Below are 110,812 nucleotides of genomic sequence, written 5' to 3' on the forward strand. Positions count from 1 at the left end.
CGGCCCCCGTGCAGGGCCCCGCCGCGAGCGTGCGAGCGGTGGGGGGCACGGGGGTCCTTCTCGGAACGGCCCCCGTGCAGGGCCCCGCCGCGAGCGTGCGAGCGGTGGGGGGCACGGGGGTCCTTCTAGGCGCAGTCGCGGCAGAAGTGCTGGTTGCCCTTGGTGGAGGTCAGGCGGCTGCGGTGCTGCACGAGGAAGCAGCGCGAGCAGGTGAACTCGTCCTCCTGCTTCGGCAGGACGCGGACGGTGAGCTCCTCGCCGGACAGGTCGGCGCCGGGGAGCTCGAGGTTCTCGTTGAAGTCGGTCTCGTCGACGTCGACCGAGGAGGACTGCGCCTCAGCGCGCCGCGCCTTGAGCTCCTCCAGCGAGTCCTCGCCGAGCTCGTCGGTCTCGTTGCGGCGCGGGGCGTCGTAGTCGGTGGCCATGGGGTGTGCCCCTCCTCCGGGTTTCTCGGGCATCGTGCCCGTTCGTCTGACGCGGCGCCGGATGCGGCGCTGTCGTCGGTCCGGTCGCCGGTGGGCGACCAGTGGTTCGTGTGGCGGGCCCGCTGCTGGGGCTCTCTCCACCGCCGCTCCTCCTCGCAGAGGACCGGCAGGCCCCCCAACGCCGACGGGGCCCGGTTTGTGCCCGACTCCGGAGAGGTGACACCTGGGGCCCGCGAACGGTCGGGCGGGCGGCGGAGCCGCAGAGGTTACCCTGCCGCCGTGGCGACTTCCCCGGGTGCCGATCCAGCCGTCGTGGGCCCTTACCTGGCCTCGGCGCTGGGGCACGAGAAATGGCGTTCGGTCACCGTCGAGCTGATCGCGGCGGGGATGTCCAACCTCACCTACGTGGTCACCCCGGCCGACGGCGACGCGGACGACGCGGTGATCCTCCGGCGCCCGCCGACGGGGGCCGTGCTGGCCACCGCGCACGACATGGCCCGCGAGCACCGGGTGATCTCCGCGCTGGGCCCGACACCCGTGCCGGTGCCGCGCACGCTGCACCTCTGCACCGACCCCGCGGTGCTCGGTGCGCCGTTCTACGTGATGGAGCGGGTCGTCGGGATCCACGTCGTCAGCGAGTTCCCGGCCGGGTACGCCGATGCCCCCGAGCAGCGCCGCGCCATCGGTGAGGCCCTGGTGGACACCCTGGCCGACCTGCACTCCGTCGACCCCGCCGCGGTGGGCCTGGCCGACTTCGGCCGGCCCGAGGGGTTCGCGGCCCGCCAGGTGCGCCGGTGGACCACCCAGTGGGAGGCCACCCGCGACCGCGACCGCCCCGACCTGGACGCGCTGGCCGCCCGGCTGGCGGCCACGGTGCCCGCGAACGCGCGGGCGGGGATCACCCACGGCGACTACCGCCTGGACAACTGCCTGCTCGACCCGTCCGAGCCCGGCCGCATCCGCGCCGTCCTGGACTGGGAGATGTCGACGCTGGGCGATCCGCTCACCGACATCGGGATGATGTTCGTCTACTGGCCCGAGGCCGGGGAGCACCGTCCCTCGACGCTCAGCCCGGTGACGACGCTGCCCGGCTTCCCGACCCGGCTCGAGGTCGCCGAGCGCTACGCGGCGCGCACCGGCACGGACCTGTCGGACCTCAACTGGTACGTGGGGTTCGCCTTCTTCAAGTTCGCCGCCATCATCGCCGGGATCCTGGCCCGCTCGGCCGCCGGGGCGATGGCCGGCAAGGACACCAGCGGGTACGCCGAGCGGATCGGCCCCTGCGTCGAGCTGGGACGCGCCGCTCTGGAGGACGGTGCGATCTAGGAGCGCGCCGCGCCCCTAAGCTCCTGGCGTCAACCGTCCCGCGGGACCTCGTCGAGGAGATCGCAGTGACCGAGCGCACCGCCGCCCGTCCCTCGGTGCGCCCCCGGAGCGGTCGCCGGCCGCTTCCGCCGCTGATCTTCCTGCTGGTGCTGGCCGTCGCTGCGGGCGCCGTGTGGTGGACCGTCGTCCGCCAGGACCGCGCCCGTCAGGCGGAGGAGGCCGCCGCCTGCGCGAGCGCGGAGGAGGCGCCGCCCGCGCTGGACCCCGGAACCGTGTCGGTGCGCGTCTACAACGCCACCGACGAGCCGGGCCTGGCCCAGACCGTGTCGGAGGACCTGGCCGCCCGTGGGTTCACGGTCGGCGAGGTCGCCAACGACCGGAGCGAGCGGGAGGTCGAGGGCGTGGGCGAGGTCCGGTTCGGCTCCCGCGGTCGTGACCAGGCCCGGTTCATGGAGGCGTACCTGCCCGGTGTGAACGAGCACCAGGACACCCGCGCCACGGCCGAGGTCGACCTGGTGCTCGGTCCGGACTTCACCGCGCTGGCCACCCCCGAGGAGGTCACGGCCGCGATCGAGGAAGGCGCCGACGCCCCGATCGGCTGCTGACCGGTCGCGCCCGGGTCACGGGTGCAGCTCGGACACCAGGTCCTGGAACGCCCCGGCCACCGACGGCGCGACGGCGACCACCATCGGCTCCCCCACCGGCGCCTCCCGGAGCCCGGTCACCACGGCACCCGCCTCGGCGGCGACGAGCGCTCCGGCGGCGAAGTCCCAGGGGTTGAGGTCCAGCTCGAAGTAGGCGTCGACCCGATTAGCGGCGACCGCGCAGAGGTCCAGGGCCGCGCTGCCGAACCGCCGGATGTCGCGCACCCGCGGCAGCAGCTCGGCGACGACCAGACCCTGGGCCCGACGCTGCTCGACCCGGTAGCCGAACCCGGTCGCGACGAGGGTCTGCTCCAGCGACGGCGGCCGCCCGGGGCGGAGCTGCCGCGGCGGGCGGCCCGGGGCGGACAGCCACGCCCCCTCCCCCGCCGCGGCGGTGAAGAGCTCGCCGGTGGCGACGTTGAGGACCGCACCCGCCCGGACGACGCCGTGCACCTCCGCGGCGACCGAGACGCCGTAGGCCGGGACGTCGTACAGGAAGTTCACGGTGCCGTCGATGGGGTCGACGATCCACCGGACGCCGCTGGTGCCCTCGCGCGCAGCGCCCTCCTCCCCCAGGACGCCGTCGTCCGGGCGGGCGGTCAGCAGCCGCCCGACGAGCAGCTCCTCGCTGGCGGCGTCGACCGCCGTGACGACGTCGACCGGGCTGGACTTGGTGCCGACGTGCTCACCCGCGCCGTCCCGCCCGCGGGCGACGAGCGCGGCCGCCTCGCGGGCCGCCGACACGGCCAGCGCGAGCAGCTCGGACGGCGCCGGTTCCGAAGTCATGACGGCGATCGTGCCTCAGCGACCGGCCCCCTCGCAGGGGCCCGCTAAGCGCCTGCGAGCGGCGGGGGGCGAGGGGGTCCTTCTACTACTGTGTCCGCGTGCAGGGCTTCGGAGTGGACATCGGCGGCAGCGGCATCAAGGGGTGCCTGGTCGACCTGGACGAGGGACGGCTGATCGGCGAGCGCGTGCGGATCGAGACGCCGCAGCCCTCGCTGCCGGAGTCGGTCTACGGGGTGGTCGCCACCATCGTCGAGTCCTTCGGCTGGGACGGTCAGGTGGGCGTCACGTTCCCCGGCGTCATGAAGGCCGGCGTGGCGCACACGGCCGCCAACGTCGACAAGAGCTGGATCGGCACCGACGTGGACGCCGGTCTGGAGGCGCGCATCGCCGGCTCGGTGCAGACGCTGAACGACGCCGACGCCGCCGGCCTGGCCGAGATGCGCTACGGCGCCGGCCGGGGCCGTGGCGGCGTGGTGCTGATGCTCACGTTCGGGACGGGCATCGGCAGCGCCCTGTTCGTCGACGGGCGCCTGGTGCCCAACACCGAGTTCGGGCACATCCAGGTCGACGGCGAGGACGGCGAGCGGCGGGCCTCGGCCGCCGCTCGCGAGCGCGAGGAGCTCGGCTACCCGGAGTGGGCGCTGCGGGTCGACCGCTACCTCGACGTGCTCGAGGCCGGCCTGTGGCCCGACCTGATCATCGTGGGCGGCGGGGTGAGCAGGAAGGCGCACAAGTGGGTGCCCCTGCTGAGCACGCGCACGCCGGTCGTGCCGGCCGAGCTGCAGAACGACGCCGGGATCGTGGGCGCCGCCCTGGCCGCCGTGGAACGACTGGCCCCCTGAGCAAGCCCCCCTCACCCGGGCGGGGCAGACCGGCCCGCCCCGTCGGAGCGAGGGTCCTGGATCCGGGGCGATGGTTTCGGCAGGAAACGCCGTTACAATGGTGAAGCCCCAGCCCGTCGCCCTTCCAGCCGGGAGGGATCCCCTGCACCCTTCGCGGCCAAACGCCGCACGGGTCTGCCGGGTCCTCCCCCGCCCGGGGCGCTGGCCGGAGCCGCTGCCCGCGGACCACACGGTCCCCCGGGGAACGAACCCAGTACGGGAAGGAACCTGAGTGCCCGCCGACCAGCCAGCACCGGAAGCAGCCGCCGCGAGCACCAGCCCGCGCGCCAGGACGGCCGCCACCGGTACCCGTGCCAAGAAGGCGGCCGCCGAGCCGGCTTCCGCTCGGAAGAAGGCCCCGGCCAAGACCGCCGCCGCCAAGAGCCGCACCAAGCCGGCGATCACCCCGTCCGCGAGCGCTGGCGAGGGCACCGTCCTCACCGCCGTCGCGTCCGACGGTGCCACCGTCGCCGTCGTGGCCGCCGGCACCGAGGGCCTCAAGCTGGACGAGACGGTCGTCGCGGGTACCGACGGCCCCGAGGCCGAGGCGCCCGCCGCCGAGGAGGCCGCCTCCGGCGACTTCGAGTGGGACGAGGAGGAGGAGTCCGAGGCGCTGCGCCAGGCGCGCAAGGACGCCGAGCTCACCGCCTCGGCCGACTCCGTCCGCGCCTACCTCAAGCAGATCGGCAAGGTCGCGCTCCTCAACGCCGAGGAGGAGGTCGACCTCGCCAAGCGGATCGAGGCCGGTCTCTACGGCTCCGAGCGCCTGCGCCAGGTCGAGGAGGAGAACCAGAAGCTGTCGCCGCAGATGCGCCGCGACCTCAACTGGATCGTCCGCGACGGCGAGCGCGCCAAGAACCACCTGCTCGAGGCCAACCTGCGTCTCGTCGTCTCCCTGGCCAAGCGCTACACCGGCCGCGGCATGGCGTTCCTGGACCTGATCCAGGAGGGCAACCTCGGTCTGATCCGCGCGGTCGAGAAGTTCGACTACACCAAGGGCTACAAGTTCTCGACCTACGCGACGTGGTGGATCCGCCAGGCCATCACCCGCGCCATGGCCGACCAGGCCCGCACCATCCGCATCCCGGTGCACATGGTCGAGGTCATCAACAAGCTCGGCCGCATACAGCGCGAGCTGCTCCAGGACCTGGGCCGCGAGCCCACCCCGGAGGAGCTGGCCAAGGAGATGGACATCACCCCGGACAAGGTGCTGGAGATCCAGCAGTACGCCCGGGAGCCCATCAGCCTCGACCAGACCATCGGCGACGAGGGCGACAGCCAGCTCGGTGACTTCATCGAGGACTCGGAGGCCGTCGTGGCGGTCGACGCGGTCAGCTTCACCCTCATGCAGGACCAGCTGACCAGCGTGCTGCAGACCCTCTCCGAGCGGGAGGCCGGCGTCGTCCGGCTGCGGTTCGGCCTCACCGACGGCCAGCCGCGCACCCTCGACGAGATCGGCCAGGTCTACGGCGTGACGCGCGAGCGGATCCGCCAGATCGAGTCGAAGACGATGTCGAAGCTGCGGCACCCCAGCCGCTCGCAGGTCCTGCGGGACTATCTCGACTGACGTCCTCCGGACGTCACCGCGGCCAGGTGCCGTCCCCCACGTGCGCTGAGCCGCTGCTTCGCCCCTGCGCGGACCCCTCCGGGGCCCGCTCGGGACGAACGCGGCGCTCACGTCCGGGGGACGCGCCTGGCCGTGGTGCTTTCACGAACGTCCCCCTTACGGGGCAGCACATGGTGTCGGTTGGGTGACGAGCGGTGTAGGCCGACACCTGTCGGGTAGACGGCGTAGCGTGGGAGAGGCAAGGACAGCAGAGGACCGACGGTCGTTCCGGTCTCCCACCCGGGGCTCCGACGACGACCAGTACGTGCACCACCCGTAAGACTCCAGGACGTCCCCTGCTGGACCCGACCGCGGTGCACCGTCGGTCACGGACTCATCTCTTTCGGCGAGTCCGCGGCCTTCACATCCGGAACGGGAACACGAGGGGTCATCCTGGCGCTGTGCAGGAGGCCGATCCGCAGCCGCGGGTCCGTGCGGTTAGAGAGCGAGTGATGACCAGATGACCCAGACGCTGACGACGACCCCCGCCGCCGACGACCTGGTCGTGCCCTTCCACTGCGACCGTTGTGGCGCCCTGGCCAAGGTCCGTGTCGTGCTCGCCAGCGGTAGCGACCTCGTGTTCTGCGGGCACCACGCCCGGGAGTACGAGAGCAAGCTCCGCGACATCGCCGTCGACATCATCGACACAGAGGGCGAGCAGCGCGTGACCGCGTGAGAGAGGCGATATCGTCGCGACCGCGATGACCGCCTCACCTGACGACGCCGCCGCGTCCGACTCCCCGCCTCGTGCGGGCGTCGGGCCGGCGGCTCCGTCGTCTCCGGGGACCCCCGGCACGCGGCGACCGGAGGAAGCCCCCATGTCACAGCAGTACCCGGCGTCGGACGAGACCGTCCGCATGCCAGCCGACGGCGGCGGCCAGCGCTCGGCGCCGTCGGTGCCCGCGCAGGGCTTCGGTGAGGAGCCCGACGACACCCGCCCGGTCAGCCGGGACTGGCAGAGCGGTGCGCCCGAGAAGGCAGCGCCCGAGCCCGCAGCCCCCGAGCCCGCAGCCCCCGCGCCGGCATCGCCCGAGCGGGCGGTGTCCGGGGTCGCGCCGACCGAGCCGGTGGAGACCGCTCCCGCGGCCGACCCCGCGCCGTCCGCCGCCGCGCAGTTCCAGAACGGCGAGACCCAGCGGATCGACCTGGTCGACGACGACGCCACCGGCCGGACCGCCGTCGTCCCACCCCTCGGCGAGGGCACCTCCTCCCCCGCCGACGTCCCTCCGCCCGCCCAGGAGGCGCCCACGGGTCCCCGCGGCCCCTGGTGGCGCCGGAGGGCCGTGCTGGTGCCCGCGGGCGCGGTGGCCGTCCTGGCAGCGGTCTACGGCGTCGACCTGGCGATCTCCTCCGGTGACATCCCTCGCTCCACGGTGGTGGCCGGGATCGAGATCGGCGGCCTCTCCCCCGCCTCGGCCGCGGCCACGCTGGAGCAGCGGCTGGCCGAACGCGTCTCCGCCGAGCACCAGGTGCGCGCGGACGACGTCGAGGTCCCCTTCGCGCCGGTGACCGCAGGCATCGCGCTGGACGTCGACGCGACCGTGGACGCCGCGGACGACCAGCCCCTCAACCCCTGGACCCGGCTGACCAGCTTCTTCACCGAGCGGCCGGTGGACGCCGTGCTCACCGGTGAGGACACCGCCCTGGCCGCCCAGATGGACACCCTGGGCGAGCAGGTGGACCGCGCGCCTGCGAACGCGACGATCGCGATCGAGGGCACCACGGCGTCGGTCGTGCCGCCCCTGGACGGGCGCACCCTGGACCGTGACGGCGCCGCCGACGCGATCCTCGACGCCCTCGCCGCCGGCCAGGACCCCGCCACCCCGATCGAGCTCCCCGTCGACGTCGAGCAGGTGTCCGTCGACGAGGCCGAGGCGCAGCGGGTGCTCGACGAGACGGTCACCCCCGCGCTGTCGGCCCCGGTGGGCATCGTCAGCCAGGACGGCGCCGTCTCCGCGGAGGTCCCGGTGACCGCGATCGCCGCCTCCCTCGTCTTCACCCCCGGCGAGGACGGGACGCTGTCGGTCGACGTCGACCCGGCGAAGCTGCAGGGTGCGCTCGGCGACGAGCTCGGCCGCTTCGGCACGCCGGCGAAGGACGCGGGCTTCGAGGTCTCCGGCGGGGCGGTGTCGGTCATCCCCTCGGTCGAGGGCACCGGCATCGACCCGGCGAACCTCTCCGAGCAGCTGCTGGGCGTGCTCACCGCGGACGCGCCGCGCACGGTCACCGCCGAGCTGGGACCGATCCCGGCCGACCTGACGACCGAGGAGGCCCAGGCGCTGGGCATCAAGGAGCAGGTCAGCACCTTCACGACCCGCATCAGCAACCCGGTCAGCGGCACCAACATCCGGGTGGCCGCGGCCGAGGTGGACGGCGCGCTGATCCTGCCGGGCGAGACCTTCAGCCTGAACGACTACACCGGCCCGCGCGGGACCGCGCAGGGCTACGTCGAGGCCACGGTCATCAGCGGCGGTCAGCTGTCCAAGGCCGTGGGCGGCGGCGTGAGCCAGTTCGCCACCACGATGTTCAACGCGGTCTTCTTCGCCGGCCTCGAGGACGTCTACCACAAGCCGCACAGCTTCTACATCGATCGCTACCCCGCCGGCCGCGAGGCGACGGTCTACGAGGGCCTGATCGACCTGCAGTGGCGCAACGACACCGACACCGGCATCTACGTCGACACCGCCTGGACGCCGGGCTCGCTCACCGTCACCTTCTACGGCACCAAGCGCTACGAGATCCAGGCCATCGAGGGCCCGCGGACCAACTTCCGGGAGCCGGCGGTGCTCGAGAAGCCCGCGGGTGACAACTGCATCCCGCAGTCGGGCGTGCGCGGTTTCGACGTGACCGTCACCCGGGTCTTCCGCGACCTGGGCAGCGGCTCGGAGATCAGGCGCGAGGAGTTCCGCACCCGGTACGCCGCCGAGGCGGTGCTGCGGTGCGTCGCGCCCCCGGCCCCGACGGCGCCCGCGCCCGAGGGCACCCCGCCGGCGGCTCCGTCGTCCACCGGCGGTCGCCGTCCCGGCCGTTCCGGAGGCGCCTGACCGGGTCCCGCGCGCCCGGCGCCCGCCGGCGTCGGGAAGCGGCGCGACGGCCCCGGCCGTCGCGACGTGCACACTGTCGTCGTGAGCGCCGTCCTGCCCAGCGGCCCGGCCGCACCGGCCGGGACGGACCCCGCACGGGCCGGCGACGACCTCGCGGCTTCCGGCGCCACGCGCGCCGAGCTCCCGGCGCCGTCCCGGATGCGGCGCTGGCCGGCGGTCCTGCGCGTCCCGCTGCAGGTGCTCGGCCGGGCCGTCGCCAAGGCGTGGCAGGACCGCATCCTCGGGCTGTCGGCCGAGGCCGCGTTCTGGCAGATCCTGTCGATCCCGCCGCTGCTCATCGGGCTGCTCGGATCGCTGGGCTACCTGGGCGACGTCATCGGCGGGGAGGCCGTCCGCCAGATCGAGGACCGCCTGCTGGCCGCCTCGGCGGAGGCGCTGACCCCGGGCGTGGTCGACTCCCTGGTCGCGCCGACCCTCGCCGACATCCTCGGCTCCGGCCGCCTCGACGTGGTCAGCCTCGGCTTCCTGCTGTCCCTGTGGGCGGGGTCCTCGGCCACCGCCACGTTCATGAACACGATCGTCATCGCCTACGACCAGCGGGACGTGCGCGGGCCCATCCGGACCCGGCTGAAGGCGCTCTGGCTGTTCGTCGTCGGCATGGTCATGGCGGTGCTGACGCTGCCGCTCCTGGTGCTCGGCCGCGAGGTGCTCGTCTCGCTGGCACCGCCGGACTGGCGCGCGACCACCGGGATGCTCATCGACGCCGTCTACTGGCCGGTGGTCCTGATCGGGCTGCTGCTGGCGCTGACCAGCTTCTTCCACGTGGTGCTGCCGCACCGGCTGCCGTGGCGCCGGCACCTGCCCGGCGCGCTGCTCGCCCTCGGCTTCTTCCTGGTGGCGGCCACGCTGCTGCGCGCCTACATCGGCGACATCCTGACCACGGCGCTGCCCTACGGCGCGCTCGCGGCTCCGATCGGCGCCCTGCTGTTCTGCTTCTTCTTCGGCATGGCCGTGCTGCTCGGCGCCGAGCTCAACACGACCATCCAGGCGCGGTGGCCGGCCCCGCTGAGCCGGCACGACCGCCGGCGGCGGGCGCGGCGCGCCGCCAAGCTCGAGGAGGAGGCGCGCCGGCTCGGCCTGCGGTGACGCCGCCTACTTCTTGAGCTGGTTGTAGATCTCCTTGCAGGCCGGGCACACCGGGCTGCCGGGCTTCGGGCTCTTGGTCACCGGGAAGACCTCGCCGCACAGCGCCTCGACCATCGTGCCCATCACGGCGCTCTCGGCGATCTTGTTCTTCCGCACGTAGTGGAAGACCTCGTCGGCGTTGCCGGTGTCGGCGTCGCGGACGTCCGGGCGCTCGAGGATGTCGCTGCTGCTCATGCCGACCATGATGGCAGCAACGAGCCGGCCACCGGGGCGAGACCTCGGGTCAGACGTCGATGATCCGCGTCGAGCGCGCGGGGTTCTCCAGCATCCGGTCCGGCGGCGGCGTGTAGCTGCGCACGTCCGTCTTCTTCTTCGGCGGCCGGTCGTTGGCCATCATCACGGCGACCCACGGCAGGACCGTCCCCAGGATCACGAAGATGATCATCAGCCAGACGACCTTGTAGAAGACGGCGGCCAGGATCAGGGCGATGGTGCGGGTGAGCATCGTGAGCGCGTAGCGCCGCTTCCGGGCCGCGTGCTGGTCGGCCATGCTCGGCGCGGCACCGGTGATGAGCACCGGCTCCGACCTGCGTGACCGCGGGGACTGCTGGCTCGAGGCCACGGGCACCTTCCCTCTGCCGGCCGGGTCGCTCGGAGGCGCTCCCGGACCGTTCCCATGGTGCCACCGGATCGGCGACGGGCGGCGGGCCGGCCGGATCAGCCGGCCGGGTCCTGGCGGGCCGCCTTCGCGGCCTGCTTCTGCTCCTGCTTGAAGGCCCGGACCTCGACCAGCGACTGCGGGCCGGTGATGTCGGCGACCGAGCGTCGCGAGCCGTCGGTGCCGTAGTCGCCGGCGGCCTCGCGCCAGCCCGGCGGCGTGACCCCGTACTGCTTGCCGAGCAGCGCCAGGAAGATCTTCGACTTCTGCGTCCCGAAGCCGGGCAGCGCGTTGAGCCGCTTCAGCAGCGCTGCACCGGTCGGCCCGTCGGCCCACAGGCCGGTCACCTCGCCGCCGTACTGCTCGACGAGCGCGCGGCAGACCTCCTGGGCGCGGCCGGCCATGGACCCGGGGTAGCGGTGCAGCGCCGGCGGCCCCTGGAAGACGCGCACCAGCTCCTCGGGGTCCATCGCCGCGATCCGCTCGGCCGACAGCGTGTCCACGCCGAGCCGGTCGGCCAGCAGCCGCGGGGCACCGAAGGCGCGCTCCATGGGGAACTGCTGGTCCAGCAGCATCCCGATCAGCAGCGCGAGCGGGTCACGGCTGAGCAGCTCGTCGGCTGCCGGGTCCTGGGCGATGGTCAGGTTCGGCATGCCGCAGATCCTGCCGCACCGGGTGGATGCTGGAGGATGCGCAGGTGCGAGCCGTCGTGAGCCGAGTCAGTACAGCCGCTGTAACCGTCGACGACGAGGTCGTCGGCGACATCGGCGCCGGGTTGCTGTCACTGGTCGGAGTGGGCCGGCACGACGACGTCGCCGCAGCGCACGCCCTGGCGCGGAAGATCCACGAGCTGCGGATCTTCCCCGGTGAGGAGGGTCAGGTGTCGGCCGCCGACCTGGGCCTGCCGGTGCTGGTGGTCAGCCAGTTCACCCTCTACGCCGACACCCGCAAGGGCCGGCGCCCGTCGTGGCAGGACGCCGCCCCCGGCGAGCTGGCCGAGCCGCTGGTCGACGAGGTCGTGGCCGAGCTGCGCCGGCGCGGAGCCGTCGTCGCGACCGGACGGTTCGGGGCCAGCATGCGCGTCGCGTCGGTCAACGAGGGCCCGATGACCCTGCTCCTGGAGGTCTGACCTCGGCGGACGCGTCGGTCCGAATCACATGTCTGGGACTCGTCACGGCCGGGTACCGGACGGTGACCGAAGACACTCCCTGCCGGTTTCCTGTGAAGGGCGGGTTCCTGGAACACCAGGCACCCCGGCGGCCGTTGTGCAGGGCGTACCACACCGGACAGAGAAGGGCGGGACCGGCCGGCGACCCCGATGCCGATCCCCCGCCGAACGCCTGGATGACCTTCCGTCGCCCACCGATGCCCGGCGGATGCATCCGAATCCAAGGCAAGGACGAAGACCCATCGTGACGCTGCTGCAGTCTTCCCCCACCGACACGCTCGACGTGCGCTCCCCGCGCCGCGAGCCCGACGCGAGCGGTCTGGTCTCCACCGACCTCGTGCGCGTCTACCTGAACACCATCGGCAAGACCGCGCTGCTCACCGCCGAGCAGGAGGTGGAGCTGGCCAAGCGAATCGAGGCCGGTCTGTACGCCGAGCGGCTGCTGGGCGAGAAGAAGGACCTCACCGCCGCCCGCAAGCGCGACTACAAGATCCTGGCCACCGACGGCAAGGCCGCCAAGGCCCACCTGCTGGAGGCCAACCTGCGGCTCGTCGTCTCGGTCGCCAAGCGCTACACCGGGCACGGCATGACGTTCCTGGACCTCATCCAGGAGGGGAACGTCGGCCTGATCCGTGCGGTCGAGAAGTTCGACTACACCAAGGGCTTCAAGTTCTCGACCTACGCGACCTGGTGGATCCGCCAGGCCATCACCCGCGCCATGGCGGACTCCGGCCGGACGATCCGGCTGCCCGTCCACCTGGCCGAGCAGGTCAACAAGGTCGTGCGCACCCGCCGGCGCATGCACCAGGAGCTCGAGCGGGAGCCCACCGCCGAGGAGCTCGGTCTCGAGCTGGACATGCCCGAGGCCCGGATCACCGAGCTCCTCGAGTACAGCCGCGACCTGGTGAGCCTGGACCAGACCGTCGGCACCGACGAGGAGTCCCGGCTGGGTGACTTCATCGAGGACGCCGACGCCGCGGTCGCCGAGGACGCGGTCGCCTTCCAGATGATGAAGGGCGACGTCCGGCACGTGCTGGACACGCTCGAGGAGCGGGAGCGCGACGTCGTCATCCTGCGCTTCGGGCTGGACGGCGCTCAGCCCCGCACCCTGGAGCAGATCGGCAAGCAGTTCGGTCTGTCCCGCGAGCGGGTCCGCCAGATCGAGCGCGAGACGATGGCCAAGCTGCGCGACCCGCAGCGCGCCGACGCCCTCCGCGACTACCTGGCCTGACAGCCCCACCACGACGGGCCGCCTCCTCCGGGAGGCGGCCCGTCGTGCGTCCGCTAGACGGGGCTCCGCATCCGGCGGGGACCGGGGTCCACGCGCGCGGTGGGCGGGCCGACGCGCGCGGTCCCGCCGGCGACCACCAGCGAACGCCCGCCGTGCCAGGGGTTCGGCGGCCCGACGATCACCGGCTCCAGGGTCAGCCGCAGGACCTCGGGCAGGTCGTCGGCCAGCCGAGCGACCCGCAGCAGCAGCTCCTCGAGCGCGCCGGTGTCGACCGGCTCGGAGCCGCGCCAGCCGTCGAGCAGGGGCCAGGCCCGCGGCGCCCGGACCAGCTCGGCGGCGTCCAGGTCGGTCAGCGGCAGCGTCCGGAACGCGCGGTCGCCGAGCAGTTCGGTGGCCACTCCCCCGACGCCGAAGCTCACCAGCGCACCGAACGACGGGTCGTCGACGATCTCCACGACCGTCGCCACGCCGGGGGCGGCCATCTCCTGCACGATCACCGGGTCGCCGGACGGGATGGCCGCGAAGGCTGCCCGCACCGCGTCGGCGTCCGCCAGGTCCAGGCGCACCCCACCCAGGTCGGAGCGGTGCCGCAGCCAGGGGGCGGTCGACTTCAGGACCACCGGGTAGCCGACCTGCTCGGCGGCGGCCACCGCCGCCTCGGCGTCGGTCACGGTCCGGGTGCCGAGCAGCGGGACTCCGTAGGCCCCCAGCAGCGCCAGCAGCTCCTCGTCGGTCAGCTCGCGCCCCGCCGGCGTCTCCGCCAGCACCCCCCGGACGATGCGCTGCGCCGCCGCCTCGTCGACGTCGGGCAGCTCGGGGACGTCACCGACCGGCCGGCGCCGCCACTCGGCGTACTCCACGGCCTTGGCCAGCGAGATGACCGCCCGCTCCGGCGTGGAGTAGGACGGCACCGACCCGCGCCCGGGCAGGCCGTCGTCATCGAGGACCGCCAGCTCCTCGGGCACGCCCTCGGTGGAGAGGAAGCTGGCCACGATGGGCTTGGCCGACCGCCGGGCCACCTCGCGCAGGGCGGGGCCGAACTCCGCGGAGCCGGCCATCAGCGGCGGGAGGAAGACCGCGACGACCGCGTCGACGCCGTCGTCGTCGACCGCCGCCTGGAGCGCGGCGCTGAAGTCCTCGGGCGTGCCGCCCGCACCGATGTCCTCGGGCTCCGCGCGGGCGAGCTCCAGCCCCTCCTCGAGGACGGCGTCGGCCACCAGCCACCCGATCGCGGTGGAGTTGCCGACCACCGCCACCCGGCGGCCGGCCGGCAGCGGCTGGTGGGCCAGCAGCGTGCCGACGTCGAACAGCTGCGCCACCGTCTCCACCCGGATGACGCCGGCCGAGGCGAACAGCGCCGCCACGGACTGCTCGGGCACCGCGACCGAGGTGGCGGCGAGCCCGCGGGTGACCTGGACGTGCCGCCCGCTCTTCACCGCCACCACCGGCTTGGTGCGCCCGACCGTGCGGGCGAGCCGGGCGAACTTGCGGGGGTTGCCGAAGCTCTCCAGGTGCAGCAGCACCACCTCGGTGCCGGGATCGGTGGCCCAGTACTGCAGCAGGTCGTTGCCGCTCACGTCGGCGCGGTTGCCGGCGGACACGAAGGAGGAGAGCCCGAGGTTGCGGCTGCGGGCCCGCTCGAGCAGCGCGACGCCGAGCGACCCGGACTGGGCGAAGAACCCCACCCGCCCGCGACCGGGCACCATCGGCGCGAGGCTGGCGTTCAGCCGCACGTCGGGCGCGGTGTTCACGATGCCGAGGCAGTTGGGGCCGACCACGCGCATGCCCGAGGCCCGGGCGGCGGCGACGAGCTCGCGTTCGCGGGCGCGCCCTTCGGGGCCGGCTTCGCCGAAGCCACCGGAGACGGCCACCAGCCCGCGCACCCGCTTGCGGCGGCAGGCCTCGACCACGCGGGCCACCTCGTCGGCGGGCACCGCGAGGATCGCGAGGTCGACGTCGTCGGGGATCGACTCGATGTCGGCGTAGGCGGGCACGCCCCGGACGTGACGGGCACCCGGGTTCACCGGGTAGACCGGTCCGGCGAAGCCGTAGTCGAGCAGGTGCCGGAGCAGGGCGTTGCCGAGCTTGCCCTCGTCGTTGCTGGCGCCGACGACGGCGACCGAGGACGGGGTGAGCAGGCGGGCGATCGAGCGCGACTCGCTGCGCTGCTCCCGCTCGTAGGCGACGGCGAGGGCGTCCTCGGTCTGCTCGATCGGGAAGGTCAGGTGGACGACGCCGTCCTCGTAGGAGCGCTCCGGCTTGTACCCGGCGTCGCGGAAGACCCGGACCATCTTGCTGTTCTGGGCCAGCACCTCGGCGACGAAGCGACGGATGCCCCGCTCCCGGCCGGCGGCGGCCAGGTGCTCCAGCAGCACCGAGCCCAGACCGCGCCCCTGGTGCGCGTCCTCCACCAGGAAGGCCACCTCGGCGTCGTCGGTGCCGGGGTACCGGTCGTAGCGGCCCACCGCGATGACCTGCTCCCCGAGGAGCACCACGAACGCCACCCGCTTGTCGTGGTCGACGTGGGTGAAGCGGTGCAGGTCCCTGTCCGAGAGCCGCTTCATGGGGCCGAAGAAGCGGTAGTAGCGGGTCTGGTCGCTGCTGCGCTCCATCAGCCCGGTCAGGCCCTCGGCGTCGTCCGGGCAGATCGGGCGCAGGTGCACCGTCCCGCCGTCGGCGGCCACGATGTCGGCCTCCCAGCCCGGCGGCGGCGGCGGGACCTCCTCAGGCGTCGTCTGCTCAGTCACGGGGGTCGTCCGGGTCGAGGCCGAAGTAGGGGAAGGCGGCGCGGCGGGTGCGCATGATCGCCCGGTCCACGCGGGACTCGGTGAAGGTGTCCCACCGGGAGAAGCCGGTGTACCCGCCCTCGGTCATGTGCGTGGGCGGGCGCGCGCGCAGGCCCCGGCGGACGACGTCGTCCCGCCACGACTCGGGGATCTCGGTCGCGGGGTCCAGCGGGGTGCCGCTGACCTCGGCGAGCAGGTGGGTCCAGGCGCGGGGCACGCAGCGCACCAGTCCGTAGCCACCGCCGCCCAGGGCGATCCAGCGGCCGTCGCAGAGCTGGTGGGCGAGCTCGTGCATGGCCTTGTAGCTGGCTCGCTGGCCGTCGACGGTGAGCGCCAGGTCGGCGAGCGGGTCCTCGTGGTGGGCGTCGCAGCCGCACTGGGTGACGATGATCTGCGGCTCGAAGGCCTTCAGGACGCTGGGCACGACGGCGGTGAAGGCGCGCAGCCAGGCGGAGTCGTCGGTGCCGTTGGGCAGCGCCAGGTTGACCGCGCTGCCGAGCGCCTTGTCCGGGTCGCCGGTCTCCTCCGGGTAGCCGGTGCCCGGGAAGAGGGTGAGCGGCGTCTGGTGGATGCTCACGGTCAGCACCCGGGGGTCGTCGTAGAACGCGGCCTGGACGCCGTCGCCGTGGTGGACGTCGAGGTCGACGTAGGCGATCCGCTCGTATCCCTGGGCCAGCAGCCAGGCGATGGCGACGGCGGCGTCGTTGAAGACGCAGAACCCCGACGCGCTCCCGCGCATGGCGTGGTGCAAGCCGCCGGAGATGTTGACCGCGTGCTGCGCGGCGCCGCTGTGCACCTGCTGGGCGGCGAGCACGCTGCCGCCGGTGATCAGGGCGGCGGCGTCGTACATGCCCTCGAAGACGGGGTTGTCCGAGGTGCCCAGCCCGTGACCCACTCCCGGGTCGGTGGGCGCCCGGCGGACCGCCTCCAGGTAGGCGGGGTCGTGCACGAGGGTCAGCAGCTCGGTGCCGGCCGGCGTCGGGGCCATGACCCGCAGCCGGTCGGTGGCGAGGACGCCGAGGCTGTCGGCCAGCCGCATCGTCAGGTCCAGGCGCACCGGGTGCAGCGGGTGGTCCCCGCCCATGGTGTAGCCCAGCAGCGCGTCGTCCCAGACGACGGCGATCGAGTCGCTCACGGGCCCCCTCCCCTGCCGGCGCCCCGGCGCGCCCGCTCGGCCGGGACGCTACCGGGTGGCCGGAACCCGCGCGGGGCACCGAGGCCGCCGTGCGCAGGGGGGTCCGGGGCCGTCGGCCCCGTAGACTGTCCGCCGACACGGAGGAGTGCGAGTGAACGACCTCATCGACACCACGGAGATGTACCTCCGGACCATCTTCGAGCTGGAGGAGGAGGGGATCACCCCGCTGCGCGCGCGGATCGCCGAGCGCCTCCACCAGAGCGGCCCCACGGTCAGCCAGACGGTGGCCCGCATGGAGCGCGACGGCCTGCTCACCGTCGAGGGCGACCGGCACCTCCAGCTCTCCGAGGAGGGCCGTCAGGTCGCCACCGCCGTCATGCGCAAGCACCGGCTGGCCGAGTGCCTGCTCGTCGACGTCATCGGCCTGGACTACGCCGACGTCCACGAGGAGGCCTGCCGCTGGGAGCACGTGATGAGCGAGGCGGTGGAGCGCCGGCTGCTCTCGCTGCTGGGCAACCCCACGGTCTCCCCCTTCGGCAACCCGATCCCCGGCCTCGAGGCGCTGCGCGGCGAGGAGCCGATGGGCGGCGAGACCTCGGCGGTCCTCGACTCGCTGACGCTGCTGTCGTCGACGGCGAGCGCGGAGGGCCGGCCGATCGTGGTCCGGCGGATCAGCGAGCAGCTGCAGGAGAACGCCGAGCTGCTGCGCGCCCTCGCCGACCACGGGGTGCGCCCGGGCGTCAGGATGACCGCCCAGCTGGTCGAGGGCTCGGTCAGCCTGGACGGCTACGTGCTGCCGGTCGGCGTGGCCCAGCACATGTTCGTGAGCGCGGTCGACGAGGAGCTGACCCCGATCAAGGCCGCTCCCCTGCTCTGACGAGCCCTCGGCGGTGGACGTGAGCGGGCGGGAACCGGACGGCGACGCCGTTCCGGGGCCCCGCGCCGCCGACGTCCTCACCGCGGAGCTCCTGCCCCGCAGGGGAAGCCGGCTGCGGCACCTGGCCAGGGTCGGCGGCGCCTTCCTGAGCCAGGTCCTGTGGCAGCTGGTGCCGGGCCCCTCGGTGCACGACGTGGTGGTCACGCGCCGGGACGACGGCCACGAGGTGCTCCGTGTGCCGGCCGGTGAGCCGCTGACCGCCGGGGACCTCCTCGCGTCGGTGCGCGACGAGCTGGACCGGCTGACCGTCGCGGAGTTCCGGGCGGCCTGGCGCGACCGCTGACGCCTTCCTCGCGGGCGGGTGCGGCGGGGCCTCACTACGGTGGGCGGGTCCCCGCTCCCCCGTGAGAGAAGGCCCTGGTGACCTCGTCCGCGCCCGCTCCCGCCGACCCGTCCCGAGAGCCGGCGCCGAGCCCGTTCCACCGGCTGGCCGACTTCGTCGCGATCCCGCGGATCGGTGCGCTGGCGCTCTCCCCGGACGGACGGCTGGCCGTCTCGCTGGTCACCCTCGACCGCGAGGGCAAGAAGTGGCAGTCCGCGCTGTGGGAGCTCGACGCGGAGGGCCGGCGCCCCGCGCGCCGGCTGACCCGCAGCGCCCCGGGCGAGTCCTCGCCCGCCTGGGCCCCGGACGGCTCGCTGCTGTTCACCTCCGCGCGGCCCGACCCCGGCACGGCGCCCGCGGACGAGCCGAAGCCCTCGCTGTGGCGGCTGCCCGCCGACGGCGGCGAGGCCCGGCCGGTGCTCTCCCGGCCGGGCGGGATCGGCTCGTTCGCGGTGGCGGCCGGCAGCGGCGACGTCGTCGTCGTGTCCTCGACCCTGCCGGGCGGATCGGAGCCGGCGGCCGACGAGGAGCGGCGCAAGGCTCGAGCCGACGCGGGGGTGACGGCGATCCTGCACGAGGCCTACCCGGTGCGGCACTGGGACCACGACCTGGGACCGGCGGCGCCGCACGTGTTCTGGGCCGGCCGGCTGCCCGCCGACGAGGACCCGGCCGGCCCGGTCGCGGTCGAGCTGCGCGACCTCACCCCGGACGCGCTGCCCCCGAACGGCTCCGGGGAGGAGGTCGCGCTCTCCCCCGACGGCAGCCTGCTGGCCCGCGCCGAGGAGGTACCCGACGGGCCCGCGGGGCGGCGCTCCCGCCTGGTCCTCACCGACACCGCGACCGGCGGCACCCGCGTGCTGGTCGACGACCCGCTCGCCGACGTCTACGGAGCGGCCTTCTCCCCCGACGGCAGCCGGCTGGTCTGCGTGCGGGAGTCCCTGTCCACGTACGCCGACCCGCCGGACTACACGCTGCTGCTCGTCGACGTCGCCGACGGCACCGCCCGCGAGTTGACCCCGGACGTGGACCGCTGGCCCAGCGCCCCGCAGTTCAGCGCCGACGGGACCGCGGTCTACTACCAGGCCGACGAGCAGGGCCGCCACGCGGTGTTCCGGGTGCCGGTGGACGGCGGCGAGCCGGTGCGGCTCACCGGGGACGGCGCGTACAGCTCCCTGCAGGTGGCCCGCGACGGCAGCGCCCTGTTCGCGCTCCGCTCGGCCTACGACTCCCCCTCGGTCCCGGTGCGCCTCGACCCGACAGCGGAGATGCAGGACCCCGTGCCGCTGCCCAGCCCGGCCACCGTGGCCGACCTGCCCGGGACGCTGCAGGAGTTCACGACCACCGCCGCGGACGGGGCGCAGGTGCAGTCCTGGCTGGTGCTGCCCGAGGGGGCATCGGCCGGGAACCCCGCGCCGCTGGTGCTGTGGGTGCACGGCGGTCCGCTGATGAGCTGGAACTCCTGGTCGTGGCGCTGGTGCCCGTGGGTGCTCGCGGCGCGCGGCTACGCGGTGCTGCTCCCGAACCCGGCCCTGTCCCAGGGCTTCGGGCTGGACTTCGTGCGCCGGGGCTGGGGCGAGTGGGGCGAGGCGCCGTACACCGATCTCATGGCGGCGGTGGACGCCGCCGAGCAGCGCCCGGAGATCGACGGGACGCGGACCGCGGCGATGGGCGGCTCCTTCGGCGGCTACATGGCCAACTGGATCGCCACCCAGACCGACCGGTTCAAGGCGATCGTGACCCACGCCAGCCTGTGGAACCTCGAGGGGTTCCTCGGCACCACCGACGCCGCCTACTACTGGGAGAAGGAGTGGGGCGACCCGCTGACCGATCCCAAGCGGTACGAGCAGAACTCCCCGCACCGGTTCGCCGACGCGATCCGCACGCCGATGCTGGTGATCCACGGCGACAAGGACTACCGCGTGCCCATCGGCGAGGGGCTCGCCCTCTGGTACGCCCTGCAGAAGCGCGGCGTCCCGTCCAAGTTCCTGTACTTCCCCGACGAGAACCACTGGGTGCTCACGCCGGGGAACAGCCAGGTCTGGTACGAGGCGGTGCTGGCGTTCCTCGCCGAGCACGTGCTGGGCGAGGAGTGGCAGCGGCCCGCGCTGCTCTGAGGCCGGCACCGGTCACTCCCCCTGGACCGCCCGCTCGACCAGCTCGCGGAGGTCGCCGGGCGTGAGGCAGGCGTCCAGCCCCTCGCGCAGCAACCCGGCCAGCGCGTGGTCGGGGTCGCTGTCCAGCGCGCGCTCCAGCGCCACGTTGGCCATGGCGCCGTCGCCGCGCAGCCACACGCTGACCGCCAGCAGCGTGGCCGGTGCCGCGTCCAGCGGTGCCGGGCCCCGGCGGGTGCACTCGGTCCACAGCGCCTCGGCGGCCGCGGCGTCGTCATCGAGGGCCAGCGACAGCGCGCGGTCGCGCACGCGGACGTCCCGCAGCGCCCACAGCACGGCCGCGAACTCGTCGTCGGTCAGCGGGGCGGCCGGCACCCCGGGGCGGGAACGGGCGACCGCGCCCACCACCACCGTCCAGCACTCCTCCGTCAGCGCCGCCCAGCCGGCCTCCCGGGCACGGGCCGCACGCTCCGACGCCACCCGCAGGCAGGCCGCCCGCATCAACTGGTGCGTGCCCGGTGGCGGGTCGAGCCGCGCCCCGAGCGCCGCGCGGTCGGGGGCGAGGACCTGCCCTGCCGTGACCGCGGCCGCCGCCAACGGGCTCACCCCGCCCGGCACCGGTGTTCCGGCGCCGGGCCCGCAGCAGGCATACGGGCAGTCGTAGGACCACCACCGCCCGCCGCGGACGAGCAGCACGTCCCGGACCGCGACGTCGGCGGCGGCCAGCTCCAGCATCAGCGCGTGCACGACCGCCCGGTGCGGCAGCGCGGCACCGACCAGCAGCTCGTCGTCCTCCCACGGGTCCACGCCGTCGGGCTCCTCGGAGACGACGACCACGAGCGCGGCGTCGAGCCGGTCCGTGCGCAGGCTCCGGGTCAGCACGACGGCCGCTCCCGCCGCGTCGTGCGGACCCGGCAGGTCGGCGCGCACCGTCAGCCCGACCCGACCCCCGGACGGGCCGCCGAGGCCGATGAGGACCACCGACTCCCGCGGTCGGAAGCCGAGCAGGTGCGGCAGGGCCGCCGCGATCTCACCGGGATCGGAGAGCCGGACCTCGGGGCGGTCGGCGGTCGGGGGTGCGGTCGACGGGTCCATGCCGACGACCCTGTCCACGGCAGGACTCCGAGGCAGCCGGATCGGGACTTCTGTGGAAGAACGTCCCGCCTGTGGACCGGCGGCTCAGCCCAGCGCGTCGGCCTGCCTCTCGTAGGCCTGCTCGAGCAGCTCGGTGAACGCCTCCGGGTCGAGGTCGGCGCCGGGCTGCGTGGGGTCGGCGACGATCGAGAGCAGCAGGAGCAGCCGGTCGCCGTCCTGCACCGCGCCGACCAGCGTGGGGATCGAGGCCTGCGGGCCGTCGGGGCCGGGGACCACCGTCGTGGAGCGCAGCAGGGCCGCCCCGTCGCCCAGGTCGTCGACCGGGAGGTTCTCGAAGGTGAGGGCCGCCTCCCCGACGCCGGGCAGGGTGATCTGCGCCTCCGGGCAGCGCTCCGCGGCCTCGCCGATCCGCGCGACGGCGTCCTCGAGCGGGCCGCCGCGGAGCAGCATCTCGACCGTCGACGTCCCGCCGGCGGTCGCGGTCTGCGCGGCGACGTCCTCGACGTCGTCCAGGTCGGGCTGGGTCCCCTCGACCGCGGCCCGGCAGCTCTCGGGCTGGATGTCCGCGCCCGCGGCGGCCGCGGCGAGGCCGGCGCCCTGGCGCAGCTGCTCGGGCGAGATCGCGGCGACGGTGGCGTCCGGACCGAACGCCTCGGCCGGCAGCAGGCCGGAGGCGAGGTCGGACGTCGTCTCCTGCTCCGTCTGCTCGGCCGAGGACGACGCGGCGGTGGAGGACGCGGACGGTCCCTCGGCGTCCCCGTCCCCGCCGCAGCCGGCGAGCAGAACGGTGGTGAGGACCCCGGCGGCGAGCGCGCCGGGGAGACGGTGCCGTCCGGGGGGACGGTGCGCAGTCGACATGCCCCGACGCTAACCGCCGGGAGCCAGCGGCGGCGGCGGTTCAGGCCTCGTGCTGCACCGCGCTCCGGGAGGCCAGGATCGGCCGCACGTGCTCGGCGATGACCGCCAGGTGCACGGGGTCCTGCGCGTAGCGGCGGAAGGCCTCGGCGTCCGGAAACTCGGCGATCAACACTGCGTCGGCGTTGCCCTCGGTCAGGCCGGCGTCCTCGGCGACGACCAGCGAGGTCATGCCGCCGACGTCCTCCCGCAGGGCGCGCAGGGCGGCGACCGTGGCAGCGCGGCGCTCCGCGTCGGCGTCCGGGGACCAGGTGAAGACCACGACGTGACGGATCATGTGCGCCACCCTGCCAGCCCCGACCGGGTGGCACCGCCCGGCTGGCGTCCGGCCGCCGGGCACCGCTCGTTAGAGTCCGCTCCCATGGGACGGTCGTTGCGCATCGCACTGCTGTCCTACCGGAGCAAGCCGCACGGTGGCGGTCAGGGCGTCTACGTCCGCGCGCTCTCCCGCGAGCTGGCCGAGCTCGGGCACCGCGTGGAGGTCCTCAGCGGCCAGCCCTACCCCGAGCTCGACGAGGGCGTGCCGCTGAGCCGGCTGCCCAGCCTCGACCTGTACCGGGAGCCCGACCCCTTCCGCACGCCCCGCCCCTCGGAGTTCCGCGACTGGATCGACGTCGCGGAGTGGGCCACGATGTGCACCGCCGGCTTCCCCGAGCCGCTCACCTTCAGCCTGCGGGCGGCCCGCCACCTGCTCCCCCGCCGCGACGAGTTCGACGTCGTGCACGACAACCAGTCGCTCGGCTACGGCCTGCTGCGCCTGACGAGGGCCGGCATCCCCACGGTCGCGACCGTGCACCACCCGATCGCCATCGACCGCGAGCTGGAGCTGGCCGCCGCCCCCACGCTGCGCAAGAAGCTCACGCTCCGCCGCTGGTACGCCTTCACCGGGATGCAGGCGCGCGTCGTGCAGCAGCTGGACGGCGTCACCACCGTGTCGGAGAACTCGCGCCGCGACATCACCGCGCACATGGGGCTGCCGGCAGACGCCATGCAGGTGATCCCGGTCGGCATCGACCCCGATCGGCTCACCCCGCCGCCGGCCGGTCAGCCCCGCGAGACCGACTCGATCCTGGCGATCACCAGCGCCGACGTGCCCCTCAAGGGACTGGTGCACCTGCTCGAGGCGCTGGCCAAGCTGCGCACCGAGCGGCCGGTCCGGCTCACCGTCGTCGGCAGTGCCCGGCCCGGCGGACCCGCCGAGACCGCGCTGGACCGGCTGGGCCTGCGCGACGCCGTCCGCTTCACCGGGCCGGTGCCCGAGGACGAGCTCGTCTCGCTCATCCAGCGCGCCACCGTCATGGCCATCCCGTCGCTGTACGAGGGCTTCTCCCTCCCGGCGATCGAGGCCATGGCGTGCGCGACGCCGCTGGTCACCACCGACGCCGGCGCCCTGCCCGAGGTGGTCGGCACCAAGGCCGGCCTGCGGGTGAAGGCCGGCGACGTCGGCGAGCTGACCGCCGCCCTGCAGCTGGTGCTCGACTCGCCGTCGCTGGCCGAGCAGCTGGGCCGGGCCGGACGACGGCGGGTCCTGGACCTGTTCACCTGGCGGGCCACGGCCGAGCGCACGGCCGAGTGGTACGCGCAGATCCTCGAGCGGAAGGGGCGGCCGTGCTGACCGTCGACTACGACCTGCTGGACCTCCGGCCGGGGATGACCGTCCTCGACCTGGGCTGCGGCGAGGGCCGGCACGCCTTCGAGGCCTACCGGCGCGGTGGCCGCGTGGTCGCCGTCGACTGGGGCCGGCACGAGGTCGAGACGACGAAGCGCTGGCTGGGCGCCATCGCCGAGGCCGGGGAGGCCCCGGAGGGCGCCCGCTACGAGGTGGTGCGCGGCGACCTGCTGCACCTGCCCTTCCCCGACGCCAGCGTCGACCGGGTCATGGCCTCGGAGGTGCTCGAGCACATCCCCGACGACGCCACGGCGATGCGGGAGATCTTCCGCGTGCTCAAGCCCGGCGGCCGCGCCGTCGTCACCGTGCCGCGCTACGGCCCGGAGCGGGTGTGCTGGGCCCTGTCGGACGCCTACCACGCCAACGAGGGCGGGCACATCCGCATCTACCGCGGGGACGTGCTGCGGGCCCGGCTGGCCACCGCCGGCCTCACCCCGGGGAGGAGCCACCACGCGCACGCGCTGCACGCCCCGTTCTGGTGGCTGAAGTGCGCCGTCGGCGTCGAGAAGGACTCCGCGCTGGTGCGCGCCTACCACCGGCTCCTGGTGTGGGACCTCACCACGCGTCCGCTGGTGACCCGGCTGGTGGAGAAGGTGCTCGACCCGCTGATCGGCAAGAGCTTCGTGGTCTACGCCGACAAGCCCGCCACCTCGGCGACCGACGCCCGCACGGGGGCCTTCGGCGTCGCCGAGGAGCCGGAGCGGTCCGCTGCGACCCGCTGACCTGCCGGACCTGCCGGGGGTGCTGACCGCTGCCCAGGTGCGGCAGACCGTCGGCTGGATCGCCGGCCAGCAGGACGCCGACGGTGCGCTCCCTTGGTCCGCCGGCGGCCAGCTCGACCCCTGGGACTCCGTCGAGGCCGCCATGGCGCTCGACGTCGGCGGGGAGCACGACCGGGCGGCGGCGGCGTACCGGTGGCTCGCCGGCCGGCAGCGGGCCGACGGCAGCTGGGCCGCCGAGTACCGCGACGGCGCGGAGACCGCCCCGGCCGCGGAGAGCAACCACGCCGGTTACCTCGCGGTCGGGCTCTGGCACTCCTGGCTGGTCACCGCCGACGAGCGGCTCGTCGCCGAGCTGTGGCCGGTCGTGCGCCGGGGGCTGGACCTCGTCACGCGCATGCAGCTCCCCGGCGGGGCGATCAGCTGGGCGCTGCGCCCGGACGGGACACCCGACGACCTGGCCCTGGTGACCGGAAACGCCAGCCTCTTCCAGGCGCTGCGCTGCGGGCTGGCCCTCGCCGAGCTGGCCGGGGACGCCCAGCCGGACTGGGAGCTGGCCGTCGCCGACCTCGGCGACGCGCTGCGCGAGCGGCCGGACGCCTTCGGGGACCGGTCGCGGTTCTCGATGGACTGGTACTACCCCGTCCTCGGGGGCGCGGTGTCCGGCGCGGCCGCCGACGACCGGCTCGCCGCCTCCTGGGAGACCTTCGTCGTGCCCGGGCTGGGCATCCGGTGCGTCTCCGACCGGCCGTGGGTCACCGGCGCGGAGACCTGCGAGCTCGCCCTGGCGCTGACCGCGGCCGGGCGGCCGGACGACGCCCTCGAGCAGGTCGCGGCGATGCAGCACCTGCGCGACGACGACGGTTCCTACTGGACCGGCTTCGTCTTCGCCGACGACGCGCGCTGGCCGATCGAGCGGACCACCTGGACGGCGGGCGCCGTCGTCCTGGCCGCCGACGCGATCTGCCGCGCCACGCCCGGGTCGGGGCTGTTCGCCTCGCCCGGCGACCTCCCCGAGGCCGGCCTGGCCGCGCCCACGACCCTGGAGCCCCGGACCGCCGAGATCCCCTGACCCGCTGTCAGCGGGCGCAGTCGATGCAGGTGCGCGCGGTGGGCCGGGCGGCGAGCCGTTCGGGCGCGATCGGCCGGCCGCAGGTCTCGCAGCGGCCGTAGGTGCCGGCCTCCACCGCGGTGACGGCGGCGTCGACGTCGGCCAGCCGCCGCCGCGCCTGGTCCAGCAGCGCGGCGACCTGCTGCCGCTCGAAGGCGATCGTGGCGCCCTCGGGGTCGTGCTCGTCGTCGGCGTTGGAGGACTTCGACGCCGCCACCACCTCGTCGAACATCCGGGTCAGCGCCTCGATCTGGGCCTGTGCCGCCTCGCGCTCGGCACCCAGCGCGTCAGCGCTCACGTCGCAGCAGCCGCAGCGAGCCGGTGCCGGGGAGCTCGGTGAAGTCCCCGCTCTCCAGCACCCGGGTGTAGACGCCGAAGGGCGCCTGACCGCCGTCGGCGGGGTCGGGGAAGACGTCGTGGATGGCCAGCGTGCCGCCGACGGCGAGCTTGGCGACCCAGGCGTCCTGGTCTCGGCGGGCGGACTCCTCGGTGTGGCTGCCGTCGAGGAAGAGCAGCGCCAGCGGGGTGGCCCAGAGCGGGGCGAGCGTCTCCGAGCGGGTGACGACGGCGATGACGACGTCCTCGGCGCCGGCCTCGGCGATGGTGCGGCGGAAGTGCGGCAGGGTGTCGATCCGCCCGACGGCGGGGTCGACCAGCGAGGGGTCGTGGTACTCCCAGCCGGGCTGGTGCTCCTCGGAGCCGCGGTGGTGGTCGACGGTGAGCACGACCCGGCCGGTCTCGCGGGCCGCGGCGGCGAGGTACAGCGCCGACCTGCCCATCCAGCTGCCGACCTCGAGCAGCGGGCCGGGGACGGCGACGGAGCGGGCGGCCTCGTAGAGCGCGCGGCCCTCGTCGTCGGGCATGAAGCCGGGGGCGGCCTGGGCGGAGGCGAGGAGCTCGGACACGGCGACAGCCTGACTCATCGGGCGAACCGCGTGCGCAGGGCGGTCACCCGGCGCTCGGTCGCGGCTCCGGCCTCGGTGTCGGCGGCCTTGGCGAAGAAGGCCCCGGCCGCGGTCGTGACCGGCACCGCGAGCACCAGCGCGATCGCCCCGACCAGGGTGCGGATGACCTCCTCGGCGAGCCCGGAGGAGGTCAGGACCACCCAGCCGGGCTGGTCGTAGAGCTCGAAGAGCAGCAGCAGCGGCAGCGCGGCCCCGGCGTAGGCGAAGACGATCGTGTAGACCGTCGAGGCGATGTGGTCCCGCCCGACGGCCATGCCCCGCGTGTAGAGCTCGCGCCAGGTCATGGACGGGTCCACCTCGTGCAGCTGCCAGATCGCCGAGGCCTGGGTGATCGTCACGTCGTTGAGCACGCCGAGCCCGGCGACGACGATCCCGGCCAGCACCAGCCCGGAGAAGTCGATGGTCGGGTCGAAGTTGTTCAGCGTCGTCGTCTCCTCACTGGTGAGGCCGGTCAGCCGCGCCGTCGCCACGGCGATCGACCCGAGGATCGCCACCAGCGAGAGACCGAACAGGGTGCCCACCAGCGCGGTCGTCGTACGGGCCGAGAAGCCGTGCGCGAGGTAGAGGACGACGAACATGATCGCCGCCGAGCCGACGAGGCTGACCAGCGCCGGCGACCCCTCGGCCAGCAGCCCCGGCAGCACGAACTGCAGCAGCACGAAGAAGGCGAAGGCGAGGCCGACCAGCGAGGCCAGCCCCCGCCAGCGGGCCACCAGGCCGACCACCAGGGCGAACGCGACCGCGAGGGTGATGATCGGGAGGTCGCGCTCGTAGTCGTAGAACTGGTAGGAGGGCCCACCCTCGGCGGCGGGGTCCCGGGTCAGGACGAGGGTGTCGCCCTCCTCCACGCCGCTGGCCACGACGTCGGACTGCAGGTCCACCTGCGCGTAGTCGCCGGCGCCGTCGCCGTCCAGGACCTCCACGACCGCGCGGGCGCAGTCGGCCGGCTGGCCCTGCGGGTCGCCGCAGTCGTAGGCCTCGACGGAGATGACCCGGCCGTCGGGGTAGGTCGTGCCCGGGGGCAGGTAGGTGGCCGCGACCTGCTCGGCGCGGGTGGGCTCGCCGTCGGGCCACAGGGCCACCAGCCCGATCACCGTGGCCAGCCCGACGGGCACCAGGAGCAGCAGCATCAGCCACACCGCGCGCCGGCGGCGCCCCAGGGCCTCCGCGGTCGGCGGCGGGGCGTCCGGATCGGGACCGTGGCTGTGGGCGTGAGACGACACCCGGTCAGGCTAGGAGCACGACGACCCGGGAGCCGCCGCGACACCGGTCAGGAGTGGTCGGCCGGCCCCGGACGCGGCCCGCCGTCGCCGGTGGCCTCGGCGGTGACCTTGCCGTCGGCCTGGAGCACGGTGAACCGGTGCCACAGCCCGGTGAGCTGCAGCGGGCGGGTGACGGTCGACGGCGGCTCCACCAGCACCATCTCGATCGCGCGCGGCACGACCATCTTCTGCAGCTGCACGAGCACGGCCAGCCCCGCGGAGTTCATGAAGCCGACCCCGGCCAGGTGCAGCTCGACCTGCTGCAGGTCGTGCTCGGCGAGGAGCAGGTCGGTCAGCGTCCGGACCAGCGGGCGGCGGGCGGCGTCGGTCAGCTCACCGTCGACGGCGAGCCGGACCGTGCTGCCGTCCACCTCGTGGGTGACGCGGGGCTCGGTGGCCGGCGTCTCGCCGGCGTTCGGGGTCTGCGGCTGCGCGCCGGTCGTCTCCTCCACGACGGGGCACTGCCCCGCCACGCACCCGTTCACGCACGGGTTCGGCAACCGGATGGTCCGGAAGATTTCCGCCCGGGAGATGTTTACCTGAGCGCGCCATCGAGGTAATCTCCAGTCGCCACTAGAGGTTCTACCTCAGGCAGCGAACACCAGTTCCTTCACCATGGAGGTTCCCGCCATGATGCTGACCGCGTACGACCCGTTCGCCGCCACGTCCGCCGCCTTCCGCGCGCTGGACCAGCTCACCGGCCGCGGCGGCGCCACGACCGCCCGCCCGCTCTCGGGCATGCCGATGGACGCCTACCGGGTGGGCGACAACTTCGTCGCCCACTTCGACCTCCCCGGCGTCGACCCCGGCTCGATCGACCTGTCGGTCGAGGGCAACACGCTCACCGTCACCGCCGAGCGCTCGGTGCCCCAGCTGGAGAACGCGGAGTGGTCGGTGGCCGAGCGTCCGTTCGGCAGCTACACCCGCCAGCTGGTGCTGGGCCGCAGCCTCGACACCGACCGGCTCGAGGCCAGCTACCACGACGGGGTGCTGACGCTCAGCATCCCGGTCGCCGAGAAGGCGCGGGCCCGCAGGATCACGGTGACCCGCGCGGACGCGCCGGCCGCCGTGGAGGCGCGCACGATCGAGGGCGAGCAGGCGGCGGTCGAGAGCTGACCGACGCACGACCTCGGCAGGGGCCGGGCCCGCACGGGCCCGGCCCCTTCTTCTTCCCCGGCCGGCACCGACGAGAGGGCGCAGCGATGGAGCACCGCAGCGAGGCGACGGCCGGCGACCCGCTGGGCCGGCTCGACGACCCCGATTACCCGGCTCTCACGATGAGCCAGGCCGCCGAGCTGCTGGGCGTGCAGGCCGCGTTCCTGCGCAGCCTCGACGGCTCCGGCGTGCTGCACCCCCACCGCTCGCAGGGCGGGCACCGCCGGTACTCGCGCCAGCAGCTGGTCCTCGCCGCGCGGGTGCGCGTGCTGCTGGACGACGGCCACTCGCTGGCCTCGGCCGAGGTGATCGTGGGCCTGCAGGACGAGCTCGCCTCCGCCCGCGCCGATCTCGACCGGCTGCAGGGTGGCGCTCAGGAACCCTAGGGGGGTATGGTTCCTCCTGACGCCGCGACACCGCGGCGCCGTCAGGAGGAACTACGTGGACACGCCCGAGACCGGCTGCGCCGGCCACGACCACGCGCACGGCTACATCCACCGCAAGGACGACTACCTCAAGCGGCTCCGCCGCATCGAGGGCCAGGCGCGCGGCCTGCAGCGGATGGTCGAGGACGAGAAGTACTGCATCGACATCCTCACCCAGGTCGCGGCCATGACCAAGGCCCTGCAGGCGGTCTCTCTCGGGCTGCTCGAGGAGCACCTCAGCCACTGCGTCGTCGACGCCGCCCGGGCCGGGGGCCGCGAGGCCGAGGAGAAGGTCCGCGAGGCCACCGAGGCCATCGCCCGGCTCGTCCGTTCCTGACCACTCCCCCGCCCGAGAGGAACCACCGTGAGCAGCACCGCCAGCTACACCGTGACCGGCATGACCTGCGGCCACTGCGTCACCGCCGTCACCGAGGAGGTCTCCTCGGTCCCCGGGGTCACCGCCGTGGACGTCGACCTGGCCAGCGGCGCCCTGACCGTCACCAGCGAGCAGCCGGTCGACGAGTCCGCCGTCCGCGCCGCCGTCGAGGAAGCCGGATACGAGGTGAGCGGCCGCTGACGCGGCCGGTGCCATGAACACCCCCACCCGAATCGCCGCCTTCGCGCTGGGCCTGGTCGCGGTCTTCGGTGCGTCCGCAGGCGTGGGCGCGGCGATCGGACCGTTCGATCCGGTGACCGGGTCCTCCCCGGCACACGCGGACGGCGGGCATCCCGATCCCGGGCACGCCGACGCCGGGCACACCGAGGCGGCCGACGCCGGTCCGGCCGGGCTCCAGGTGAGCGAGGGCGGCTACACGCTAGCCCTGGCCTCCGGCACCGCGCCGGCCGGTCCGGCGACCCCGATCGCCTTCGAGGTCCTGGGGCCGGACGGTCGCGCGGTCACCGGCTACCAGCGCGACCACGACGTCGACCTGCACCTGGTCGCCGTCCGCCGCGACCTCACCGGTTACCAGCACGTGCACCCCGAGCTCGGGGCCGACGGCGTCTGGCGGGCCCCGCTGGCGCTGGACCCCGGCACCTGGCGGCTCTTCGCCGACTTCACCCCGTCCGCCGACGGCACGAACCGGACGCTCGGCGCGGACCTCGCCGTCGCCGGCTCCTACGAGCCGCGCCCCCTGCCCGCACCCTCGGCGGTCGCGGAGGTCGACGGCTACACCGTCGTCCTCGACGGGGAGCTCACCCCCGGCGCGGAGTCCGAGCTGACGCTGGCGGTCAGCCGCGACGGCGTCCCGGTGACCGACCTGCAGCCCTACCTCGGCGCCTACGGGCACCTCGTCGCGCTCCGCGAGGGCGACCTGGGCTACCTGCACGTGCACCCCGTGGAGCCCGCCGACGGCCGGCAGCCCGCGCCCGGTCCGCACATCCGCTTCGCCACCACCACCCCGTCCGCGGGCACCTACCGGCTGTTCCTCGACTTCCGCCACGGCGACGTCGTCCGCACCGCCGCGTTCACGGTGACCGTCCAGGGCTCCGAGGAGCACGGCTCATGAGCACCACCGACGTCGAGCTCGTCATCGGCGGGATGACCTGCGCCTCGTGCGCGGCCCGCGTCGAGAAGAAGCTGAACAAGCTCGACGGCGTCACCGCGACGGTCAACTACGCCACCGAGAAGGCGCGGGTCCAAGTCGCGGGTGACGTCACCACCGACGAGCTGATCGCCACCGTGGAGAAGACCGGCTACACCGCCACCCTCCCCCGGCCCCGTCCAGAGGCTCGTCCCGAGCGTGCGAGGGATGAGGAGGACGGGGTCCTTTCACCCACCGCGGCGCTGCGCACCCGGTTGCTGGTGTCGACAGCGCTCACCGTCCCCGTCATCGCGATGGCGATGGTCCCGGCGCTGCAGTTCCAGTACTGGCAGTGGCTGTCGCTGACCCTCGCCGCTCCGGTCGTCGTCTGGGGCGGGCTGCCCTTCCACCGCGCGGCCTGGACCAACCTGCGGCACGGCGCCGCGACCATGGACACCCTGGTCTCCCTCGGCACGCTCGCCGCCCTCGGCTGGTCGCTCTACGCGCTCTTCTGGGGCACCGCCGGCGTGCCCGGCATGACGCACCCCTTCGAGTTCACCGTGGCCCGCTCCGACGGCAGCGGGAACATCTACCTCGAGGCCGCCGCCGGGGTGACCACCTTCCTGCTCGCCGGCCGCTACGCCGAGGCCCGCTCCAAGCGCCGGGCCGGCGCCGCCCTGCGGGCGCTGCTGGAGCTGGGCGCCAAGGAGGTCTCGGTGCTGCGCGGCGGAACCGAGATCCGCGTGCCCGTGGACCAGCTGGGCTCCGGCGACCTGTTCGTCGTCCGGCCCGGCGAGAAGATCGCCGCCGACGGCGAGGTGACCGAGGGGGCCTCGGCCGTCGACGCCTCGATGCTCACCGGCGAGTCGGTGCCGGTGGAGGTCGCCGCCGGCGATCCGGTCACCGGCGGCACGGTGAACGCCGGCGGGCGCCTGGTCGTGCGCGCCACCCGCGTCGGCAGCGAGACGCAGCTGGCGCAGATGGCCCGGCTGGTCGAGGACGCCCAGAACGGCAAGGCCGACGTGCAGCGGCTGGCCGACCGGGTGTCGGCGGTCTTCGTGCCCGTCGTGCTCGCGCTCGCCGCGGCGACGCTCGGCTTCTGGATCGGCGCCGGCGCGGGCCTGCCGACGGCGTTCACCGCCGCCGTCGCCGTGCTGATCATCGCCTGCCCGTGCGCCCTCGGTCTGGCGACGCCCACCGCGCTGATGGTCGGCACCGGCCGGGGCGCGCAGCTGGGCATCCTGATCAAGGGCCCGGAGGTCCTGGAGAGCACCCGCCGCGTCGACACCGTCGTCCTGGACAAGACCGGCACCGTCACCACCGGGCAGATGACCCTGCTCGACGTCGTCCCTGCCGACGGCGAGGACGCCGACCGGCTGCTGCGGCTGGCCGGCGCGCTCGAGGCGGCCTCGGAGCACCCGATCGCCCGGGCGGTGGCGAGCGCCGCCGGCGAGCGCGGGCCGCTGCCGGGTGTCGAGGGCTTCGCCAACGAGGCGGGGCTCGGGGTCCGCGGCGTCGTCGAGGGTGCCGCGGTCGTCGTCGGCCGCCCCCGGCTGCTGGCCGACTGGTCCCTGTCCCTGCCCGAGCCGCTCGCCCGCGCCGCGGACGAGGCGGAAGCAGCCGGCCGCACCGCGATCGCCGTCGGGTGGGACGGCGCCGCGCGCGGCGTGCTCGTCGTCGCCGATGCGGTCAAGGAGACCTCCGCGGCCGCCGTGCGGCAGCTGCGCGACCTGGGCCTCACCCCGGTCCTGCTCACCGGCGACAACGACCGTGCCGCCCGTGCCGTCGCCGCGCAGGTCGGCATCGACGAGGTGATCGCCGAGGTGCTGCCGCAGGACAAGGTCGACGTCGTCCGGCGGCTGCAGGACGAGGGCCGGGTCGTGGCGATGGTCGGCGACGGCGTCAACGACGCCCCGGCGCTGGCCCAGGCCGACCTCGGTCTGGCGATGGGCACCGGCACCGACGTGGCCATCCAGGCCGGCGACCTGACGCTGGTGCGCGGTGACCTGCGGGCGGCCGCGGACGCGATCCGGCTCTCCCGCCGCACCCTCGCCGTCATCAAGGGCAACCTGTTCTGGGCCTTCGCCTACAACGTCGCGGCGATCCCGCTGGCCGTGGCGGGGCTGCTCAACCCGATGATCGCGGGTGCAGCGATGGCGTTCAGCTCGGTCTTCGTGGTGACCAACAGCCTGCGACTGCGCGGCTTCGCACCGCTGGCCGAGAACCGCGACGGCGCCGTCGGGCGCTGACCCACCCCGCACGATCGGGCTCTGCCCACCATGGTGGGCAGAGCCCGACTGCGCGACGACAGATCCTCGACCTCCGGAGGCACCCACGGTGACGCGCTCCCCCGACGACCCCCAGCGCGACCTCACCCGCGCTCTGGCCGGCACCGGGCTCCTCGCCGGCCTGGCACTGCTGACCCTGCCGGGGGCGGTCACCGCGGCGGTCGCGCCCCGGTACCCGCGCGAGCGGCTCTGGATCGCCCGGGTGCTCGGCGCGCGGCTGATCGCCCAGCACGCCCTGGTACTCGTCGCGCCCGAGGCGGCGGTTGTCCGCATCGCCGCCGCGGTCGACGGGCTGCACGCGGCCAGCATGCTGCCGGTGCTGGCACTCCCCCGCTACCGCCGAGCGGCCCTGGTCACCGGTGCGCTGGCCGGCGCCTACGCGCTGCTCGGGCCGGCGATGGCCCCGTCGGAGCGCAGGTAGCAGCCCGGGTCCAGACGCATCAGGCGGGCGGCGCGCCACCGACGAGCGCCAGCGCCTCCTCGTACCGCCCCCCGAAGTCCACCCGGGTCACCTCGGCGAACGACCACTCGTCCGAAGTGCCGTCCCACTCGGCCTCGGGGGTGATGAACAGCAGGTGCACCGACCGGCTGGTGAAGCGCACCGGGCGCCCGACGAAGCACTCGGTCGGGTCGTCCTCCTCGAGGTGCAGCGTCACCAACGGGGCCACATCAGCGGCGGTGCGGATCAGCTCGCCCGCGCTCTCCAGGTCCACATCCGCACCCACCGGCGGCCACTCGCCCCGCGCGGCCAGAGCTCTCCCGACGAAGGTGTCCAGCCCCCCGCGCACCTCGACGTCCGAGACGTCGGCGAGGCGCAGGGCGACGTAGCCGTTCAGGTGGACGCCGGGGTCGAGCAGGGCCAAGAGCACCCACGCCCGCCCGGTGCCCATGACGAAGCCGTCCAACTCGTCGCTGCCCGGGATGCTGCGGGACACCCGGACCAGTGCCAGCCGTGTGGCCGCTTCGTCCAGCTCAGCACGGACATCGCGGCCATCACCGGCCTGCACCTCGGACATCGGCCCAGTATGGGGAGTCGCTACCGCCGCTCCTCGCGACTCGGTGGAGGCTTCCGCGGAGAGCGCGGGCAGCGCGACGTCCTCAGTCCGGTGGGCCAGGGCTCTGCAGGAACTCCGTGAACGCGCGCAGGGCCTGCTCGCAGACGGCGCGCATCCGCTCCAGCGTCATGGAGCGCGAGCCCAGCAGGACCTGCAGGGCGAGACCGTCGATCATGCCGATGAGGGCGTTGGCGACGAGCACGGGATCCTCGTCGCGGAAGAGACCGGCCACCTGGCCGTCCCGGATGATCCCCGCCATCAGCCGTCGCCACTCGCCGTACACCTGCTCGTTGAGCTCCTGCAGCTCAGGATCGTGCAGCGCCTCGACCCAGAGCTCGGCCCACACGTGCCAGGCCCGCACGGTCTCCGGGTCACCGGGCAGGTAGGACTCGACGAAGGCGCGCAGGCGCAGGCGGGGGTCCTCGTGCTCCTGGAGCAGGTCGCGCCGCCGGTCCAGCGAGCGGGCGAAGTTCCACTCGAACGCGGCCCGCATGAGCTCGGTCTTGGTCGCGAAGTAGTAGTGCACGGTCCCGGTGCTGGTGCCCGCCCGGCCGGCGACGTCGGCGACCCGCAACGACTTGAACCCGATCTCCGACACCACGTCGCAGGCGGCGGCGAGGATCTGCTCCTTCCGGGCCGCCTCCACGCTCGGTCTGGGCATGTCACCTCCGTTCGTCTGCGCTCCCGTTGTCTGATTGGTCAGTCAACTTACGCAGAGATCGGCTGTGCACAACCCCCTGAACGACGTCGATTCGCCTTCCGAGCTGGTGCTTGACAAGCGGGAGTGATCCACGACACGCTCCCCGCCGACTCAATAACTGACGCGTCCGTCAAAGACCGGAGGGCACCGTGCCTACTGCCAAGAAAGCGCTCCTGACGTCCCTGACCACCGTGACCGCCGTCCTAGTGGCCGGCTGCTCCGGCTCGGGCGGATCCGGCGGCGACGCCACCGCCGACGGCGGCTCGTTCGGCGAGTGCGAGGTCTACGGCGAGGCCGGATCGATCGAGCTGGAGCCGGTGAACGACGGCGTCCTGACCGTGCAGACCAACCTCCCGTCCCCCGGCTGGTGGAAGGGCGACACCCCCGACTCGATCACCGGCGGCTACGAGTACTGCCTCGCCGCGAACGTGGCCCACCGCGCCGGCCTGGACTCGGTGCGGGTCGAGAACGTCTCCTTCGACTCGCTCGTCGCCGGGCAGACGCAGGACTTCGACATGGCGATGGCGCAGATCTCGGTGACGCCCGAACGCGAGGAGGTCGTGACCTTCTCGGCGCCGTACTTCGACTCCAACATCGGGGTCCTGGCGCCGGCGGACGCGGGCCTCACCGCCGACGACCTGGCCAGCAAGAACATCGGCGTCCAGCTCGGGACGACGGCGGTCGAGTTCGCGCAGGACGAGCTCGCGCCCGGCGGCGAGGTCCAGGTCTTCCCGGACACCACCGCGCTGGTGACGGCGGTCAGCGCGGGCGTCATCGACGCAGCCGTCATGGACACCGCGATCCTGCTCGCCTTCGCCAAGAACTCCGGCGGCAAGCTCGAGGTCGTCGGCCAGTACGAGTCCGGTGAGTCCTACGCGGCGATCTACCCCAAGGACTCCGCGAACGGCGACACCATCAGCGCGGCCATCGAGGCCATGCGCGAGGACGACTCCCTGGACAAGCTCTCCGCGACCTGGCTCGGCCCCGAGCTCGGCGGCGACCCGGCAGCAGTTCCGGTGTGGTCCCTGAAGTGAACGACACGTTGACCGGCAGCGCGCGGTCCGCCGAGGGGGCCCGGGCCACGCCCACCCCTCCCCGACCGGTGCTGCCGGTGGCGGTCCTCGCGCTGCTGGTCGCCGTGGTCTGCGCCGGAGCCGCGGCGCTGGCGCTGTGGTCGCTGCACCAGATGCTGGGAAATCCCGCGGCCTGGGTGGTCGCGCTGCTGGCCGCTCTCGCGGTGACGGCGCTGCTGCCGGTGGTCCCGGCCGTGCGCGCCTTCGGGCACGCCCGGAGCCGGGCGCGGCTCCTGGCGGAGAACCGGATGGCCGCGGCCCGCCACGAGGCGGCGACCGGCCGGGAGCACGCCCACACCGCCATGGGGTACGCCCTGGCCGTCCTCATCTGCGCGGGGTTGATCTGGTTCGCGACGGCGAACGACGGCGCGATCACCGAGACGTTCCTGCGGTGGGAGTTCCTGAAGTCCAGCTTCGCCGACGTGCTCGCGGCGTTCGTGGTCAACGTCGAGGTCGCCATCGGTGCCCAGCTGCTGGTGCTGGTCGTCGGCCTGCTCGTCGCGGTCATGCGGCTGCTGCCCGGGCGCGCAGGACGCCCGCTGCGCTGGCTGGCCATCGCCTACGTCGACACGTTCCGCGCCATCCCCAGCATCATCGTGCTCTACCTGGTGGGCTTCGGGCTGAAGCTCGCCGAGGTGCCGGTGTTCCGGGACCTCTCCCCCATCTGGCTGGCGATCCTCGCGCTGACGCTGACGTACTCCGCCTACGTGGCGGAGGTCTACCGGGCGGGCATCGAGTCCATCCACCCGAGCCAGTGGGCGGCCGCCCGCTCGCTGGGGCTGTCCTACGGCATGACCCTGCGGACGGTGATCGTGCCGCAGGCGGTGCGCCGCATCGTGCCGCCGCTGCTGAACGACTTCATCGGGCTGCAGAAGGACACCGCGCTGATCGGGGTCATGGGGGTCACCGACGCCTTCACCCAGTCCCGCCTCACCGCGTCGAACGTCTTCAACCTCACGCCGGTCATCGTCGTCGCCGTCCTCTTCGTGATCATCACGATCCCGCAGGCGCGCTTCGTCGACCGGCTCCTCACCAAGGAGCAGAGCCGGACCGGGCGGTCGTCATGACATTCCTCGAGATCCACGACGTGCACAAGCACTACGGCGACCACCACGTCCTGCAGGGCGTCACCCTCGAGGTGGCGCGGCACGAGGTGGTCTGCCTGATCGGCGCCTCCGGTTCGGGCAAGTCCACGCTGCTGCGCTGCATCAACGCCCTCGAGCCGATCCAGCAGGGCGAGATCAGCGTGGACGGCGACGTCGTGAGCGGTCAGGGCGTGGACGTCAACCGGCTGCGCCGCAACGTCGGCATGGTCTTCCAGTCCTACAACCTGTTCCCGCACATGAGCGTGCTCCGCAACGTCACCCTGGCCCCGGTCAAGGTCGGGGGCGTGCCGAAGGCCGAGGCCGAGGAGCGGGCGCTCGCCCTGCTGGACCGGGTCGGCATGCGGGACAAGGCGCACGCCTACCCCGATGCCCTCTCCGGCGGCCAGCAGCAACGCGTCGCCATCGTCCGGGCCCTGGTCTCCAACCCGCAGGTGCTGCTGCTCGACGAGATCACCGCGGCGCTGGACCCCGAGCTGGTGGGCGACGTCCTCGCCATCGTGCGGGAGCTCGCGCAGGACGGCCTGACGATGCTGCTCGCCACGCACGAGATGGGCTTCGCCCGGGAGGTCGCCTCCCAGGTGTGCTTCCTGCACGAGGGCCGGATCCTCGAGCGGGGTGCCCCGGCGCAGATCTTCGAGGACCCGCACGAGGAGCGGACGCGGCAGTTCCTGAGCCGGGTCATCGCCTCGGGGAGGCTGTGAGATGACGAGTCCGTCCCCGGGCATCGCGCTGGTGCGGCGTCCCACCGAGGACCTCGCCGACGGCATCGTCACCCACCTCGAGCGCGTGCCCGTCGACCCGGAGCTGGCCGCCGAGCAGCACGCCGGCTACCGGGCCGCCCTGGCCGGTGCCGGGTGGGAGGTCCGCGAGGTGGCTCCGGCGCCCGGCTGCCCGGACGCCACCTTCGTCGAGGACTCGGTCGTCGTGGTGGAGGGCACGGCCGTCCTGACCCGCAGCGGTGCGGAGCGCCGGCGCGCGGAGGTGGCAGGCACCGAGGCCACCGTCCGCGAGCTCGGACTGGAGGTCGTCGCCATCACCGGCGAGGGCACCCTGGACGGCGGCGACGTGCTCCAGGTCGGCACCACCGTGTACGTCGGCCGTGGCGGGCGCACCAACGCCGAGGGCATCCGCCAGCTCCGGGCCCACCTGGCACCGCTGGGCCGCACCGTCGTCCCCGTGGGGCTCGAGGCGGTGCTGCACCTCAAGTCGGCCGTCACCGCCCTGCCCGACGGCACGTTCCTGGCCCTGCCCGAGCTGCTGGAACCGGGGGTCTTCCCCGTCACCCGGCCGGTGACCGAGGAGGCCGGCTGCCATGTCGTCCCCCTCGGCGGCGAGCGGGTGCTGATCAGCGCCTCCGCGCCGCGGACCGCCGACCGGCTCGCCGACCTCGGCTTCACGCCCGTGGTCGTCGACATCGGCGAGTTCGAGAAGCTCGAGGGCTGCGTCACCTGCCTCAGCGTCCTGGTCCGACCGCCGGCCGGCTGACCGCTCCCCTCCCCCGACCTCCGGCCGGCGTCCACTCGACGCGCGGCCATCCCGACCTGACCCGAGGAGCCCCCATGACCCGCCCGATCCGCGACGGCATCGCCCTGAGCGAGGAGCAGCGCGAGTTCGTCGCCCTCGCCAAGGACTTCGCCGCGCGGGAGATCCGCCCGCGCGCCCGAGCCGTCGACGAGGCCGACACGGAGTCGCCGCTGGACCTCTGGGACAAGGCCGCCGAGCTCGGGCTGAGCTCGTACATGCTCCCCGCCGAGCACGGTGGCGGCGGCGTCACCGACCTGGTCACGCAATGCCTCGTCCAGCAGGAGCTCTGCTACGGCGACATCGGCATCGGCAACTTCCTGACCTCCAGCGCCTTCTTCGCCGAGCCCGTGCTCGCGCTCGGCAGCGAGGAGCAGAAGAAGCGCTGGATCACCCCGCTCACCGGCCCCCGGCCGCCGGTCACCGCCGTCGCGGTCACCGAGCCGGGTGTCGGGTCCGACGCCGCGAGCCTGCAGACGTCGGCGGTCCGCGACGGCGACGCGTACGTGCTCAACGGGCAGAAGACGTGGATCTCCAACGCCCCCTACGCCGAGTCGTTCATCATCTTCGCCACGGTCGACCCGGCGCTGCGCTCGCGCGGCGTGACCGCCTTCGTCGTCGACCGGTCCATGCCCGGGGTCACGGTCGGACGGCCGATGCGGAAGCTCGGCCAGCGCGGGATCGTCAACGCGGAGGTGTTCCTCAGCGACGTCCGGGTGCCGCTGGAGAACCGCCTGGGCGCCGAGGGCGCCGGCTTCTACGGCCTCATGCGGACCTTCGACGCCTCGCGCATCCTCATCGGCGCGGGCGCGACCGGGCTCTCCCGGGCCGCCCTGGACGCGACGGTCGCCTACGCCCGGGAGCGCACCCAGTTCGGCAAGCCGATCATCGAGCACCAGGCGGTCGCCTTCCGGCTCGCCGACATGGCGGCCCGCACCGACGTCTCGCACCTGGTCACCCTCCGCGCCGCCCGGCTGTTCGACGCCGGCATCGCCTGCGGAGCGGAGTCCGCGATCGCCAAGCTGACCGCGAGCGAGAACACCACCTGGGTCACGAACGCCGCGCTGCAGACGCACGGCGGATGGGGCTACAGCCGCGAGTACCTCCCGGAGAAGTGGCTGCGCGACGCCAAGCTCGAGGAGCTCGAGGAGGGCACCTCCGACATCCAGCGGCTGATCATCTCCCGGTCCCTGACGGCGACGTCGTGACCTCTGGCCTGTCGGTCTTCAGCGATCCGCGGTCGGTCGCCGTCGTCGGCGCCTCGGCCGACCCAGCGAAGTGGGGGTACTGGCTCGCACGGGGAGCGCTGCAGGGCGCGCACCGCCGGGAGGTCTCCCTGGTCAACGCGCGCGGGGCGGTCGTCGAGGGCACCGCGTCGGTGCCCTCCCTGAGCGACCTGCCGAGCGCTCCGGAGCTGGTGGTCCTGTGCACCCCCGCGGCCACGGCGCCCGCCGTCATCGAGGAGGCGCTGGACCTGGGCGCGCGGGGCTTCCTCGCGATCACCTCCGGGATCGACCTCGTCCACGGGAAGGGCCTGGAACACCGCCTCGCCGCCCGGGTGCGCGCTGCCGGCGCCCGCATGGTCGGGCCCAACTGCCTCGGCGTCTACGACGCGGCCGCCGAGCTGGAGCTGGCCTGGGGCACCTTCACCCCGGGCGACCTGGCGATCGTGTCGCAGTCGGGTCAGCTGGGCCTGGAGCTCGCCGCGCTGGCCGCGCACGCGGGCCTGGGCGCCTCCCGGTTCGTGTCGATCGGCAACCAGGCCGACGTCACCGCCGTCGAGGTGCTCGACGACCTGGTGCACCACGAGAGCACGAAGGCGGTCGTGCTCTACCTCGAGTCCTTCGGCGACGGGCGGGGCGTCCTCGACGCCATGGCCCGGCTGCGGGACGCCGGGAAGCCGGTCGTCGTGCTGACCGTCGGCGCCAGCGAGGCCAGCCGCACCGCCGCGCGGTCCCACACCGGAGCGCTGACCGCGGCGACCGAGGTGGTGGCCGCGGGCTGCCGGGCCGCCGGCGCCGTCCTCGTCGACACCCCGGCACAGGCCGTCGACCTCGCGCACCTGCTGCTGGGGAGCCCGCTGCCGGCCGGACGCAGGATCGCCGTCGTCAGCGACAGCGGCGGTCAGGGCGCGCTGGCCGCGGACACCCTGGCGCGGGAGGGCCTGGTCGTCCCGCGGCTCGGGCCGGTGACCGCCGCGGCGCTCGCGCGGTCGCTGCCGGCCACGGCCGCCGTCGGCAACCCGGTGGACCTGGCCGGCGCCGGGGAGCAGGACCTCGGCAGCTACTCCTCCGTGGTGGAGACGCTCCTCGACAGCGGAGAGGTCGACGCCGTGCTCCTCACCGGTTACTTCGGCTGCTACGGCGACGACGCCCCCGAGCTGGCCGAACGCGAGCTGGAGGTGGTGGGGACGCTGGCGGACGCGGTCCGCGTGCACGCGCGGCCGGTCATCGTGCACTCGATGAGCTCCGACTCCGCGGCCGTGCGGACGCTGCGCGCCAGCGCCGTGCCCGCGCTGCACACGGTCGACGCGGCGGCCCGCTCCCTGGCGCTCGCCACCGCGCTGTCCGAGCGCCGCGGCGAGCAGGTGCCCGTCGCGGCACCCGCGCCCGACCCGTCCGCCGTCCGGGCGGCGTCCTACCTGGAGGCGCGCACCCAGGTGGCGACGGCCGGCATCGCGTACCCGCCGGCCGAGCCGGTGCGGACGGTGGACGACGTCCGCGCGGCCGCCCGCCGGCTTACCGCGCCGTTCGTGCTCAAGGCCGGCTGGATCGAGCACCGCAGCGACGTCGCCGGTGTGGCCACCGGCCTCGCCGACGCCGACGCCGCGGTCGCCGCGTTCCGGGAGATGTCGGGGCGCCTCGGCGAGGGCGAGTTCGTGCTCGAGCGGATGGACGACCGCCCGTCGGTCGTCGAGCTGATCGTCGGCGCGCGCCGCGACCCGGCCTTCGGCCCCGTGGTGCTCGTGGGCATGGGCGGCGTCCGCGCCGAGGTGTACCGGGACGTCCAGGTGGCCCTCGCCCCGGTGACCGCCGCCCAGGCGCGGGACATGCTCGCGCAGCTGCGCGGCTCCGCGCTGCTCGGCGGGTGGCGCGGCGCGCCCGCCGTGGACGTCGACGCCGCCGCCGAGGCGGCGGCCGCGGTCTCCCGGCTGATCGCCGAGCAGCCCGACGTCACCGAGGTCGAGGTGAACCCGCTGCGGGTGGGACCCACCGGCGCGGTCGCGGTCGACGCCCTGCTGGTGACCGGCCGACCCACCGACGGCACCCGAGGAGAGAGCTCATGAGCACGGTCACCGGCGGGGAGGCCGTCGTGGCGGCGCTGGTCGCCCACGGCGTCGACACGGTCTTCGGCATCCCCGGCACGCACAACCTCGAGATCTACCGGCACCTGGCCACCAGCGGCATCCGGCACGTCAGCCCGCGGCACGAGCAGGGCGCCGGGTACGCGGCCGACGGCTACGCCCGGACCAGCGGCCGGCCGGGCGTCGCCGTGGTCACCAGCGGTCCGGCGCTGCTCAACGCGGCGGCCGCGGTGGGCCAGGCGTGGTCGGACTCGGTCCCCGTGCTGGTGGTCTCCCCGGGCCTCCCGCTGCGCCACCCCGGGCTGGGCAACGGCTACCTGCACGAGGCCCGGGACCAGGGCGCGGCGATGGCCGCGATCGCCGCGGCGAGCATCCGGGTGACCAGCGTGGCCGAGATCCCGGTCGCCGTCGCGCAGGCCTTCGCGCTGATGACCGCGGGCCGTCCCCGCCCGGTGCACCTGGAGGTCCCGCTCGACGTCCTCCTGGAGAGCGGTGAGGCCGCGCCGGTCCGGCTCCCCGAACGCCGCCCGGCCGCCGCCGACGCCGCGTCGGTCGCGGCCGCGGCAGCGCGCCTGGGCGCCGCCGCCCGACCGGTCCTCCTCGTCGGTGGCGGCGCCCGCGGAGCCGCCGCGCAGGTCGCGCGCACGGCCGAGCGGCTCGGCGCCCCGACCGCGACCACGGCCAACGGCAAGGGCGTGCTGCCCGAGGACCACCCGCTGGCCCTCGGCGCGGGGCTGCACCTGCCGGCCGTCCGCGCGCTCGTCGAGGAGGCCGACGTCGTCCTCGCCGTCGGCACCGAGCTCGCGCCGTCGGACCTGTGGGCGGGTCCGCTGCCGCTCGAGGGCCGGCTGGTCCGCGTCGACGTGGACCCCCTCGGGGCGCTGGCCAACGCGACGCCGGCCGTCGCCCTGGTGGGCGATGCGGCGGCGACCCTCGTCGCCCTGCTGGAGGCGCTCCCGGGACCGGACCCGGGCGCGCCGGCGGCCGAGCGGGCGGCGTCCTGCCGGACCCGCAAGCAGGCCGAGTCCCGCGCGGAGGGGGCCGAGTGGCTGGCCGTCGTCGACGAGCTCGCCGAGGCGCTCCCGCGCGACGCGATCGTCGCCGCGGACAGCGCGATGGTCTGCTACTACGGGGCGCTGGCCAACCTGCCGACGTCGCGACCGGGCTCGTTCCTCTACCCGACCGGGTTCGGGACCCTGGGCTACGGCCTGCCGGCAGCCGTCGGCGCGAAGGTCGCCGACCCCGGTGCGCCGGTCGTGGCGCTGCTCGGCGACGGCGGCATCATGTTCACCCTCGCGGAGCTGGCCACGGCCGCCGAGCTCGGGCTCCCGCTGCCGGTCGTGGTCGTGGACAACGCCGGCTACGGCGAGATCCGCAACGAGATGATCGACCGCGACGACCCGGTGCACGCGGTCACTTTCCGCTCCCCCGACTTCGTCGCGATCGGGCGGGCCGTGGGGTGCGCCGGCGTGACCCTGGAGGGCCCGGCCGGGCTCGCCGACGCCGTCCGCGAGGCACTGGCCGCCGACCGCCCGACCGTCGTCCACCTCCGCATCCCCTCCGCGCCGACCACTGAAGGAGCCGCCCGATGAGCGCCCCGCTGCTCGAGATCACCTGGACCGACCCGACGACGGGCCGGAAGGGGTACGTCGTGCTCGACGCCCTGGTCCGGGGCCTGGCCAGCGGCGGTCTGCGGATCCGGGAGGGCTGCTCCCTGGACGAGGTGCGCGGGCTGGCCCGCGGCATGACCCGCAAGGAGGCGATCGTCTACGACCCGGCCGACCGCTACCTGCCCCTGGGTGGTGGCAAGGGCGGCATCGACATCGACCCCGCCGACCCCGGGGCGGTCGACGTGCTGCGCCGGTTCCTCGCGGCCGTGCTCCCGGTGGTCCGCAGCCAGTGGAACACCGGGGAGGACTTCGGCCTGCGGCAGGAGACGCTGGACGAGGTGGCCGCCGATCTCGGGCTCCCCAGCACCGTCGAGGCCGTCTTCGCCACCCTCGACGACGCCCCGGCGGCACGCGAGCGCCTGGCGCAGGCCTTCGCCGTCGACGTCGACGGCATCTCCCTCGGCGACCTCGTCGGCGGGTACGGGGTGGCCCGGGCCGGGCTCGAGCAGCTCGAGCGCACGGGCGTGGCCGCCGACGGGGCCACCGCGGTGGTCCAGGGGTTCGGTTCCATCGGCGGTGCCGCCGCGCGCTACCTGGCCCGCGCCGGCGTGCGGGTGGTGGCCGTGGCCGACCGGGCCGGGCTGGTGCGCAACGACGACGGGCTCGACGTCGAGGCGCTGCTCGCGGCCCGGGACCCCTCCGGCGTGGTGGACCGCTCGGCGCTGCGGGCAGCGGACACCCCCGGCTCGAACGAGGACTGGCTCGACGTGCCCTGCGACCTGCTCGTGCCGGCGGCCATGTCGTACGTGATCACCGCCGCGGACGTGCCCCGCATCAAGGCGCGGGCCGTCGTCGAGGGCGCGAACATGCCGACGCTGCCCGAGGCCGAGGCGATGCTCACCGCGGCCGGCATCCCGGTCCTGCCCGACTTCATGGCCAACGTGATGACCAACGCCTGGTGGTGGTGGGTGGTCTTCGGTGACGTCGAGCCGACGGCGGAGTCCTCCTTCGCCAAGATCGACGCGGTGATGCACCGGCTGGTCACCACCGTCTCCGACGACGCCGAGGCCCGCGGGTGCACCCTGCGCGAGGCCGCCCTGGAGCTGGCCTCCCGCAACGCCGAGGCCGCCCAGGCCCGGGGCGGCACGGCGTGACCCCGGTCCGCGTGCTGACGATCCAGCACGAGGACGACGCGGGGCCGGGCTTCATCGGGGAGCGGATCCAGGCGCTGGGGGCGCACCTCGACGTCCTCCACCCCTACCTCGGCGACCCCGTCCCGCTCACCACCGACGGGTACGACGGCCTCGTCGTGCTCGGCGGGACGCCCGGCCCCTTCGACGACGTGGCGGCACCCTGGCTGCCGGACGTGCGGCGACTCCTCGCGACGGCGCTGGCCGAGGAGCTGCCGCTGCTCGGCATCTGCCTGGGCGGGGAGCTGCTCGCCGCCGTCGCCGGGGGGAAGATCGACCGCGTCGACGGCCCGCCCGAGATCGGGCTGCACTCCCTCACCCCGACCGACGCGGCGCGCACCGATCCGCTGTTCTCGGGCTTGCCGGAGGCGGCGCCGGCCGTCGAGTGGCACTGGGAGGAGATCGTCGAGCTCCCGCCCGGAGCGGTCAGCCTGTGCCGCAGCGAGCGGTTCCCCCACCAGGCCTTCCGGGTCGGGCCTACCGCCTGGGGCACCCAGTTCCACCCCGAGGTGCTCACCGACGGCGCGGCGGCCTGGGCCCGCAGCGGGGCGGGCGACCTGGCCGCGGCCGGGCTGACCGTCGAGGGCGTCACGGCCGCGGTCGCGGCCGGTGAGCCGGAGCTGCGCCGGGTGTGGGGCGACGTCGCGGCGCGGTGGGTGCAGGTGGTGACGGCGGCCCGCTCGTCCCGGTCAGAACGCGGGTAGCAGCAGCAGGGCCGTCGGGATCAGGAGCAGCAGGACGGCGCCGGTGAGCGCCGACCAGCGGGCGGCGGGCGGCAGCGGGTCGGCCGGCTCCAGCAGCCGCACCACCCGGGCCCGCACCCCGGTGGCCGAGACGGCGAGCGCGCCCGCGGGCACCTCCCCTCCCGCGGAGCCGGCGGCGGCCGCGACGATCGCCTCCGCGAGCGTGCGCCGCGGCGCCGTCCCGGACAGCGAGCACAGCGCCACGTCGTCGGCGCGCATCTCGACCAGCTCCCGCACCGCGCCGTGGGCCCGCTCGGCGGCGGGCAGGACCGGCAGCGCCGCCTTCCAGGCGACGAACGGCAGCAGCAGCAGGTGGTGGTGCTCGGCGAGGTGCGCCCGCTCGTGCGCCACGACCGCGGCGAGCTGGTCCTCGTCCAGCTCGGCGACCATGCCGGAGGAGAGCACCAGCAGCGGCCGGGCGCCGGGGATGCAGAACGCCACCGGCGCGGGGTGCTCCAGCAGCCGGGCGTCGGCCTGCGGCCCGGGCTGCACGACCAGTTCCAGCAGCTCGCGGTGCCGGCGCCGGGTGCGGGCGATCCGGGCCCACGAGAGCACGAGCACGCCGACGAGCTGGAAGGCCAGCACGGCGGCGAGGGTGAGGGTGACCCAGTGGTCGCCGCGGACCGGGTCGGCGGCGGGCTCGCCGCGGACCCACGACCACCACGCCTCGGGCAGCGAGTGACCCCACGGCGCGAGGCCGTGCACGAGCAGCGCGCCGATCATCGACAGGCCACCGGCCAGGCCGACCGCCTGCCAGCAGACCAGCGCGACCAGCGGGTCGCGCACCGGCCAGCGCGCACGGGCCAGCAGCGCCGGCACCGGCCACGCGAGGAGCGCGGCCAGGACGGCGAGGGCGAGCGCGGTGGCCGGCAGCACGGCTCAGCGGCCGAGCAGCTCGCGGAGCAGCCGGGCCTCCTCGTCGTTCACGCTGCCGACGAAGCGGGCCAGCACCGCCTGCCGGTCGGCCGCCTGCCCGAGCACCTCGTGCATGAGCTCGGCGGCGTGGTCCTCCCGGCTCGCGCGGGCCGAGAAGCCCCGTGGACGGGCGTCGTCGTGCTGCACGAAGCCCTTCTGCTCCAGCCGGGTCAGCACGGTGTGCACCGTGGTCAGCGCGACGCCCCGGTCGGCCAGCTCGTCCCGCAACCGGGTGGCGGCCACCGGACCGTCCGCGGCCCACAGCCGCTCCATGACGGCCCGTTCCAGCTCCCCCAGCGACGCCACGGGTCCTCCTGTTCCAGGGATCACACGACACTCTTCTACGTCCTGTAGAACTTTCTGTTCTACGCGGCGTAGAAAGAACGTGTCGATCGTACGACGGTCGCCTCGTCGAGGAGAAGGAGCCGGCCCGTGGACGTGCTGGACATCGCTCGCTGGCAGTTCGGGATCACCACCGTCTACCACTTCATGATGGTGCCGCTGACGATCGGCCTCGGGATCGCGGTTGCGGTCATGCACACGATGTGGGTGCGCACCGACAAGCCCGAGTGGCTCCGGATGACCCGCTTCTGGGGCCGCGTCTACCTGATCAACTTCGTCCTCGGCGTGGCCACCGGCCTGGTCCAGGAGTTCCAGTTCGGCCTCGCGTGGAGCGAGTACTCCCGCTTCGTCGGCGACGTCTTCGGCTCGCTGCTCGCGCTCGAGGCGCTGCTGGCCTTCTTCCTCGAGTCGACGTTCCTGGGCCTGTGGATCTTCGGCTGGGGCCGGATCCCGAAGAAGGTCCACCTGGCCGCGCTGTGGGCCGCGGTCGTCGGCTCGATCGTGAGCGCCTATTTCATCATCGCGGCGAACTCCTGGATGCAGCACCCGGTCGGGGTCGTCACCGACGACACGACCGGCCGCCCGGTGCACGTCGACTTCCTCGCCGTGCTGACCAACAACACCGCGCTCGCCGCCTTCAGCCACGCCATCGCCGGCGCGCTCATGGTCGCGGGTGCGCTGCTGGTCGGCGTCGGCCTGTGGCACCTGCGGCGGCGGAAGTTGGCCGGGCAGTCCACCACCGATCCCGACCACGCCGTCTGGCGGAGGTCGGTGCGCCTCGGCGGCTGGGTGTCGCTGGGCGCCTTCGTGCTCGTCGCGATCACCGGCGACTGGCAGGGCAAGCTCATGTACCAGCAGCAGCCGCTGAAGATGAGCTCGGCCGAGGCGCTCTGCGAGACCGAGGCGCCGGCGTCCTTCTCGATCCTCGCCTGGAACAAGTTCGGCTCCAACGAGTGCGACGACGTCCACTCGATCACCGTTCCGTACCTGCTCAGCTACCTGGCCCACGGCGACTTCTCGACCGCCGTCCCCGGGGTGAACGAGCTGCAGGAGGAGTACGCGGCGGTCTACGGCGAGACCTACCCCGACGACCCGTCGTTCGGCGACAAGGCCGGCGAGGAGATCGACTACACCCCGCTGCTCGCCGTCACCTACTGGAACTTCCGGCTGATGATCGGCATGGGTGCGGTGTCGGCCGGGGTCGCCGCGTACGCCCTGTGGTCCACCCGGCGCGGCCGGGTGCCGACGTCGCGGATCGGCGTCTACGGCTCGCTGCTCGCCGTCGGCGCGCCGTTCGTCGCCAACGCGTCGGGCTGGATCTTCACCGAGATGGGCCGCCAGCCCTTCGTCGTCTACCCGAACCCCGACGTGCCGGTCGAGGACCAGGTGTACTTCTTCACCGCCCAGGCGGTCTCCCCCGGCATCTCCGCCGCCGAGGTCTGGACCTCGCTGATCACCCTCACGCTGGTCTACGGCGCGCTCGCCGTCGTCGAGCTGTGGCTGCTCACCACCTTCATCCGCCGCGGGGTCACCAGCGGCGACGGCCACCCCACCCCGGGCTTCACCCCCGAGCCCCCGGACGACGACGACGACGCGGGAGCGCCCCGGCGCGACGACGACGTCCTCCAGTTCGCCTACTGACCGCAACGGGAGTTCTGACCATGGACCTGCAGACGCTCTGGTTCGCCGCCGTCGCGGTGCTCTGGATCGGGTTCCTGCTGCTCGAGGGCTTCGACTTCGGCGTGGCGGCGCTGCTGCCGGTGCTCGGCCGCCGCATCCCCGACCGGCACCTCATGCTGCGCAGCATCGGGCCGGTGTGGGACGGCAACGAGGTCTGGCTGATCACCGCCGTCGGCGCGGTCTTCGCCGCCTTCCCCGGCTGGTACGCCACCTGGCTGCCGGCGCTGTACCTCCCGTTCGTGCTGGTGCTGCTCGGCCTGATCATCCGGGCGGTGGCCTTCGAGTGGCGGCACTCCCGCCACACCCCGGCCTGGGACGCGAGCTGGACCTGGGTCATCACCACCGGCTCGCTCATCGCCTCCGCGGGCATCGGCGCGGCGCTGGGCGCCACCACGCTCGGCCTGCCGATCGGCGCCGACGGGATCCGCGTCGGGGGCGCGTTCTCCGGCCTGGGCTGGCCGGCCCTGCTGGGTGCGGTCGCGGTCGTGGCCTTCTCGCTGGTCCACGGCGCGATGTTCCTGGCGCTCAAGACCGACGGCCCGGTGCGCGCCGCCGCCGGTGCCTTCGCCCGCCGGTGGGCACCGCTCGCGGCGCTGCCCCTGCTCGCGTGGGCGGGCCTGGTGCACCTGCGCTCCGGCACCGCCGTCACGGCCGCGCTGTGGGTGGCGGCGACGCTCGCCGTCCTGGTCGCCTGGGCGCGGATCCTCACCGGCCGCGAGGGGCAGGCGTTCGCCGCCTGGGGGGCCATGCTGGTCGCGGCCGCCGCCACGGTCTTCGGAGCCGCGTACCCGGTGGTGGTCCCCTCGACGATCGACGCCGCGTTCGACGTGACCATCGCGGACGCCTCGGTCAGCGACTACACGCTCACGATCATGACCTGGGCCGCCGGGGTGGGCCTGCCGGTGGTCCTGGGCTACCAGGCCTGGACGTACTGGGTGTTCCGCAAGCGGCTGACCGCGGAGCCGGTGCACGCATGACGGGGGCCACAATGGCCATTTCGGCCCCTGGGGACCGGGGTCCGCTGGCAGCGCTCGCCGGCGTGCCCGGGCTGACCGGCGCGCTGGTCCGGGCCGCGGTCGCGGCGCTCGCGCAGACCGCCGGCCTGGTGCTGCTGTCCGCGGGGCTGGCGCACGGAGTCGCCCGCGCGACCGGCCTGGCCGAGGGGCCGACGACGACGCCGTTCGTCCTCGCCGCGGCGGGAGCGGCGCTGCGCGCCACGGCCGGCGCCGTCGGCCAGGCTGTCGCCGCCCGGGACGCCCGCCGGGCCGAGGACCGGCTGCGCCGCGACCTGCTCGACCGGCTGGCCTCCTCCCCCGCCGCCGTGACCGCCGCCGGTGGGCCCGGGCCGGCCGCGGTGCTCGCCACCACCCGGCTGCACGACCTGGGCCCGGCGCTGGCGACCTACCTCCCGGCGCTGGCCCAGACGGTCGTGGTCCCCCCTGCCCTGCTGCTGGTGCTCGCCGCGACCGACCTGCTCTCGGCGGTGCTGGTCGCGGTCACGCTGCCCCTGGTGCCGGTCTTCATGGTGCTGGTCGGCCGGCACACGCAGGCAGCGACGGCGGAGTCCGCCCGGGCCCTGGACCGGATCGCCGCGCACGTCGCCGAGCTGGTGCGCGGGCTGCCCGTGCTCGTCGGCCTGGGACGCGCCGCCGAGCAGACCGCCGCGCTGGCCGCCCTGGGCGAGGCGCACCGCGTGCACACGCTGGCCACCCTGCGGGTCGCCTTCCTCTCCTCCCTGGTGCTCGAGCTGATCGCCACGCTGTCGGTGGCGCTGGTCGCCGTCACCGTCGGCATCCGGCTGGCCGAGGGGCACCTGGGTCTCGCCCTCGGCCTGACCGCGCTGCTGCTGGCGCCCGAGGCGTTCGCCCCGCTGCGCGCGCTGGGCGCGGCCCACCACGCCTCGGAGGACGCCGCGCTCGCCGCCGCCGAGGCGCGCGCGGTCCTGGCCTCCCGCGCGGCGCCGGCCGCAGCTCCAGCCGCCGACGACGACCCGCGCGGTGCCGACGTCGCCGTCTCCGGGCTGACCGTCTCGCACCCGGGCCGGGCGGTAGCCGCCCTACCCGCCACCGACCTCGTCGTGCGCCCGGGCGAGGTGCTCGTGCTGCGCGGGCCCAGCGGCTCGGGGAAGTCGACGCTGCTGGCCGCGCTGGCCGGGCTGACCGATCCGGGAGCGCGGGTGCGCGGCACCGTCACCGGCGTGGGTGCGGTCGCCGTCGTACCGCAGTTCCCCCGCACCACCGGCGCCACGGTCGCCGACGAGCTGCGCCGGCACGCCGCCTCCGAGCCCGGCCTCGACGAGATCACCGGCGAGGCGTTCGTCATCGAGGCGCTGGGCCGGGTCGGTGCCGAGGACCTCGCCGGCCGTGCGCCGGGCTCCCTCTCCCCCGGTGAGCTGCAGCGGGTGGCCCTGGCCCGTGCCCTGGTGCGGGTGCGCCGCGGCGCGCGGCTGCTGCTGCTCGACGAGCCCACCGCGCACCTGGACGACGACGCCCGCGACCGCATGGCCGCCGTCCTCGCCGGGCTGCGCGGAACGGTGACCACCGTGCTGGTCACGCACGACCCGGTGCTCGCCGCGCTGGCCGACCGCACCGTCGACCTGCCCGCCGTCGCCGCTCCCGCGCCGCCCCTCCCCGCTCCGGTCGCGCCGGCGGTCCGCGCCGCTGAGACGGTCGGCCCGGCCGCTCCGGCACCGGTCGCGGGCGCGATGCGACGGGCGGTCACCCTCGGCGCGCTCTCCTCGCTCGCCGGCGTCGCGCTGACCGCCGTCTCCGGTTGGCTGATCGTGCGGGCCGCCGAGATGCCGCCGGTGCTCACGCTGCTGGTCGCCACCGCCGGGGTCCGGTTCTTCGGGCTCGGCCGGGCGGTCCTGCGCTGGCTCGAGCGGCTGGCCTCGCACGACGCCGCGCTCCGCCTGGCCGCCGACCTGCGGGTGCGGATCTGGAGCGCCCTCGCCGCGCAGGGCCTGGCCGCCGACCGCACCCCCGGATCGGCGCTGGCGCGGGTCGTGGGCGACGTCGGCGTGGTGCAGGACCTGACCGTGCGGGTGCGCCCGCCGATCGCGGTCGCCGTCGTCGTCCCCGTGCTGACCGTGCTCGGGCTGGTCGCGGTGGACCCGGCCGGCGGCGCGGTGGCGGCCGCCGTGCTCGCGGTCACCGTGGCCCTCCTGGTGCTCGCCCACCGCCGCGTGGACGCCGGCGCCGCGCGGGCCGACAGCGCCCTGCGGATCACCGCGCTGCAGGACACGGCCACGGTGCTCGAGGGGCTGCCCGACCTGCGTGCGCACGGCCTCGCGGGCGGGGCCGCCGCCGACCTCGCCGCGCTGGCCGACCGCCAGGCGACCGCGGCCCGCACCGGCACCCGCGCCGCCTCGCTGGGCACCGGCCTGGTCGTGCTCGGCACCGGCCTCGCCGCCGTGGCCGGCACGGCGGTGGCCTCCGCCGGCGGGATGACCGGTCCGGCGCTGGCAGTGCTGGCCCTGGCCCCGCTCGCCCTGGCCGAGCCGCTGACCGGGCTGGTCACCGGGTTGCAGCGACGCGGCGCCCTCGCCGACGCGCAGGCACGGCTGGACGCCGTCCTCGACGCGCCGGTGCCCACCGACCCCGGCGACCCGCTGGCCGCCCCCGTCGCCGTCTCGTCCCTGCGCACCGACGGGCTGGTCGCCGGCTGGCCGGGCGGACCCGACGTGCTGCGCGGGGTGGACGCCGCGCTGGCGGCCGGCGACGGCTGGCTGGTGCTCCGCGGCCCGTCGGGCACCGGCAAGTCCACCTTCCTCGCGGTGCTGATGGCGGCGCTGCGGCCGCGGGCCGGGAGCTACGCCGTCGACGGCCGGCCCACCGACCGGCTGCGCGGCGACGACCTGCGCGCCCGCATGGCGTGGCTGCCGCAGGAGGCGCACGTGTTCGCCTCGACCATCCGCGCCAACCTCGCACTGGCCGCACCCCGCGGCGTGCTCACCGGGTCCGAGGGCGAGGCGCGGATGCGGGCCACCCTGACCGCGACCGGGCTGGGCGGCCTCCTGGCCACGCTGCCCGACGGGCTCGACACCCCGGTGGGTGCCGGCGGCGCCGCGCTCTCCGGCGGTGAGCGGCGCCGGCTGGCCGCGGCACGGGCCCTGCTCGCCGACCGCGACGTCGTCCTGCTCGACGAGCCGACCGCGCACCTGGACGCCCCGACGGCGGCGGCGCTGGTGCGCGACCTGCGGTCGGCGCTCGCCGGCCGGCTGGTCGTCTGCGTCACCCACGACGACGACGTCGAGCGCGCGGGGGACACCGTCGTCCGGCTGGGCCGGGCGGCCGCCGCGGTGGCCTAGGCGACGGGGACGTCGACCGGGATCTCCGGACCCAGCTGCGCGCCCAGCTGCAGGTCGAGCTCGTCGCCGGACCAGAAGCTGCCCGGGTCGTACCAGTTGCCCGGCCGGTCGGCGGGCAGCAGCCCCATCGCGGTGTAGGTGGCCGCGACCAGCTCGGCGCAGTAGACCGCCTCGGTGCTGGTGCCGCGGCGCAGCCGGCCGTTCACCCAGCCCCGGGCCAGCTTCGGGGTGGTCGGGAAGGGGCGGCCGTCCATGCGGGCGATCGTGCGCAGGACGGCGTCCTCCATGCCCGGGGTCACCCCGCCGTCCTCGGAGGGACCGACCAGCTGCCGCAGCCAGGCCCGCTGCCCGTACTTGTGCCGCCAGGTGACGACGGCGTCGCGCAGGTCGTGCAGCTGCACACCGCGCTGGTGCGTGCCGGTCCAGACGTCGGGCAGCGACCGCCCGAGCTCGGCGTGCCACAGCAGCGGTGGCAGGTCCTCCAGGACGACGGCCATCCCGACGTGGTTCACCGGCGCGTTGGTCAGCGTCTGGATGGCGCGGTCGGCCACCGAGGCACCGCGGAAGATCCACACGTCGCCGGTGCGGGTGAGCTCGACCGCGTCGTCCAACGAGAGCTGGGGCACGAGCGGCTACGTTACGGACCGTGCGCCTCGGGAAGCTGCTCGGACTTGCCGGTCTCGCGGGTGTCGCCGCCGGTGGGGCCGTCCTCGCCCGCAACGAGCGGCAGCGACGGGCCTACACGCCCGACGACGTCCGCTCCCGCCTGCACGAGCGGCACGCGGCGCTGACCGCCGTCCCGGAGCCGGTTCCCCCCGCCGAGCTCGTCGCCGGCCGCAGTCACCGCCTGGCCCGCCTGCTCCGGCGGAGCTGACACCGGTCAGCCGGGCGCCGCGCGCCGTCTGGGTTGCGCGCAACCGGCATGGGGCCGGGTGCCGGGGGTAGGGAGTGCCCACCATCCCCCTCCCGAGGAGTTCCCCCATGGCTCGCAACACCCTGTCCCGCTCGTTGCACGACCTCGGCCTGTCCGCCTGGTTCGGCGGCACGCTGGCCAACGCCGTCGCGCTGAACGCCGCCGCGGGCGAGGCCGGCTCCGACTCGGCCACCGGCCGGGTCGCCAACGCCGGCTGGGACCGCTGGACGCCGGTCAACGCCGCCGCCATCGGCGCGCACCTCATCGGCGCCGTCGGCCAGCTGCGCGCCAACAAGCAGCGGGTCGCCGCGCAGCAGGGCGCCGGCAGCATGTCGGCCCTCAAGACGCTGGTCACCGCCGCCGCCCTCGGCGCCACCGCCTACAGCCGGGTCCTGGGCCAGCGCGTGTCGGCCGCCGGCGGCGTGCCGTCGAAGTCGGGCACGAAGCCGAGCAAGCGGACCAAGCTCGCGCAGGCCGACGTCGCGGCCGCCCAGCAGCAGCTGGACACCCTGCAGTGGGTCATCCCCGCGCTCACCGGAACGCTGGTCGCGATCAGCTCCTACGCCGGCGAGCAGCAGCGCCCCAGCGAGGTGGCCGCCGGGATCAACGCCCGCTGATCCCTGCGTCCCCGGCCGGCGCAGGACGCCGGCCGGGGACGGTCAGGACGCGGGCGGCGCCTCCGGCAGCACGACGATCCCGTCGCGGTCGGCGCAGAGCCACTCGCCGTCGCGGAAGACCACCCCGGCGAAGACCACGGGGATGCCGGCCTGGCCAGAGTGCAGGCCGCGCTTGCTCTTGCGCGGCATCGCCGCCAGCGCCCGCACGCCGACCGGCTGCTGGGCGAGCTCGTCGGCGTCCCGGATGCAGCCGTTGACCACGATCCCGGCCCAGCCGTTGGTGGCCGCGGAGACGGCGAGGTTCCCGCCGACCAGGCCGCAGCGCAGCGAACCGCCGCCGTCGACCACGAGGACCCGCCCCTCACCCGGGCTCTCGACCGCCTCCTTGACCAGGGTGTTGTCCTCGAAGACCTTGACCGTGGCGATCCGGCCGGAGAAGGCCGGCGCCCCGCCGAAGATCTGGAAGACCGGATCGCAGACCTGCGCCTCCGGGTGGTCGTCGGAGACGTCGGTGGTGGCGATGGTCATCGGTCGCTCGCTCCTCTGGATGGCGCTGCTGGTCCCTCTCGCAGCTCCGTTATAGCCTATGACGGAGCGAGGGAGGCCGATGTCCGACGCGGAGTACGCGACCAAGAGCGACCTCGCCTACACGCGGGTGCGGGGGCTGATCCTCTCCGGTGAGCTCACGCCGGGCCAGGTGCTGCCGCAGGCGTCCCTGGCCCGCACCATCGGGATGAGCACCACTCCCCTGCGCGAGGCGCTGCGCCGGCTCAAGCAGGACGGCCTGGTCGAGCTCGACGCCCACCGGGACGCGCGGGTGCGCGCGCTGGACGCCGACGAGGCCCGCGACCTGCTGGAGCTGCGGCAGACCCTCGACCCGCTGGCCGCCTCCCTGGCCGCCGGTCGCCGCACCGACGACGACCTCACCGAGATCGCCGGGGCGCTCGACGGGCTCCGGCCGCTGAGCAGCTCGCCGTCGGTGCAGGAGCTGGAGAGCCACCACCGCTTCCACGCCGCCATCCACCGGGCCTCGCACAACGCCCTGCTGGTGCAGACCCTCGACGGGCTCTGGGTGAAGACCGACCGCTACCGGCGGCACGGGCTGGAGACCGACCGCGGCCCGGAGGAGCTCGAGGCCCGGGCCACCGAGCACCGGCTGCTCTACGAGGCCGTGCGGGACGGTGACGGCGAGGCCGCCGCCGAGCTGATGCGCCGGCACGTCGAGACCAGCCTGGCCGCGCGGTCGCTGGACCGGCTGGCCGAGCCCTCCCCGTGACGACCCCCGCGCGCCGGATGCTCGGCGTGCTCCTGCTGCACTCCGCGCTCACCCAGGTGGTCACGTTCGTGCTGCGGCCGACGTCGGCGTACCGGGCGCTGGAGCTCGACGTGCCGACCGCCTGGCTCGGCGCCCTCACCGCCTCCTTCGCCGTCGTCCCGCTGCTGCTGGCCGTGCCCTCGGGCCAGGCCACCGACCGGTTCGGCGAGCGCCGCGTGATGCTGGTCGGCGCGGTGCTCCTCGCGCTCTCCGGCGTCGTCTTCGCCAGCGGCCGGGGCGGTGCCGCCGGGCTCGTGCTCGGCAGCGTGGTGCTGGGCACCGGTCACCTGCTGTCGGTCGTCGGGCAGCAGGCCGCCGTCGCCAACACCGCCGGCCCCGGCCGGTTCGACACCGCGTTCGGGCACTACACGTTCGCGGCGTCGCTCGGGCAGGCCCTCGGCCCGGCGCTCATCACGCTCATCGGCGGACGCGGCGCGCTGCCCGACACCACCCCGATCTTCTGGACGGCGGCCGGCCTGGGCGCCGTCCTGCTGGGCTGCACGGTCCTCCTGCGGTTCCCGGAGCGGGCCGGTGCCGGCGGCGCCGCGGAGACCGGCGGCATGGGCACGCTGCTGCGCCTGCCGGGGCTGGTGCGCGCGCTGCTGATCAGCTGCGTGGTGCTGTCCGCCGTCGACATCACGCTGGTCTACCTGCCGGCGCTCGGTGCCGACCGCGGGCTCGCCGCGGGCTTCGTCGGCCTTCTCCTCACCCTGCGTGCCGTGGCGTCGATGACCTCGCGCCTGTTCCTCGGCCGGCTCGTCGCCCTCGTGGGGCGGCGCCGGCTGATGATCGCCAGCGTCGCCCTGTCCGCGGCCTCGATGGCGGTCGTCGCCGTGCCGATGCCGGCGGTCGCCATGGCGGCGGTGGTGCTCCTCCTCGGCCTCGGGCTCGGCGTCGGCCAGCCGCTCACGATGTCCTGGCTGGCCGAGGTCGCCCCACCCGGTCTCCGCGGCCGGGCCATGTCGCTGCGGCTCACCGGCAACCGGCTGGGCCAGGTGCTCATCCCGAGCACCGTCGGCCTCGTCGCCGCCGGGGTGGGGGCCGCCGGGGTGCTGTGGGCGACCGCCGCCGCGCTCGCCGTGGTCGGGGTCGCCGCCCGCCGCCTGGCCGTGGACGGCGGGCCGACCACCTAGCCGGCGGCGACCCGCTCGACGACGGCGTCGGTGAACGCGTCGGTCGAGGCGCTGCCGCCGAGGTCGCGGGTGCTCACACCGCCGCGCACGGCAGCCCGGACGCCGTCCTCGAGCCGCACCGCGGCCTCGGTCAGGCGCGGGTCGTCGTGCCGGGTGCCGAGCCAGTCGAGCAGCATCCCCGAGGACAGGACCATGGCGATCGGGTTCGCCAGCCCCTTCCCGGCGATGTCGGGCGCCGAGCCGTGGGCGGCCTGGGCCATGCACCGGTCGTCCGAGGCGTTGATCGACGGCGCGATGCCCAGCGAGCCGGCCAGCTCGCCGGTCATGTCGCTGAGGATGTCGCCGAACATGTTCTCCGCGACCAGGACGTCGAAGTCCGCCGCCCGGCGCAGCAGGTGCACGGTCATGGCGTCGATGTGGAAGTCGTCCACCGCCACCTCGGGATAGTCCCGGGCGATCTCCAGGCAGACCCGCTTGAACAGCCCGGAGCTCAGCTGCAGCACGTTGGCCTTGTGCACGACGGTGAGCTTCTTCCGCCGCCGCATCGCCAGCTCGAACGCCGTCCGCGCGATCCGCTCGACCGCGGGCCGGGTGAAGATCCCCAGGCAGACGGCGACGTCCGGCGTCGGCATGTACTCGCCGGTGCCGGCGAAGGTGTTGCGGTCGGCGTAGAAGCCCTCGGTGTTCTCCCGCACCATCACCAGGTCCGTCCGCGGCGCGATCGCGCGCCCGCCCTCGAAGGCCCGGGCCGGTCGGATGTTCGCGTAGAGGTCGAAGTGTTTGCGCAGCGCACCGCTCGGGTTGAGCTGCGAGCGGTAGGGCTCCGGGTAGGCGGCGCTGTCGTGCGGGCCGAGCAACCAGCCGTCGAGACCGGCGAGCGCTTCGAGGGTGGTGGCCGGGAGCGCGCTGCCGTGCTCCTCGATGGCCGAGGCGCCCAGCGGCAGTTCCTCCCACTCGACCGGTGCGGCACCCGCGGCGGCGAGAGCGGCGTCGACGACGCGCACCGAGGCGGGCACGATCTCCGGCCCGATGCCGTCACCGAGCAGGACTCCGAGGCGGTAGGTCGTCATGGCGCTCACTCCGATGCGGGTGCGGTGGGGGCGGGCTCGTCGAGGACCCACCAGGTGCGGACGTCGACGAACTCGCGGATGCCCGCGGCGGCCAGCTCGCGGCCGTAGCCGCTGGCCCGCGTGCCGCCGAAGGGCAGGCGTGCGTCCGAGGCGACCAGGGCGTTGACGAAGGCCGCGCCCGAACGGATCCGGCGGGCGACGGCGATCCCGCGCTCGGGGTCCGTCGTCCAGACGCTGGTGCCCAGGCCGAACCGGGTGTCGTTCGCGATGCGGACCGCGTCGTCCTCGCCGTCGGCCACGATCACCGCGGCCACCGGTCCGAAGATCTCCTCGTCGTAGGCGGCCTGGCCCGGAGCGACGTCGGCCAGGACGGTCGGCGCGTAGAACGTGCCCGGACCGTCGAGCGGCCGGCCGCCGGTGAGCAGCCGGGCACCGGCTTCCATCGACGCCTCGACCTGGGCGTGCACCCCGTCGCGGAGGTCGGCGCGGGCCATCGGCCCGACCTGCGTCGCGGGTTCCTCCGGGTCGCCGACCACCAGCGCCTCGACCTCGGCCACGAGCAGCCGGGTGAACTCCTCGGCGATGCTCGCGTCGACGACCAGCCGCTTCGGCGAGATGCAGCTCTGCCCGGCGTTCATCAGCCGGCCGCGCGCCGCCAGGGCGGCCACGCGGGGCAGGTCGGCGTCGGCCAGGACGACGAACGCGTCGGAGCCGCCGAGCTCCAGCACCGACTTCTTGATCGCGTCGCCGGCGGCCGCGCCGATCGCGCGGCCCGCCCGCTCGCTGCCGGTGAGGGTCACCGCGCCGATGCGCGGGTCGGCGATCAGCCGCCGGGTGACGGCCGGGACGTCGGGCTCGGCGACGACCAGCGCACCGAACAGGCCCTCGGGCGCGCCGGCTGCGGTCACGATGCGCTCCACCGCGAGGGCGCAGCCGGTCGTGTTCGGCGAGTGCTTGAGCAGCGCGCCGTTGCCGGCCATGAGCGCCGGTGCGGCGAAGCGCAGCACCTGCCAGAGCGGGAAGTTCCACGGCATGACCGCCAGCACGACGCCGACCGGCTCGTAGGAGATCCAGCTGCGGTCGGCGGAGGTCTCGACCGGCTCGTCGGCGAGGAAGGCCGCAGCGTTGTCGGCGTAGTAGTCGCAGGTGGTCGCGCACTTCTCGACCTCGGCCCGCGCCTCGGTCAGCGGCTTGCCCATCTCGCGCGTGACGAGCAGGGCGAGCTCCTCGACCTCGGCCCGCAGGATCGCCGCCACGCGGCGCAGCACGGCCGCGCGCTCCGCGAGCGGCAGCGCGGCCCACTCCTGCTGCGCCGCGGCCGCGCGGTCCAGCGCCCCGTCGACCTCGGCGTCGGACAAGGCGGGGTGCTCGGCCAGGCGCTCCCCCGTCGCCGGGTTCAGCGTGATGACGGCGCTCATGCCTTGCCCGCGCTGTCGCTCGGGCGCGCGGGTCCGGCGCCACGGTCCTTGTCCGAGAGGTGCTCGAACGTCTCGCCGGTCGCGGTGACCGTGCGGGTGACGTCACGCCCCCCGTAGACCCAGTAGATGGTCATCTGGCCCTCGCCGCGGTTGCGGAAGCAGTGCGGGACCCCGGCCGGCACCCAGGTGGCCTGGCCGGCCACCAGATCGAACTCGTCGTCGCCGATGACGGCGGTGGCCTCGCCCTCGAACACGAGGACGGTCTCCTCGACGTTGTGCGAGTGCAGCGGGATACCGGTGCCCGGCGAGAAGACGGTCATCCCGGTGGTGACCCGGTTCTCCGCGCAGTTCCACTTCCCGACGAACGGGACGGTGACGACGCCGTTGCCGCGGTCGAAGCGCTCTATCTCCTCGGGTCGCAGGACCATGGACGGCGGGACGGGCGCGGCGCTCATCGACCGGCCTCCGCGGCGTGCGAGACCAGCAGCGCGCCGGGGGTGTTGACCTGCCCTTCGAGCACGTCGGCCGCGATGGTCCGCCACTGCGCGAAGTGCGGCGCCTGCTTGTGCGCCTCGAACGCCGCGGCGTCGGTGTAGAGCTCGTAGAGCAGGAACCGGTGCTCGTCGCCGTCCACCGCGCAGACGTCGAACCGCAGGCACCCCGGCTCGTCGCGCACCGAGGCCTCCGCATTGGCCGTGATCCCCTCGAGGAACTCCGCCCGCTTCCCCTGCCGGACCTGCATCTGCACCACCAGGCTGAACATGTGCGCCTCCCTCTCGAACCGCTTGTATACAAGTTGTATACAGTACCGGCGGCCGAGGGGAAGAGGGCGCGAGATGACCGCACGGATCGATCCGCAGGACCTGCGCACGTTCGGCACCCGCGTGCTCGCGGCCCTCGGCGTGCCCGAGACGGACGGCGCCCTGGTGGCCGACAGCCTGGTGCAGGCCGACCTGTGGGGGCACCAGTCGCACGGCTTCCTCCGACTGCCCTGGTACGCCGCCCGGCTGCGCTCCGGCGCCATGCGCGCGGTCACCGACCCCGCGGTCCTCTCCGACACCGGGCCCCTGCTGCTGCTCGACGGGCGCGACGGGATCGGCCAGGTGCTCGCCGACCGGGCCCGCGCCCTGGCCACCGAACGGGCCCGCGCGCACGGCGTCGGCGTCGTCGGCGTGCGCAACTCCAACCACTTCGGCACGGCCATGTACTTCACCCGCCGGGCCGCCCGCGACGGCTTCGTCTCGCTCCTCACCACCAACGCCAGCCCCGCGATGGCGCCGTGGGGCGGGCGGGAGAAGGTGCTCGGCACCAACCCGTGGTCGATCGCCGCGCCGGCCCCGGACGGGGGCGTCGTCGCCGTCGACATCGCCAACACCGCGGTGGCGCGGGGCAAGATCTACCTGGCGAAGAACCGCGGCGAGGCGATCCCGGAGAACTGGGCGCTCACCGCCGACGGCGCGCCGACGACCGATCCGGCGGAAGGGGTGCTCGGCGTGATCCTGCCGATGGCCGGCCACAAGGGGTACGCCATCACGTTCCTCGTGGACGTGCTCTCCGGCGCGCTCACCGGCAGCGCCGTCGGCACCGGCGTGCACGGGCCCTACGAGGCGGAGGCCCGCAGCGGCTGCGGGCACCTGTTCCTCGCCCTCGACCCGGCCGCGTTCGGCGACCCCACCGGGTACGAGGAGCGGGTCCGGCAGCTGGTCGACGAGGTGAAGGGCGTACCGCTCGCCCAGGGCTTCGACGAGGTGTTCGTCCCCGGCGAGGTCGAGGACCGCGCCGAGGCGGCCGCGCTGGCGGCCGGCGGGATCGAGCTGGCCGAGGGCTCCCTGGCGGAGCTGCGGGAGCTCGCGGACTCGACCGGCGTCCCCTTCGAGGCGCTCGGGTGACCGGCCCCGCGAGCGGCGAGGCCAGCAAGGCCGACCTCGTGCACCGGCAGCTCAAGGAGGAGATCGAGCTCGGCGAGCTGGCCCCCGGGACCCCGCTGTCCGAGCTCTGGCTGGTCGAGCGCACCGGTGCCTCGCGCACGCCGGTCCGCGAGGCGCTGCGCCGGCTGGCCGCCGAGGGGCTGGTCGACCTGGTGCCGCGCCAGGGCGCGCGGGTGTCGCGGGTGTCGCTGCAGAGCGTCCGCGACCTGTTCGACTTCCGCTCGCTGCTGGAGCCGGCCGCCATCCGGCAGGCCACCGAGGCCGCGACGGGGGACCCCGAGCTGCGGCGGGTGTTCGCCACCATGCGCAGCGAGTTCGCCCGCACCGTCCGCCGGGTCCCGTCGCAGGCCCGGTCGCGGGCGTTCTACGAGCTGGCCGACCGGTTCGACTGGGCGATCATCGGCGCCACCCGCAACGAGCACCTGCGACGCACCATCTCCGAGCTGCGGCCGCACACCGCGCGGCTGCGCAACCTCTCCCACGTCGACCCGCAGCGGGTCGAGGTGTCGGTCGCCGAGCACCTGCGGATGTGCGACGCACTGCTGGCCGGCGACGCCGACGAGGCCGCGGCCGCGATGGCCGAGCACCTGGCCCAGAGCCTGGCCACGATCTTCCGCAACCTCGCCCGGGGGCCGGCCGAGGGCCTGGACCTGCTGGGCTGAGCCCTACTGGGCCTTGACCGCCAGCACCGGGCAGTTCGCGTCGAGCAGGATGCGCTGCGCCTGGCTGCCGGTGATGAGCTTGCCGGTCGGCGTGCGCCGGCGCAGTCCGATGACGATGAGGCTCGCCTTGACCCGGTCGGCTGCGTCCACGACCTCCTCGGCGGCCTCGTGGCCGCGCACCTGCTGCTCGATCTCGTAGACGACGCCGGTGCCGTCGAGCCGCTCGCGCAGCTGCGCCAGCCGGTCCTCCGACACGTACCGGCTGTCGACGAAGGCGTCGCCGCGCGAGCTGTTGACGACGTGCAGCGGCTCCTCGCGGCGCTGCGCCTCGGTCACGGCAGCGGTGAGGGCGGCCTCGCCCTCGGGGGTCGGCACGTAGCCCACGACGATCGTCATGCGGGCAGCCTCGCCGATGGCTCCTCGACCGTCAGCATTGCGCGCCTAACGGTCGTATCGGTCCTTGCGGTCACCGGGACGCGGTCCGGAGGGTGAACCGTCGCTCCGGGCGCCCGGCCGTGCCGTACCGCTGCCGCACGTCGGCCTGCTCCTGCGCGACCAGCTGCTCCAGGTAGCGCCGCGCGCTCACCCGGGCCAGGCCGGTCCGCTCGCTGCACTCCGAGGCGGAGAGCCCGTCGCCGGCCGCCGCCGCGAGCGCCTCGCGGACCAGCTCGAGGGTCTGCGGGGTGATGCCCTTGGGGGTCGCCACCGGTGCCGGTGCGCTGCCGCGGACGCCCGCGAACACCCGGTCGACGTCGCGCTGCCCGGCGACGTCCAGCTCGGCCAGCTCGCCGCGCAGGGCGGCGTACTGCCGCAGCCGGTCCTCGAAGGTCCGCCGGTCGAACGGCTTGACCAGGTAGTGCAGGACCCCGCCGTGCAGGGCGCTGCGGATGCTGTCGACGTCGCGGGCGGCGCTGATCACCACGACGTCGGCCGTCGAGCCCTCCGCCCGCAACCGGCGCAGCACCTCCAGCCCGGTCATGTCGGGGAGGTAGATGTCGAGGAGGACCAGGTCGGGCCGCAGCCGCCCCACCGCGGAGAGCGCCTCCGAGCCGCTGGCGGCGGTGCCGACCACCTCGAAGCCGTCGAGCGCGGCCACGAAGGCCGAGTGCACCTTCGCCACCATGAAGTCGTCGTCGACGATCAGGACGCCGATCACGAGCTCACCAGCGCCGGATCGGCGGGCATGCGCGCCACGAACGTGGAGGCGCCCTGCGAGGAGACGGTCACGTCCCCGCCGCGGCGCGTGCAGAGCAGGTGCACCAGCGACAGGCCGATCCCGTGCTCGCCCGCGGACCCCTGGCCGGCGACGGCGCCCTTGGTGGAGACCCCGCGCCGGAACACCTCGCGCTCCATCCCCGCCGGCACACCGGGCCCCGAGTCGCGCACGACCACCTCCACCTCTCCGTCGACCAGTCCCAGCGACACCTCGACCCACCGCTGCGGGGCGGCCGACGCCGCGTCCAGCGCGTTGTCCACCAGGTTCCCGACGACCGTGGCGACGTCGGTGCTCAGCTCGCCCGGGAGCACCGGGAGCGACGAGTCGGGGGCCACGCGCAGGTCCACGCCCAGCTCGTCGGCCTGGCTGCCCTTGGCGATGAGCAGGGCGGCGATCGAGGGGTCGCGCACCGCGGAGGTGACGTGGGCGGTGAACTCCGAGCGGCTGGAGCTCACCCGGTGCACGAACCGCACCGCCTCGTCGGCCTCCCCGATCTCGATGAGGCCCGCGATGGTGTGCAGCCGGTTGCTGAACTCGTGCGCCTGCGCCCGGAGGGTGTCGGTGACGTGCCGGGTGAGGTCCAGCTCGCGGCGCAGCTCCAGCAGCTCGGTGCGGTCGCGCAGCGTCGTCACCGACCCGATCGGCCGGCCGCGGCTGGCGATCGGCAGCCGGTTGACGACCAGCACCCGCCCGGCGCTGGCGACGGCGCGGTCGCGCTCCACGTCGCCGGAGAGGAAGGCGTCGAGCAGCTCCTCCCCCACGCCCAGCTCGGCGAGCGTGCGGCCCAGCGCGTCACCGGGGATGCGCAGCAGCCGGATCGCCTCGTCGTTGATGAGCGTGACGCGCCCGCGCAGGTCCAGTCCGACGACGCCCTCGCGGATGCCGTGCAGCATCGCGTCCCTGTGCTCCACCAGCCCGGTGATCTCCGCCGGCTCCAGGCCGAGCGTCTGCCGCTTCACCCGCCTCGCCACCAGCAGCGACCCGCCGACGCCGAGCACGCTGGCCAGCCCGAGGTAGGTGAGCAGGTTCGGCGCGGCCTCCTCGAGCCCCTCGATCACGCCGGGGTAGCTGCGCTGCACCGCGACGAAGCCGATCACGTCGTCGTCGCGCGGGACCAGGATGGGCGCCATCGCGACGGCTGCCCGGCCACCGCCCACCTCGGTGTCCCCGAGCCACGACCGGCCCTCCAGCACGGTGCTGCCCCCGAGGTCGTACCGGCTGTCGATCTCCCCCGGGACCGCGCTGGCCACGATGGTGCGGTCGGCGAGCGCCACCACCACCGAGTCCGACCCCGAGACGCTGCGCGCGCTCTCCGCGGCCACCCGGACGTAGATCGGCTGGTCCTCCAGCAGCGCCTCCCGCGTGGAACCGGCGTTGGCCAGCGTCTCCGCGATCGCCTGCGCCCGCCGTCCCTCGACGTCCTCGGCGCGCTCGGTCGACTGCGCCACGGAGATCGCGGCGACGCCGACCAGCACCACGCAGATGATGACCACCTGCAGGGCCAGCAGCTGGCCGGCCAGCGAGAGCCGCCGCGACACGGTGCCTCCTGAGGGGGTCGACGGGGAGCGAGGGCGCCCAGCAGAGCACGGTCCGAGGGGCCCCGGAGCGTGGACACAAGGAACACAAAGCTCAATGCGCACTCAAGGGTGACACGGGTCACCGGCGCGACGATCTTCCCTGTCACGAGGTGGTCATCCACCCCAGACCCAGGAGGACAAGATGCGCACTGCTTCCGTGCGGAAGCTCACCGTCGGCGCCCTCGCCGCGGGGCTCGTGCTCACCGGCTGCGGCACCACGGCCGACGGCGGCTCGGCGTCCGGCGGCGGCGCCGACGGCCCGATCAGCGGCCTGCGGCTGCTGGTCCCGAACTCCCCCGGCAGCGGCTACGACACCACCGGTCGCGCCGTCGCCCAGGTGATGGAGGACGAGGAGCTGGCGTCGGGCATCGAGGTCTTCAACCTGGAGGGCGCCGGCGGCACCGTCGGTCTCCAGCGGCTCGTGAACGAGGACGGCAACGCCAAGATGCTCATGCAGATGGGCCTCGGCGTCGTCGGCGCGCAGTTCAGCAACCAGTCCGAGGCGACCCTCGACCAGACCACTCCGATCGCCAAGCTGATCGAGGAGGCCGAGGCGATCGTCGTCCCCGGCGACTCCCCGTTCCAGTCGATCGACGACCTGGTGGCGGCGTGGAAGGCCGACCCGGGCGGCACCCCGGTCGGCGGCGCCTCCAACCCCGGTGGCCCCGACCACCTGACCCCGATGCTGCTCGCGCAGGAGACCGGCGTCGACCCGACCGAGGTCAACTACGTGTCCTACGACGGCGGCGGCGAGCTGCTCGCCGGGATCCTCGGCGGCGACGTCGCGTTCGCGGCGACCGGCGTCGGCGAGGTCACCGAGGCCGCCGAGGCCGGGGACGTCCGCATCCTGGCGGTCACCAGCGAGGAGGCCGTGGAGGGCGTCGACGCCCCCACGCTCACCGACGAGGGCATCGACCTGGTCTTCGCCAACTGGCGCGGCATCGTGGCGGCCCCGGGGATCTCCGACGACGAGAAGCAGGCCTTCGTCGACGCGGTCACCGAGATGCACGACAGCGAGGCGTGGCAGCAGGTGCTCGAGGACCAGGGCTGGACCGACGCCTTCGTCGTCGGTGACGACTTCTCCTCGTTCCTCTCCGAGGAGAGCGACCGCGTCGAGCAGGTCATGAGCGAGCTGGGCCTGGCATGAGCTCTGCCGCTCCCGGCGGCACGACGACGGAACAGGGCCGCTCCGAGTACGGGGTGGCCCTGTTCCTCGCAGCCCTCGGTGTCCTCGTCATCGTGCAGGCGCTCCTCATCCCGGAGAGCCGGATCGCCCGTGGGCCGGTCGGCCCGGCCACGGTGCCCCTCGTCGTGGGCGGCCTGCTGGTCGTCGTCGCCGGTTTCCTCGCCCTCGACGTGTTCCGCGGTGGTCGCGGCGAGCCGGAGGCCGGCGAGGACGTCGAGCTCACCGGCAGCAGCGACTGGCGCACGGTCCTCCTGCTGGCCGTCGCCTTCATCGCCAACGCGCTGCTGATCGAGTCGATGGGCTGGTGGTTCTCCGGCGCCGTGCTCTTCTGGGGAGCGGCGTTCGCCCTCGGGAGCCGGCACTACGTGCGCGACGCGCTCATCGCCTTCGCGCTCTCGTTCGGCTCGTTCTACCTGTTCGCCCTCGGGCTCGGCGTCGTGCTGCCCCCCGGCATCCTGGACGGGATCCTCTGATGGACGCCTTCACCGAGCTGATCGGCGGGTTCGGCACCGCGCTGACCCCCACGAACCTGCTGTACGCCTTCATCGGCGTGCTCCTGGGCACCGCGATCGGCGTGCTCCCCGGCATCGGGCCGGCCATGACGGTCGCGCTGCTGCTGCCGCTCACCCGCGGCCTGGACGTCACCGGCGCGCTGATCATGTTCGCCGGCATCTACTACGGCGGCATGTACGGCGGGTCGACGACGTCGATCCTGCTCAACACCCCCGGTGAGAGCGCCTCGGTGGTCACCGCCATCGAGGGCAACAGGATGGCGAAGTCGGGCCGTGCCGCCCAGGCGCTGGCGACCGCGGCCATCGGCTCGTTCGTCGCCGGCACCATCGCCACGCTGCTGCTCGCCCTCGTGGCGCCCACGGTCGCCGACCTGGCGGTCGAGGTCTCCCCCGCCGACACCTTCGCGATCATGGTGCTGGCCTTCATCGCCGTGACCTCGGTGCTCGGCAGCTCCCGCATCCGCGGTCTCGCCGCGCTCGGCATCGGGCTGACCATCGGTCTCATCGGCATCGACCCGACCTCCGGGCAGCAGCGCTTCACCTTCGGCATCGGCGAGCTCGCCGAGGGCATCGACGTCGTCGTCGTCGCGGTGGGCCTGTTCGCGGTCGGCGAGTCGCTGTGGACCGCGGCGCACCTGCGCCGCAAGCCGATCGACGTCATCCCGGTGGGCAGCCCGCGGATGAGCCGCAAGGACTTCCGCCGCTCCTGGAAGCCGTGGCTGCGCGGAACCGCCATCGGCTTCCCGTTCGGCGCCGTCCCCGCCGGCGGCGCGGAGATCCCGACGTTCCTCTCCTACGTCACCGAGAAGCGGCTCTCCGAGCACCCCGAGGAGTTCGGCAAGGGCGCCATCGAGGGCGTGGCCGGCCCGGAGGCGACCAACAACGCCTCCGCCGCCGGTGGTCTGGTGCCGCTGCTGACCCTCGGCATCCCGACGACGGCCACCGCCGCGGTCATGCTGGCCGCGATCCAGAGCTACGGCATCGAGCCGGGCCCGCAGCTGTTCGACAACGAGCCCGAGCTGGTCTGGGGGCTGATCGCCAGCCTCTTCATCGGCAACGCGGTGCTGCTGCTGCTCAACCTGCCGCTGGCCCCGGTGTGGGCGAAGCTCCTGCGGATCCCCCGCTCGTACCTGTACGCCGGGATCCTCTTCTTCTCCAGCCTCGGCGCGTACGCGGCCAACGCCAACACCTTCGACCTGTTCCTGCTGCTGGCCATCGGTGCGCTCGGCTTCATGATGCGCCGCTACGGCCTGCCGATCCTGCCGGCGATCATCGGCGTCATCCTCGGCCCGTTCGCGGAGCAGGAGATGCGCCAGGCGCTGCAGATCAGCAACGGCGACCTCGGCGGGCTGATCGACCCGATGTCCGTGGTCGTCTACGCGATCGTCGCGCTGATCCTGCTGTGGCCGCTGGTCCGGCGGTTCGTCCCGCGGAAGGTGGTCCCCAGCGTGCTGGAAGAGGCCACGCACGAGATCGAGGAGGCCCACTCCCACCACGGCCTCACCGACTCCGTGTCGGTCTCCGGGACGACCGAGGCCCGGCGGCGGTTCGACCGTGCGAACGACACCGAGGCCGGCGACGGCTGACCGCACCGCACCGACCGGGGCCCCGCGTCCCCGTCCGCGCCGCTCCACCGGCGCCGGACGGGAGCGCGGGGCCCTCGTCCGTCGGGGGCCGTGGAGGGGCCGGTCACGTTTGCCCGCTCCCCGCACCGACAATCCCCCCTGGGTGCCAGGCGAGCAGACCCCCGAGGCCGAGCAGGCCCCCACGATCGGCTTCCGCGACGGCAGCTCCGACGTCCGCGAGCAGAGCCTCGGCGAGCGGGTCATGGGCTCGCTGCTGGACCGCGCCCACCTCATCCCACCCCGGCTGGTGGGCCCGCTGGTGGCGCAGGAGCTGGCGGCCATCGGGTGCCGGAGGGTCGCCATCCACCTGCAGGACGTCGAGCAGCAGTCGCTGCGCCCGCTGCGCGGCGAGGGGCTCGAGGCCGAGGTCCTGCCGACCGACGAGAGCGCGGCCGGGCGGGCGTTCGCCACCGACAGGCTGGTCGAGGTCGAGGACGGCGACGGCGTCCGGCTGCACCTGCCGATGCTCGACGGCTCCGACCGGGTCGGCGTCCTCTCCTTCACCCTGGACCGGCTGAACGAGCACGACCGGCGGCTGGCGCAACGGCTGGCGGGGCTGGTCGCCGACCTGGTCGTCACCAAGTCCGCCTACACCGACACCTTCACCCGCGTGCGCACGACGAAGCCGATGAGCCTCGCCGCGCACCTGCAGTGGAACACCCTGCCGCCGCTGTCGATGACCACGCCGGAGGTGGAGCTCGCCGGGATCCTCGAACCGGCCTACGAGGTCGGTGGCGACTGCTTCGACTTCGCCTACGACGAGCACGTCCTGCACCTGGCCGTCTTCGACGCGATGGGTCACGGCCTCGAGGCGGCCACCATGTCGACGGTCGTCGTCGCCGCCTACCGGCACGGCCGGCACGCCGACGCCGACCTCGGCCGGTTGTGCCGCGACATGGACGAGGTGATGGCGACCGCTTTCCCCGGTCGCTTCGCCACCGCGCACCTGGGCCGGCTGGACACCACCACCGGTGTCCTCAGCTACATCAACGCCGGGCACCCCGCCGCGCTCCTGGTCCGCGACGCACGCGTGATCGAGGAGCTGCCCGGCCCGACCACCCGCCCGCTGGGGCTGGGCGAGGGCGAACCGGACGTCCGGACCGTCCAGCTGGAGCCCGGCGACCGGGTGCTCTTCTTCACCGACGGCGTCGTCGAGGAACGCTTCGACGACGGCGAGCAGTTCGGCGAGGAGCGGCTGCGCGAGCTGATCGAGCAGACGACCGCCGAGCAGCTGAAGGTCGCCGAGACCGTCCGGCGCCTCTCCCACGCGCTGATGGCCGCCCGCCGCGGCCGCACCACCGACGACGCCTCGCTGCTCGTGGTCGAGTGGAAGCAGCCCCCGCACGACGACGAGCTCTCGCCGTCCATCCCGGAGGCCACTCCCACCGGCTGAGCGTGCCGGGCTCAGATGCTGCGCCAGCGCCCCTCGGTGGCGTTGCCCGCGGGCCTGGACTCGAAGACGTTGCCCTCCGTGGGCCCGACCTGGTCGTCGGCCAGCGCCAGCCGCTGCAGGAGCGGTCCGACCAGCAGGTCGTAGACGCCGGGCAGCAGCCGGAACCCGGCGGTGATCACCGGGTTGAAGATCCCGGCCTGGACGACCCGCACCGGGGTGTCCAGGGTGGAGAGGACCCGGCGGGCCACGCGCTGCGGCGAGTAGACCGGCGGCGGCGGGCGGCCGGTGCTGCCGGCCCAGGACGCGCCCTGCATGTAGATCGGGGTGTCCACTCCCCCGGGCTGGACGATCGACACCGAGATGCCGGGGACGTCGCGCACCTCCAGCTGCAGCGTCCGCGCCAGGCCCAGCTGCCCCCACTTGGCCGCGACGTAGCTGCCCATGAGCGGCGTCGCGACGTTGCCCAGCAGCGAGTTCACGATGGCCAGGTGGCCCGCGCCCTGGCGGCGGAAGACCGGCAGCACGTGCCGGGCCACGTTCGCGGTCCCGTGCACGGCGGTGTCCACGACCCGCTCGTACACGTCCTTGGGCACGTCCTCGACCTTGCCGTAGGCCATCACCTGCGCGGCGTGGACAACGGTGTCGAGCCGGCCGAACCGCTCCACGGTGGACCGGACCACGGCGGCGATGCCGTCGTCGTCCAGCACGTCGGCGGGGCACACCACGACGTCGGCCGCGCCGGCGGCGCGCACCTCGGTGGCCGCCTCCTCCAGCGACTCCCGCCCGCGCGCGACGAGCACCACCCGGGCGCCCCGCTCACCGAGCTGGACGGCGGTCGCGCGGCCGATGCCGCTGGACGCGCCGGTGACCAGCGCGGTGATGGGTCCGGATCCCTCGGGTAACGGCACGGGCTCTCCTCGCCAGTGGGGGCGGACGGCGTCGTCGACTCCGTCCGGTGTCCGGGGTGCGCTACCCGGTGCTCCGCGGGATCACGCGTCCAGCCGCTCCCGCAGCCAGCCCGGACCGGCGCAGCGCACCCCGTCCGGCAACCGCGTCCGGAGCCCGCGGTCGGCGGTCACCACGAGCACCTGCTCCCCCGCGGCGGTCAGCTCGACGACGGCGGCGACCAGCGCGTCGTCCCCGCTGCCGGGCGCGCGCACCAGCCTGACGCCGTCGGGCGCCGGCACGTCCCGGGCGGCGCCCTCCACGACCGCGACCGGAGCGCCGAGCTCGAGCACCCCGCCGTCGGGGCCGGGCACCTCGGCGGGGAGCGCGGCCAGCCGCCCGAGCAGCCGGGTGGCCGCACCGGCCCGGTCCCGCCACCACCCGTCCGGGCGCGCTCCCACGACGTTGGCCAGGTCCACCACCAGCACGGTCACGCGTTCACCCTTCCCGGCACGTCCGGGCCCGCGTCGTTTCCCCGCCGGACCCCTCGGGCATGCAACCCGATCACCGCCCGGGGGGACACAGGCGGCTTCCGTCCGGACGAAGGGAACCACCATGGCCGGGAACGACCACACCAGGCACGACCACGACGCGACCGTCGGTGCTCACTCCGCCGGCGCCACCGAGGGCGCCTCGGTCAGCCGCGGCGCCGCACGGGACGCGGTCAGCGCCCAGCACGCGCGCTTCGGTGGCATCAAGTGGGGTGCCGCCTTCTTCGGCTGGCTGTCGGCCAACGGTCTGGCGGTCATCCTCATCGCGCTGCTGTCGGCGGCCGGTGTCGCGCTGGGCCTGTCGCAGGGCGTCAGCTCCGCCGACGAGGCGGCGGACGAGGTGACCACCGGCATCGGCATCGGCGGCGGCATCGCCGTCCTCGTCGTCCTCTTCCTCGCCTACCTGGCCGGCGGGTACGTCGCCGGCCGGATGTCCCGCTTCGACGGAGCCCGCCAGGGCATCGCGGTGTGGGTGATCGGCCTGCTCGTCGTGCTGGCCCTCGCCGCCGCCGGTGCCATCCTCGGCGCGCAGTACAACGTGCTGCAGCAGCTCAACCTCCCGCGCATCCCGGTCGACGAGGGCACCGCCACCACCGCGGGCATCATCACCCTGGTCGCGATCCTGCTGATCACGCTGCTGGGCGCGATCCTGGGCGGCAAGCTCGGCGAGCGCTACCACCGCAAGGTCGACCGCGCGGGCTTCGAGATCGCCTGAACCGCGGCCCCGTTCAGGGGCCCGCCCGAGCGTGCGAGGGGTGGGGGGAACGGGGTCCTCTACCTACGCTGCGGGGCATGTGCCGGAACATCCGCCCCCTGGCCAACTTCGAGCCGCCCGCCGCGGACGACGAGATCGCGGCCGCCGCGCTGCAGTACGTCCGCAAGATCAGCGGGACGGTCAAGCCGTCCCAGGCCAACACCGAGGCGTTCGACCGTGCTGTCGCCGAGGTGAGCGCCGCGTCGGCCCGGTTGCTCGAGTCGCTGGTGACCTCCGCTCCGCCGAAGGACCGCGAGGTGGAGGCCGCCAAGGCCCGGGCCCGGGCCGCCGCGCGCTACGGCACCTGACCGTCCGATTGCGCGCAACCGGAATGATCCGGCGGTCCGGCGGGTAGTGGACCCGCCATGTCCGCACCGCAGAGCACCCGTACCGCCGAGTACCGCGTCACCGGCAACCGCGCCGCCGACCAGGACGCCCGGCTGTCGGAGGGGAACGGCTCCACGGTCTGCGCCGACTGCACCGACGGGCTGGGGAAGCCCCGCGAGATCGAGCCCGGGTCCTTCCGCGAGCGCGTGCACAAGAACCGGGGCCTCGCGCTCACCTGGCGGATCGGCGTCTTCACCGTCGGGTTGCTCCTGGTCATGCTGGGCATCGCGCTGACCGTGCTGCCCGGGCCGCTCACCATCCCGCCGGTGCTCGCGGGCCTGTGGGTCTGGTCGACCGAGTTCGACTGGGCCCGCCGCTTCTTCGCCGTCTTCCGGCGCAAGGCCGTGGCCGCCTGGCGGCACGCCAAGCAGCACCCGGTGAGCTCGCTGGCGGTCACCGTCGGTGGTCTGGCCGCGGCCGGTGCGGTCTTCTGGGCGGTCGGCCACTTCCAGCTGGTCGACAAGGCCACCGCCGCCCTCGGGCTCTGATCCGCCGGAGCCCGGGGCAGGGAGGGTCGCCTAACCTGACCCGGTGAGCACGGTCGCGCTGGAGCAGTCCCCCGCGCCGTCGGCACCCCGCCCGGTCCCCTGGTCGCCGGCGGAGCTGCTCCCGCCCCTGCTGCTGGTCGCGTTCGGCGTCGTCCTGCTCCTGCCCGGGCACGGGCTGTGGTTCGACGAGCTGTTCACCGCCGAGGTCGCCCGCCGGCCGCTGGGCGACGTCCTGGCCGCGATCGGCTCCGGCCAGGGCACCACCAGCTACCTGGCGAACGTCCCGCCGGCCTACAACGCCCCGTACTACCTCGTCGTCAACGCCTGGATGGCGCTGCCCGGGCTGGGCGGCGACACGTCGTTGCGGGTGCTCTCGCTCCTGGCCGCCGCCGGCGGGGTCGCGCTGGTCACCCGCGCCACCGGCCGCCTCGCCGGCCGCGCGACGGGCGTGCTGGCCGGGGTGCTGCTCGCCTGCAGCCCGCTGCTGATCGAGCAGGCGGTCGAGGCACGCAGCTACGGGCTGGCGGTCCTCGCGACCGGCGGCGCCGCGCTGGGGCTGGTCCGCTGGCTGCAGGAGCCGCACCGGGGGGTGCTGCTCCTCGGTGCGGCCGGCGCCGGGATGGGCCTGGCGCACTGGTACGCGGTCACCGTGCTCGCCGCCTTCGTCACCGCGGCGGTGCTGCTCCGCGGTCGCCGGGCCCTGCCGGTGGTCCTCGCCGGGTTCCTGGGTGCGCTCCCCGCGGTCGGCTTCGTCGGCCTGGCCGTGCTCAACGGCACCGGGTCCAGCAACGCCGAGCACCTCAACGACACCGACGGCCGCCTGGTCGGCCTGGCGCTGGAGGCGTGGGCGGGCGGGCGCACGCCGATGCTCTGGGTGCTCCTCGGCCTCGCGGTGGTCGGCGCCGTCCGGGGGGCCGGGGTGCGCGTCGTCGGCTCCTGCTGGGTCGTCGTCCCGCTGCTGCTGCTGGTGACCGCCGAGCTGGTGCGGCCGGTGTTCCTGCCGCGGTACCTGGTGGCCGGCCTGCTCGGGCTCGCGGTGCTGGCGGCGGCCGGCGCGATGGCGCTCCCCCGCGCGGCCCGCGTGCCGGCCGCGGCCGTGCTCGTGGGCTGCTCCCTGCTCGCCTGCGTGCCGCTGACCGACCGGGGACCGCGCGAGCGCGCCGACGACGCCGTGCGGCTGCTCGCCGAGGAGCACCGCAGCGGTGAGCCGGTCGTGGCCGCCGACCAGCGGTCGGCCCTCGGCCTCGACCACTACGTGAGGGTCCTGGCCCCGCAGCTGCGCCCCGACGTCGTCCTGCCCCCGGAGGACGCCCCCGCCGACGCCGACCGGGTCTGGCTGGTCCGCCGGGTCATCGACGGCGAGCCGGTGCCCACCGACGACGACGGCATCCTGCTCGACGCCGGCCTGCGGATCGCCCAGGAGCACGAGTTCGTCGGCAGCAAGACGCGGCTGGTCGTCCAGCTCTGGACGCGCTGACCCGCAGGTCAGCGACGCGAGCGGAACGCCCAGTACAGCGACCGCACCGACTGGCGCACCCGTGCGCCCGCGGTCCAGGCCGACCGCCCGACCGGACGGCGGTCCCGCTCGACCGGCACGCTGGTCACCGGGCGGCCCGACCGGCCGACGGCGAGGACGACGCTCGGCGCGCCACCCTCGGCCACCGCCGTCACCACCGCATCGCGCACCGCCGGCCCCATCGCGAGGAAGGCACCCGCGTCCGGCGGCAGCCCGGTGAGCCGTGCGGCCACCCGGCGGTGCGCGGTACCGGTCAGCCGGCGCAGCGCCGACTCGTAGCTGCCCCGGCGGCCGGCGAACACCGCGTCCACGTCTCCGGCGGCGAGCCGGTCGAGCAGCACCGGCACCGCCTCCGGCGGGTCCTGCAGGTCGGCGTCCAGGCAGACCCAGACGTCGGCGTCGGGCTCGTCGGCCAGCCCGCGGGCGAGCGCCGCGTGCTGGCCGCCGTTGACGGTCAGCCCGGTGACCGAGAGGTGCGGCCGCTCGTCGGCCAGGGCCAGCGCCACGGTCGCGCTGTCGTCCGGCGAGGCGTCGATGACCAGCCGCAGCCGCCAGTCCCGCCCGGACAGGGCCGCCGCCAGCCGGTCGGCGAGCTCGGCCAGCGTCGCCTCGTTGCCGTACACCGGCACGACGACGGCGATCCGCGGCCCGGAGGTCATCCGGCCGCCCACGTCCGCGCCAGCCCTTCCGCGAGGTCGACCGTCGGCGTCCAGCCGAGGAGCTCGCGCGCCCGGGTCGGGTCGCACACCCAGTCGGCGGTGTCCCAGCTGCGGCCGGGGTGGGCGCCGGGCACGGTCGCGATCGGCCGGCCGGTGACCCGCTCGGCGGTGGCCACGAGCTCCTCGGTGCTGGTCTGCACGCCGGTGCCGATGTTCAGCACGACCCCCGACGGCAGGTCCGCGTCCGTGGCGGCGCGCACGCAGGCGTCGACGACGTCGCCCACCCACACCCAGTCCCGGCGGCTGATCCGCGCCGGGAGCGGCACGGGAGCGCCGGTGCGGGCCGCCGCGAGCACGGTGGGCACCAGGCGGGTGTCGTGGTCGCCGGGGCCGTAGACCTGGAAGGCGCGCAGCACCGCGGCCCGCACACCGCGCTCCGCGGCGGCGGCCTGAAGCAGCAGGGAGCCCGCGGCCTTGGTCGCGCCGAAGAAGCCCCGGGGCTCGAGCGCCGCGTCCTCGGCCAGCGGGTGCGGCGCGGCCGCGTACTCGGTGGAGGACCCCAGGCGGACCACGGCGCGGCAGGAGTCGGGCAGCGCGTCGACCAGCCACGGCGTGGTGTTGACCGCGGTGGTGGCCGCGCGCTCGGCCGGGGTGGCCTTGGCCCGGCCCGCGACCAGACCGAAGACGACGTGGGGGGCCGCGGCCCGCACCGCCGCGGCACCGGCGACCGGGTCGGCCAGGTCCACCTCCCGCCGGGTCAGCGCGGTGACCTGCCAGCCGTCCGCCTCCAGCCGCGCCACCAGGTGCCGCCCGACGAAGCCGCCGGCACCGGTCACGAGCGCTCTCACGCGGGCTGGGCCACCGGGACCCGGCCGGACGCGGCCTCCACGGCGGCGACGAACTCCTCGCGCGCCGCGGCGACGCCGGACCCGTCGGCGGCGCGGAACCGGTCGAGGCAGGCCAGCAGCCGGGGCACCTCGACGAACGGGTCGCGGCCGGCCATGTCGGCGATGAACGACCGCCGCAGGAACGTGAAGTCGGTGCGCATGCGGACCAGCTCGGCGGCCAGCAGGTCACCGGGCACCGGGAAGCCGCCGCCGGGGAGGGTCAGCCCGCCGACGCCGAAGGGCATCCGCACCTCCGCCCGCACCCGCTCCACCGTGCCGTCGACGAGCGGGCGGAACAGCTCGGTCGAGCGGCGGTCGATCCGCAGGTCGTTGAGGCCCACGTAGATGCGGGACAGCGGGCGCGCGGCGAGATCGGCCGCCCGGTCCACGGCGTCCTGCGTCTCGATCAGGATCCCCAGCCCGCAGCGCCCGGCCACGGCGTCCAGCGTCCGGTCGACCTCCTCGACCGAGCGGACCATCGGCAGCAGGATCTCGTCGGCGCCGCGTCGGACGGCGTCGTCGACCTCGTCGGCGGTCCACGGCCCGGCGCCGTTGATCCGGCACACCACGCGGCCGGGGGTGGCGGCGCGCACCGCGGAGAGGTCCTCGGGGGTGTCCGAGTTGATCTGCGTCCCCTCGCCCGCCTGCCGGCGCAGCTTTCCGCGGCGCTCCCAGTCGACGACGATGCCGGCCGCCCCGGCGGCGACGACGTCGGCGCCCCACCTCGGGTCGACGGTGAAGAGGAACAGGTCCATGCGGGGCAGCTTAGGCTTTCCTAACCCGACTGCTCCGGTGGGGTTCGGCGCGCCGTCAGACCGCGGGTTCGGGCACCGGCCCGGCCGCCGGGAAGGCCAGCGCGGAGCCGGTCACCTCGATGGCGACCTGCTCCCCCACCGCGGGCAGGTCGACCCCGCCGAGCCGCGCGGCGACGGTCCCCCCGCCGGGCAGGTCGAGCCGCACCCGGGAGTCGTGGCCGTAGAAGTCGACGGCGCTGACGCGGGCGGTCAGGGCGGTCGGCGAGGGCGCGCTCAGCCGCAGCTGCTCGGGCCGCAGCAGGATCCGCGCCGGGCCGTCCGGCTGCTCGCCCGCCACGGCGAGGCGGCCGAGCACGCAGGAGGCCACCCCGTCCCGGACGTCGGCGTCGAGCACGACGGCGTCGCCGACGAACGCGGCCACGTCGAGGTCGGTCGGTCGCCGGTAGAGCGTGCGCGGGTCGGTGAGCTGCACCAGGCGGCCGCCGCGCAGCACCGCCACCTGGTCGGCCATCGACAGCGCCTCGGCCTGGTCGTGGGTGACCAGCACGGCGGTGGCGCCGGTCGCGGCCAGCGCCGTCGACACCGCCTGCCGGGTCTCCTCGCGCAGGCCGGCGTCGAGGGATGAGAACGGCTCGTCGAGCAGCACGATCGAGGGCTCGGGCGCGAGCGCCCGGGCCAGCGCGACGCGCTGCTGCTGGCCGCCGGAGAGCTGGTTCGGGGAGCGGTCGGCCAGGTCGCCGTCCAGCCCGACCAGGGCCAGGAGCTCGCGCACCCGCGCGCGGTCGGCGCGCTGGCGCCGCGGCAGCCCGAAGGTGACGTTGCCGGTGACGCTCAGGTGCGGGAACAGCCCGCCCTCCTGCGGCACGAACCCGATCCCCCGCTTCGGCGCCGGCACACCGCGACCGGCGCCGACCACGATCCGGTCGCCGAGGGCGACCACGCCGCGATCGGGATCGTCGAAGCCCGCGACCAGCCGCAGCAGCGTCGTCTTCCCGCAGCCCGAGGGCCCGAGCAGCGCCGTCAGGCTGCCGGCGGGCACGTGCAGGTCGACGCCGTCCAGCACCTGGGTGGCGCCGAATGCCTTGGTCAGGCCGGTCACGGTCAGGGAGCTCATGGGGTCAGACCTCGTCGGGTGTCGCGGGAGAGCAGCACGGTGGCAGGCGCCGACAGCAGCACCATCACCAGGGCGTAGGGAGCCGCCGCCCCGTACTCCAGGGCGCTGCTCGCCGACCAGAACGCGGTGGCCAGGGTGGCCGTTCCCGTGGGTGCGAGCAGCAGGGTGGCGGTCAGCTCGGTGACCACGGCCAGGAAGACGAGCGCGGCCCCGGCGCCCAGGCCGGGGGCCAGCAGCGGCAGCGTGACGCGGCGCAGCCGGTCCGCGCCGGAGGAGCCGAGCGAGGCGGCGACGTCGTCGTAGAGCGGCGGGGACTGCTCGACGGCGGCCCGCACGGTGACGATCGCCCGGGGCAGGAAGAGGATCGCGTAGGCGGCCAGCAGCACCGGCACGGTCTGGTAGAGCCAGGGCGTGGCCCGGATGCTCAGGGTCACCAGCGCCAGGGCGACGACGATGCCCGGTACCGAGCTGCCCACGTACGCGGCCCGTTCCAGCAGGGTGGCGATCCGGCCGCGGGCCCGTACCGCGAGCCAGCCGACCGGCAGCGCCATGGCGGTCGTCAGCGCCGCCGCCGCGGCGGCCAGCGCGAGCGTGCTGCCGGTGGTGACGGCGAGGTCCGCGCCGTCGAGGCCGGCCGAGGCGCCGCTGCCCAGCCAGTACGCGAGGCTGCCGAGCGGCACCAGCAGGGCCAGCCCGACGAGCGCGGCGAGCACGAGCAGCGCCGGGGCCGTCCAGCCGCGCAGCGCGACCGGGCGGACCGGCCGGGCGGCCCCGCGGCCGCTGCCGGCGTAGCCCCGCGATCCGCGCAGCCGGAGCTCCGCCAGCAGCAGGAGCAGGCAGAGCAGCACGAGCACGCCGGCGAGCATGGTGGCGCCGGGCCCGTTGAAGGTGGAGCGGTACTGGTCGTAGATGGCCGTGGTGAACGTCGGGTAGCGCAGCATCTGCAGCGCGCCGAACTCGGCGAGCAGGTGCAGCGCGACCAGGAGGCTGCCGCCGAGCACCGCGACCCGCAGCTGCGGCAGCTGCACCCGCCGGAACACCGCCCAGCCCGACAGCCCCAGCCCCCGGGCGGTCTCCTCCAGCGCCGGGTCCAGCCCGCGGAAGGCGGCCACCGCGGGCAGGTAGACGAACGGGAAGTAGGACAGCGACACGACCAGCAGCGCGCCGGCGTAGGTGTCCAGACCGGGCAGCAGCGAGATCCAGGCGTAGCTGTTCACGAACGCCGGCACGGCCAGCGGCGCCACCAGCAGCACGTGCCAGAGCCTCCGGCCGGGCACCGAGGAGCGCTCCACCAGCCAGGCGGCCCCCACGCCGAGGACGGCGCAGACCGCGACCGTGCCCAGCACCAGGCGGGTGGTGTTCCACAGCAGCTCGCCGACGCGGGGCCGCAGCACGAGCTCGCGGATGCCGGTCCACCCGACGTCGAGGGTGTACCCGGCGATGTAGCCCAGCGGCAGCAGCGCCAGCGCGGCGACGCACGCCGCCAGCGCCAGGGTGACCGGAGCCCGTCCCGGCCGCCGCCGTCCCGCGGGCGCGCCGGAGCCCCGGGACTCCGGCGCGGCCGGCGTCCCGGGGCTCGGGGGGCGGAGGACGGGAGCGGTCAGAGCAGGCCCGCTTCCTGCATCAGCTCGGTGACCTTCGGGGCGTCCAGGCCACCGGGGTCGACGACGGGGGCACCGAGCTCCTCCAGCGGCGGGAGGTCGCTCGCGGAGGCGGTGCCCGTGCCGACGGCGTACTCGAGGGCCTTGCTGCCGGCCAGCTGCTCCTGCGCCTTGGCCGCGGTCAGGTAGGCCACGAGCCGCTGGGCCTGCTCCTTCTTGTCGGAGGAGGCGAGCACCCCCGCGCCGGAGACGCTGACGAAGGCACCCGGGTCCTGGTTGCCGAAGTAGTGCAGCCGGGCGTCGTCGCCGATCAGCCCGTTCTCGGCCTGGTCGCGGAACCAGTAGTAGTGGTAGGTGATCCCGACGGGGACCTCGCCCTCGTCGACGGCCTTCATGATCGCGGTGTTGCTCGCGTAGATCTCGGCGTTGCGCTGCAGCCCGGCGAGCCACTCGCGGGTGGCGTCCTCGCCCTCGAGGGCCAGGACCGCGCTGACGATCGCCTGGAAGTCGGCGCCGCCGGCGGCGATGGCCACCCGCCCCTCCCACGCCGGGTCGGCGAGGTCGAGCATCGAGGCGGGGAGCTCCTCCTCCGGGATCTCGGAGGGGTTGTAGATGAGCGCCGTGGAGCGGGCGGCGAAACCGACCCAGTTGCCCGACGACGGGCGGTAGGCCTCCCCCACCTGGTCCAGCGTCGACTGCTCCAGCGGGGCCAGCAGGCCCTCGCGGTCCAGGACGCCGATGGCGGGGCTGTTCTCGGTGAGGAAGACGTCGGCCGGCGAGGCCTCGCCCTCCTCGATGATCTGGTTCGCCAGCTCGGAGTCGTTCGCGTCGCGGAACTCCAGCTCGATGCCGGTCTCCTCGGTGAAGTCCTCGAGCATGGTGCGCACCAGGCTCTCGTGCTGGGCGCTGTACACGGTGAGCGTGTCGGCGTCCGAGCCGGCGGAGCCGCACCCGGCGAGAGCCGTGGCGAGGACGAGGGTGGAGACGACGCCGGCGGCCGCGCGCCCGGACCTGGTCACGTGGGCAATCCTCCTGGGAGTAGGCAAGGCACACCTAAGCATGCCTCGCCCGAGCCACCCGCGGCGGTGGCCCCTCCCCTCCGGGGGCCCTCAGTCCGTGTCGGGCTGCAGCTCGGCCGGCTCCGGCGTCGGGAACGGCGGGTCCCCGGCCTCCTCGGCGGCGGGTTCCGGTGCGCCCGTCTCCTCCGGCCGGTCGGGTTCCTCACCGCCCACCCCGAAGCCCTCGGCCGGCGGTGGGGCACCCGCGCCGGGGTCGGCGGCCGGGATGCCCTCGTCGGGGCGGCCGAGGTGTGGTTCGAAGGGGCTCGACATCGACATGCGCCGCCTCTACCCCGTCGGCCGCCGTCGATGCGGCCCGGCCGACGCCGTCCGAGCGACCTGGGCTAGAACTCCTGCATGACCGCCGCCGAGCCGCTCCTGCGCCGCGCCTCCTTCGCCGACCTCACCCCGTTCGAGGTCTACCGGCTCTGCCGGCTGCGGGTCGACGTCTTCGTGGTGGAGCAGGAGTGCCCCTACCCCGAGCTGGACGGCCGGGACCTGGAGCCGGCCACCGAGCACCTGTGGTTCGCCGACGACGACGGCGAGGTCCTGGCCACGATCCGCGTGCTGGACGACGGCGGCAGCCGCGCGATCGGCCGGGTGGCGACGGCGGTCGGCGCCCGGGGCCGGGGGCTGGCGGCCCGCCTGATCGAAGCCGCGCTGGCGAGCTACGGCGACGGCCCGCTCACGATGGGCGCGCAGGCCCACCTGGAGAGCTGGTACGCGCGCTTCGGCTTCCGGGTCAGCGGGCCCGGTTACCTCGAGGACGGCATCCCGCACGTGCCGATGCGGCGCGAGCCGGCGTGACCGCCGACGACGCCCGGACGCTGCGCACCGCGGCCGACCGCCTGGCGGAGCTGGCCGCGCGGACGACGCCCGGCGACTGGCGGGTGGGCGGCCTGCTCGCCAGCCGCCCCGAGGTGATCGCGCACGGGGTGGACGGCGGCACCGAGCACGTGGCGGAGGCCCGGGCCGCGACGGCGGCCTGGATCACCGCGCTCTCCCCCGCCGTGGCGGCACCGCTGGCGGCCTGGCTGCGCGAGGCCGCGGGGTCCGGGGCGCCCGACCGGTCGGCCGTGGCGCTGGCCCGGGTGCTGCTGGGCCGGCTGCCCGGAGGCTGAGACGACGAGTGCCCCGCCGGCAGGACCGGCGGGGCACTCGGCAGAGCTGGGTGGATCAGACGGGCTCGGCGCAGTAGACGGTGCCGTCGGCGTCGTCACCGGCGGGGCCGTACCAGAGCGCGGACATGGCGCTCTCGAACTCGGTGCAGACCTCGTTCTCCATGAACTCGTCGTAGGTCATCTCGTCCTTCTCGATGCCCACGACCTTGTTCTCGGCCTCGTCCGACCCGCAGTCGACGCTCTCGACCTCGGTGCCGCCGAAGCCGCCCTTCACGCAGTCGCCGACCTCGGGCTCGCCCATGCCGAACATGCCGAGGGCGCCCGCGCCGATCGCGCCGGCGACGACGACGCCACCGACGATGGGCAGGGCCTTCTTCAGACCGCTCTTCTTGGCCGGCTCGCCCGTGGGGGAAGCGCCGCCAGGCGGGGTCCAGGCACCGGGCTGCTGGCCGGGCTGCCCGAACTGCTGGTACGGCTGACCGGGCTGACCGGGCTGTCCGGGCTGACCGGGCTGGAAGGGCTGGCCGGGCTGACCCGGCTGCTGGCCGGACGGGTTCATGTCCGGGCCGGATCCGGGGTGGCTCATGGGAACTCCTGAAGTAGCGGGACTGGATGATGAGACGTGGTTCGTTCCCCGCGATCCTGTCCCATGACGAGTGCCGGCGGGCCGTCTTCCACAAGAGAAGCGCCTCGTGGAGGTAACGAACGGTTCCGCAGGCACCAGCAGCCCCAGCCGCATCCGTCGTGGTCAGGCGTGCGTGCCGACGCGGTGGGGTAGGCGCCGGCCATGGGTGACGACATGGCCACGGGCGGGTTCGCCGAGCGACTGGGTGCGCGACCGGAGGCGGCGGAGGACGGCTCCGCCCGGCTGGGGTTCGAGGCGACCGAGGAGCACCTGAACCCGGCGGGCACCCTGCACGGCGGCGTCCTCGCCACGCTGGTGGACACCGCCATGGGCTTGGCCGTGCGCACCACCACCGACGACGGCGAGGTGCCGGCGACCAGTCAGCTGACCGTCACCTACCTGCGGCCGGGCAAGGCCGGGCGGGTGGAGGTCACGGCGCGGCTGCGGACCCGCGGCGAGCACCTCACGGTCTGCGAGGCCGATGTGGAGCAGGACGGCGAGGCGCTCGTGCACGCCGTCGCCACCTTCGCCCTGCTGCAGCGCTGAGCCGCTACCGGCCCAGCTGGCTGACGAGCACCATGAACAGGACGAGCAGTCCCATCACCAGGACGATCCCTGCGGGGATGAGCACCCGCGCGCGGCGCTTGTTCCGCTCGTCGGTACCGCCGTCGTCCGGGGTGGAGGAGGTGTGGTCGGGGTCTGCCATGTCGCAATCCTGACTGCTGGAGCGGACCGGGGCGCGGGCGCGCGCTCCGGGGAGGACCATCGGGCCATGACCACCGCTACGTGGAACGGCACCGTGATCGCCGAGTCCGACGACATCGTGACCGTCGAGGGCAATGCCTACTTCCCGCGCGACTCCGTGCGCGCGGACGTCCTGCGGCCGTCGGAGACGACCTCCGTCTGCCCGTGGAAGGGGACGGCGTCCTACTTCAGCCTCGAGGTCGACGGTGCGGTCAACGCCGACGCGGCGTGGACCTACCCGGAGCCGAAGGACGCGGCGAAGGAGATCACCGGCCGCCTGGCGTTCTGGAAGGGCGTCGAGGTCCGCTGAGCGTCAGCGCCCGGGCCGGGCGCCGGCGAGCTCGCGGGCGGTCCGTGCGGCCTCGGCGTCGAGCTGGCGGCCCACCGCCTCGGTGTAGGCGTCCCACGCCTGCTGCGGGGTGAGCCCGAGCGCGGTGGCGATCTGGTCCCAGCCGGCGCCGCCGCGCAGGGCGGCGCGCATGCCCACCAGCTGGCTGTCGTGCGCCTTGCGCGCGACCACCTCGCCGAGGGCGAGCAGCTCCAGCGACTCGTGCACGTCGAGCTGGGTCTGGTCCTGCAGCAGCGACGTCCAGGAATCCGCGTCGTCGTCGTGGACCGTGTTGAGGGCGGTGTCGCCGTTGTCGCGGCGGCTGAGGAAGTCCAGCCGGGTGGCGGCCGTCATCAGCGAGAACTCCGCCTCGAGGGCCTCGGGTGTGATGCTCATGCCCCGGGGCTTCCCCGTCCCGCTCGGCGTGGCAAACCCCGCGGGACGGCGATCCTGCGCACCGGAGGGCCCGCACCCCTGATGGGATGCGGGCCCTCCATGCGTGGCGGGGGTGTCAGCTGGTGACGCCCACGGCCTCCTTGGCGACAGCGGCGAGCGCGACCTGGGCGGCGCTGATGACGCTGGACCGGTTCTTGTGGGTCTCCTCGTAGCGGATGATCACCCGGATGTCGTGCGGCTCCTTGAGCCCCTTGACGGCCTTGGCGGCGTCCGTGGTGTTCAGCGAGTCGAAGCCCTTGATCGGCAGCTCGTCGGCGGTCACGTCACCGAGCTCCTCGCGGGCGTTGCGCGCCAGCTCGGCGGCGTCCTTGTTGCCCTCGCGGCGGGCGATCCGCTCGGCGCGGCGCAGCGAGGCGGCCCGGCCGACGGTCAGCGTCTCGCGAGCGGCGTCGGCCAGCGCGGTGGCGCGGCCCACGACACCCTTGACGTTCTCGCTGGTCTCCTCACCGGCGTGCTGCACGGTGTCCACGGCGTTGTTCACCGTGTTGGCGACGAAGCGGACCGGAGCGTTGACGGCCTTGGCGACACCGCCGGCGACCTTCTGCAGCGGGGTCGCGACGAGCGCGGCCGGGCCACCGAGGGCCTCCTCGGCCATGACGACGGTCAGCCACTCGACGGTCGCCTTGTGGGCGTCGATCAGCTTCTCGGCGAGGCGCTCGACGCGCGGCTGCTCGGCGGCCTGGGCGAGGACCTTCACGTAGGTGGCGCGGTCGAGCAGCTGGTGCTCGAGCTGCAGGTCCGTGAGCAGGGCCTCCTCGATGGGGGTGGCCTGCTCGAAGGTGGCCTTCAGGACGGCGGAGAGGCGGCCGATCGCCGGGGTGACGACGTCCGGCACGCCACCGAGCGAGCGCAGCTGCTCGGTGATCTCGAGCGAGCGGGCCGCGGCGTTGTCGGCGTTCTTGGTGAGCTCCCGACGAACGGCGTCGGTACGGGCCTGGGAGATCCGCGTCCGTGCGACCTGCTCCTCGGTCTGCGTGAGCAGGACGAGGGCGCGCAGCTGGTTGATGATCTTGTTGTTGTCGGTCATGACGAAGAACAGCTCCAGAGATTTGGGGATGACCTGACGGCTCTGTGAGTGCCCCGAAATCCGGAGTGCTAACTCCTGCAAGCAGATTGCTAGCAGTGAGGCTCGTCACTCGGGTGGGTGGACGCAGAAGGGCTCCGCCCCCGGTGGGAGCGGAGCCCTTCGGCCTCCGGTCGTTCAGCCGGCGTCGGCCGGCACCCGGGCCGGCACCATCGGGCGGCGCGGGCGCACGTCGAAGCGCAGCACCGGCTGGGTCATGTCGTCGGTCGTCTCGAAGGTGGGGCGGGGGGCCAGCCGGACGCGGCGAGGGGGCAGCGGCGACGGGGGCATGAGCTTGCCGCAGCCGATGCAGTAGCGGCCGCGCTGGTGCCCGGTTCCGCAGTGCGCACAGTTCATGTCGACCTCCTCGGCGCCCCGGGGCCGGGGCGGAGAGGGAACCCTGACAGCTCGGCGCGGCGGCGGGCAGACGCTTCTGGCTGGTGTGGCGAGCCGTTACCCGACCGTCATGGAACCGGGCGGTTCCGCTGCCCCGCGCTCGGGCGATGTGCGGCCGTGGCGCAGTCGAGCGTGCTGGACGCGCCGTGGGCGCACATCGCCGGGGCCCGCACCGGCTCAGCGCCCGGTCCACCGCGGCGGGCGCTTCTCCAGCCGGGCCGCGACGCCCTCCGCGCGGTCCTCGCTCAGGTAGGGGTTCGGGCCGACGTCGAGCCGCAGCCCCTGCCAGAGCGGCAGCTCCAGCGCCTTGACCGCGGTCTCCTTCATGCGCCGCACGGAGATCGGGGCGTTGGCCGCGATGCGGTCGGCGAGCTCCAGGGCGGCGGGCAGCACGGCGTCGGGGTCGACGAGGCGGTTGACCAGCCCCCACCGCTGCGCCTCCTCCGCGCTCAGCCGGTCGCCGGTGAACAGCAGCTCCAGCGCGATGCCCATCGGGATGCGCTTGGGCAGGACGACGGAGCCGAAGTTGGCGCCCATGCCGATCGCGGCCTCCGGCAGCGCGAAGTGCACCGCGGGCGAGGCCACCCGGAGGTCGCAGGCCAGCGCGAGCTCGAACCCGCCGGCCACCGCCGGGCCGTTGAGGGCGGCGATCACCGGCACGGGCACCTCGGTCACCACCTCGAACACCGCGCGGGCGGGCCGGCCCATGGGCGGGCGGAACCGCTCGCCCCGCTCGTCGGCGGCCCGGATCTCCTTCAGGTCGAAGCCGGCGCAGAACGCGGGGCCGGTGCCGGTCAGCACCACCGCGCGCACGCCGTCCTCGGGGATGCGCAGCAGCTCCTCCACCAGGTCGGCCTGCAGCTCGGTGGAGAGCGCGTTGCGGCGGTCGGGCCGGTCCAGGGTCAGCACCCGCACGTGCTCCCGGTCCTCGACGACCAGTCCCGACCCGTGCCGTCGCGCGTCCGCCATGCCCGGCACCCTTCCGCGCCCGCAGCCGGAGAGGCAAACCGGCGCCGGCGCGGCCTATCGGCAGGACGCGGCGGGACCGGGACCGAGGAGCTGCCGCGAACGTGTGATCTGCGTTGTCGATCTTGCTCTCCCGTCACATCCGCCCCACCCGTCGGGGACGATGGGAGGACCGCTCCGTCCGACCCGGTAGACAGGTGACATGGAGAGCACTGCCGACACCGCGCGCGGCGACGCCGTCGCGCCGGTGCCGACGGTCTCCGTCGAGCTGACCTCCACGCCGGTGCTGAGCTACGCGCTGGCGCACAACCGCATCCCCGTCGTCTCGCGCCTGGCGCTGACCGGCGACGTGACGCTGCGCGGCGTCACCGTGCGCCTCTCGGTCCGCGACGCCGAGGGCCCGATCGCGCAGACGGTCGAGCTCCTGGCCGACGTCGACGCCGGGCGCACCACCGTGCTCACCGACCTCGGCCTGGTCATGGACCCGGCCGCGATGCTGCACGTCGAGGAGCAGCGCCCCGGCGTCGTCGACGTCGAGGCGTGGCTGGACGAGACGCTCATCGGCGAGGCGACCACGCCGGTGCAGGTGCTCGCCGCCAACCAGTGGCTGGCCACTCCCCTGCCCCTGGCGCTGGAGATGCTCGCCGCGCACGTCATGCCCAACCACCCCGCCGTCACGGGGCTGGTGGCCGAGGCCTCCGAGCTGCTCGAGGAGCGGACCGGCAGCGGGGCGATGGTCGGCTACGCGGCGACCGCCGAGCGCGTGGACGAGGTCGTGCAGGCCCTCGCCGCCGCCCTGCAGCGCCGCGGCGTCCGCCACTCCGAGCCACCGGCGAGCTGGTCGGACCTCGGCCAGCAGGTCCGCTCCCCCGGCGACGTCCTCACCTGGCGCGTGGGCACCCCGCTGGACGTCGTCGTCGTCCTGGCCGCCGCACTCGAGCAGGCCGGCATCCGGCCGCTGCTGTGGCTGGCCGAGGGGCACGCGTTCCTCGGGTACTGGCGGGAGGAGCGCAGCTCGGAGAGCGCCGCGACCACCGACGCCTCGGCCCTCGTGAACCTGGTCGACCTCGGCCTGGTCGGCCTGGTCGAGACCACGCTGCTCACCGGCTCGACCGAGCCGGTCGAGGACCTGCACACCCCCGCCTACCAGCGCTGGCTCACCGGCGAGCTCGACCGCGTCATCGGTGTCGCCGACGTGCACCGGGCCCGGCGCGACGGCATCGTGCCGCTGCCGGCCCGCGCCCGGACGCCCGAGGGCATCCTGCAGGTGGTCGAGTACCGGCCGGCCGAGCACAGCGTCGCCGCGTTCCCGGTCGGGACGACGACGCACGCCGGCACGCGGCCCGAGGCGCCCGCGCGGGTGCAGCAGTGGAAGAACGCGCTGCTCGACCTGAGTCTGCGCAACCGGCTGATCAACTACAGCGAGCGCTCCGGCCTGCCCCTCACGCTGCCCGCCACCGCGCTGCCGATCCTCGACAACCTGGTGCAGGACGGCACGCCGCTCACCCTGCTGCCCGGCGACCAGCTGGCCGCCGTCCAGAAGGAGCGCGGGCTCACCGGCGCCGCGGAGCTGCCCGCCGAGCAGCTGACCGACCTGCTGGTCGAGCGGCGCGAGGTGCACGCCGACGTCACCTCCGGCGGTTACCTCCCGCGCCTGCGCAACCTCGCCTACCGGGCGAAGACGGTGCAGGAGGAGACCGGCGCGAACAACCTGTACCTCGCGCTGGGCTCGCTGGTGTGGGAGCTCGACGGCCGGCCGCTGCGCTCGCCGCTGGTGCTGGTGCCCGTCGTGCTCACCCCGGTCGGGCGCACCGGCTCCTACCGGCTGGCGCTGGACGAGTCCGGCTCCAGCACCCCGAACTACTGCCTGCTGGAGAAGCTGCGCCAGGTGCACGGGTTGTCCGTGCCGACGCTCGCGGAGTCCGCCGAGACCACCCTCGACGTCGAGGGCGCCCTGGAGGCGATGCGCGTCGGGCTGGTCGGCCACGGCCTGCCCTACCGGGTGGAGGCGACGGCGGACCTGGCGATCCTGCAGTTCGCCAAGTTCCGGCTCTGGAAGGACCTCGACGAGCACTGGGCCGACTTCGCCCAGAACCCGCTGGTGCACCACCTCGTGCACGAGCCGACCGAGCCCTTCGCCGACCCGGCCCGCGACTCCGGCGCCTACGTCGACCTCGACTCCCTGGGCGCGGACCTGCCCGTGCCGGCCGACGCCTCGCAGCTGCGGGCGATCGCCGAGGCGGGCGCCGGGCGCACCTTCGTGCTGGAGGGCCCGCCCGGCACCGGCAAGTCCCAGACCATCACCAACCTGCTGACCCGCGCGGTCGCCGACGGCAAGCGGGTGCTGTTCGTCGCCGAGAAGCGGGCCGCGCTCGACGTCGTCGCCCGGCGCCTGGACGCGGTCGGGATGGGCATGTTCGCCCTCGACCTGCACGACAAGGGCAGCCGCGCCTCGATGGTGCGCGCCCAGATCCGGCTGGCGATGGAGCACGCCATCGCCGTCGACGACCAGGGCCTGGCCGCGGAGTCCGAGACGCTCCGCTCGGCCCGCCGGCAGCTGGCCCGCTACGCCGACCGGCTGCACGAGGAGAACGCCGTCGGCCTCTCCCTGTACTCGGCGCGCACCGCGGAGCTCGCCGCCGGCACCGACGTCGACCCGCTGCCGATGCCGCTGCCGTTCGTGGCCAACGCCCCGACCGAGGTGCTGACGGCGGTGCGCCGCGCGCTGGCGCTGCTGCCCGACATCGCCGACCTGACCCGCCCCTCGCCCCGGCACCCGTGGGCGTTCGTCGACTCCCCCGAGATCGACCTGCCCGCGGCCCGCGAGGCCACGACCGCCGTCGACGCCGCCCTGCGCGAGGTCGCCGCCATCGCCGAGCTGGGCGGCGTCATGCGGCACGCCCGCACGCCCGAGGACCTCGACGCGCTGGCGCACCTGCTGTCCGGCCCGCAGGTCGGCATCGACGTCCTGGACGAGACGTTCAGCGCCCGCTGGACCACCGCGACCGGCGCCGTGCTCGGCGAGGTCGCCGCGTTCACCGCCTTCCGCCACCCGGGCCTCGACGTCGCCACCCCCGAGGCGCTCGCGCTGCCGCTGGCCGACATCTACGTGCGCGCCCAGACCGCTGCGGCGTCGAGCTGGTGGGGTCGCCGCACGCGGCTCACCGCCGTGCGGGACGAGATCGCGTCCTGCCTGCGGCCCGGTGCCAAGGTCCGCCCCAAGGACGTCCCGGCCGTCGTGGAGAACCTCTGGCGGGTGCAGACGGCGGTGCAGGCCATCGTGACCCGCGTCGACGCGGTGCCCGGGCTGTCCGCGCCCGCGGGCTGGAACCCCTTCACCGACCCCGGCCTGCTGGAGCGCGAGGTCGCCTGGTTGCGCGGCGCCGGCACCGCCGTCGACGGCCGGTCGGCCTTCCACGTCGCCCTGCGCAAGCTGATCGTCGCCGGCATGCCGTCGGGCCCGGCGACCGCGGCGGCCGTGGCCCGGCTGCGCGACGCCGTCGTCCACCTCCTGCAGCTGTGCGGCAGCTCCTCGGACCAGCTCGCGGCGTGGGCCGGCGACGACGGCTTCGCGCTGCGCTGGTCGATGACCCGGCCCGAGCGCGGCGCCGAGGGCACGGTGCTCATGTCGCTGCGCCGCTGGGTCTCCTTCCTCGACACCCTCGAGCCGCTGCGCTACGCGGGCCTGTTCGACGCCCGCCGGCTGCTGGTCACCGGGCAGATCGCCGCCGACGACGCCGTGCGCGCGCTGGACCGCGGTCTGGCCATCGCCTCGGTGACCGAGCGGCTGGAGGCCTCGGGGCTGGACACCTTCGACGCGCAGGCGCACGGCCGGGCGATCGACCGGTTCACCGCGGCCTCCCACGCCGTGCGCGAGCACCTGACCGCGGCCCTGCCCGCCGCGGTGCTCTCCTCCCGGCCGTTCGACGCGACGATGGGCACCGGCCAGGTCGGCGCCCTGCAGCGCGAGCTGGCCAAGCAGCGGCGCGGCCTCGGCGTGCGGCAGCTGCTCGCCCGGTACGGCGAGCTGATCACCGCCGTCATGCCGTGCGTGCTGGTGTCGCCGGACTCCGTCGCCCGCTTCTTCCCCGCCGCAGCCGGCCAGTTCGACCTGGTCGTGTTCGACGAGGCCAGCCAGATCCGGGTGGCCGACGCCGTGGGCGCGCTGGGCCGGGCCCGGGCCGCCGTCGTCGTCGGTGACTCCAAGCAGATGCCGCCGACGTCGTTCCTCGAGCCGACGACGACCACCACCGACGACTCGGTCGAGGTGGAGACGGCGGTCGAGGACGAGGAGTCGATCCTCAGCGAGTGCGTGCAGGCGGGGGTGCCGCGGCACTGGCTGTCGTGGCACTACCGCAGCCAGGACGAGTCGCTGATCGCGTTCTCCAACGCCCAGTACTACGAGAACCGGCTGTCGTCGTTCCCGGCGCCCACGCACGGCCGGGCGTCGTCGGAGCCCGACGGCCGCGGCGTCTCGCTGGTGCGGGTGCCCGGCACGTTCCACCGGTCGGGTGCCGGCCGGCTGCTGCGCACCAACCCGATCGAGGCCAAGGCGATCGTGGCCGAGATCCGCCGCCGCTTCGACGCCCACCCGAAGTGGGACGGCATGAGCGTCGTGCCCTCGATCGGGGTCGTCACCTTCAACGCCCAGCAGCGCTCCTACATCGAGGCGCTGCTGCGCGACGCCGACGACGACCGGCTGGCCGCCGCCCTGGACCGCTCCGACGGCGAGGGCCTGTTCGTCAAGAACCTGGAGAACGTGCAGGGCGACGAGCGCGACGTCATCTTCTTCTCCACCGGCTTCTCCCCCGACGCCTCGGGCAACCTGCCGCTGAACTTCGGCCCGCTCAACCGGGTGGGGGGCGAGCGCCGGCTGAACGTGGCGATCACCCGTGCCCGCCGCCAGGTCGTCGTCTTCTCCTCCTTCGACCCCGACCAGCTGCGGGCCGAGGAGACCTCGTCGGTCGGCATCAAGCACCTGCGCGCCTACCTCGACATGGCCGAGCAGGGCACCGACGTGCTGCCCCGGTCGGCGCGCTCGGCCGCCGTCGTCGACCGCCACCGGGAGCAGATCGCCGCGGCGCTGCGCGAGCGCGGCCTGGTCGTGCGCACCGACGTCGGGCTCTCGGAGTTCCGGGTCGACCTGTCGGTCTCCCGGCCCGCCGACCCGGAGACGCCGCTGATGGCGGTGCTGCTGGACGGTCCCGCGTGGGCCCGCCGGGGCACCGTCGGCGACCGGGACGCGGTGCCGGTGGAGGTGCTCGGCGGCATGCTGCGCTGGCCCGTGGTCGAGCGCGTGTGGCTGCCGACGTGGCTGGCCGACGCCTCCTCCGTGGTCGACCGGCTGGCCGAGGCGGTGGACGCCGCCCCGGTGGCGCCGCGCCCGCTCGCGGAGCCGGTGCAGCTGCCGACGGCGGCGGTCGAGTCGTTCAAGGGCGTGGCGGCGCTGCGCTCGGCGGTGACGGCGTCGGTGGCGGTGCCGGCCGCCCCGTCCCGCCCGGTGGCGAAGCCCGCCGCACCTCGCAAGCCCGCCAAGCCCGCGGCGCTGGAGGGCGAGGCGCCGTTCGTGCCCTGGATCCCCAAGACCGCCGGCGAGAAGTCCCTGCTCGACGAGCTGCCCGCGTCGAAGCCGGCCCGCGCCGTGCGCCGGGTGCTGCAGGCCGGGATCAAGGCCGAGGGGCCGATCCACGTCGACCGGCTGGCCAAGCTGACCGTGGGCGCCTTCGGGCTCAACCGGGCCACCGAGTCGCGCAAGCAGACGCTGCTCTCCCTGCTGCCGCCGTCGGCGGTGGACGGCGACTTCCTGTGGCCCGAGGGCACCGACCGCGCCACCTGGACCGGGTTCCGCCGGCAGGTCTCCAGCACCGACCGGCCGATCGACCACGTGGCGCCCGAGGAGATCGCGAACGCCATGGTCGCGCTGTCCCGGGCCGCGGCCGGGATGCGCCGCGACGAGCTGCTGACCGCCACCGCCGCGGTGTTCGGCCACAAGCGCCGGGCCGCGTCGGTGACGCCGGCGCTGGAGAAGGCGCTGGCGTTCGCGCTGGACAGCGGGCGGCTCACCGAGCAGGGCTCGGGCCTGCTCACCGGCGGGGCCTGAGGACTCTGCTGCCGCACCGCTGCCGGGGCTAGCTTCGGCCTCCTCCCACCACCACGGGGGCGGAGAGGAGCGGTCCCATGACGATCTCCCAGGCGGCCGGCGGTCCCGCGCTCGGGCTGGTCCTCCCACCGGCGGCACCCCCGGACCGCCTCTGGCCCGCGGTCGAGGCCGCCGAGGAGGGCGGCATCGGCTCCATCTGGGTGACCGACCGGACGCTGTCCGACGTCCCGTGGCTGGAGACGCTGACCTACCTCGGCGCGCTCGCGGCCCGGACGACGCGGGTCACCATCGGCACGTCGGTCCTCTGCCTGGCACGGCGGAACCCGGTGCTGGTCGCGCACGCGCTGGCCTCGGTCCAGTACCTCTCGGGCGGACGGCTGGTCACCGGCGTGGGTCTGGGCGGGCTGCGGCCGGGTGAGTACGAGCTGAGCGGCGTCCCGCTGAGCTCCCGGGCGCCGGTGACCGACGAGTACATCGGGCTGCTCCGGCGGCTGTGGTCGGAGGAGACGGTCGACCACGCGGGCGAGCACTTCACCTGCTCGGGCGTGCAGCTCTCGCCGCGGCCGGAGACGCCGATCCCGATCTGGGTCGGCGGGTACTCCCCCGGCGCGCTCGCGCGGGCCGGGCGGCTGGGCGACGGCTGGCTGTCGGTCTACGTCGGACCGGACCGGATCGGGGCGCCGCTCGCCGAGGTCCGCCGGCACGCGACGGAGGCCGGCCGGGACCCGGACGCCCTGACCATGACCGCCTACGTGTTCGCCGCGATCGGCCGCCGCGAGGGCGAGGCCGAGGCCGTGCTCGGACCGGCGCTGGAGAACATCTACGGCGTCGGGCTGGAGCAGATGAGCGACGCCTGCATGTACGGGACGCCGGACCGCTGGGTCGACACCATCGGCCGGTTCGGCGAGGCGGGCGCGGACAACGTGAACGTCCTGCTGTTCACGACCGACCTGGCCCGCGACGTCGGCATCGTCGTCGGCGACGTCCTGCCCCAGCTCGCCGGGCACCGGACGATGGCCGACGCCTGACACGCCCGCCCGGAGGGCGCTCCGACCGCCGGCGGGCGCCGTGCGAGGCTTGGGGGACGGACTCCGGTCCGCCCGGCCGCGAGGGCCCGGGGACGACGACGTGCAATCGGGGGGCGACACACGTGCGCATCAGCTGCCGGGCCACGCTGCCCGCGACGGACATCGAGATCGCGACCGCGGTCCAGCAGCTCCTGGACCGCCGCGGCTCCATGGCGCACGCGCCGGTGACCCTGACGATCCCGGACAACGTGGCCATCGGCATCGCCGGCTTCTTCGTGAGCCCCACCGACTCCGGGCAGCTCATGGAGCGCTTCTTCCGGGGCGGCGACGTCGACAGCAACGAGATGCTCGAGGCGATCCGGTTCGAGCAGGGCTACGCCTCCCCCGAGGGGCACGCGGCGCTGCACTGCCTGTCGGGCTGGGTCGCCGCCCAGGTGCACAAGCAGGGCGGCTGACCCTCAGGTCCGGGCGACCCCGAGCAGGGTGACGTCGTCGGTGCTCGGCGGGTTGAGCGCGGCCAGCACGGCGTCGAGCAGCTGCTGCGGCTCGGCCGGCCCGGCGCCGACGGCGTCGCGCAGCGCGTCGAGCCCGGCGGCCAGGCCCGCGGCGGACCGCTCGACCAGGCCGTCGCTGAACAGCAGCAGCCGGTCGTCGCCGGCCAGCCGCAGCCGGGTCTCGCGGTAGGACGGCGCGTCGAGCACGCCGAGCGCGGGCCCGCGGCCCTCCATCACGTACTCCGCGCCGTCGGCCGCGGCGTGCAGCACGGGCAGGTGCCCGGCGCTCGCGACGACGACGTCGCCGCTGTCGGGGTCCAGCTCGGCGACGACGACGGTCGCCATCTCGCCGGGCAGGAGCGCCCCGATCACCTCGTTGAGGCCGTCGAGCGCGGCGGCCGGGCCCTCCGCGCGGAGCAGGTGGGCCCGCAGCGCGTGCCGCAGCTGGGCGGTGACCGCGGCGGCGGCCAGGCCGTGCCCGGCGACGTCGCCGAGCACGATGGACAGCCGGCCGCTGGGCAGCGGCACCAGGTCGTACCAGTCACCGCCGACGACGTCGTCCTGGCTCGGCCGGTACCGGGCGGCGAGCGCGACGCCGGGCACCTTGGGCAGCTCCTCGAGCAGCAGCGTGCGCTGCAGCGCGCCGGCCAGCCGGTTGTCCTCCTCGGCGCGGTTCAGCGTGGCCTCGGCGAGGTGACCGGCCAGCGTGCGGGCGGCGGCGATCTCGTGCTGCCGCCAGGGGCGCGAGGTCTCGCGCACCGTCTCGCTCCACGCGGCGAACGAGCGCCGGGGGCTGAGCCGCGGTCCGTCGTCGGTCTGCGCCGTCTTCGACTGGTACGGGTTGCCGCCCCAGGTGACCTCGCGCAGCGTCTCCGGCCGGAACCAGGCGAGGAAGTCCTCCCCACCGACCGGGACGGCGAGCACGCCGCTGGCCGTCGACGCCAGGTCGGCGGCCGCGGGGACGACGGTGGAGACGGCGTCGGTGGCGGTCACACCGCCGTCGAGCAGCGCGCGGACCAGCGGCACGACCCGCTCGGCCGGCGGCGTGGTGCCGAGCAGCATCAGCTGACCGCCCAGGCGGACGGCGGCACCGGTGGCGGGCAGCAGGTCGAGGGCGCTGGGGTCGTTCCCGGTGAGCGCCGTGCCGAGGGCGCGCGGGGTGCGGCCGACGGCGGCGGTCAGCTCGGCGGTGCGGCGGGCGACCTCCACCACGCCGTCGGTCACGCCCGCGGCGACCAAGGTGCGCAGCAGCAACGAGGCGGTGCGGCCGAGGAACTCGGCGGCCACGCGGTCGGGGTAGGACGGGCGGTGCGGGCCGGCGTAGTGGTGGCAGGAGATGAGGCCCCACAGCTTCCCGCGGTCGATGAGCGACACCGACATCGAGGAGACGACGCCCATGTTGGCCAGGTACTCCAGGTGCACCGGCGAGACGCTGCGCAGCATGGCGCCCGAGAGGTCCAGCGGCCGGCCGGTGAGCGGGTTGACCGGCGGGTCGAGCGGCACCCGCTGGTAGCCGGCGTCGGGGATGATCCGCATCCAGTTGCTCGTGTAGAGGGCGCGGGCCTGGGCCGGGATGTCGCTGGCCGGGAACCAGAGGCCGAGGAAGGGCTCGAGGTCCGCGCGCCGGTCCTCGGCGATGACCTCGCCGTTCCACGCCTCGTCGAAGCGGTAGACCATCACCCGGTCGAAGCCGGTCAGCGTGCGCACGTCGCGGGCGAGCACCTCGCTGAGGTCGTCGAGCGTCGAGCTGGCCGCGAGCCGCTGCAGCACGGTCGGGAGGCGGGTGTGCCACGCGGCGCCGGCCTCCTCGGCACCGGCGACCGGCTCCCACTCGGTGATCAGCAGCCCGTCGGCGCGGTGCAGGACGAGGTCGACGTCGGCCCCGCCCACCTGGACGCGCAGCGGGTTGACCTCGGAGAGGTCCCCGGCGAGGGCGTCGCGCAGCCGGGCGGCGTCGTCGTCGGTGAGGTACTGGTCGAGCGTCCCGCCCACGCGGCCCAGCACCGCCTCGGCGTTGCCGGAGGCGACGACGACGGCGAGGTCGGGCTCGGTGGCCGCCAGCAGGACCCCGTGCGGCTGGATGGCGCCGGGAACGGCGATGGGCTCGTCGGCGCAGCGGAGCAGCGCGTCCGCGTCGACGGAGGAGGCGGTCACGCCGTGACGTTACGTGCCGGAGTCCTCGCGGGCGACAGACGTGCCGATCTCCGACGCGGCGGCGACGACGGGCACGGCGGTGCCGAGGTCGAGCAGGTCGATGGGCAGCCGCACCGGGCGGTTGCCGCGCGGCACGAGGACGTGCAGCTCGACGCCGGCTTCCCGGGCGCTGCGCGCGAGCACCATCAGCGTGCGCGCGCCGGAGGAGTCGAGGAACTGGGTCGGGCTCAGATCGATGACGAAGCCGTCCGGGGAGGTGCTCATGAGCTCCTCGGCAGCGGCTGCGAGCTGTGGGGCTGTGGCCAGGTCCAGCTCACCCCGTACCGTGAGGGCCGCACGTCCGGCGACCGTCGTACGTCCGATCTCGAACAGCACCGTTCCGCCTCCCTCCCTCGTCCTGCCTGGTGAGGAAAGGGTAGGCCACGCGGATCCGAGGAGGTGAGCCGCCGTGAACATCGAGTTCAGCGTCCGGTTGCCGACAGACGCCCAGAGCGTGCCCCTCATGCGAGGCCTGCTCCGGCAAGCGCTCGAGCACCTCGGGGTGGCCGAGGCCGGGATCGAGGAGATCGTGCTCGCGCTGACCGAGGCGTGCGCGAACGTCGTCGACCACGCCGGCGAGCACGAGGAGTACCAGGTCGACGTGTCGATCACCGACGACCTGTGCCGGATCAGCGTGCTCGACGAGGGCCAGGGCTTCGAGTTCGACCAGGCCTCCCACACCTCGGCCCGCTCTCCGCTGGAGGACCACGGCCGCGGCCTGGTCCTCATGCAGGCCCTGGTCGACAACCTGCAGTTCGTCCAGGCCGAGGACGGCCGGCACCGGGTCACCCTGGAGAAGCGGCTCTCCCCCCAGCCGCACCTGCGGCTGCTCTCGGACTGACCCGCGTCCCTCGCCCCCGCCGTCGTCGACGACGATGAGCGCGTGATCGACGACGCCTTCTCCGCCGAGGTGCGTGCGGCGGTGGACCGGCTGGCCGGTGTCGCCGAGCGGACGCCGCTGCAGCGCAACGCCCGGCTGTCGGCGCTGACCGGCGCCGACGTGTGGGTCAAGCGCGAGGACCTCCAGGTGGGCCGCTCCTACAAGATCCGCGGCGCCTACAACACGATCAGCCGATTGGGTGACGCCGAGCGCTCGGCCGGGGTGGTGTGCGCGAGCGCCGGCAACCACGGCCAGGGCGTGGCCTACGCGTGCCGGGCGCTCCAGGTGCACGGCCACGTGTTCGTGCCCGGGACGACGCCGCGGCAGAAGCGCGAGCGGATCGCCGCGCTCGGCGGCGACATGGTGCAGCTGGTCGTCGTCGGCGACTCCTACGACGAGGCGGCGGCGGCAGCGGCCGCTCACGCCGCGGGCACCGGGGCGACGCTGGTGCCGGCGTTCGATGCCCTCTCCACGGTCACCGGCCAGGCGACGGTGGCGGTCGAGATCCTGGCGCAGCTCGGGTGCGAGCCCGACGTCGTCGTCCTCCCCGTCGGTGGTGGCGGGCTGCTGGCCGGCTGCGCGACCTGGCTGCGGCAGCACTCCCCCCGCACCCGGCTTATCGGCGTGGAGCCCGCGGGCGCGGCGAACATGGCCGCGGCGCTGGCCGCCGGCGAGCCGGTCGACCTGCCGGAGATGGACACCTTCGTCGACGGCGCCGCGGTGCGCCGGGCCGGTGCGGTGACCTATCCCCTGGTGCGCGACTCCGGCGCCTCGCTCGTGGCGGTTCCCGAGGGGCAGATCTGCACCGAGATGCTGGAGCTGTACCAGGCCGACGGGGTCATCGCCGAGCCCGCGGGGGCGCTGTCGACCGCGGCGCTGAGCGGTGGGCTGGTCAGCGTGGCGCCGGGTCAGACGGTCGTGTGCCTGCTGTCCGGCGGCAACAACGACGTGAGCCGGTACGCCGAGGTCGTCGAGCGCTCGCTGGTGCACCGCGGGCTCAAGCACTACTTCCTGGTGGAGTTCCCGCAGGAGCCAGGCGCGCTGCGGCGCTTCCTCGACGAGGTGCTGGGTCCGGACGACGACATCGTGCTGTTCGAGTACGTCAAGCGGGACAACCGCGAGACCGGCGCGGCGCTGACCGGCATCGAGCTCGGGTCGGCCGACGGGCTGCCGGAGCTGCTGGCGCGGATCGAGGCCAGCCCGCTGAAGATCCAGCACGTCGCGCCCGGGTCGACGGCCTACCGCTTCCTGGTCTGAGCTCTCAGGCGTTCATGAAGCCGCTCTCGTAGGCGGCGATGACGGCCTGGGTGCGGTCCCGGGCGCCGAGCTTGAGCAGCACGCTGCTGACGTGGGTCTTCACCGTCTCGCGGCTGAGGAACAGCTCGGTGGCGATCTCGGCGTTCGACAGCCCGCCCGCCACCAGTCGCAGCACGTCGGCCTCGCGCCCGGTGAGCGTCGGGAGGGCGGCCGGACCCCGCGCACGGGACGGCGCGTGCGCGGCGATGAGCCGGCGGGTGAGGTCGGGCAGCACCAGCGACGTCCCCCGCGCGACGACCCGGATCGCGTCCACCAGCTCGTCGGGATCGGAACGCTTCAGCGCGAACCCGCTCGCGCCGGCCTGCAGCGAGCGGAACAGGTAGTCGTCGTCCTCGAACGTGGTCAGCACGAGCACCCGCGGGCGCTGCGGATCGCGGGCCACCAGCTCCCGGGTCGCGGCGATGCCGTCCATGTCGGGCATGCGGACGTCCATGAGGACGACGTCGGGGTCGGTCTGCGCGGCGACGTCGAGCGCCTCACGACCGGTGCCGGCGTCGCCCACGACGGTCAGGTCGGGCTCGCTCTCCAGGATCACCCGGAGCCCGGAGCGGACCAGGACGTCGTCGTCGACCAGGAGCAGCCGCAGGCTCACGCGGCCCCCGCCAGCGGCAGCGTCACGCACAGCTCGAAGCCGCCCGACGGCGTCGGCTCGGCCGACAGGGTCCCGCCCGCGGCGGTCGCCCGCTCGCGCAGACCGGCGAGCCCGCGCCCCCCGCCGGGGCCGGGCCGGCTGTCCAGCTGCGAGGCGCGCTCGTTGCACACCCGGACGACGAGGGTCGCACCGCTGCGCGCGACCTGGGCGACGGTCAGCGGGGTGCCTGCGTGCCGCAGCACGTTCGTCGTCCCCTCCTGGACCACCCGGTAGGCGAGCTCCTGCACGCCCGCCGGCACGTCGTCGACGTCGCCGTCCACCACCAGGGCGACCGGCAGGCCGCCGTCGCGGAGCCCGGACAGCAGCTCCTCGAGGTCGGCGAGCGAGGGCGCCGCGAAGGGGGCGGGATCGCGGCCGCCGTCCTCGGCGCGCAGCACGCTGAGCACGCGGTCGAGCTCGGCGAGCGCGGTGCGGGTGTTGGTCTCGATGTGCCCGAGCGCCTGGTGGGCGAAGTCCGGCTGCAGCGGCCGGTCGCCGGCGGGCGTGAGCGTGCGCCGCGCGGCGCTGGCTTGCAGCAGGCTGGCGGTCAGCGCGTGGCCGATGGTGTCGTGCAGGTCCCGGGCCAGCCGGTTCCGGTCGGCCAGCCGGCGCGTGCTCTGCTGCAGCGCGGCGATGCGCTGCTCGGGCGCGGTGCCGAGCAGCCGCGGCGCCACCGAGCCGGACAGCCGCACCAGCCCGTCGAGCACCGCGAGCGTGACGCCGACGACGGCCACCATGAGCGCGAGCAGCGGGAGCGCGGTGAGCGCGTTCCAGTCGGCACCCCAGCCCAGGTAGGCGAACACGAACCCGCCGAAGAGCAGCGTGGCCAGCGTCGCGATGCCCAACAGCACCCGCGCCCCGAGCCAGCCCAGCGCCCGCCACGTGTCGGCCGCCCAGACCAGCCGCCGCAGCTTCCGGACGGCACCATGCTGGTCGCGCACCCGTTCCCCGGCCGGGATGTCGACGCCGAGCAGCTCGCGGGCCATGCGGCGCTCGAGGCCGGCGAAGCCGCGGGTCGTCGCGAGCACCAGCAGGACGAGCAGCACCCCGACGCCGTAGATCAGGGCGACCACGGAGCCGACCAACCCGGCGAACAGCGCGAGGTACAGCGCACCGAACGGCAGGCTCGCCAGGGCGTAGAGCGCCCGGCCGGGCCAGCCGGGGCGGGCGGCGACGAGCAGCGCCCGCAGGCGGGCGGCGATCTCGGCCGCTGAGCCCGGGATGCGGGAGGTCGTCGGGGGCACGGGTCGATCCTGGCCGACCGGCGGGCCGGAGGGATCCCCCTGCCGGGCGCTGTCGATCTCCCCCGCGCGGGGGACCGAGGTCGGCGCTGCGGGGTGATCCGCCGGGGTCCTGCCGCGCGCCAGGCTCCGTGTCATGACTCCCTCCCTCTCCGGGCGGCTCGCATGATCTCGGTGCGCGGGCTGACCAAGCAGTACGGCGCGGTCACGGCCGTGGACGACCTGACCTTCGACGTCGCGCCGGGCAAGGTGACCGGCTTCCTCGGCCCGAACGGCGCCGGCAAGTCGACCACGATGCGCATGATCCTTGGTCTGGACCGGCCCACGTCGGGCTCCGCCCTGGTCGGCGGCCGGCCGTTCGCGCGGCTGGCCGAGCCGCTGCGCGCGGCCGGTGCGCTCCTCGACGCCGGCGCCGTGCACCCCGGGCGCAGCGGCCGCGACCACCTGCGGGTGGCCGCCCGGACCCACGGCATCCCGCTGCGACGGGTGGACGAGGTGATCGAGCAGGTGGGGCTCGGCCCGGCGGCCCGGCGGCGGGTGAAGGGCTACTCGCTGGGCATGCGGCAGCGGCTCGGCATCGCGACCGCGCTGATCGGCGACCCCGGCGTCGTGCTGTTCGACGAGCCGATGAACGGCCTGGACCTCGACGGCGTCCGGTGGATCCGCCGGCTGGTGCGCGGTCTGGCCGACGAGGGGCGCACGGTGCTGCTGTCCAGCCACCTGATGAGCGAGATGGAGCAGACCGCCGACCACCTGGTGATCATCGGCCGCGGCCGGCTGATCGCCGATGCGTCCTTCCAGGAGGTCATGCGCGGCCAGGGTGCCGGCCGCAAGGTCCGGGTGCGCACGCCGTCGACCGACCAGCTCGCGGGGGCCTTGCTGCGCCGCGGCGCGGTGGTGCACCCCGCCGGCGACGGCGAGCTGCTCGCCGAGGGCGTGTCCGCCGAGGCCGTCGGCGACGTCGCCCTGGAGGAGGCCGTGGCCGTGCACCGGCTGGCGGAGGAGCACAGCTCGCTCGAGCAGGTCTACCTCGACCTCACCGGCGACAGCGTCCAGTACCGGGTCGCCGGCGCCCCCGAACTGGTGGCGCAGCGATGACCGCCGTCGCCGTCCGGGAGCCCGGCACCGCGACCGTGCTCGGTCGCGCGGCGGCCGCCGAGTGGCTGCGGCTGCGCACGGTGCGGACGACGTGGTGGTGCCTGCTGGCCGCCACCGTGACCATCGTCGGCATCGGCGTCATCCTCGCCTACGACGCCGACGACGTGACCGCCAGCGGCGAGCTGCCACCGGCGACGGCGGCCGGCGAGTTCGGCGTCGTGCTCGGCCAGTTCGCGCTGCTGGTCCTGGTGCTGCTCGCGGTGACGCAGGAGTACGCCAGCGGGGCGATCACGCCGACGCTGCAGTGGACGCCGCGCCGCGGGGTGCTGCTGGCTGCTCGCCTCGCCGTACCGGTCCTCGCCGCCACCGCGGTCGGCGTGCTGCTGGCGCTCGCCGCCGACATCGCAGCCTGGTTCATCGCTGACCTGGCGTTCTCGCCGGGCGACGTGGCCGGCAGCCTCGGCCGGGTCGCCGCTGTCCTGCTGGCCGGCGGGGCGCTGGCGATCGGCGTCGGGCTGCTCCTGCGCAGCACGGCCGGCGCCCTGGCGACGGTCTTCCTGCTCCAGCTGGTCCTGCCGTTCCTGCTGCCGGCGTTCGGGGTGCAGTGGATGGCCGACCTCGGCGAGCTCCTGCCCGGCTCGGGCGCCATCTGGACGCTCCTCGGGGAGCCGGAGATGACGGCGGGGCAGGCGACGGCCCTGCTCGTCGGCTGGGCGGCGGTCGCCGTGGGGCTCGGCGGCTGGTCGCTGCTGCGCCGGGACGCGGGATAGCCGGGCCGGGGCTGGTCGCTACGGCGTGAGCACGCGGAGCGGGTTCCCGGCGACGAACGCCGCGACGTCCTCGACCGCCTCGCCGTAGAAGACCTCGTAGGTGCCGCGGGTGACGTAGCCCAGGTGCGGGGTGAGCACCGTGCGCGGCGACGTCCGCAGGGGGTGGTCGGCCGGCAGCGGCTCCTCGTCGTAGACGTCGAGGGCCGCGCAGGCGATGCGGTCCTCGGCCAGCGCGTCGAGGAGCGGCTGCTGCTGCACGATCGGCCCGCGGCTGGTGTTGACCAGGACGGCGGTGTGCATCATCAGCGCGAGGTCCTCCGCGCCGATCAGACCGCGGGTCCGCTTGGACAGCAGCAGGTGGATCGTGGCGACGTCGGCGGTGGCGAACAGCTCGTCGCGCTCCACCCGGCGCACCCCGACCTCGGCGGCTTGTGCGTCGGTGAGGTTCTGGCTCCACGCGACGACGTCCATCCCGAACGCCTGCCCGATCGTCGCGACCCTGCTACCGAGCCGGCCGAGCCCGATGACGCCGAGGCGCGCGCCGGCCAGGTCGGTGCCGATGGTCTGCTGCCACCCCCCGGCGCGCATGCCGGCGTCCTCCTGCGGCACGTGCCGCACGGCAGCGAGGATCAGCGCCCAGGTGAGCTCGACCGTGGCGGTGGCGCCGGACCCGGTGCCGCAGACGGTGATGCCGCGCTCGGCGGCGGCCTCGACGTCGATGGACTTGTTCCGCATGCCGGTCGTGACCAGCAGCTTCAGGTTCGGCAGCCGCTCGAGCAGCCCGCGCCGGAACTCGGTGCGCTCGCGCATCGCGACGACGACGTCGAAGTCCTTAAGCGCGGCGGCCACGGCGTCCTCGTCGCCCAGGTGCGCGTGGAACTCGACGACGTCGACCTCCCCCGGCACCCGGGACCAGTCGCAGAAGTCGGCGGCGACGGACTGGTAGTCGTCCAGGACAGCGATGCGGGTCATGCGCTGGTCTTACCCGACGGCGACCGATCCCGTGCGGTTCGGGACGAGCTCGACCCAGGTGTTCCCCGGCGCGAGCAGGATCGGCGTGCCGTGGGCGTCGGTGAGGACGACGCGGTCGCTCGCCGAGGCCTTGGTCCAGTTCGCCTGCAGGGTGCGCCCGCCGGTGGCGACGAGCGCCTGGCCGCCGCCGACCATGTCCGTCTCGGGAACGGGGTTGCCGGCGGGGTCGGTGTAGCGGGTGTTGACGATGTCGACCCGGAGGACGACGACGTTGGTCGCCTTCAGCTGCTGGCCGTCGGCCTGGGTCGCCGGCGTGCTGCCCTCGAAGCGCATCCACGACTGCTGCGCAGGGTCCCACCCCCAGCTGGGCGTGCTGACGCCGGACAGCTTGAGCTTGACGACGGCGGTCGGCGTCCCGGTGCCGAGGGCACTGGGCTGGTCGGCGGCGCTGGCCATGCGGAACTGCTCGATCGGGTCGGCGAGGTGCGCGGGGTCGGCCTGGGCGATGAAGTCGGCGGGGTTCGCGTAGACGTTGTGCGGCGCGTACCGGCTCTGCTCCCGGTAGAATCCGCCGGCGCCACCGTCGTGGCTGACCACCTGCAGGCCCGCCGCGGACACCGCGTCGACGAAGGGGCGCTGCCCGCCCGAGAAGGCGAACAGGCCGCGCAGCGGGGCGGCGATCGCGGCGTCCATGGGGCGCACGGAGCGGATCGGGCCGATCTCCGGCGGCAGGGTGGAGTGGTAGACGGCGACGAAGCGGGTGATGCCGCCCTCGACGACCTCCTCCCACACCACGTCGGCGGAGTTGAGGCCGGACTGCGGGCGGGACTCCGGCGAGTTCTCGATCTTCACCGCCAGCGCGGGGCGCTCGACCGGGTCGGTGGTCGCCACGCCGGTGAGCGGCCACGGGAAGGTCGGCGGCGGAGGCGGCGGCGCGGGCGTCGTCGTCGTCGGGGTCGCGGCCTGGCTGACCTCCGGGGCGCACCCGGTGGTGAGCGCGAGGCCGGCGGTGACGGCCAGTGCGGCGGCGGCGCGGAGGGTCCGGCGGGATCGGTGCACGGGCGGGCTCCTGCATCGGCGGGCCTCGGTCCGCCCGGCGAGCGGCCCCGGGCGACACCGAGGCGTCGCCGCCCTCGTCATCGGCAGACCTGAGCGGAGTCGGGGGTCGGCCGCTGCGCGTGGGGCGGCTGGGGCTCCAGTGCAGATCGGAGAAGTCGTCGACTCGGAATGCGGGGTCGACAGCCGGGGCGCAGCTAGCTTCCAGGCTCGACCACGTCGCGAGGGGAACACGATGGCCAGCACACGGGGGACGCACCAGGGAGCCGCAGGTCAGCGGTCGCAGAAGCAGAACGTCGCTCTGCTCGTCGTGGCGGGGATGGCGGTGGTGCTGGCCGTCGCCGGGTTCGCGACCGGCGGCATCGGAGCGGGCCTCGTCCAGCTCGGCGGGGTGGCCGTCCTCGTCGCCATCGGCGCACTGATCGTCGGTCGCGCCCGGTGGGCCTTCCTCCCCGACCGCAGGGCCGCCGGCATCGCGATCGCCGCGGCGCTCGTGCTCAGCGGCATCGGCACGGCGCTCTCCCCGCAGCCGGAGGAGGAGCCGCTCGCGTCGTCGGGCCAGCAGCTCGTGGCGGGTCAGGAATCCAGCACGCCGACGACGTCGTCGGCCCCGCGTTCGACCACGCCGGCACCGGTTCCGACCACGGCGCCGGCGACCACAGCGCCGTCGTCGTCGGCCGTCGCTCCCGCGCCGGCACCGGCTCCTGCCCCGGCGCCGCGCGCGACCAAGGCGCCGGCTCCGGCACCTCGACCGGCTCCTGCCCCGGCTCCCGCGCCGCGGCCGGCGCCCGCGCCGGCTCCGGCACCCCATCAGGCACCCGTCCCGGCACCTGCTCCTGCACCCGCCCCGGCTCCGGCGCCCGCGCCCGCCCCGGCACCGAGCGGCACCGTCCACCCCGGTTCCTTCTGCTCCTCGGAAGGCGCCACCGGCGTCACGACCACCGGCAAGGCGATGCGCTGCACCCTCGTCGCGGGCGAGGAGCGCGCGCGCTGGCGCGCGGCGTAGCCGACCCGCTCCGAACGCGACTGCGCCCCCTCTCCTCGGTGAGGAGAGGGGGCGCTGTCGTCGAGCTGAGGGTCAGCGGCGACCGGTCTTGCCGCTGCGGCTCTTCTGGAAGTCCGCGATGGCCTTCTTGATCTTCGCCTGGTTCTCGGGCTTGCGGGCCTCCTGGACCACCTTCGCCGCGATACCGGACACGATCATCTTCCTGAACATGCCTGCCATGGTGTTCCTCCTTCGATCGTCGCGTCCTTACCTGCCCTGACGATCGGCAAGTCAATCCCGTGCCCGGCATCGAGCACCCGATGCGGTCGGCTCACCAGGTGTCGACGTGCGGGCGCACCCGCCCCGGCGGCCGGGGGTTGTCCGCGACTTCGCGGGTGAGCGTGCTGATCCAGCGGCGGGTGTCGACCGGGTCGATCACGTCGTCGATCTCCCAGTGCGCGGCCACGTTCAGCCCCCGCCCGTTCTCGTACGCGTAGGCGACGGCGGCGTCGAAGGTCGCGGCCCGCTCGGCGTCGTCCTCGATGGCCGCGAGCTCGCGGCGCATGCCGAGGCGCACCGCACCCTCCAGGCCCATCGGGCCGAACTCGCTGGTCGGCCAGCCGACGGTGAACCGCGGCACCTTGGTGCTGCCGCCGGCCATCGCCTGCGCCCCGAGCCCGTAGGCCTTGCGGACGACGACCGTGCCGATCGGCACCGAGAGGTTCGCGCCGATCACGAACAGCCGGGAGAAGTGGCGGACGGTCGCCGTCTTCTCCGACTCGACCCCGACCATGAAGCCTGGGGTGTCGCAGAGCGAGACGACCGGCAGCCCGTGGGCGTCGCAGAGCTGGAGGAAGCGGGCCGCCTTGTCCGCGGCGTCGGAGTCGATGGCGCCGCCGAGGTGGGTCGGCACGTTGGCGATCACGCCGACCGGTGCGCCCTCGACCCGTGCCAGGGCGGTGATCATGCCGGCGCCCCAGCCGTCGCGGAGCTCGAGCACGCTGTCCTCGTCGGCGAGGGCGTGCAGCACCGCGCGCATGTCGTAGACGCGCTTGCGGTTCTCCGGGACGAGGTGCCGCAGCGCCCGCTGGTCGGGTGCGGTCCACCTCTGCACCGGGCCCTGGAAGTAGGAGAGGTACTTCCTGGCCGCGGCGACGGCGGCCGCGTCGTCGGCCACCCGGAGATCGACGACGCCGTTGGCGTGCTGCACGTCGATCGGGCCGATCTCCTCCGGCGCGACGACGCCGAGCCCGCCGCCCTCGATCATCGCCGGGCCGCCCATGCCGATGTTGGCGTCCTCGGTGGCGATGACGACGTCGCAGGTGCCGAGCAGCGCGGCGTTGCCGGCGAAGCAGCGGCCGCTGGCGATGCCCACGGTCGGCACCAGCCCGGAGAGCCGGCCGAACAGCGTGAACGCCGCGGTGTCGAGCGCGGAGACGACCGGGTGGTCGACGTCACCGGGTCGCCCTCCCCCGCCCTCGGCGAAGAGGACGACGGGCAGCCGGCGCTTCTCGGCCAGCTCGAACAGCCGGTCCTTCTTGAGGTGGCCGCGCATGCCCTGGGTGCCGGCGAGCACCGTGTAGTCGTAGGAGACGACGACGCTCGCGCCACCGCTGATGTCGGCCAGCCCACCGATGACGCCGTCGGCCGGGGTCTTCTGCTGAAGCTCCTCCCGGCTGCGGCGGCGTTCCTGGGCGGCGAAGACCAGCGGCCCGTACTCCAGGAAGCTGCCCTCGTCGACGAGGTCGGCGAGGTTCTCCCGCGCGGTGCGCCGGCCCTGCGCGTGCCGCTTGGCGACGGCCTCGGGGCGGTGCTCGTCCAGGCCGAGCTCGTGCCGGCGGCGCACCTCGGCGAGGTCGGGCCGGTCGGCGTCGAGGTCGAGGTCGCCGGCGTCCTGCTGCTCCCCGGCATCGTCGTGCTGGACCTCGGCCAGCAGCTGGCCCTGACGGACGGTGTCGCCGACCCGCACCGCCACCCGCAGCACGGTGCCGCCGGCGGGGAGGGCGACGACGTGCTCCATCTTCATCGCCTCGAGCACCACCACCGCTCCCCCGGGCTCGACCGCGGTGCCGGGCGTCGCCTCGACGGCGACGACGGTGCCCGGGACGGGTGCGCGGAGCCCCTCGCCGTCCTGCCCGGGCTCCACGGAGTCGGCCAGCTCGGCGAGGTGGTCGTCGACGAACGTGGTGGTGGCGTGCGATGCCTCCGGGTGCGCCAGCAGCGCGCGGAGGAACCCGGTGTTCGTGGCGACGCCGCCCACCTGCACCTCGCCGAGCGCCCGGTGCAGGTGCCTGAACGCGGCGGCGAGCCCGCCGTGCCGCTCGTGGACGACGACCTTCGCCAGCAGCGGGTCGTAGCGCGGGCTCTGCTCGGCGCCGGTGCGAGCGGCGGTGTCGACCCGCACGCCCGGTCCGCCGGGGAACGCGAGAGCGGTGAGGGTCCCGGCGCCCGGGACGACGCCGTCGACGGTGATTGTCTCGGCGTTCACGCGCGCCTGGACGGCGACGCCGACCGGCTGGCTCGCGATGGCCAGGTCGGCCAGTGTCGCGCCGGCCGCGACGCGCAGCTGCAGCCGCACCAGGTCCAGGCCGAGCACCTCCTCGGTGACCGTGTGCTCGACCTGCAGCCGCGGGTTGCACTCCAGGAACACGAACTGCCCGTCCTGGACGAGGAACTCCACCGTGGCCAGCCCGCGGAGCCCGACGTGCTCGGCCAGCGCCTTCCCCGCGGCGTGCAGCCGGGTGCGGACGTCGTCGGGCAGGTTCGGCGCCGGCGCGATCTCGACGACCTTCTGCCGGTTCCGCTGCAGCGAGCAGTCCCGGTCCCCGAGGACGACGACCTCGCCCCGGACGTCGGCGAGGACCTGCACCTCGATGTGCCGGGCGTGCTCGACGAGCTGCTCGGCCAGCAGGCCGGCGGTGCCGAAGGCGACCTGGGCCTCCTTGCCGACCGCCTCGACGGCGGCGGCGACGTCGTCGCCCCGGCGGAGGATCCGGGTGGCCCGCCCTCCCCCGCCGAACCGGGCCTTGAGCATCACCGCGCCGACGTCGTCGAGGAGTGCGGCGATCCCGTCGCCGTCGGCGGCGCGGAGCACCGGGACACCGGCGGCCTCCGCGGCCTGCCGGGCGAGCGCCTTGTCCCCGAGCGTCCGCAGGACGGCCGCGCCCGGGCCGACGACGGGGACCGGACAGGCGTCGGGCAGCGCCGGGCTCTCGGAGAGGAACCCGTAGCCGGGGTGGACGAGGTCGCAGGTCGTCGCGACGGCGGCCCGCGCGATCGCCGCGGCGTCCAGGTAGGCGGCGGGGCCGCTGCCGGGGAGGACGTGGGTCTCGTCGGCGGCGGCGAGGTGCGGGGCGTCCGGCTCGTCGGCGGCCGTGACGGCGACGGAGGTCAGGCCTTCGGCGGCCGCGGCGCGGGCGAGGCGGACGGCGATCTCGCCGCGATTGGCGATCAGCAGGCGAGCCACCCGCCGATGCTCGCACGCTGCCCGCACGGGCTGTGGCGGCGGTCACCAGGCCGTACCGTCCGGCCATGGGTGATCGACAGTTCCGGACCGTGCTCGAGGGTGGCTCCTACTTCGAGGGGCCGCGGTGGCACGACGGCGCGTGGTGGGCGTCGGACTTCTACCGGCGCACCGTCAGCCGGGTGCGGCCCGAGGGCGGCGAGGACGTCGTCCTCGAGGTGGAGAACCAACCGTCCGGGCTCGGCTGGCTGCCCGACGGCTCGCTGCTCGTCGTCTCCATGAAGGACCACCGCCTGCTGCGGGTGTCCGACGGCGACGTGACCACGCACGCCGACCTGTCCGACGTCTGCGGCGGACACCTGAACGACATGGTCGTGGACGCGTCGGGCCGGGCGTTCGTGGGTGACTTCGGCTTCGACCTGATGGGCGGCGGGGCGCCGGCCGAGGCATCGGTGAAGCGGGTCGACCCCGACGGCACGGTCACCGTGGCCGCCGAAGGCCTGAAGTTCCCGAACGGCTCGGTCATCACGCCCGACGGCGGCACGCTGATCGTCGGCGAGACGTGGGGCAACCGGTTCACCGCGTTCGACATCGCCGCCGACGGCTCGCTGACCAACCGGCGGGTGTGGGCCGAGCTCGGCCCGGAGCCGGTGGGCGGGTCGGTCGAGGAGCTCATCGGTCAGGTCGTCGTCGCACCCGACGGCTGCACCCTGGACGCCGAGGGGCACGTCTGGGTGGCCGACGGGCTGAACTCACGGGTGCTGCGCGTGGCCCAGGGCGGGTCGATCGTCGACGAGATCGCCGCGCCCGACGGCATGGGCGTCTTCGCCTGCGCACTCGGTGGGGACGACGGCCGGACGCTGCTGCTGTGCTGCGCGCCGGACTTCTACGAGCACACGCGGGCGCCGGTGCGCGAGGCGGTGCTGGTGTCCACCGAGGTCGACGTCCCGCACGCCGGTCTGCCGTGACCGGCTGAGCCGGCAACGCACGGAGGGCCCGACCGGATGCGTCCGGTCGGGCCCTCCGTCGTCGGTCAGGGGCAGGCTTCCTCGCGCTTGACGACGCCGAAGTCGATGGCGCCCTCGACGTCGCCGGTGACCCGCTGACCCGGCGGGACGTTCTGGTCGCAGACGATCCAGTTCGAGTCCAGCACCTGGTTCCGGCTGCCCAGCAGGTCGTGCGAGACGCTGAGCCACACGTTGTGCGTCTGCACCGTGTTCTGCGCGGTCTGCAGGTCCGTGCCGACGAGGTCCGGCATGACGAAGTCGACGACCGGAGCGGCCGACGTCGGCGCCGGCGTGGGCGTGACCGGCGGTGCGACGGGCTGCGGTGCCGGCGTGGTCGGAGCCGTGGTCGTCGTCGGCGCGGCGGCCGACGTGCTGGTCGCGGCGGCCTCGGCCGGCTTCTCGTCGGCGCTGCCCGCCGCGTTCCCGATCGCGCCCAGGACGACCACTCCGGCGACGACGGCGAACCACGGTCGCTTGTAGAACGGCTTCTTCTCCGGGAGCCCCGGCTTCGTGAACTCGACGAACGGCCCCTGCGACGGCGTCCAGGGAGGTGGCTGAGTCATGGTGATCCCCGTGTGCGTGTGCATGCTCCTGCCCGGACGGTTGTCCCGGGCAACCACCGGAATCTGACACGGGGCAGCGCGCGATCGACGGAGGACGGCGCGGCGCCGTCCCCACGAGCACCAGGAGTGCCGCTGCTCCCAGCGCCCCCAGGCCGCGGGCGCCGTCCCTACGCGGCCTGCGGACGGCGAGGCGCGGGCACGACCGTGCCGAGCGCGTCCTGGAGCCGGCGCATGCCGAGCATGGTGCGGGTCTTCACCGTGCCCAGCGGCGTCTCGGTGCGCTCGGCGATCTCCCGCTGCGTGTAACCGCCCCAGTAGGCGAGCACGAGCGCCTCGCGCTGCGCCGCCGGAAGCGTCGCCAGCGCAGCGCGCATCCGGGCGTCGGCGATGCGGCCGACCACCACGTCGACGACGTCGGGCGGCGACACCTGGGCGGTGGTGTCGGCGAAGTCGTCGGAGCGCCGGCGCAGCGCCACCTCGCGCCGCAGCGCGTCCACTGCCTTGTGGTGCACGATCGACAGGAACCAGGAGGCGAAGGCGGCGCGGTCGGCGTCGAAGGCCGCCGGGTTGCGCCAGTACGCCAGGAAGGCCTCCTGGACCACGTCCTCGGCCATGCGGTCGCACCCCACGATCCGCCGGGCGACGTGCAGTGCGCGGGCCGTGTGGTCGGCCACCCTGTCGGCGAGGAAGGTCTCGGCCGCCGTGCTGGACCGGTCCTTGGTGTGGATCACACGAGCTAGGTGGGGCGCGATCGAGTTGTGCAAACCGAAAGAGACCGGATCGAGATCCGGGCGGACCTGATCCGCCCACCCGGGTGACCGGAACGACGGCCGGCTCCACGCCGGGTCGCCGTACGATGACGGTTCGACGCCGACCGGAGGAGCACCCCTCATGGCCTCCGTCCCGCCGGACCGCCGGTCCACCCGGCGGTTCCGCCGCCCGACGGCCGCCCCGCCGCCGGCTCCTCCGTCCGGCCGTCCCGCCCACTCCCCGCAGGACCAGCCCTCACCCGGCCCCCGCTTCGACCGGCCGCCACCGGCCGGCAACGACTGGTACCCACCTCCGGAGCCCGCTCCGCCGCGCGAGGAACCGCGACGTCCGCGGTCGGGCGACCGTCGTCGGCCGCACGACCGGGACGTCCGGCGCCCGGTCCCGCCCGCACCCCTGCGCGGCCGACGACGCGGCCGGGCCCGCCGCCCCCGCCGGCTGCTCGC

Annotated in this window: 114 protein-coding genes (1 of these 114 cut by a window edge); 62 read left to right on the top strand and 52 right to left on the bottom strand. The window is 74.7% G+C overall.

Annotated elements, in window-relative coordinates; translation table 11 throughout:
- Window positions 1-125: 125 nt before the first annotated feature.
- Window positions 126-425: a DUF4193 domain-containing protein gene (locus DQ244_RS15635; RefSeq protein ID WP_113812438.1), complete on the bottom strand. Its 300-nt coding sequence runs from the start codon at window positions 423-425 to the stop codon at window positions 126-128.
- Between the two features lie 279 nt (window positions 426-704).
- Here DQ244_RS15635 and DQ244_RS15640 point away from each other — a divergent pair, with 279 nt between their 5' ends.
- Entirely contained in the window at window positions 705-1,751 is a 1,047-nt protein-coding gene (locus DQ244_RS15640; protein WP_113812439.1) for a phosphotransferase family protein, read from the top strand.
- 65 nt (window positions 1,752-1,816) lie between these two features.
- On the top strand, window positions 1,817-2,356 hold the full coding sequence (locus DQ244_RS15645; RefSeq protein ID WP_113812440.1) for a LytR C-terminal domain-containing protein: 540 nt from the start codon (window positions 1,817-1,819) through the stop codon (window positions 2,354-2,356).
- 15 nt (window positions 2,357-2,371) lie between these two features.
- Here DQ244_RS15645 and DQ244_RS15650 read toward each other — a convergent pair whose 3' ends face one another.
- Window positions 2,372-3,181: an inositol monophosphatase family protein gene (locus DQ244_RS15650; protein ID WP_113812441.1), complete on the bottom strand. Its 810-nt coding sequence runs from the start codon at window positions 3,179-3,181 to the stop codon at window positions 2,372-2,374.
- A 98-nt stretch (window positions 3,182-3,279) separates the two neighbouring features.
- On the opposite strand from DQ244_RS15650, the gene ppgK reads away from it, so the two are divergent.
- From ppgK to DQ244_RS15675, 5 genes are all read left to right on the top strand, one after another.
- Window positions 3,280-4,023: a polyphosphate--glucose phosphotransferase gene (gene ppgK / locus DQ244_RS15655; protein WP_113812442.1), complete on the top strand. Its 744-nt coding sequence runs from the start codon at window positions 3,280-3,282 to the stop codon at window positions 4,021-4,023.
- Between the two features lie 271 nt (window positions 4,024-4,294).
- A complete protein-coding gene (locus tag DQ244_RS15660; RefSeq protein ID WP_113812443.1) occupies window positions 4,295-5,629 on the top strand; it encodes an RNA polymerase sigma factor in 1,335 nt (444 codons plus the stop codon).
- Window positions 5,630-6,128: 499 nt separating this feature from the next.
- Window positions 6,129-6,344: a hypothetical protein gene (locus tag DQ244_RS15665; protein ID WP_113812444.1), complete on the top strand. Its 216-nt coding sequence runs from the start codon at window positions 6,129-6,131 to the stop codon at window positions 6,342-6,344.
- A 142-nt stretch (window positions 6,345-6,486) separates the two neighbouring features.
- On the top strand, window positions 6,487-8,712 hold the full coding sequence (locus DQ244_RS15670; RefSeq protein ID WP_113812445.1) for a VanW family protein: 2,226 nt from the start codon (window positions 6,487-6,489) through the stop codon (window positions 8,710-8,712).
- 81 nt (window positions 8,713-8,793) lie between these two features.
- Complete coding sequence (locus tag DQ244_RS15675) at window positions 8,794-9,858, top strand: YihY/virulence factor BrkB family protein (protein ID WP_233491616.1); 1,065 nt, start codon at window positions 8,794-8,796, stop codon at window positions 9,856-9,858.
- Window positions 9,859-9,864: 6 nt separating this feature from the next.
- Here DQ244_RS15675 and DQ244_RS15680 read toward each other — a convergent pair whose 3' ends face one another.
- From DQ244_RS15680 to DQ244_RS15690, 3 genes are all read right to left on the bottom strand, one after another.
- Window positions 9,865-10,092 (bottom strand): DUF3039 domain-containing protein, encoded by a 228-nt coding sequence (locus tag DQ244_RS15680; protein ID WP_113812664.1) that lies wholly within the window; start codon window positions 10,090-10,092, stop codon window positions 9,865-9,867.
- Window positions 10,093-10,141: 49 nt separating this feature from the next.
- Window positions 10,142-10,480 (bottom strand): DUF3099 domain-containing protein, encoded by a 339-nt coding sequence (locus DQ244_RS15685; protein WP_113812446.1) that lies wholly within the window; start codon window positions 10,478-10,480, stop codon window positions 10,142-10,144.
- Window positions 10,481-10,575: 95 nt separating this feature from the next.
- Entirely contained in the window at window positions 10,576-11,169 is a 594-nt protein-coding gene (locus DQ244_RS15690) for an HhH-GPD-type base excision DNA repair protein (RefSeq protein ID WP_113812447.1), read from the bottom strand.
- Window positions 11,170-11,225: 56 nt separating this feature from the next.
- Between DQ244_RS15690 and dtd the strand changes: the two genes are divergently transcribed.
- Complete coding sequence (gene dtd, locus DQ244_RS15695; RefSeq protein ID WP_369832123.1) at window positions 11,226-11,645, top strand: D-aminoacyl-tRNA deacylase; 420 nt, start codon at window positions 11,226-11,228, stop codon at window positions 11,643-11,645.
- Between the two features lie 283 nt (window positions 11,646-11,928).
- Complete coding sequence (sigB, locus tag DQ244_RS15700; protein ID WP_113812449.1) at window positions 11,929-12,915, top strand: RNA polymerase sigma factor SigB; 987 nt, start codon at window positions 11,929-11,931, stop codon at window positions 12,913-12,915.
- A 53-nt stretch (window positions 12,916-12,968) separates the two neighbouring features.
- Here sigB and DQ244_RS15705 read toward each other — a convergent pair whose 3' ends face one another.
- Both DQ244_RS15705 and DQ244_RS15710 read right to left on the bottom strand, forming a co-directional pair.
- Window positions 12,969-15,662: a bifunctional GNAT family N-acetyltransferase/acetate--CoA ligase family protein gene (locus DQ244_RS15705; protein WP_113812450.1), complete on the bottom strand. Its 2,694-nt coding sequence runs from the start codon at window positions 15,660-15,662 to the stop codon at window positions 12,969-12,971.
- Window positions 15,655-16,836 carry an acetoin utilization protein AcuC gene (locus DQ244_RS15710; RefSeq protein ID WP_113812451.1) on the bottom strand — a complete coding sequence of 394 codons (1,182 nt, stop codon included), beginning with the start codon at window positions 16,834-16,836 and terminating at the stop codon, window positions 15,655-15,657. The genes DQ244_RS15705 and DQ244_RS15710 overlap by 8 nt, the downstream gene beginning before the upstream one ends.
- 151 nt (window positions 16,837-16,987) lie before the next feature.
- Between DQ244_RS15710 and DQ244_RS15715 the strand changes: the two genes are divergently transcribed.
- The 3 genes from DQ244_RS15715 to DQ244_RS15725 all read left to right on the top strand — a co-directional run bounded on the left by DQ244_RS15715 (window position 16,988) and on the right by DQ244_RS15725 (window position 20,209).
- A complete protein-coding gene (locus tag DQ244_RS15715; RefSeq protein ID WP_113812452.1) occupies window positions 16,988-17,713 on the top strand; it encodes a metal-dependent transcriptional regulator in 726 nt (241 codons plus the stop codon).
- 19 nt (window positions 17,714-17,732) lie between these two features.
- Window positions 17,733-18,056: a hypothetical protein gene (locus tag DQ244_RS15720; protein ID WP_147251541.1), complete on the top strand. Its 324-nt coding sequence runs from the start codon at window positions 17,733-17,735 to the stop codon at window positions 18,054-18,056.
- A 77-nt stretch (window positions 18,057-18,133) separates the two neighbouring features.
- Complete coding sequence (locus DQ244_RS15725) at window positions 18,134-20,209, top strand: S9 family peptidase (RefSeq protein ID WP_113812454.1); 2,076 nt, start codon at window positions 18,134-18,136, stop codon at window positions 20,207-20,209.
- Between the two features lie 12 nt (window positions 20,210-20,221).
- Here DQ244_RS15725 and DQ244_RS15730 read toward each other — a convergent pair whose 3' ends face one another.
- The 3 genes from DQ244_RS15730 to DQ244_RS15740 all read right to left on the bottom strand — a co-directional run bounded on the left by DQ244_RS15730 (window position 20,222) and on the right by DQ244_RS15740 (window position 22,493).
- Window positions 20,222-21,319: a DUF4192 domain-containing protein gene (locus tag DQ244_RS15730; protein WP_233491617.1), complete on the bottom strand. Its 1,098-nt coding sequence runs from the start codon at window positions 21,317-21,319 to the stop codon at window positions 20,222-20,224.
- Window positions 21,320-21,385: 66 nt separating this feature from the next.
- Entirely contained in the window at window positions 21,386-22,159 is a 774-nt protein-coding gene (locus DQ244_RS15735) for a hypothetical protein (protein WP_113812455.1), read from the bottom strand.
- Window positions 22,160-22,199: 40 nt separating this feature from the next.
- Window positions 22,200-22,493, bottom strand: coding sequence for a Dabb family protein (locus DQ244_RS15740; RefSeq protein ID WP_113812666.1), 294 nt, complete (start codon window positions 22,491-22,493; stop codon window positions 22,200-22,202).
- 84 nt (window positions 22,494-22,577) lie between these two features.
- Here DQ244_RS15740 and DQ244_RS15745 point away from each other — a divergent pair, with 84 nt between their 5' ends.
- From DQ244_RS15745 to DQ244_RS15755, 3 genes are read left to right on the top strand one after another with little or no spacing between them, the layout of a single operon-like run.
- On the top strand, window positions 22,578-23,831 hold the full coding sequence (locus DQ244_RS15745; RefSeq protein ID WP_113812456.1) for a glycosyltransferase family 4 protein: 1,254 nt from the start codon (window positions 22,578-22,580) through the stop codon (window positions 23,829-23,831).
- Entirely contained in the window at window positions 23,825-24,607 is a 783-nt protein-coding gene (locus DQ244_RS15750; RefSeq protein ID WP_113812457.1) for a class I SAM-dependent methyltransferase, read from the top strand. The genes DQ244_RS15745 and DQ244_RS15750 overlap by 7 nt, the downstream gene beginning before the upstream one ends.
- Window positions 24,608-24,626: 19 nt before the next feature.
- Window positions 24,627-25,676 carry a prenyltransferase gene (locus DQ244_RS15755; protein WP_233491625.1) on the top strand — a complete coding sequence of 350 codons (1,050 nt, stop codon included), beginning with the start codon at window positions 24,627-24,629 and terminating at the stop codon, window positions 25,674-25,676.
- A 7-nt stretch (window positions 25,677-25,683) separates the two neighbouring features.
- Here the strand turns inward: DQ244_RS15755 and DQ244_RS15760 are convergent, their stop codons facing one another.
- Genes DQ244_RS15760 through DQ244_RS15775 form a run of 4 tightly spaced genes read right to left on the bottom strand, consistent with a single transcriptional unit; the run spans window position 25,684 to window position 28,394 of the window.
- Window positions 25,684-26,013, bottom strand: a complete 330-nt coding sequence (locus tag DQ244_RS15760) for a TraR/DksA C4-type zinc finger protein (RefSeq protein ID WP_199580432.1) — start codon at window positions 26,011-26,013, stop codon at window positions 25,684-25,686.
- Window positions 26,003-26,620 (bottom strand): class I SAM-dependent methyltransferase, encoded by a 618-nt coding sequence (locus DQ244_RS15765; protein WP_233491627.1) that lies wholly within the window; start codon window positions 26,618-26,620, stop codon window positions 26,003-26,005. Before DQ244_RS15765 ends, DQ244_RS15760 begins: the two co-directional genes overlap by 11 nt.
- A 14-nt stretch (window positions 26,621-26,634) precedes the next feature.
- On the bottom strand, window positions 26,635-27,903 hold the full coding sequence (locus DQ244_RS15770) for a YibE/F family protein (protein ID WP_113812460.1): 1,269 nt from the start codon (window positions 27,901-27,903) through the stop codon (window positions 26,635-26,637).
- A 47-nt stretch (window positions 27,904-27,950) separates the two neighbouring features.
- Window positions 27,951-28,394, bottom strand: a complete 444-nt coding sequence (locus DQ244_RS15775; RefSeq protein WP_113812668.1) for an STAS domain-containing protein — start codon at window positions 28,392-28,394, stop codon at window positions 27,951-27,953.
- 178 nt (window positions 28,395-28,572) lie between these two features.
- Between DQ244_RS15775 and DQ244_RS15780 the strand changes: the two genes are divergently transcribed.
- From DQ244_RS15780 to DQ244_RS15810, 7 genes are all read left to right on the top strand, one after another.
- Window positions 28,573-29,058: an Hsp20/alpha crystallin family protein gene (locus DQ244_RS15780; RefSeq protein ID WP_113812461.1), complete on the top strand. Its 486-nt coding sequence runs from the start codon at window positions 28,573-28,575 to the stop codon at window positions 29,056-29,058.
- 86 nt (window positions 29,059-29,144) lie between these two features.
- On the top strand, window positions 29,145-29,483 hold the full coding sequence (locus DQ244_RS15785; RefSeq protein ID WP_113812462.1) for a MerR family transcriptional regulator: 339 nt from the start codon (window positions 29,145-29,147) through the stop codon (window positions 29,481-29,483).
- 106 nt (window positions 29,484-29,589) lie between these two features.
- A complete protein-coding gene (locus DQ244_RS15790) occupies window positions 29,590-29,859 on the top strand; it encodes a metal-sensitive transcriptional regulator (RefSeq protein ID WP_199580449.1) in 270 nt (89 codons plus the stop codon).
- 27 nt (window positions 29,860-29,886) lie between these two features.
- Complete coding sequence (locus tag DQ244_RS15795) at window positions 29,887-30,099, top strand: heavy-metal-associated domain-containing protein (protein WP_233491629.1); 213 nt, start codon at window positions 29,887-29,889, stop codon at window positions 30,097-30,099.
- A 13-nt stretch (window positions 30,100-30,112) separates the two neighbouring features.
- A complete protein-coding gene (locus DQ244_RS15800) occupies window positions 30,113-31,030 on the top strand; it encodes a hypothetical protein (RefSeq protein ID WP_113812464.1) in 918 nt (305 codons plus the stop codon).
- The gene (locus tag DQ244_RS15805; RefSeq protein WP_113812465.1) at window positions 31,027-33,294 is read left to right on the top strand and encodes a cation-translocating P-type ATPase; all 2,268 of its coding nucleotides are present in this window, start codon (window positions 31,027-31,029) and stop codon (window positions 33,292-33,294) included. The genes DQ244_RS15800 and DQ244_RS15805 overlap by 4 nt, the downstream gene beginning before the upstream one ends.
- Before the next feature lie 88 nt (window positions 33,295-33,382).
- Window positions 33,383-33,754, top strand: a complete 372-nt coding sequence (locus DQ244_RS15810; protein ID WP_113812466.1) for a hypothetical protein — start codon at window positions 33,383-33,385, stop codon at window positions 33,752-33,754.
- 19 nt (window positions 33,755-33,773) lie between these two features.
- Here DQ244_RS15810 and DQ244_RS15815 read toward each other — a convergent pair whose 3' ends face one another.
- Both DQ244_RS15815 and DQ244_RS15820 read right to left on the bottom strand, forming a co-directional pair.
- Window positions 33,774-34,349, bottom strand: coding sequence for a hypothetical protein (locus DQ244_RS15815; protein WP_113812467.1), 576 nt, complete (start codon window positions 34,347-34,349; stop codon window positions 33,774-33,776).
- 82 nt (window positions 34,350-34,431) lie between these two features.
- Window positions 34,432-35,049, bottom strand: coding sequence for a TetR/AcrR family transcriptional regulator (locus tag DQ244_RS15820; protein ID WP_113812468.1), 618 nt, complete (start codon window positions 35,047-35,049; stop codon window positions 34,432-34,434).
- Window positions 35,050-35,279: 230 nt separating this feature from the next.
- Between DQ244_RS15820 and DQ244_RS15825 the strand changes: the two genes are divergently transcribed.
- From DQ244_RS15825 to DQ244_RS15865, 9 genes are all read left to right on the top strand, one after another.
- A complete protein-coding gene (locus DQ244_RS15825) occupies window positions 35,280-36,122 on the top strand; it encodes an ABC transporter substrate-binding protein (protein WP_199580433.1) in 843 nt (280 codons plus the stop codon).
- Window positions 36,119-37,228 (top strand): amino acid ABC transporter permease, encoded by a 1,110-nt coding sequence (locus DQ244_RS15830; protein WP_199580434.1) that lies wholly within the window; start codon window positions 36,119-36,121, stop codon window positions 37,226-37,228. The genes DQ244_RS15825 and DQ244_RS15830 overlap by 4 nt, the downstream gene beginning before the upstream one ends.
- A complete protein-coding gene (locus DQ244_RS15835; RefSeq protein ID WP_113812470.1) occupies window positions 37,225-37,968 on the top strand; it encodes an amino acid ABC transporter ATP-binding protein in 744 nt (247 codons plus the stop codon). Before DQ244_RS15830 ends, DQ244_RS15835 begins: the two co-directional genes overlap by 4 nt.
- A gap of 1 nt (window position 37,969) precedes the next feature.
- Entirely contained in the window at window positions 37,970-38,752 is a 783-nt protein-coding gene (gene ddaH / locus DQ244_RS15840; RefSeq protein ID WP_113812471.1) for a dimethylargininase, read from the top strand.
- A gap of 74 nt (window positions 38,753-38,826) precedes the next feature.
- On the top strand, window positions 38,827-39,996 hold the full coding sequence (locus tag DQ244_RS15845) for an acyl-CoA dehydrogenase family protein (RefSeq protein WP_113812472.1): 1,170 nt from the start codon (window positions 38,827-38,829) through the stop codon (window positions 39,994-39,996).
- Window positions 39,993-42,074 (top strand): acetate--CoA ligase family protein, encoded by a 2,082-nt coding sequence (locus DQ244_RS15850; RefSeq protein ID WP_113812473.1) that lies wholly within the window; start codon window positions 39,993-39,995, stop codon window positions 42,072-42,074. The genes DQ244_RS15845 and DQ244_RS15850 overlap by 4 nt, the downstream gene beginning before the upstream one ends.
- Window positions 42,071-43,684 carry a 5-guanidino-2-oxopentanoate decarboxylase gene (locus DQ244_RS15855; RefSeq protein WP_113812474.1) on the top strand — a complete coding sequence of 538 codons (1,614 nt, stop codon included), beginning with the start codon at window positions 42,071-42,073 and terminating at the stop codon, window positions 43,682-43,684. The genes DQ244_RS15850 and DQ244_RS15855 overlap by 4 nt, the downstream gene beginning before the upstream one ends.
- A complete protein-coding gene (locus DQ244_RS15860) occupies window positions 43,681-44,856 on the top strand; it encodes a Glu/Leu/Phe/Val dehydrogenase dimerization domain-containing protein (RefSeq protein WP_113812475.1) in 1,176 nt (391 codons plus the stop codon). The genes DQ244_RS15855 and DQ244_RS15860 overlap by 4 nt, the downstream gene beginning before the upstream one ends.
- Entirely contained in the window at window positions 44,853-45,596 is a 744-nt protein-coding gene (locus tag DQ244_RS15865) for a type 1 glutamine amidotransferase (protein WP_158544576.1), read from the top strand. Before DQ244_RS15860 ends, DQ244_RS15865 begins: the two co-directional genes overlap by 4 nt.
- On the opposite strand, the gene DQ244_RS15870 is transcribed toward DQ244_RS15865, so the two are convergent.
- Window positions 45,582-46,511: a M56 family metallopeptidase gene (locus DQ244_RS15870; protein ID WP_113812477.1), complete on the bottom strand. Its 930-nt coding sequence runs from the start codon at window positions 46,509-46,511 to the stop codon at window positions 45,582-45,584. The genes DQ244_RS15865 and DQ244_RS15870 overlap by 15 nt on opposite strands.
- Before the next feature lie 3 nt (window positions 46,512-46,514).
- A complete protein-coding gene (locus tag DQ244_RS15875; RefSeq protein WP_113812478.1) occupies window positions 46,515-46,856 on the bottom strand; it encodes a BlaI/MecI/CopY family transcriptional regulator in 342 nt (113 codons plus the stop codon).
- 126 nt (window positions 46,857-46,982) lie between these two features.
- On the opposite strand from DQ244_RS15875, the gene DQ244_RS15880 reads away from it, so the two are divergent.
- Genes DQ244_RS15880 through cydC form a run of 3 tightly spaced genes read left to right on the top strand, consistent with a single transcriptional unit; the run spans window position 46,983 to window position 52,881 of the window.
- Window positions 46,983-48,533, top strand: a complete 1,551-nt coding sequence (locus DQ244_RS15880) for a cytochrome ubiquinol oxidase subunit I (RefSeq protein ID WP_113812479.1) — start codon at window positions 46,983-46,985, stop codon at window positions 48,531-48,533.
- A 20-nt stretch (window positions 48,534-48,553) separates the two neighbouring features.
- Window positions 48,554-49,549 carry a cytochrome d ubiquinol oxidase subunit II gene (gene cydB, locus DQ244_RS15885; protein ID WP_113812480.1) on the top strand — a complete coding sequence of 332 codons (996 nt, stop codon included), beginning with the start codon at window positions 48,554-48,556 and terminating at the stop codon, window positions 49,547-49,549.
- Window positions 49,546-52,881: a thiol reductant ABC exporter subunit CydC gene (gene cydC / locus DQ244_RS15890; protein ID WP_233491634.1), complete on the top strand. Its 3,336-nt coding sequence runs from the start codon at window positions 49,546-49,548 to the stop codon at window positions 52,879-52,881. The genes cydB and cydC overlap by 4 nt, the downstream gene beginning before the upstream one ends.
- Here the strand turns inward: cydC and DQ244_RS15895 are convergent.
- Window positions 52,878-53,507, bottom strand: coding sequence for a hypothetical protein (locus tag DQ244_RS15895; RefSeq protein ID WP_113812482.1), 630 nt, complete (start codon window positions 53,505-53,507; stop codon window positions 52,878-52,880). The two genes, cydC and DQ244_RS15895, sit on opposite strands and share 4 nt — an antisense overlap.
- A gap of 20 nt (window positions 53,508-53,527) precedes the next feature.
- Between DQ244_RS15895 and DQ244_RS15900 the strand changes: the two genes are divergently transcribed.
- Together DQ244_RS15900 and DQ244_RS15905 are read left to right on the top strand one after the other, a co-directional pair.
- Window positions 53,528-53,755, top strand: a complete 228-nt coding sequence (locus DQ244_RS15900; RefSeq protein WP_113812483.1) for a hypothetical protein — start codon at window positions 53,528-53,530, stop codon at window positions 53,753-53,755.
- A 107-nt stretch (window positions 53,756-53,862) separates the two neighbouring features.
- Window positions 53,863-54,411, top strand: coding sequence for a hypothetical protein (locus DQ244_RS15905; RefSeq protein WP_113812484.1), 549 nt, complete (start codon window positions 53,863-53,865; stop codon window positions 54,409-54,411).
- 42 nt (window positions 54,412-54,453) lie between these two features.
- Here the strand turns inward: DQ244_RS15905 and rraA are convergent, their stop codons facing one another.
- Window positions 54,454-54,939 carry a ribonuclease E activity regulator RraA gene (gene rraA, locus DQ244_RS15910; protein ID WP_113812485.1) on the bottom strand — a complete coding sequence of 162 codons (486 nt, stop codon included), beginning with the start codon at window positions 54,937-54,939 and terminating at the stop codon, window positions 54,454-54,456.
- A gap of 79 nt (window positions 54,940-55,018) precedes the next feature.
- Between rraA and DQ244_RS15915 the strand changes: the two genes are divergently transcribed.
- Window positions 55,019-55,687: a GntR family transcriptional regulator gene (locus DQ244_RS15915; protein ID WP_113812486.1), complete on the top strand. Its 669-nt coding sequence runs from the start codon at window positions 55,019-55,021 to the stop codon at window positions 55,685-55,687.
- On the top strand, window positions 55,684-56,859 hold the full coding sequence (locus tag DQ244_RS15920; protein WP_233491636.1) for an MFS transporter: 1,176 nt from the start codon (window positions 55,684-55,686) through the stop codon (window positions 56,857-56,859). The genes DQ244_RS15915 and DQ244_RS15920 overlap by 4 nt, the downstream gene beginning before the upstream one ends.
- Here the strand turns inward: DQ244_RS15920 and DQ244_RS15925 are convergent.
- Genes DQ244_RS15925 through DQ244_RS15940 form a run of 4 tightly spaced genes read right to left on the bottom strand, consistent with a single transcriptional unit; the run spans window position 56,856 to window position 60,110 of the window.
- Window positions 56,856-57,929: an isocitrate/isopropylmalate dehydrogenase family protein gene (locus DQ244_RS15925; protein ID WP_113812672.1), complete on the bottom strand. Its 1,074-nt coding sequence runs from the start codon at window positions 57,927-57,929 to the stop codon at window positions 56,856-56,858. The genes DQ244_RS15920 and DQ244_RS15925 overlap by 4 nt on opposite strands.
- A 5-nt stretch (window positions 57,930-57,934) precedes the next feature.
- The gene (locus tag DQ244_RS15930) at window positions 57,935-59,347 is read right to left on the bottom strand and encodes an NAD-dependent succinate-semialdehyde dehydrogenase (RefSeq protein WP_113812487.1); all 1,413 of its coding nucleotides are present in this window, start codon (window positions 59,345-59,347) and stop codon (window positions 57,935-57,937) included.
- Entirely contained in the window at window positions 59,344-59,802 is a 459-nt protein-coding gene (locus DQ244_RS15935) for a cupin domain-containing protein (RefSeq protein ID WP_113812488.1), read from the bottom strand. Before DQ244_RS15935 ends, DQ244_RS15930 begins: the two co-directional genes overlap by 4 nt.
- Complete coding sequence (locus DQ244_RS15940; protein ID WP_113812489.1) at window positions 59,799-60,110, bottom strand: putative quinol monooxygenase; 312 nt, start codon at window positions 60,108-60,110, stop codon at window positions 59,799-59,801. Before DQ244_RS15940 ends, DQ244_RS15935 begins: the two co-directional genes overlap by 4 nt.
- Before the next feature lie 73 nt (window positions 60,111-60,183).
- Here DQ244_RS15940 and DQ244_RS15945 point away from each other — a divergent pair, with 73 nt between their 5' ends.
- Entirely contained in the window at window positions 60,184-61,236 is a 1,053-nt protein-coding gene (locus DQ244_RS15945; RefSeq protein ID WP_113812490.1) for an Ldh family oxidoreductase, read from the top strand.
- Window positions 61,233-61,937: a GntR family transcriptional regulator gene (locus tag DQ244_RS15950; protein ID WP_113812491.1), complete on the top strand. Its 705-nt coding sequence runs from the start codon at window positions 61,233-61,235 to the stop codon at window positions 61,935-61,937. The genes DQ244_RS15945 and DQ244_RS15950 overlap by 4 nt, the downstream gene beginning before the upstream one ends.
- A gap of 3 nt (window positions 61,938-61,940) precedes the next feature.
- Here the strand turns inward: DQ244_RS15950 and DQ244_RS15955 are convergent, their stop codons facing one another.
- The 3 genes from DQ244_RS15955 to DQ244_RS15965 all read right to left on the bottom strand — a co-directional run bounded on the left by DQ244_RS15955 (window position 61,941) and on the right by DQ244_RS15965 (window position 64,691).
- Window positions 61,941-62,333 (bottom strand): universal stress protein, encoded by a 393-nt coding sequence (locus DQ244_RS15955; protein ID WP_113812492.1) that lies wholly within the window; start codon window positions 62,331-62,333, stop codon window positions 61,941-61,943.
- Between the two features lie 70 nt (window positions 62,334-62,403).
- Window positions 62,404-63,093, bottom strand: coding sequence for a response regulator (locus DQ244_RS15960; protein ID WP_113812493.1), 690 nt, complete (start codon window positions 63,091-63,093; stop codon window positions 62,404-62,406).
- On the bottom strand, window positions 63,090-64,691 hold the full coding sequence (locus DQ244_RS15965; protein ID WP_113812494.1) for a sensor histidine kinase: 1,602 nt from the start codon (window positions 64,689-64,691) through the stop codon (window positions 63,090-63,092). Before DQ244_RS15965 ends, DQ244_RS15960 begins: the two co-directional genes overlap by 4 nt.
- Before the next feature lie 181 nt (window positions 64,692-64,872).
- Between DQ244_RS15965 and DQ244_RS15970 the strand changes: the two genes are divergently transcribed.
- From DQ244_RS15970 to DQ244_RS15985, 4 genes are all read left to right on the top strand, one after another.
- Window positions 64,873-65,877 (top strand): tripartite tricarboxylate transporter substrate binding protein, encoded by a 1,005-nt coding sequence (locus DQ244_RS15970; RefSeq protein WP_113812495.1) that lies wholly within the window; start codon window positions 64,873-64,875, stop codon window positions 65,875-65,877.
- Window positions 65,874-66,389: a tripartite tricarboxylate transporter TctB family protein gene (locus DQ244_RS15975; protein ID WP_113812496.1), complete on the top strand. Its 516-nt coding sequence runs from the start codon at window positions 65,874-65,876 to the stop codon at window positions 66,387-66,389. Before DQ244_RS15970 ends, DQ244_RS15975 begins: the two co-directional genes overlap by 4 nt.
- Window positions 66,389-68,014 (top strand): tripartite tricarboxylate transporter permease, encoded by a 1,626-nt coding sequence (locus DQ244_RS15980; protein ID WP_113812497.1) that lies wholly within the window; start codon window positions 66,389-66,391, stop codon window positions 68,012-68,014. The genes DQ244_RS15975 and DQ244_RS15980 overlap by 1 nt, the downstream gene beginning before the upstream one ends.
- A gap of 142 nt (window positions 68,015-68,156) precedes the next feature.
- Window positions 68,157-69,446 carry a PP2C family protein-serine/threonine phosphatase gene (locus DQ244_RS15985; protein WP_233491639.1) on the top strand — a complete coding sequence of 430 codons (1,290 nt, stop codon included), beginning with the start codon at window positions 68,157-68,159 and terminating at the stop codon, window positions 69,444-69,446.
- Window positions 69,447-69,457: 11 nt separating this feature from the next.
- Here the strand turns inward: DQ244_RS15985 and DQ244_RS15990 are convergent, their stop codons facing one another.
- Entirely contained in the window at window positions 69,458-70,354 is an 897-nt protein-coding gene (locus DQ244_RS15990; protein ID WP_113812498.1) for an SDR family oxidoreductase, read from the bottom strand.
- Window positions 70,355-70,435: 81 nt separating this feature from the next.
- A complete protein-coding gene (locus tag DQ244_RS15995; protein WP_113812499.1) occupies window positions 70,436-70,825 on the bottom strand; it encodes a hypothetical protein in 390 nt (129 codons plus the stop codon).
- A gap of 121 nt (window positions 70,826-70,946) precedes the next feature.
- On the opposite strand from DQ244_RS15995, the gene DQ244_RS16000 reads away from it, so the two are divergent.
- The 4 genes from DQ244_RS16000 (at window position 70,947) to DQ244_RS16015 (ending at window position 73,988) form a co-directional block, all read left to right on the top strand.
- Window positions 70,947-71,597, top strand: coding sequence for a hypothetical protein (locus tag DQ244_RS16000; RefSeq protein ID WP_233491641.1), 651 nt, complete (start codon window positions 70,947-70,949; stop codon window positions 71,595-71,597).
- A gap of 77 nt (window positions 71,598-71,674) precedes the next feature.
- A complete protein-coding gene (locus DQ244_RS16005; RefSeq protein WP_113812500.1) occupies window positions 71,675-71,944 on the top strand; it encodes a DUF2277 domain-containing protein in 270 nt (89 codons plus the stop codon).
- Window positions 71,945-72,001: 57 nt separating this feature from the next.
- Window positions 72,002-72,511 carry a PGPGW domain-containing protein gene (locus DQ244_RS16010; RefSeq protein ID WP_113812501.1) on the top strand — a complete coding sequence of 170 codons (510 nt, stop codon included), beginning with the start codon at window positions 72,002-72,004 and terminating at the stop codon, window positions 72,509-72,511.
- 43 nt (window positions 72,512-72,554) lie between these two features.
- The gene (locus DQ244_RS16015; RefSeq protein WP_233491647.1) at window positions 72,555-73,988 is read left to right on the top strand and encodes a glycosyltransferase family 39 protein; all 1,434 of its coding nucleotides are present in this window, start codon (window positions 72,555-72,557) and stop codon (window positions 73,986-73,988) included.
- Between the two features lie 8 nt (window positions 73,989-73,996).
- Here DQ244_RS16015 and DQ244_RS16020 read toward each other — a convergent pair whose 3' ends face one another.
- The 7 genes from DQ244_RS16020 to DQ244_RS16050 all read right to left on the bottom strand — a co-directional run bounded on the left by DQ244_RS16020 (window position 73,997) and on the right by DQ244_RS16050 (window position 80,380).
- Window positions 73,997-74,686 (bottom strand): glycosyltransferase, encoded by a 690-nt coding sequence (locus DQ244_RS16020; RefSeq protein WP_199580435.1) that lies wholly within the window; start codon window positions 74,684-74,686, stop codon window positions 73,997-73,999.
- The gene (locus tag DQ244_RS16025; RefSeq protein WP_113812502.1) at window positions 74,683-75,534 is read right to left on the bottom strand and encodes an NAD(P)-dependent oxidoreductase; all 852 of its coding nucleotides are present in this window, start codon (window positions 75,532-75,534) and stop codon (window positions 74,683-74,685) included. The genes DQ244_RS16020 and DQ244_RS16025 overlap by 4 nt, the downstream gene beginning before the upstream one ends.
- Window positions 75,531-76,328, bottom strand: coding sequence for an aldolase/citrate lyase family protein (locus DQ244_RS16030; RefSeq protein ID WP_113812503.1), 798 nt, complete (start codon window positions 76,326-76,328; stop codon window positions 75,531-75,533). The genes DQ244_RS16025 and DQ244_RS16030 overlap by 4 nt, the downstream gene beginning before the upstream one ends.
- A gap of 55 nt (window positions 76,329-76,383) precedes the next feature.
- Window positions 76,384-77,442, bottom strand: coding sequence for an ABC transporter ATP-binding protein (locus tag DQ244_RS16035; RefSeq protein WP_113812504.1), 1,059 nt, complete (start codon window positions 77,440-77,442; stop codon window positions 76,384-76,386).
- Window positions 77,439-78,836, bottom strand: coding sequence for an iron ABC transporter permease (locus DQ244_RS16040; protein WP_233491649.1), 1,398 nt, complete (start codon window positions 78,834-78,836; stop codon window positions 77,439-77,441). The genes DQ244_RS16035 and DQ244_RS16040 overlap by 4 nt, the downstream gene beginning before the upstream one ends.
- Window positions 78,837-79,042: 206 nt before the next feature.
- On the bottom strand, window positions 79,043-80,062 hold the full coding sequence (locus DQ244_RS16045; protein ID WP_199580436.1) for an iron ABC transporter substrate-binding protein: 1,020 nt from the start codon (window positions 80,060-80,062) through the stop codon (window positions 79,043-79,045).
- 90 nt (window positions 80,063-80,152) lie between these two features.
- The gene (locus DQ244_RS16050) at window positions 80,153-80,380 is read right to left on the bottom strand and encodes a hypothetical protein (RefSeq protein ID WP_113812506.1); all 228 of its coding nucleotides are present in this window, start codon (window positions 80,378-80,380) and stop codon (window positions 80,153-80,155) included.
- A 78-nt stretch (window positions 80,381-80,458) separates the two neighbouring features.
- Here DQ244_RS16050 and DQ244_RS16055 point away from each other — a divergent pair, with 78 nt between their 5' ends.
- On the top strand, window positions 80,459-80,908 hold the full coding sequence (locus DQ244_RS16055; protein ID WP_113812507.1) for a GNAT family N-acetyltransferase: 450 nt from the start codon (window positions 80,459-80,461) through the stop codon (window positions 80,906-80,908).
- Entirely contained in the window at window positions 80,905-81,222 is a 318-nt protein-coding gene (locus DQ244_RS16060; RefSeq protein ID WP_113812508.1) for a hypothetical protein, read from the top strand. The genes DQ244_RS16055 and DQ244_RS16060 overlap by 4 nt, the downstream gene beginning before the upstream one ends.
- Before the next feature lie 55 nt (window positions 81,223-81,277).
- Here the strand turns inward: DQ244_RS16060 and DQ244_RS16065 are convergent, their stop codons facing one another.
- Window positions 81,278-81,808 carry a hypothetical protein gene (locus DQ244_RS16065; RefSeq protein ID WP_113812509.1) on the bottom strand — a complete coding sequence of 177 codons (531 nt, stop codon included), beginning with the start codon at window positions 81,806-81,808 and terminating at the stop codon, window positions 81,278-81,280.
- A 201-nt stretch (window positions 81,809-82,009) separates the two neighbouring features.
- Here DQ244_RS16065 and DQ244_RS16070 point away from each other — a divergent pair, with 201 nt between their 5' ends.
- Complete coding sequence (locus DQ244_RS16070; RefSeq protein WP_113812510.1) at window positions 82,010-82,393, top strand: PaaI family thioesterase; 384 nt, start codon at window positions 82,010-82,012, stop codon at window positions 82,391-82,393.
- Window positions 82,394-82,397: 4 nt separating this feature from the next.
- On the opposite strand, the gene DQ244_RS19460 is transcribed toward DQ244_RS16070, so the two are convergent.
- Window positions 82,398-82,553: a hypothetical protein gene (locus DQ244_RS19460; protein ID WP_158544578.1), complete on the bottom strand. Its 156-nt coding sequence runs from the start codon at window positions 82,551-82,553 to the stop codon at window positions 82,398-82,400.
- 66 nt (window positions 82,554-82,619) lie between these two features.
- Here DQ244_RS19460 and DQ244_RS16075 point away from each other — a divergent pair, with 66 nt between their 5' ends.
- Window positions 82,620-82,901 carry a DUF427 domain-containing protein gene (locus tag DQ244_RS16075; protein WP_113812511.1) on the top strand — a complete coding sequence of 94 codons (282 nt, stop codon included), beginning with the start codon at window positions 82,620-82,622 and terminating at the stop codon, window positions 82,899-82,901.
- Between the two features lie 3 nt (window positions 82,902-82,904).
- On the opposite strand, the gene DQ244_RS16080 is transcribed toward DQ244_RS16075, so the two are convergent.
- From DQ244_RS16080 to DQ244_RS16095, 4 genes are all read right to left on the bottom strand, one after another.
- Window positions 82,905-83,315, bottom strand: a complete 411-nt coding sequence (locus tag DQ244_RS16080) for a hypothetical protein (protein ID WP_113812512.1) — start codon at window positions 83,313-83,315, stop codon at window positions 82,905-82,907.
- Between the two features lie 115 nt (window positions 83,316-83,430).
- Window positions 83,431-84,402: a ferritin-like domain-containing protein gene (locus DQ244_RS16085; RefSeq protein WP_113812513.1), complete on the bottom strand. Its 972-nt coding sequence runs from the start codon at window positions 84,400-84,402 to the stop codon at window positions 83,431-83,433.
- 174 nt (window positions 84,403-84,576) lie between these two features.
- Window positions 84,577-84,795 carry a hypothetical protein gene (locus DQ244_RS16090; protein WP_113812514.1) on the bottom strand — a complete coding sequence of 73 codons (219 nt, stop codon included), beginning with the start codon at window positions 84,793-84,795 and terminating at the stop codon, window positions 84,577-84,579.
- A gap of 216 nt (window positions 84,796-85,011) precedes the next feature.
- A complete protein-coding gene (locus DQ244_RS16095; RefSeq protein ID WP_113812515.1) occupies window positions 85,012-85,803 on the bottom strand; it encodes an enoyl-CoA hydratase/isomerase family protein in 792 nt (263 codons plus the stop codon).
- Between the two features lie 199 nt (window positions 85,804-86,002).
- On the opposite strand from DQ244_RS16095, the gene DQ244_RS16100 reads away from it, so the two are divergent.
- The 3 genes from DQ244_RS16100 (at window position 86,003) to DQ244_RS16110 (ending at window position 93,383) form a co-directional block, all read left to right on the top strand.
- Window positions 86,003-91,900 (top strand): DUF4011 domain-containing protein, encoded by a 5,898-nt coding sequence (locus DQ244_RS16100; RefSeq protein WP_113812516.1) that lies wholly within the window; start codon window positions 86,003-86,005, stop codon window positions 91,898-91,900.
- 77 nt (window positions 91,901-91,977) lie between these two features.
- Window positions 91,978-92,928: an LLM class flavin-dependent oxidoreductase gene (locus DQ244_RS16105; protein ID WP_113812517.1), complete on the top strand. Its 951-nt coding sequence runs from the start codon at window positions 91,978-91,980 to the stop codon at window positions 92,926-92,928.
- Between the two features lie 122 nt (window positions 92,929-93,050).
- Window positions 93,051-93,383, top strand: a complete 333-nt coding sequence (locus tag DQ244_RS16110; RefSeq protein ID WP_113812518.1) for a hypothetical protein — start codon at window positions 93,051-93,053, stop codon at window positions 93,381-93,383.
- Window positions 93,384-93,386: 3 nt separating this feature from the next.
- Here the strand turns inward: DQ244_RS16110 and DQ244_RS16115 are convergent, their stop codons facing one another.
- Both DQ244_RS16115 and DQ244_RS16120 read right to left on the bottom strand, forming a co-directional pair.
- A complete protein-coding gene (locus DQ244_RS16115; RefSeq protein WP_113812519.1) occupies window positions 93,387-95,576 on the bottom strand; it encodes a SpoIIE family protein phosphatase in 2,190 nt (729 codons plus the stop codon).
- 9 nt (window positions 95,577-95,585) lie between these two features.
- Entirely contained in the window at window positions 95,586-96,080 is a 495-nt protein-coding gene (locus tag DQ244_RS16120; RefSeq protein WP_113812520.1) for an STAS domain-containing protein, read from the bottom strand.
- Between DQ244_RS16120 and DQ244_RS16125 the strand changes: the two genes are divergently transcribed.
- Window positions 96,025-96,456 carry an ATP-binding protein gene (locus DQ244_RS16125; protein ID WP_255411608.1) on the top strand — a complete coding sequence of 144 codons (432 nt, stop codon included), beginning with the start codon at window positions 96,025-96,027 and terminating at the stop codon, window positions 96,454-96,456. The two genes, DQ244_RS16120 and DQ244_RS16125, sit on opposite strands and share 56 nt — an antisense overlap.
- A 42-nt stretch (window positions 96,457-96,498) precedes the next feature.
- Window positions 96,499-97,752, top strand: coding sequence for a threonine ammonia-lyase IlvA (gene ilvA / locus DQ244_RS16130; RefSeq protein WP_113812522.1), 1,254 nt, complete (start codon window positions 96,499-96,501; stop codon window positions 97,750-97,752).
- A gap of 4 nt (window positions 97,753-97,756) precedes the next feature.
- Here ilvA and DQ244_RS16135 read toward each other — a convergent pair whose 3' ends face one another.
- The gene (locus DQ244_RS16135; protein WP_113812677.1) at window positions 97,757-98,404 is read right to left on the bottom strand and encodes a response regulator transcription factor; all 648 of its coding nucleotides are present in this window, start codon (window positions 98,402-98,404) and stop codon (window positions 97,757-97,759) included.
- Complete coding sequence (locus tag DQ244_RS16140; RefSeq protein WP_158544582.1) at window positions 98,401-99,687, bottom strand: sensor domain-containing protein; 1,287 nt, start codon at window positions 99,685-99,687, stop codon at window positions 98,401-98,403. Before DQ244_RS16140 ends, DQ244_RS16135 begins: the two co-directional genes overlap by 4 nt.
- A gap of 162 nt (window positions 99,688-99,849) precedes the next feature.
- Between DQ244_RS16140 and DQ244_RS16145 the strand changes: the two genes are divergently transcribed.
- Window positions 99,850-100,782 (top strand): ABC transporter ATP-binding protein, encoded by a 933-nt coding sequence (locus DQ244_RS16145; RefSeq protein ID WP_113812524.1) that lies wholly within the window; start codon window positions 99,850-99,852, stop codon window positions 100,780-100,782.
- Window positions 100,779-101,552, top strand: a complete 774-nt coding sequence (locus DQ244_RS16150; RefSeq protein ID WP_113812525.1) for a hypothetical protein — start codon at window positions 100,779-100,781, stop codon at window positions 101,550-101,552. The genes DQ244_RS16145 and DQ244_RS16150 overlap by 4 nt, the downstream gene beginning before the upstream one ends.
- Window positions 101,553-101,570: 18 nt before the next feature.
- On the opposite strand, the gene DQ244_RS16155 is transcribed toward DQ244_RS16150, so the two are convergent.
- Both DQ244_RS16155 and DQ244_RS16160 read right to left on the bottom strand, forming a co-directional pair.
- Window positions 101,571-102,524 carry a D-2-hydroxyacid dehydrogenase family protein gene (locus DQ244_RS16155; protein WP_113812526.1) on the bottom strand — a complete coding sequence of 318 codons (954 nt, stop codon included), beginning with the start codon at window positions 102,522-102,524 and terminating at the stop codon, window positions 101,571-101,573.
- Window positions 102,525-102,533: 9 nt separating this feature from the next.
- Window positions 102,534-103,583: a DUF3048 domain-containing protein gene (locus DQ244_RS16160; protein WP_233491651.1), complete on the bottom strand. Its 1,050-nt coding sequence runs from the start codon at window positions 103,581-103,583 to the stop codon at window positions 102,534-102,536.
- Between the two features lie 232 nt (window positions 103,584-103,815).
- On the opposite strand from DQ244_RS16160, the gene DQ244_RS19705 reads away from it, so the two are divergent.
- Window positions 103,816-104,586, top strand: a complete 771-nt coding sequence (locus tag DQ244_RS19705; RefSeq protein ID WP_199580437.1) for a hypothetical protein — start codon at window positions 103,816-103,818, stop codon at window positions 104,584-104,586.
- 72 nt (window positions 104,587-104,658) lie between these two features.
- Here the strand turns inward: DQ244_RS19705 and DQ244_RS19710 are convergent, their stop codons facing one another.
- Window positions 104,659-104,805, bottom strand: coding sequence for a hypothetical protein (locus DQ244_RS19710; protein WP_199580438.1), 147 nt, complete (start codon window positions 104,803-104,805; stop codon window positions 104,659-104,661).
- A gap of 91 nt (window positions 104,806-104,896) precedes the next feature.
- Complete coding sequence (locus DQ244_RS16170) at window positions 104,897-108,031, bottom strand: carboxyl transferase domain-containing protein (RefSeq protein ID WP_113812528.1); 3,135 nt, start codon at window positions 108,029-108,031, stop codon at window positions 104,897-104,899.
- Window positions 108,032-108,096: 65 nt separating this feature from the next.
- On the opposite strand from DQ244_RS16170, the gene DQ244_RS16175 reads away from it, so the two are divergent.
- Window positions 108,097-108,996: an SMP-30/gluconolactonase/LRE family protein gene (locus tag DQ244_RS16175; RefSeq protein WP_113812529.1), complete on the top strand. Its 900-nt coding sequence runs from the start codon at window positions 108,097-108,099 to the stop codon at window positions 108,994-108,996.
- 65 nt (window positions 108,997-109,061) lie between these two features.
- On the opposite strand, the gene DQ244_RS16180 is transcribed toward DQ244_RS16175, so the two are convergent.
- Both DQ244_RS16180 and DQ244_RS16185 read right to left on the bottom strand, forming a co-directional pair.
- A complete protein-coding gene (locus DQ244_RS16180) occupies window positions 109,062-109,598 on the bottom strand; it encodes a hypothetical protein (RefSeq protein WP_147251543.1) in 537 nt (178 codons plus the stop codon).
- A 167-nt stretch (window positions 109,599-109,765) separates the two neighbouring features.
- A complete protein-coding gene (locus DQ244_RS16185; RefSeq protein WP_158544584.1) occupies window positions 109,766-110,329 on the bottom strand; it encodes an RNA polymerase sigma factor in 564 nt (187 codons plus the stop codon).
- Window positions 110,330-110,489: 160 nt separating this feature from the next.
- On the opposite strand from DQ244_RS16185, the gene DQ244_RS20180 reads away from it, so the two are divergent.
- Window positions 110,490-110,812, top strand: partial view of a transglycosylase domain-containing protein gene (locus tag DQ244_RS20180; protein WP_113812532.1) — the 5' portion only. Its footprint extends 790 nt past the window's final position; 323 of the gene's 1,113 nt are visible here — the first part of the coding sequence; its start codon is at window positions 110,490-110,492; its stop codon lies off the right edge, out of view.

Source organism: Blastococcus sp. TBT05-19, from assembly GCF_003319095.1.
Lineage (GTDB): Bacteria > Actinomycetota > Actinomycetes > Mycobacteriales > Geodermatophilaceae > Blastococcus.

Bases quoted from the DNA above. Each gene is read 5' to 3' on its own strand.
- DQ244_RS15635 (WP_113812438.1), bottom strand. From the start codon at position 425: ATGGCCACCGACTACGACGCCCCGCGCCGCAACGAGACCGACGAGCTC.
- DQ244_RS15650 (WP_113812441.1), bottom strand. From the start codon at position 3,181: ATGACTTCGGAACCGGCGCCGTCCGAGCTGCTCGCGCTGGCCGTGTCG.
- DQ244_RS15665 (WP_113812444.1), top strand. From the start codon at position 6,129: ATGACCCAGACGCTGACGACGACCCCCGCCGCCGACGACCTGGTCGTG.
- DQ244_RS15670 (WP_113812445.1), top strand. From the start codon at position 6,487: ATGTCACAGCAGTACCCGGCGTCGGACGAGACCGTCCGCATGCCAGCC.
- DQ244_RS15680 (WP_113812664.1), bottom strand. From the start codon at position 10,092: ATGAGCAGCAGCGACATCCTCGAGCGCCCGGACGTCCGCGACGCCGAC.
- DQ244_RS15690 (WP_113812447.1), bottom strand. From the start codon at position 11,169: ATGCCGAACCTGACCATCGCCCAGGACCCGGCAGCCGACGAGCTGCTC.
- DQ244_RS15735 (WP_113812455.1), bottom strand. From the start codon at position 22,159: ATGTCGACTGCGCACCGTCCCCCCGGACGGCACCGTCTCCCCGGCGCG.
- DQ244_RS15740 (WP_113812666.1), bottom strand. From the start codon at position 22,493: ATGATCCGTCACGTCGTGGTCTTCACCTGGTCCCCGGACGCCGACGCG.
- DQ244_RS15745 (WP_113812456.1), top strand. From the start codon at position 22,578: ATGGGACGGTCGTTGCGCATCGCACTGCTGTCCTACCGGAGCAAGCCG.
- DQ244_RS15780 (WP_113812461.1), top strand. From the start codon at position 28,573: ATGATGCTGACCGCGTACGACCCGTTCGCCGCCACGTCCGCCGCCTTC.
- DQ244_RS15785 (WP_113812462.1), top strand. From the start codon at position 29,145: ATGGAGCACCGCAGCGAGGCGACGGCCGGCGACCCGCTGGGCCGGCTC.
- DQ244_RS15800 (WP_113812464.1), top strand. From the start codon at position 30,113: ATGAACACCCCCACCCGAATCGCCGCCTTCGCGCTGGGCCTGGTCGCG.
- DQ244_RS15805 (WP_113812465.1), top strand. From the start codon at position 31,027: ATGAGCACCACCGACGTCGAGCTCGTCATCGGCGGGATGACCTGCGCC.
- DQ244_RS15815 (WP_113812467.1), bottom strand. From the start codon at position 34,349: ATGTCCGAGGTGCAGGCCGGTGATGGCCGCGATGTCCGTGCTGAGCTG.
- DQ244_RS15820 (WP_113812468.1), bottom strand. From the start codon at position 35,049: ATGCCCAGACCGAGCGTGGAGGCGGCCCGGAAGGAGCAGATCCTCGCC.
- DQ244_RS15835 (WP_113812470.1), top strand. From the start codon at position 37,225: ATGACATTCCTCGAGATCCACGACGTGCACAAGCACTACGGCGACCAC.
- ddaH (WP_113812471.1), top strand. From the start codon at position 37,970: ATGACGAGTCCGTCCCCGGGCATCGCGCTGGTGCGGCGTCCCACCGAG.
- DQ244_RS15845 (WP_113812472.1), top strand. From the start codon at position 38,827: ATGACCCGCCCGATCCGCGACGGCATCGCCCTGAGCGAGGAGCAGCGC.
- DQ244_RS15855 (WP_113812474.1), top strand. From the start codon at position 42,071: ATGAGCACGGTCACCGGCGGGGAGGCCGTCGTGGCGGCGCTGGTCGCC.
- DQ244_RS15860 (WP_113812475.1), top strand. From the start codon at position 43,681: ATGAGCGCCCCGCTGCTCGAGATCACCTGGACCGACCCGACGACGGGC.
- cydB (WP_113812480.1), top strand. From the start codon at position 48,554: ATGGACCTGCAGACGCTCTGGTTCGCCGCCGTCGCGGTGCTCTGGATC.
- cydC (WP_233491634.1), top strand. From the start codon at position 49,546: ATGACGGGGGCCACAATGGCCATTTCGGCCCCTGGGGACCGGGGTCCG.
- DQ244_RS15905 (WP_113812484.1), top strand. From the start codon at position 53,863: ATGGCTCGCAACACCCTGTCCCGCTCGTTGCACGACCTCGGCCTGTCC.
- rraA (WP_113812485.1), bottom strand. From the start codon at position 54,939: ATGACCATCGCCACCACCGACGTCTCCGACGACCACCCGGAGGCGCAG.
- DQ244_RS15915 (WP_113812486.1), top strand. From the start codon at position 55,019: ATGTCCGACGCGGAGTACGCGACCAAGAGCGACCTCGCCTACACGCGG.
- DQ244_RS15925 (WP_113812672.1), bottom strand. From the start codon at position 57,929: ATGACGACCTACCGCCTCGGAGTCCTGCTCGGTGACGGCATCGGGCCG.
- DQ244_RS15930 (WP_113812487.1), bottom strand. From the start codon at position 59,347: ATGAGCGCCGTCATCACGCTGAACCCGGCGACGGGGGAGCGCCTGGCC.
- DQ244_RS15935 (WP_113812488.1), bottom strand. From the start codon at position 59,802: ATGAGCGCCGCGCCCGTCCCGCCGTCCATGGTCCTGCGACCCGAGGAG.
- DQ244_RS15940 (WP_113812489.1), bottom strand. From the start codon at position 60,110: ATGTTCAGCCTGGTGGTGCAGATGCAGGTCCGGCAGGGGAAGCGGGCG.
- DQ244_RS15945 (WP_113812490.1), top strand. From the start codon at position 60,184: ATGACCGCACGGATCGATCCGCAGGACCTGCGCACGTTCGGCACCCGC.
- DQ244_RS15955 (WP_113812492.1), bottom strand. From the start codon at position 62,333: ATGACGATCGTCGTGGGCTACGTGCCGACCCCCGAGGGCGAGGCCGCC.
- DQ244_RS15970 (WP_113812495.1), top strand. From the start codon at position 64,873: ATGCGCACTGCTTCCGTGCGGAAGCTCACCGTCGGCGCCCTCGCCGCG.
- DQ244_RS15975 (WP_113812496.1), top strand. From the start codon at position 65,874: ATGAGCTCTGCCGCTCCCGGCGGCACGACGACGGAACAGGGCCGCTCC.
- DQ244_RS15980 (WP_113812497.1), top strand. From the start codon at position 66,389: ATGGACGCCTTCACCGAGCTGATCGGCGGGTTCGGCACCGCGCTGACC.
- DQ244_RS16000 (WP_233491641.1), top strand. From the start codon at position 70,947: ATGGCCGGGAACGACCACACCAGGCACGACCACGACGCGACCGTCGGT.
- DQ244_RS16005 (WP_113812500.1), top strand. From the start codon at position 71,675: ATGTGCCGGAACATCCGCCCCCTGGCCAACTTCGAGCCGCCCGCCGCG.
- DQ244_RS16010 (WP_113812501.1), top strand. From the start codon at position 72,002: ATGTCCGCACCGCAGAGCACCCGTACCGCCGAGTACCGCGTCACCGGC.
- DQ244_RS16020 (WP_199580435.1), bottom strand. From the start codon at position 74,686: ATGACCTCCGGGCCGCGGATCGCCGTCGTCGTGCCGGTGTACGGCAAC.
- DQ244_RS16030 (WP_113812503.1), bottom strand. From the start codon at position 76,328: ATGGACCTGTTCCTCTTCACCGTCGACCCGAGGTGGGGCGCCGACGTC.
- DQ244_RS16035 (WP_113812504.1), bottom strand. From the start codon at position 77,442: ATGAGCTCCCTGACCGTGACCGGCCTGACCAAGGCATTCGGCGCCACC.
- DQ244_RS16050 (WP_113812506.1), bottom strand. From the start codon at position 80,380: ATGTCGATGTCGAGCCCCTTCGAACCACACCTCGGCCGCCCCGACGAG.
- DQ244_RS16055 (WP_113812507.1), top strand. From the start codon at position 80,459: ATGACCGCCGCCGAGCCGCTCCTGCGCCGCGCCTCCTTCGCCGACCTC.
- DQ244_RS16065 (WP_113812509.1), bottom strand. From the start codon at position 81,808: ATGAGCCACCCCGGATCCGGCCCGGACATGAACCCGTCCGGCCAGCAG.
- DQ244_RS16070 (WP_113812510.1), top strand. From the start codon at position 82,010: ATGGGTGACGACATGGCCACGGGCGGGTTCGCCGAGCGACTGGGTGCG.
- DQ244_RS19460 (WP_158544578.1), bottom strand. From the start codon at position 82,553: ATGGCAGACCCCGACCACACCTCCTCCACCCCGGACGACGGCGGTACC.
- DQ244_RS16075 (WP_113812511.1), top strand. From the start codon at position 82,620: ATGACCACCGCTACGTGGAACGGCACCGTGATCGCCGAGTCCGACGAC.
- DQ244_RS16080 (WP_113812512.1), bottom strand. From the start codon at position 83,315: ATGAGCATCACACCCGAGGCCCTCGAGGCGGAGTTCTCGCTGATGACG.
- DQ244_RS16085 (WP_113812513.1), bottom strand. From the start codon at position 84,402: ATGACCGACAACAACAAGATCATCAACCAGCTGCGCGCCCTCGTCCTG.
- DQ244_RS16090 (WP_113812514.1), bottom strand. From the start codon at position 84,795: ATGAACTGTGCGCACTGCGGAACCGGGCACCAGCGCGGCCGCTACTGC.
- DQ244_RS16095 (WP_113812515.1), bottom strand. From the start codon at position 85,803: ATGGCGGACGCGCGACGGCACGGGTCGGGACTGGTCGTCGAGGACCGG.
- DQ244_RS16100 (WP_113812516.1), top strand. From the start codon at position 86,003: ATGGAGAGCACTGCCGACACCGCGCGCGGCGACGCCGTCGCGCCGGTG.
- DQ244_RS16105 (WP_113812517.1), top strand. From the start codon at position 91,978: ATGACGATCTCCCAGGCGGCCGGCGGTCCCGCGCTCGGGCTGGTCCTC.
- DQ244_RS16120 (WP_113812520.1), bottom strand. From the start codon at position 96,080: ATGAGGGGCACGCTCTGGGCGTCTGTCGGCAACCGGACGCTGAACTCG.
- DQ244_RS16145 (WP_113812524.1), top strand. From the start codon at position 99,850: ATGATCTCGGTGCGCGGGCTGACCAAGCAGTACGGCGCGGTCACGGCC.
- DQ244_RS16150 (WP_113812525.1), top strand. From the start codon at position 100,779: ATGACCGCCGTCGCCGTCCGGGAGCCCGGCACCGCGACCGTGCTCGGT.
- DQ244_RS16155 (WP_113812526.1), bottom strand. From the start codon at position 102,524: ATGACCCGCATCGCTGTCCTGGACGACTACCAGTCCGTCGCCGCCGAC.
- DQ244_RS19705 (WP_199580437.1), top strand. From the start codon at position 103,816: ATGGCCAGCACACGGGGGACGCACCAGGGAGCCGCAGGTCAGCGGTCG.
- DQ244_RS19710 (WP_199580438.1), bottom strand. From the start codon at position 104,805: ATGGCAGGCATGTTCAGGAAGATGATCGTGTCCGGTATCGCGGCGAAG.
- DQ244_RS16175 (WP_113812529.1), top strand. From the start codon at position 108,097: ATGGGTGATCGACAGTTCCGGACCGTGCTCGAGGGTGGCTCCTACTTC.
- DQ244_RS16180 (WP_147251543.1), bottom strand. From the start codon at position 109,598: ATGACTCAGCCACCTCCCTGGACGCCGTCGCAGGGGCCGTTCGTCGAG.